Below are 111,955 nucleotides of genomic sequence, written 5' to 3'. Positions count from 1 at the left end.
CGAATGCCATTGCATCTGGCGCGAGGAGGGCATTGATCCCTATGATCTGCTGGCCAGCCCGCAGCTTGCCGACGAACAGGAATTGCTGGCGGCATAGGGTTTAAAGGGAGAGGGTAAGCCATGACTTTGCTGGATCGTCCGCTGGTTACCCCCGAACGCAAAACCTCGCGGTTTCGGCCTTTGAAGGCACTGCGCCATTTCCGCAAACTCGTTGCCGACAAGGAAGACACCGAGCAGGTGTTCCACATCATCGAGGCGATGAAGGGCAGGGCAAGCCACAAGCAAGCCTGGAATTTCATTGCCTCGCCCGAAGGCCAGCGGTTCCTGCACGAGGAAACCGATATTCCCGCGATGCTGGATGATCACGCGCGCTGGGCGGATTGCGGGCCGAACAGTGTGGCGGCGCATTATATCGCCTTCATGAAGCGGGAAGGCTTGTCAGCCGCTGGGCTGGTGGCGGAAAGCAACAAGTGGCAGCCGCCGCATGAACGCCCGCAGGATCTGACGCAGTGGTATTTCGATCGCTTGCGCGACACGCATGATCTCTTCCACGTGCTCACCGGTTATGGCCGCGATGCGCTGGGCGAGGCGAGCCTGCTTGCCTTCAGTTACGAGCAGAACCGCAATGCCGGCATCCTCTTCATCGCCTATGCGGGGGCGCGCCAGATCGGCAAGGTCAGCGGCACCCGCGCGCCGCTGTTCGATGCGATCCGCGAAGGGCGTGCGCTGGGCCGCGCCGCGGCGAAGATCGCGCATCAGGATATTGCCGCGCTGATGGCCGAAGATATCGAAGCGGCGCGCGCGCGGCTCACGATCGGCAAGCCGGCGGCCTACCGCCACTGCCTCGCCATCCTCGAAAGCGAGGGGATCCTGCGCGAACAGCTCGCGCTTGGCAGCGCTCAGGCAGCGTGACGGCGGAGGGGAGTTACCCCTCCATCCAGTCCTTGAAATAGCTTTCGTGGGCCGCGCGCAGGTCTGCGAGCGACACGCCGAGCAGGCTGTCGCCGCCCACGGTCCCGATTCGCTGGAGCCCGATCTGCGCGGTTTCCGCATCGCGCGTGCCCTTGGCCATCTGCGCGTTGAGCGCGGCGACATCGGGCACGGTGACAAGATAGCGCCCCTGATCCTCGCCGAACCACCACTGCGCCAGCGTGTATTCGGGATTGGCTGAAACTTCTGCGCCAAGCCCGCTGGCCAGCGCCATTTCCGCCAGCGCCACGGCAAGGCCGCCATCGCTGAGATCATGCACGGCGTTGACGAGGCCGTCGGCGATCAGCTCGCGGATGATCTCGCCGGCATTGCGTTCGATCACCAGATCCGTCGGCGGGGTCCGGCCGCCTTCCAGCCCCTTGATCTCGCGCAGCCAGAGTGACTGGCCAAGGTGCGAGCGGGTCGGATCAGGCCGCGCCCAATGCTCCGGGCCGACAAGATAGATCGCATCACCCGGCTGCTTGAAGCGCATCGTCATCATCTTCGAGACATCATTGATGATGCCGACCCCGCCAATCGCGGGGGTGGGTAGGATAGCGGAGCCGCCGCCGGTGGCCTTGCTCTCGTTGTACAGGCTGACATTGCCGCTTACGATCGGGAAATCGAGGGTGCGGCAGGCATCACCCATGCCTTCGAGCGCATGGACGAGCTGCGCCATGATTTCGGGACGCTGCGGGTTGGCAAAGTTGAGGCAATTGGTCACCGCCAGCGGCCGCGCACCCACGGCGCACAGGTTGCGGAACGCCTCGGCAATGGCCTGCTTGCCGCCTTCATAAGGATCGGCAAAGACATAGCGCGGGGTGCAATCGGTGGTGATCGCCAGCGCCTTGTTCGTGCCATGCACCCGCACCACACCGGCATCGCCGCCGGTCTGGAGCGTGTCGGCACCGACCTGCGAATCATATTGTTCGGCAATCCAGCGGCGCGAGGCGAGATCAGGCGAGGCCATCAGCTTGAGCAGATCAGCGCCCGGATCATCGCACACCGGCAAATGGCCCAGAGGCTTCACGCCCGCCCATGCCATGTATTCCTCACGGCTGAGATAGGGGCGATCATAAAGCGGCGCATCGGCGGCAAGCGGCCCGAGCGGAATATCGCAGACCACGTCGCCATTGAATTCGAGCATCATGTGGCCGGAGTCGGTCACTTCGCCGATCACCGCGAAATCCAGCTCCCACTTGCGGAAGATCGCTTCGGCCATGGCTTCCTTGCCGGGCTTCAGCACCATGAGCATCCGCTCCTGGCTTTCCGAGAGCATCATTTCATAAGGCGTCATGCCCTCTTCGCGGCAGGGCACCTTGTTCATGTCGAGCCGGATACCGGCCTTGCCATTGGTCGCCATTTCGACGCTGGAGGAAGTAAGCCCGGCTGCGCCCATATCCTGAATTGCGACGATCGCATCGGTCGCCATCAGTTCGAGACAGGCCTCGATCAGCAGCTTTTCGGTGAAGGGATCGCCAACCTGCACCGTCGGGCGCTTGGCTTCGGCATCCTCGCCGAAATCCGCGCTCGCCATGGTGGCGCCGTGGATGCCATCGCGCCCGGTCTTGGAGCCGACATAGACAATCGGGTTGCCGACGCCGGTCGCCGCCGAATAGAAAATCCGGTCGGCATCGGCGATGCCGACAGTCATCGCATTGACGAGGATATTGCCATCATAGGCGGGGTGGAAATTGGTCTCGCCCGCCACGGTCGGCACGCCCACGCAATTGCCATAGCCGCCGATACCCGCGACCACGCCCTGCACCAGATGTTTCATCTTGGGATGATCGCGGCGGCCAAAGCGCAGCGCATTGGCATTGGCGATAGGGCGTGCACCCATGGTGAACACATCGCGCAGGATCCCGCCGACGCCCGTCGCCGCGCCCTGATAGGGCTCGATGTAGGAAGGGTGGTTGTGGCTCTCCATCTTGAAGATCGCCGCCTGCCCATCACCAATATCGATCACGCCCGCGTTCTCGCCCGGGCCGCAGATCACCCACGGCGCTTCGGTCGGCAGCTTCTTCAGATGCAGGCGCGAGGATTTGTAAGAGCAATGCTCCGACCACATGACGGAGAAAATGCCCAGCTCGACAAGGTTCGGCTCGCGTCCCAGCGCATGCAAAACGCGCTCGTATTCCTCGGGGGAAAGGCCGTGCTGTTCGACGATTTCGGGGGTGATGGCTGACATGAAAGGCGCTCCTTGCGATGCGCCCTTAGATCACGACGGGGACCACGCCAAGCCGCGGCGCACCTTGATCCCGCGATTTGTGCTGACCCAGACCGCAAGCGCGGTCAGCAACCCGAAGGCAAGCAGCGCTTGCACGAACAGGAACGGCCCGGCTTCGGCTGGATGGGGCGCAAACCAGTTGAATGCCTGCAAGCCCAGCATCACCGCCAGCAGCACAAATGGTGGGCCTGCCGGCCCGCGCGTGCGGCGGAAGTAAAAGGCAAAAGCCCCGCCGATCACCGCCAGTTCGAGCGGGATGGCAAGCCACGGATAATTCCACAGGCCAAGGCCATATTTGGGCGGCTCGCCCCCCAGCGTCAGATCAGGGACATGCACCAGCCAATCAAGCAGCCAGTGCGACAGCACGACCAGTCCGGCCAGCAAGCCGCCAAGCGCATTGCGCTGCCACACTGTCACGATGGTCGCAAAGACCGCCGAAAACACCAGCGTCCCCGCCAGCGAATGGGTGAAAGGCATGTCATAGAGATCAAACGGCACCATCACGCTGGCAGCCGGATCGATCCGCATGTGTTCGACCCCGACCAGCGCCAGGGTGAAGAAGGCCCAGTCGACCAGCTGCGCGGCAACGAACAGTGTCCCCAGCTTGGGACTGCGCGGGCTGAAAGCAGCGGCGATAAACGCGGGAGCGAAGTGACCGATAAACACGTGCAGGCTTATGAAGCGAATTTGAGCGTCACGTAAGTCGCAATCGTGCTGGCCGTCCCGGTGGCAAAGGCGCCCCACAGGATATCCTTCAGGCTGATGTGGGTCGCCCACACCTTGAAGACCGCCTGACTGGTCAGATCGAAGGTCGCATAGCACAGCGCGCCGAGCAGCACGCCGTTGAGCAGGGTTGTCATGACCGATCCGGCCTCGACACCGGGGCGCACGGCAAACCACACCATCCCGGCGAGATAGATGAAGTAGAACGCGAGCGCCGCGCCCCAGTTCACGTCCTTGGCCATGATTTCGCCGATTGTCGGTTGGTAGAGGTTGGGCGCAGCCCAGCGCAGCCACACCGCATCCATCGCGCCAAATGCCACCGCCGCGGTGATATAGGCCACACCCCACTTGATCATGCGAGCAATCCTCTTTTGCCGTGGCTTTGCGCCAATGCTTTCGCGCGCAGCCTTGACCATGCGCATTACCAGCGTCAATGCTGCAAGCCATGGACGAGGGCAAGGCTGCCGCTGCCAGCGGTGATGACATTTCGCAATTGAGTTTCGAGCAGGCGCTGGCCGCGCTCGAGGATATCGTGAAGCAGTTGGAGCGCGGCGATGTGCCGCTTGATCAATCGATCACGCTCTATGAGCGGGGCGAGAAGCTGCGCGCGGCCTGTCAGGCCCGGCTTGATGCGGCGCAGGCCCGGATTGAACGAATCGTGACGGGCGCGGGCGGCGCGGCCACCGGCACCCAGCCTTTTGATGCCGAAGGGTGAGCGTGATGCTGGTTGAAACCGCAGGCGATCTCCTCGCCGAAAGCCTCAAGCAGGTGCAGGCGGAAATTGATTCGGTCTTCGATGCGATGCTGCCGGTGCCGCAGGATGCCAGCGCACGGCTGATCGAAGCGATGCGTTATGCCGCGATTGGTGGCGGCAAGCGGGTGCGCCCGCTGCTGGTGGTGAGCACCGCCGGGCTGTTCGGCGTCAACCGCGATTGCGCCTTGCGCGCAGGTGCCGCCATCGAGGCGATCCATGTCTATTCGCTGATCCACGATGATCTGCCGTGCATGGACAATGATGACATGCGCCATGGCAAGCCGACCTTGCACAAGGTGTTTGACGAGGCGACTGCGGTGCTCGCGGGCGATGCGCTGCATGCGCTGGCCTTCGAAATCCTTGCTGATGTCGAGACGAGTAGCGATCCCTTCACCCGCAGCGAGCTGATCCTGACGCTCGGTCAGGCATCGGGGATGAACGGCATGGCGGGCGGCCAGATGATGGACATGGTCGCCGATGAGGAAGGGATTTCCTACGATCTCCATGCCGTCACCCGGCTCCAGCAGCTCAAGACCGGCGCGCTGCTTGCTGCTGCCGTTGAAATGGGAGCGATCCTCGGCAAGGTCGCGCCGCAAGGGCGCGCGCCGCTGCGGGCCTATGCCCGCGATATCGGCCTTGCCTTCCAGATCGTCGATGATTTGCTGGATGTCGAAGGCGATGCCGACAAGGCTGGAAAGACCCTGCGCAAGGACGCCGAGCAGGGCAAGCAGACCTTCGTGACCCTGATGGGCGCGCCCAAGGCGCGCGAGCAGGCGCGGGCGCTGGTCGATCAGGCGATTGGCCATTTGTCGATCTATGGCGCGGAAGCGGATATCCTGCGCGCGCTGGCCCGCTTCATTGTCGAGCGGGATCGTTAGGCCGGGCGCGCAGCGGAGAGCACAATCATGACATCGCGCGTCGGGATCTATCCCGGAACCTTCGATCCGATTACCCTTGGCCATGCCGACATTATCCGGCGCGGCTCCAAGCTGGTGGATCGCCTGATTATCGGCGTCACCACCAACCCATCGAAGAGCCCGCTGTTCTCGACCGAGGAACGCTTTGCCATGGTCGAGCGTGAGGTTGCGCAACTGGGGCTCAGCAATGTCGAGGTGGTGGGCTTCAACGCGCTGCTCGTCAAATTCGCGCAGAAGCAGGGCGCGAGCGTGATTATCCGCGGCCTGCGCGCGGTGGCGGATTTCGAATATGAATATCAGATGGCGGGGATGAACCAGCAGCTCGATGATGATGTCGAGACCGTGTTCCTGATGGCCGATGTCTCGCTGCAACCGATCGCGTCCAAACTGGTCAAGGAGATCGCGATCTATGGCGGCGATATCTCGCGATTCGTCAGCGATGCGGTGCGTCAGGATGTCGAAGCGCGGGTGCGTGAGCACGGCCTCAAGGGTGATTACTGAACGCCGCCTTGGCTGACGGGCAGCGCGGCGATCATTCATTGAGTTGTCAGGGGCAAGCAGCTAGAGCGCGCTGCTCTATCGGGATGGAACCATGATCAAGACCGCACCTTACCTCTTCTCTGGCAAGCTTGCTGCCGCAGCCATGCTGGCTGGCTTGCTGGCGGTGGGCGCGACGCCCGCGCTCGCGCAAAAAGGCCCCAAGGCGCCGCCTGTCGCGCTGGGTGACGACATGTCCGAAGAAGAGAAGAAGGAACGCACCGAAGCGGTCACCCAGGCAGCCAAAGTCTATCCGCCGGTGAGCTTTGATCAGAGCGTTGCTCCTGAAAACATCTGGGTGCTGGATCTTTCGAACGGCCAGCGGGTCAAGATCCGCCTGATGCCGGAATGGGCCCCCGCCCATGTCGAGCGGATCAAGACGCTCACCAAGCAGGGCTTCTACAACGGCATCATCTTCCACCGCGTGATCGAAGGATTCATGGCGCAGGGCGGCGATCCGACGGGAACCGGGCAGGGCGGTTCCGATCTTCCTGATCTCAAGGCCGAATTCAATCCGATGCCCCATGTGCGCGGCACGCTTTCGATGGCGCGCGCGGCTTCGGAAGACAGCGCGAACAGCCAGTTTTTCATCGTGTTCTATCCACGCTTTGCGCTCGACAAGCGCTACACCAATTTTGGCCGCGTGATCGAGAACATGGATGGCGTGGATGCGATTGTCCGCGGCGAGCCGCCTGCTGCGCCGACCCGCATTGTGCAGGCCTCGATGCTGACGGATAATCTGCCGCCGCCGCCACCCCCCGCGCTTGGGAATGATCAGCCGATCTCGGCGGACATGCTCAGCGCGCCCATCGGCTAAGGGGCTTTCGCCGGGCGCTCCAAGCGGCTAGTGGCCCGCGCCATGAAAGTTGATCTGTTTGATTTTGAACTCCCGCCCGAGCGGATCGCGCTGCGCCCGGTGCGCCCGCGCGATGCGGCGCGCATGTTGGTGGTGCGCGGACCGGACGCGCCCTTCGAGGATCGCGGTGTGCGCGATTTGCCGGGCCTGCTGAACCCCGGCGATGTGCTGGTGTTCAACGATACCCGCGTGATCCCGGCCCAGCTCGAAGGCCGCCGCGCCGATGGCGAGGCCAAGATCGGCGCGACGCTGCACAAGCGGCTCGATCTGCGGCGCTGGCAGGCGTTCATCCGCAATGCCAAGCGGGTGAAGGAAGGCGATAGCCTTGTCTTCGGCGGCGGGGTCACCGCGCTCGCCGAGGAACGCCACGCCGATGGCTCATTTACCCTGTTTTTCGCAGGTGAGGAGCCGGTCGAAGTGCTGCTTGATCGTGCGGGTACCATGCCGCTGCCGCCCTATATCGCGCAAAAGCGCGGGGTCGACGCGCAGGATCTCGAAGATTACCAGACGATGTTTGCGGCAGAGGATGGCGCCGTTGCCGCGCCGACGGCCTCGCTGCACTTCACCCCGCGGCTTGTCGATGCGCTTGATGCAGCGGGGATTGGCCGCGCGATGCTGACGCTCCATGTCGGCGCGGGGACATTCCTGCCGGTGAAGGCAGATGATACCGATGATCACCAGATGCATGCCGAATTCGGACGCATCAGCGCGGAGACGGCGGCGCAATTGAACGCCGCTCGTGCTGCCGGGGGCCGCATCATCGCGGTCGGCACCACTTCGCTGCGGCTGCTCGAAAGCGCTGTGGCCGAGGATGGCACGATCATGCCCTTTGCGGGCGACACCAGCATCTTCATCACGCCAGGCTTCAGGTTCCGTGCGGTCGATGGCCTGATGACCAATTTCCACCTCCCCAAATCAACGCTGATGATGCTGGTGAGCGCGCTGATGGGGCGTGAGCGGATGATGGCGGCCTATGCCCACGCCATCGCGAGCGAATACCGCTTCTATTCCTACGGCGATTCCTCGCTGCTATTGCCCACGCGATGAACCCGCCTCGCTTCGCCTTCACCTTGCACGCCACCGATGGCAAGGCGCGCACCGGCACGATTGCCATGCAGCGCGGCGAAATCCGCACGCCGGCTTTCATGCCGGTTGGCACCGCGGCGACGGTCAAGGCGATGAAGCCGGAAAGCGTGCGCGCGACAGGGGCCGATATCATCCTTGGTAACACCTATCACCTGATGCTGCGCCCCGGCGCGGAGCGGGTGGCACGGCTCGGCGGGTTGCACCGCTTCATGAACTGGCCGCGCCCGATCCTCACGGATAGCGGCGGCTATCAGGTGATGAGCCTTTCCGAACTGCGCAAGCTCACCGAACACGGTGTCGAGTTCAAAAGCCACCTTGATGGCTCGCGGCACATGATCACGCCCGAACGCTCGATGGAAATCCAGCGCTTGCTCGGTTCGGACATTGTGATGGCGTTTGATGAGTGTCCGCGTGCGGATCGCCCGCGTGATGAGATCGCGTCCAGCATGGAGCTGTCGATGCGCTGGGCGCAGCGCAGCCGCGACGGCTTTGACAGCGGCGAGGAGCATGCAGCCCGCGCCGCCTTGTTCGGCATCCAGCAGGGCGCGCTCCACGAAGACCTGCGCCGGATCAGCGCCGACAAGCTCATCGACATCGGCTTTGACGGCTATGCCGTCGGCGGGCTCGCGGTGGGCGAAGGGCAGGAGGCGATGTTCGGCGTGCTCGATTACGCGCCTGGCATGTTGCCGATGGATCGCCCGCGTTACCTGATGGGCGTGGGCAAGCCTGATGATCTGGTGGGCGCGGTCGAACGCGGGATCGACATGTTCGATTGTGTGCTGCCGACCCGCTCAGGCCGCAACGGGCAGGCTTTCACCTGGAACGGGCCGCTCAACCTCAGGAACGCCAAACATGCCGAGGATACCGGCCCGCTTGATGAACGCTGCGCCTGCCCGGTCTGCGCGAATTATTCGCGCGCCTATCTGCACCATCTGCAAAAATCGGGCGAAATTCTCGGCGCGATGCTGGTGACCGAACACAACCTGTTCTTCTATCAGGCCTTGATGCAGGCGATGCGCGATGCCATTGCGGACGCGCGTTTTGCTGCCTTCGCCGCTGATTTCCGCCGCGATTACCTTGGAAGTTCCTGATTGATGCCCAAACTCCCGGAAGACTGCCAGACCATGGTCGAGGTGCGTGAAGGCGTTGATGCGACGGATCGCGAGCTGGTGGCGCTGCTGGATCGGCGCTTCGGCTATATGCGCGCGGCGGCCCGTATCAAGGAAAGCCGCGATGCGGTGCGCGACGAAGCGCGCAAGGCGAGCGTCATCGCCGCCGCCATTGCCGAGGCCGATGCGCGCGGCATCCCCGCAGATGTGATCGCGGATATGTGGGAACGCCTCGTCGAAGGCTCGATCGCCTATGAATTCACCGAATGGGATCGGATTAGGGGCTAGGCCTCGCGCTTGAGAAAGGCCGCAAGGCGCAACTCTTTTCGCTGCGGCGCTTTCTGCCGGATGCTCCGGGCAAGGCGCGCGATCTTTGCTTCCCACTTGTGCAGCGCGCGCGGCGCGGTCTCCTCGCCCACTGGGCCAAGTGAAAGCGTGCGTACCGGCGCAAAGCCACAGAAGCCGAGCACCTGACCTTTCCAACGGCGGATCACCGGATTGCCGTGGTACCATTTAAGCACGAAGGGCGGGGTATCCATCGTCACGATCAGATCGGCGGAGCGGCCCACCATCAGCTTGTCCCACCACGGATCGCCGACGTGATAGGCAAAGGTGAATTTGGGCAGGAACAGTCGGTCGATCAGGCCTTTCAGCTCTGCCGGCTCCGCACCCCACCACATCGGAAATGCCACCACCAGATGATCGCAGGCGTCGAGCAGTTCGGCGAGGCGATGCAGATCGGGCTCCCAATCGGTGCGCTGCTTGTAGCCACGGCGCAGCACCGGGCTGAAGGCGAGATCGCGCACCGCGATACGGGTGACTTCGGCCGAGGTGGGCAGGGCGCTGGCGTAGACATCAAGAAGGTGCGTGGTGAGGCGTCCCGCATCAGGGTGCCCATCAAGCAGCAGAATGTTCATCAGGCGTGATCCCCCGCGCGATTCTTGCCGGCCGAGCTTTGCAAACCGCCGCGCAAATGAAAAGGGCGGCCCTTGCGAGGCCGCCCTTTGGAACTTGGTCTGGTCAACCGATCAGCGCGAGTAGAACTCGACCACCAGATTCGGTTCCATTGTCACCGGATAGGGGACTTCGTCGAGCTTCGGGACGCGGGTGAAGGCGACCTTGTCGGTGCCATCGGGCGCGACGTAATCGGGAATGTCACGCTCGGCGAGGCTCTGGGCTTCGATCACCAGCGCCATTTCCTTCGCCTTGCTGCCGAGGCTGACGACATCGCCCACATCGACCCGGCGCGACGCGATGTTGCACTTCACGCCGTTGACGTAGATGTGACCATGGCTGACGAGCTGACGCGCGGCGAAGATCGTCGGCGCGAACTTGGCGCGGTACACGATCATGTCGAGGCGACGCTCAAGCAGGCCGATCAGGTTCTGGCTGGTGTCGCCCTTCATGCGAGAAGCTTCGGCATAGGTGCGCTTGAACTGCTTTTCGGTGACGTCGCCGTAATAGCCCTTCAGCTTCTGCTTGGCGCGCAGCTGAAGGCCGTAATCGCTCATCTTGCCCTTGCGGCGCTGGCCATGCTGGCCCGGGCCGTAGGAACGCTTGTTCACCGGAGAATTCGGACGACCCCAGATGTTTTCGCCCATCCGGCGGTCGAGCTTATACTTGGCGCTCTTGCGCTTCGACATGTGTCGTATCCTTCAAATTGCTGGGCCGCCCCCATTGGGCAGCCATTGAACCCGGCATCGCACCGGCAGGAGCTTATCCTGACGCGGCCACCGCTTCACCGGGGTGCGGGGCCAATTGCGAAGGCGCGCCCTTAGCAGGATAGGGCGCGTGGTCAAGAGGAGTCAGGCCTTCGGCCCCTTTTCGAGGCTCGAAAGAACACCGCGCAAGGTGCGCACCTCAAGGTGGTTCCAGCCCGGCTTGGTCAGCACGCCGCGCAGCGTGCGGCGTGTCGCTTCGGCGCGTGCTTCGGGGAGGAAATAGCCGCGCGGCTCAAGCAACCGTTCGAGATGTGCGATCAGCCCTTCAAGCTCGTCCTGCGGGGCAGGGGGCAGGGTGTCCTCCTGCGTCGGCTGCACCAGCACATCGTCGCCACCTGCGATCTCGCGGCCGATGCGCGACCATTCATAGGCCACGAGGATCACCGCCTGCGCGAGATTGAGCGAGCCGAATTCAGGATTGATCGGGATGGTCAGGATATTGCGGGCCAGCGCCACATCCTCGGTCTCAAGCCCGGATCGCTCCGGGCCGAACAGCACCGCGTGGCGGCCCGCTTCGGTATGGACCAGCCGTCCCGCCTCGTCCGCCCCGATCACCGGCTTGGTCACCCCGCGCTTGCGCACGGTTGTGGCATGGACATGCTGGCAATCGGCCACCGCTTCAGCGGTGGTGGCATAGACCTTGGCCTGTTCAAGCACGATATCCGCGCCCGAGGCCGCCGGGCCGGCCGAAGGATTGGGCCAGCCGTCGCGCGGGGCAACAAGGCGCATTTCGGTCAGCCCGAAATTGAGCATCGCACGCGCCGCCTTGCCGATATTCTCGCCCAATTGCGGGCGCACCAGCACAATCACAGGCTTGTTGAGATCGCTCATCGCAGTCGGCTCAATCTTTCGCCGCGTCTTGCACGGCGCTGGCGAATTCCTCGAAATCGCGCGCTTCGGAGAAATCGCGATAGACCGAGGCGAAGCGGATATAGGCCACCGAATCGATCTGCCTCAGCCCTTCCATCACCAATTCACCGATCCGTGAGGAAGGCACTTCGGCCTCACCCGAGGTTTCGACCTGACGCTGGATGCCCGAAATCAGCTGATCGAGCCGCTCCTGATCGATCGCGCGCTTGCGGCAAGCGAGCGCGACTGAATGTTCCAGCTTGGAGCGATCAAATTGCTCGCGGCGATCACCCGATTTCACCACCACGACTTCGCGCAATTGCACGCGTTCGAAGGTGGTGAAGCGCGCCCCGCAGGACGAGCATTGGCGCCGCCGCCGGATCGAAGAGCCATCTTCGGTCGGGCGGCTGTCTTTTACCTGCGTATCATCGTGAGCACAAAATGGGCAGCGCATGCGCCAGGCTTATTTCTTGATACGCTGGTAGAGCGCAAAGCCGGCCCCGGCGAGCAGGCCGAGCGGCCACGACACCACCGGCAGCAAGGCGCCCGCGACCGCGCCGACCGCCGCGCCTGTCAGCACCGGCGCGGTCGAAGGATGGTTGAGGCCTTCCTTCGCCATGCCGGTAACTTCGCTCTTCACATCTTCCACCCAATCGGGGGACTGGCGCGGATCATTCTCGCTCATCGACGCGGCTCCTTACAGGCCCGGATAGACCGGGAAGGCGGCGCACAGCTGGGCAACGCGGCCGCGCACGCTTTCCTCGATCTGCGCATCGCCTTCGGGGCCATTCTTCGAAAGGCCTTCCACCACTTCGGCAATCAGCTTGCCAATGGTGCGGAATTCGGCCGGGCCAAAGCCGCGCGTGGTGCCCGCCGGGGTGCCGAGGCGGATGCCGCTGGTGACGAAGGGCGAACGGGTGTCAAACGGGATGCCGTTCTTGTTGCAGGTCAGCCATGCCCGATCGAGGCCCTTTTCGGCGTCCTTGCCGGTGACATCCTTGGCGGTGAGATCGACCAACATCGAGTGGTTATCGGTCCCGCCCGAAACGATGCGCAGGCCGTTTTCTTCGAGGCTGGCTGCCAGCGCACGGGCATTTTCGACAATGCGGTGCGCATATTCGCGGAATTCGGGCTGCAAGGCTTCGCGGAATGCGACCGCCTTGGCCGCAACCACATGCATCAGCGGGCCGCCTTGCAGGCCGGGAAAGACCGCCATGTTGAGCGGCTTGGTGTATTTATCGTCATTCCACAGGATGATGCCCGAACGCGGACCGCGCAAGGATTTGTGGGTGGTCGAGGTGACGATGTCGCAATGCGGGAAGGGCGAAGGATGCGCGCCGCCCGCGACAAGGCCGGAAATGTGGCTCATATCGCACAGCAGGATCGCACCCACTTCATCCGCGATCGCGCGGAAGGCGGCAAAATCCCACTGGCGCGAATAGGCCGTGCCGCCGCAGATGATCAGCTTGGGCTTGTGCTCGCGCGCCTTGGCGGCGACTTCATCGAGATCGACCATTTCGGTTTCACGGTTCACGCCGTAGGACACCGGGTTGAACCACTTGCCGCTCATATTGACGGGCGAACCATGGGTGAGGTGCCCGCCCGAATTGAGATCGAGCCCCATGAAGGTGTCGCCCGGATTGAGCAGGGCGAGGAACACCGCCTGGTTCATCTGCGAGCCGCTGTTGGGCTGCACATTGGCAAAGTTGCACCCGAACAGCTGCTTCGCGCGCTCGATCGCGAGGGTTTCGACGACGTCGGCATAGTCGCAGCCGCCGTAATAGCGCTTGCCCGGATAGCCTTCGGCATATTTGTTGGTGAAGACCGAGCCGGTTGCTTCGAGCACTGCGCGGCTTGCGATGTTTTCCGAAGCAATCAGTTCGATCTTGTCGCGCTGGCGGGCGAGTTCCTTGGCGACCGCAGCCGCGATTTCCGGATCGGCCGTGGCAAGATCATCGCGCCAGAAGCCTTCCATCGAGGCGGCGGCGTGACGGGCGGTGAAATCGGCGGGGGCGGTGCTCATTGGTGGGTCTCGATGCGGTCAGAGAGGAAGGGCGGGCGGGAGAGCTTGCCAACGCGGCGCTGGTGGCGACCATGCGGATCGCCGGCATCGGCAAACTCGGTATCAAGAAATGTGGCAACGCAGGCCTTGGCCATTTCGATCCCGATCAGCCGCGCGCCAAGCGCAATGCAGTTGGCATCATTATGTTCGCGGGCCAAAGCCGCCGAAAGCGGCTCGCTCACCAGCGCGCAGCGGACATCGGGGTGGCGGTTGACGCTGATCGAGATGCCGATCCCCGAACCGCACAGCGCCACGCCGAATTCGGCGGTGCCTTCGGCAATGATCTCGGCCAGACGATAGCCATAATCGGGGTAATCGACGCTGACACCCGGTTCGGGGCCAAGGTCGGCCACGTCATGGCCTTCATTGACGAGCCATTCGGCAAGTTCGGCCTTGAGTTCAATGGCCGCGTGATCGGAGGCGATAGCGATGCGCATGGCTTTCCCATAAGCTTATGGGAACCGAATCGCCACCCCGTTGAACAGCCTTTTCGACGGGTGGCTTGGCCGGAGAAAGGGAACCGGGTGGTAGAGCGCAGGTCGTGGAACGGGTCCCCGCTCCTTTGAGCGCCGAACAGCGGCTCGCCCGCTTGTTTGATGACGGGCGCCCGCGCCATGTCGGCACAGGCTGGATCAGCGGCGTGCTCGGGATCGTGCTGGGCCTGCTCGCGCTGTTCGCGGTGCTGTGCCTGCATTTTCCGCACTACCTGACCTTGCCGGAACTGCGTAGCGCCTATCCGCTTGGCTGGGTGCGGCTTGCGATTGATCTGGGCCTGTTGGCGGCGATGGCGCTCGCCGGGCTGTCGATGCTGCTGCGCCGCCGCAAAGCGCTGGGGGTAGCGGGGCTTGCCTTGGCCGGCGCAGCGCTGGCGTTGGGGGCAGGGGGTGTCGCAATCCCGCGCGGGCAGGCAAGTGCCATCTATCTCGGGCTCGACTGGTTTGTGCTCGGCGTGCTGACCACGGCTGCGATTTTCGTGCCGCTCGAACGGGCCTTTGCCCTGCGCCGCCAGCAGGGTGCCTTCCGCCGAGGCTGGCTGACGGACACGCAATATTTCTTCGCTTCGCACGTGCTGGCGCAAGTAATGAGCGTCGCCGTGCTTGCGCCTGCTGTCGCGGTGGGAGAGGCCTTGGCTGTGCCACAAGCGCAGGCGGCGGTGCGGAGCCTTCCCGTGGTGGTGCAATTTGCCGCTGCGGTGCTGGTCGCGGATCTGGCGCAATATGGCGTGCACCGCGCCTTTCATGCCGTCCCTGCCTTGTGGCGGTTCCACAAGGTGCATCACTCGGTCGAGGTGATGGACTGGCTCGCCGGATCGCGGCTCCATCTGGTTGATGTGATCGTGACGCGGGGGCTGGTCCTGCTGCCGCTGGTCGTGCTCGGGTTCGATACCGCTGCTGTCTATGCCTACCTTGCGCTGGTGAGCTTCCACGCGGTGTTCATCCACGCAAACTTCGCGCCGCGCAGGGGCTGGCTCGAACGCTGGATCGCCATGCCCCGCTTTCACCACTGGCACCACGGAGCCGAGGCGGAGGCACGCGATGTCAATTTCGCCGTTCACCTGCCGATGATCGACCGGTGGTTCGGGACTTATCACATGCCGGACGGGCGCTGGCCCCAGAGCTACGGCCTAGCGGGCGAACGCGCACCGGAGGGCTGGGTGCGGCAATTGGTGTGGCCGCTGCGCAAGGGATAAGAGCGCACAACCTCACCAAACCGATCAGTTTGCTTGGTCTTCGGTCGCCTTTTTGATCCGCTCAAGCGCATCGGGATTAGCCATCAGAAAGGCCTCCACCTGTTGGCGCACATTGTCACCCTGTTGCTTGGTGACGGGGTCCACATCCTTGAACATGGTGGTGTTCGCAGATGCGACGGCAGGATCGCTCTGCAGTTTCTGAAGGCTCAGGAAGTAGCGCTTGCCGCTCGGGGTCTGGGCAAAGGCGCTGATATCGCGCAGCTCTTCCAGAGTATATTCGCGGGTGTAGGCAATCGCGGTCGCCTCGAAGATCGCCGGCAGATGCTTGGTGAAGGTGGGACGCAGGACTTCGGGAAGGTCCTTGAGGAACTGCTCCATAATCGCGCGGATACCAGGTTCCTCGAAGATCGGCCCTGACATGGTCCCGGCGGCCATCTGGTTGGCGACAGTGCTCGCGAGATCGAGGACCATCTGATCACGCTTATCCTCAGGATACATCGCCTCGATGATCACTTTCGCATAGGCAAGCTCATCAGCGGGCGCGACATAGGAGTCGGCCTGCGTGGCCAGTGCCGGGGATGCCAACGGAATCGCGGCAACAAAAGCGATGGCATGGCGTGCGACCCGCATGGCCTTATCTCCTACTGATCGAGGAACGAGCGCATCTTGCGCGACCGGCTCGGGTGCTTGAGTTTGCGCAGCGCCTTGGCTTCGATCTGGCGGATACGTTCGCGCGTCACCGAGAACTGCTGACCGACTTCCTCCAGCGTGTGATCGGTGTTCATCCCGATCCCGAAGCGCATCCGCAGCACGCGTTCTTCACGCGGGGTGAGCGAGGCGAGCACGCGGGTGACGGTTTCCTTGAGGTTCGCCTGAATCGCAGCGTCCACCGGGATGATCGCGTTCTTGTCCTCGATGAAATCGCCGAGGTGGCTGTCTTCCTCGTCCCCGATCGGGGTTTCGAGGGAGATCGGCTCCTTGGCGATCTTCATCACCTTGCGCACCTTCTCCAAAGGCATGGAGAGGCGCTGCGCCATTTCTTCGGGGGTCGGCTCGCGGCCTTCCTCGTGGAGGAACTGGCGCGAGGTGCGAACCAGCTTGTTGATCGTCTCGATCATGTGCACCGGAATGCGGATGGTGCGCGCCTGATCGGCAATCGACCGGGTGATTGCCTGCCGGATCCACCACGTGGCGTAGGTCGAGAACTTGTAGCCGCGGCGATATTCGAACTTGTCGACCGCCTTCATCAACCCGATATTGCCTTCCTGAATGAGATCAAGGAATTGCAGGCCGCGATTGGTGTATTTCTTGGCAATCGAGATCACCAGCCGCAGGTTCGCCTCGACCATTTCCTTCTTGGCAATGCGCGCCTCGCGCTCGCCCTTCTGGACCATGTTGACGATGCGGCGGAACTCGGTGAGGCTCATGCCAGTCTGTGCGGCGATATCAGCGATTTCCGAGCGGATGCGTTCGACAGCCGCGCCTTCGCGCTCGGCAAAGGCCGCCCACTTCTTGTCCTTCTTGGCCTTTTCGGCGATCCACGCATCATCCATTTCATTGCCGACATAGGCCGCAAGGAAATCCGCACGCTTGATCTTGTGTCGTTCGGCAAGGCGCAGCATCTGGCCGCCCAGCGTCGTCAAACGACGGTTGAAGGCATAGAGATTGTCGACCAGGAATTCGATCTTGGTCGCGTGGAACTGGACGCTCTCGACCTCGGCGGTGAGATCTTCGCGCAGCTGTTCGTATTTCTTCTCTTTGGCCGGGGCAAAATCATTGCCCGCCGCGAGAGTATCAACCCGCTCGGCCTGCAATTTCTCGAAGTCGTTGAAGAGCTTGGTGATTCGGGCGAAGCGTTCGAGCGCTTCGGGCTTCAGCGCGGCTTCCATCTGTGCAAGGCTGAGGGTGTTGTCTTCCTCGTCGTCCTCTTCGCGGCGACGCGGGGTGCCGTCCTCGTCCTCGTCATCCGAGGCTTCGGGCTCGTCCTCAACCTCGTCATCCTCGCGGATCGTCGGCCCGGCGGTCTCTTCCGAAATCTCGCCGTCATCATCCTCGGCATCATCCGCCATCTTGTCGGCGGGTGGTTCCTTGGAGAGCATGGCATCGAGATCGAGGATCTCGCGCAGCTGCATGTCGCCCGCATTGAGCGCTTCGGACCACTGGATGATTGCGTGGAAGGTGATCGGGCTTTCGCACAGGCCCATGATCATCATGTCACGGCCGGCTTCGATCCGCTTGGCAATGGCGATTTCGCCTTCGCGGCTGAGCAGTTCAACCGCGCCCATTTCGCGCAGATACATCCGCACCGGATCATCGGTGCGATCGCCGGTCGCGGTCTTGCGGTTGGCCGCGCGGGCATCCTTGACGCCGGGCTTCTTCTCGCCGTCGTCATCGTCCTCGGTCTCGTCGTCGTCGCTGCCGACAACCTCGACGTCCTCGCCATCCTCTTCGGCCTCGGCTTCGGCGTCTTCGTCGGTTTCGACGATCTGCACGCCCATTTCCGACAGCGCGGTCTGGATGTCCTCGATCTGATCGGGGCTCATCTCGCCCGAGGGCAGCGCCTCGTTCAACTCGTCATAGGTGACATAGCCGCGCTTGCGCGCCTTGCTGATGAGCTTTTTGACCGACGCCTCGTTGAGGTCGATCAGCGGGGCATCATCCTTGTCGGGGGTGTTTGCGCTCGAGGCCATGGGTCCTGCGTCGTTCCATCTTGCGGGGCTGCCGGGGCGTGCTGTTGTCCCGCACGACCAAAGAGCCCATCCGTTAATCCGTTCCCGCGCGGCGCGGGGTCTCGCTGTCGGTTGCCGCCATGGCCGCTTTGCGACGCCCGAAATGCTTCAGGCGTTCATTCACGGCGGCAAGCTGCAATCTGAGCCGTGCCTGCTCGGCGAAAGATCCTTCAGGATCATTTTCGAAACGCGCTATCGTGGCCGCAAGCGCAGCCTCAAGCGCGGGTCTTTCAACCAGCAGCGTCACAGCTTCGGCCAATTCCTCGCACGCATCGCCGGCCTCGGTGCCTTCTCTGAGGAAGGCGAATGGTGAATCCGCCGGCGGGGCAGGTTGACCTGTCTGGCTCCATATGGTGCTTGGGTCGTGCGAATCAAGCGTTTCTGCAAGTTCGAGCAGCGATTCGATCAGATCGGCGCTTTCGGGATGATGCCGGGCAAGCTGAACCAGCGCTTCGGCATGGCGTCTGATCTGCTGCGGATGAAGCGCCAGACCATGCAATGTGGCGATCAGCAGGTTCTGACGCTGTGCGCCCTGCATGAGTTTGCCAAGCGTCGTGCGTGCTTCGGAAGACAGGCCGGGCGGCGGCATATTCGCCCCGCGCCAATTGCCACGTTGTGCGCCCCCTGAAGGCTGATAGCGCGGCGCGGTTTGCGCGCGCGGCGGATAGGCAAAGGCGGAAAAGCGTTCCGACAGCTCGCGCCGGTAAAGCGATCGGATCTCCGGATCGGCAATCGTGTCGGCATGCGCCATCAACCGCGCCTTGAGCCCGGCCTTGGCCTCGGGCGTGGTCAGCGGCTGCGCATCGCGTTCAAACGCCCACAGCGTTTCGATGAGGCTGGCGGGCTGGCCGAGAATATCCTGCATCGCCTTGGCCCCGCTTTCACGGATGAGATCATCGGGATCAAGCCCGGCAGGGAGGCGCACAATCCCGAGCGAGCGCATCGGGGCCAGCAACGGCAGGGCGCGGGTGATCGCCCGCATCGCCGCGCGCTGGCCCGCCGCATCGCCATCGAAGCACAGCACCGGCACTTCGACCATGCGCCACAGCATCTCGAGCTGCATCTCGGTCAGCGCGGTGCCGAGCGGGGCGACCGCCTCGGCAATCCCCGCCTGCGCCAGCGCGACCACATCCATATAGCCTTCGACCACCACCACGCGGCCGGTCTGGCGCACCGCAGGCGCGGCGCGGTGGAGATTGTAGAGCGTGCGCCCCTTGTCGAACAAAGGCGTGTCGGGCGAGTTGAGATATTTGGCGACCCCGTCGCGCTTGTCGAGGATGCGGCCCCCGAAAGCGATCACCCGGCCACGCGCATCGTGGATCGGCAGCATCACCCGCCCGCGAAAACGATCATAGCGCTCGCCGCTATCGGTGACGATCCGCATCCCGGCTTCGGCGAGCATATCTTCGCCAAAATGCGGTAGGGCGCGCGGCAGGGCCTGCTTGTCCTCGCTGGCCCAGCCAAAGCCGAACTCGCGCAAGGTCGCAGCGCTCAACCCGCGCCGCTGAAGATAGTCGCGCGCCGCCGCGCCGCTTGCAGTGCCGAGGTTCTCCACGAAATAGCGCTGGGCGGCTTCGGTCACATCGATCAGGCTGGCGCGGGCCTCGGCTTTCTGGGCAGCGACCGGATCGGGCGCAGGAACTTCCATGCCTGCTTCAGCGGCAAGTTCCTTGATCGCATCCATGAACGCGAGGCCATTGTGATCGACCATCCAACTGATCGCATCGCCATGCGCCCCGCAGCCGAAGCAGTGATAGAACTGCTTGGCATCATTGACATAGAAGCTTGGCGTTTTCTCGCCGTGGAACGGGCAGCAGCCCTTGAACTCGCGGCCCGCACGCGTCAGCTTGACGCTCCGCATGACAAGCGACGACAGCGTGATCCGCGCACGCAGCTCGTCCTTCCATTGCGGGGTGATGGCCATGAACCCTAGGTGCGCCCGAACGGGCCGGCGTTCAAGCGCTAGCTGTGGAAGGGTCTGTGTGTGAGATCACGAAAGCGCCGCTTTCACCAGCGCGCTGGCGAGTTTGCCATCGAGCACCGCGCCATGACGCGCTTTCAATTCGGCCATCACCGCGCCCATGTCCTTCATGGTGGACGCGCCGGTTTCCGCCTTGATGGCCTCGATTGCTGCCTTGGTGGCGGCTTCGTCCATCATCTGCGGGAGGAATTCCTCGATCACGGCGAGTTCGGCGCGCTCCACCGCGGCGAGTTCTTCGCGCCCGCCGCTGACATACATCTCGATTGATTCGCGGCGCTGCTTGGCCATTTTCTGGAGCACGCTCACCACCAGCTCATCATCGGGAATCGCCTTGCCCGAGGTGCGCTCCTCGATGTCGCGGTCTTTGATCTTGGCGCTGATCTGGCGGAGCGCGGCGGTGCGGTCTTTTTCGCCCGCCTTCATCGCAGCAATGGTGGCGGCCTTGATATCATCACGGATCATGGTTGGTGTTTCCTGTGGATCACTGAATGCGGCGCGCCTCTAACGCAAATAGTAGGCCTCGCCTAGGTTGACGCGAAGGGCGCACACGCCTAGCGGACGAAACTTAGCACCCATCGTTGGAAACCCTGTCAACGGAGCGCCCCATGGCCGACCCCGCATCCACCCGCGCGCAACCATCAGGCGCGAGCGGAGTCCTTGTTCTGGCCGATGGCACGGTGATCTGGGGACGCGGCTTTGGCGCTGTCGGCAGCGCGGTGGGCGAGGTGTGTTTCAACACCGCGATGACGGGTTATCAGGAAGTGATGACCGATCCCTCCTACGCGGCGCAGATCGTCACCTTCACCTTCCCGCATATCGGCAATGTCGGCGCCAACCCCGAGGATATGGAAAGCCGCGTGGAAGGCGCGGTCGGCTGTGTGGTGCGCGAGGATGTGACGCAGCCTTCGAATTTCCGCTCGGCCGAAAGCTTCATCGACTGGATGGCGAAGGCGGGCAAGATCGGGTTGGCCGGCGTCGATACCCGCGCGCTGACCCGCCGCATCCGCCATAGCGGCGCACCCAATGCGGTGATCGCCCATGCGCCCGATGGCCAGTTCGATATTCCGGCGCTGCTGGAACGCGCCAAGGCTTGGCCGGGGCTCGAGAGGATGGACCTCGCCATCCGGGTCTCGCGCGAGGCACAGGAAGGCTGGGAAGGCGGCTACTGGACGCTCGGCAAGGGCTATGGCCGCGCGGCCTTCGATGCCAAGCCCCACGTGGTCGCGATCGACTACGGCGCGAAGGACAATATCTTCCGCAATCTGGTGAAGGCCGGTGCGCGGGTGACGGTGGTGCCGGCGAAGACCTCGCTCGATGATATTCTGGCGCTCAAGCCCGACGGCGTGTTTCTTTCGAACGGGCCGGGCGATCCGGCGGCAACGGGCGAATATGCGGTGCCGGTGATCAAGGCGCTTCTCGATGCCGACGTGCCGTTGTTTGGCATTTGCCTTGGCCATCAGATGCTCGCGCTCGCTGCGGGGGCGAAGACGATCAAGATGCATCAGGGCCACCGCGGCGCGAACCACCCGGTGCAGCGCGTGGGTGAGGGCTGGGGGGAGACCACCGGCCTCGTCGAGATCACCTCGATGAACCACGGCTTTGCGGTGGATGCAGCGACCCTGCCGGAGCATGTCGAGCAGACCCATGTGAGCCTGTTCGACGGGACGAATTGCGGCATCGCGATCAAGGGCAAGAAGGCCTTTGCGGTGCAGTACCACCCCGAGGCGAGTCCGGGGCCGCAGGATAGTTTCTACCTGTTCGAGAAGTTTGTCGGGGGGCTGGGGTGAGCCTCTCGCTTTCACTTCAGCAATTTTTGCGTGCAGTCGTATCCGAAGAAGGCGTGCTCAAGCCGATCCCGAATGGTGGATACTTTTCAAGGTTGGATTTGATCAAACTCATTAATGACAATGTCACGACCGAGCACTCACCCGGCGAAATCATGGACGCGGCTTCTTATAATGGCTTCCTTGATGCTCGTAATAAGCGAGGTCCGGTTTTCGAAGATTTCTATGTGACGAACGCAGGACGTGATTTCGTAAACGATCCATCCAAATTCGAGAATCTTGAAGATTCTACAGAAAAGGCTCGGCTGATCGACTCAACTGATTGGACTGGATTGTCGAAAGCGATCTCTTACGAGCAAAAGGTCGTAATTCGAGCCAAAGCCAATGAATTGCTCTCGTTAATCATACAGTCGGACGCGGACGAACAGACAAGACTCGACGCATGCAAACGCGTCGAAGCCGTGATTTGCCTCCTTGAAGCTCCCAATTCGCCCTGGCGAGACATCGTGACAATCCTGACGCATCCAGTGCTTCAGACTTTTTTCGCGTCAACAAGCCTCATCCAATTCATTGTTGGAATCGCAAGCTAATGCCCAAAAGAACCGACATTTCCTCGATCCTCGTCATCGGCGCCGGCCCGATCATCATCGGGCAGGCCTGCGAGTTCGATTATTCCGGCACGCAGGCGATCAAGGCGTTGAAGGAGGAGGGCTACCGCGTCATCCTCGTCAACTCCAATCCGGCGACGATCATGACCGATCCGGAGTTCGCCGACGCTACCTATATCGAGCCGATCACGCCCGATATCGTCGCCAAGATCATCGCCAAGGAGCGGCCCGATGCGCTGCTGCCGACGATGGGCGGGCAAACGGCGCTGAACTGCGCGCTCAAGCTCGATGAGATGGGGGTGCTTGCCGAATACGGCGTCGAGATGATCGGGGCCAAGGCCGACGCCATCGACAAGGCCGAAAACCGCCAGCGCTTCCGCGATGCGATGGACAAAATCGGGCTGGAAAGCGCCCGCTCGGGTGTCGCCAACACGCTCGAACAGGCGCGCGAAATCCTTGAACGCACCGGGCTGCCTTCGATCATCCGCCCCAGCTTTACCCTCGGCGGCACCGGCGGCGGGATTGCCTATAACAAGGCCGAGTTTGACCGGATCGTGGTCGAAGGCCTCGACGCCTCGCCCACCACCGAAGTCCTGATCGAGGAATCGCTCCTCGGGTGGAAGGAATTCGAGATGGAGGTGGTGCGTGATCGCAAGGATAACGCGATCATCATTTGCTCGATCGAGAATGTCGATCCGATGGGCGTGCACACCGGGGATTCGATCACTATCGCCCCGGCGCTGACGCTGACCGACAAGGAATACCAGATCATGCGCTCGGCCAGCATCGCGGTGCTGCGCGAGATCGGGGTGGAGACGGGCGGCTCCAACGTCCAGTTCGCGGTCAATCCCAAGGATGGCCGGTTGATCGTGATCGAGATGAACCCGCGCGTGTCGCGCTCCTCCGCGCTGGCGTCGAAGGCGACAGGCTTTCCCATCGCCCGCGTCGCGGCCAAGCTTGCGGTGGGTTACACGCTGGACGAGCTCACCAACGAGATCACCGGCGCGACCCCGGCCAGCTTCGAGCCGACCATTGATTACGTCGTCACCAAGATCCCGCGCTTTGCCTTCGAGAAGTTCAAGGGCGCAGCAAATGACCTCTCAACGGCCATGAAGAGCGTTGGTGAAGTCATGGCGATTGGCCGCAATTTTCAGGAAAGCGTGCAAAAGGCGCTGCGCGGGCTCGAAACCGGGCTTGATGGCTTCAACCGCGTGCCCGAGCTGGAAGGCCAGCCGCGCGATGTCATCAACGCTGCGCTCTCGCGCCGCACGCCGGACCGGCTGCTCAAGGTCGGCCAAGCCTTCCGCGAAGGGCTTTCGGTGGAGGAGATCGCCGCCGTCACCTTCTACGACCCATGGTTCCTGCGCCAGATCGAAGCGATCATCGCCGCCGAGCGTGCCGTGCAGAAAGACGGCCTGCCGATTGATGCAGCCGGGCTGCGCAAGCTGAAAGCCATGGGCTTTTCCGACCGCCGCCTTGCCACTCTCGCAGTGCGTTCGGTCGGGGTAGCCGGCGGACTTGCCGAGACCCAGGCCAAGCGTTCGGGCCTGCTCCACGATGCGCTGCAAGCCATGGCGGGCGCGACCAGCGAGGAAGAAGTGCGCAGCTTGCGGCACAAGCTGGGCGTCACGCCGGTGTTCAAGCGGATCGATAGCTGCGCGGCCGAATTCGAGGCGATCACGCCTTACATGTATTCGACCTACGAAGCCCCTAGCTTCGGTGAGCCTGAGTGCGAGTCCGCGCCGTCCTCCGCCAAGAAGATCGTCATCCTCGGCGGAGGGCCGAACCGGATCGGGCAGGGGATCGAGTTCGATTACTGCTGCGTCCATGCCTGTTTCGCGCTGGCCGAGGTCGGGTTCGAGACGATCATGGTCAATTGCAACCCCGAAACCGTCTCGACCGATTACGATACTTCGGATCGCCTTTATTTCGAGCCGCTGACAGCCGAAGATGTGCTGGAAATCCTGCGGGTTGAACAGCAGAACGGCACGCTGGTGGGGGTGATCGTGCAGTTCGGCGGGCAGACCCCGCTCAAGCTGGCGCAGGCACTGGAAGACGCAGGGATCCCGATCCTCGGCACTTCGCCCGATGCGATTGATCTTGCCGAAGATCGCGAGCGCTTTGCCAAGCTGGTCAGCAAGCTGAAGCTCAAGCAGCCCGATAACGGCATTGCCCGCAGCCGTGACGAGGCCGCCGCGGTGGCCGCCCGCATCGGCTATCCGGTGCTGCTGCGCCCGTCCTATGTCCTGGGTGGCCGTGCGATGGAGATTGTCGACAGCGAAGCGCAGCTTGATGATTACATCGCCACCGCGGTTAATGTCTCGGGCGACAGCCCGGTGCTGATCGACCAATATCTGCGCGACGCGATCGAATGCGATGTCGATGCGCTGTGCGATGGCACCGAAGTGCGCATCGCGGGCGTGATGCAGCATATCGAGGAAGCGGGCGTCCACTCGGGCGATAGTGCCTGCACCCTGCCGCCCTACAGCCTGCCTGCCGATATCATCGCGGAGATGGAGCGGCAGGCCGAGGCGCTGGCCCATGCGCTTGGCGTCAAAGGGCTGATGAACATCCAGTTCGCGGTGAAGGATGGCACGGTTTACCTGATCGAGGTCAACCCGCGCGCCAGCCGCACTGTGCCCTTCGTGGCCAAGGCCATCGGGCAGCCGGTGGCCAAGATTGCCGCGCGTGTCATGGCAGGCGAGCCGTTGAACAGCTTCGAGCCGTTCAAGCGCGATCTGCCCTATATGGCGGTGAAAGAGGCGGTGTTCCCCTTCGCGCGCTTCCCCGGTGCTGACCCCGTGCTTTCGCCGGAAATGAAATCCACCGGCGAAGTGATGGGGATTGACGCTACTTTCGAGGCCGCCTTCCTCAAGTCCCAATTGGGTGCCGGGATGGTGCTGCCCAAGTCGGGGACAGTGTTCGTATCGGTCAAGAACACCGACAAGGCCGCGATCACCCCCGCTGTGCGCCGCTTGATCGAGGCAGGCTTCAAGATCATCGCCACGGGCGGTACGCAAAGCTATCTCGCCGAACAGGGCCTTGCGGTGGAGCGGGTCAACAAGGTTGCCGAAGGCCAGCCGCATATTGTCGACCGGATCATCGATGGCGATATCGCGCTGATCTTCAACACCACGGAAGGGTGGCAATCGCTGCTCGACAGCAAATCGATCCGCCAGGCCGCGCTCGCGAACAAGGTGCCCTACTACACCACCGCCGCCGCTTCAGTCGCCGCTGCGCTCGCGATTTCGACAATCCAGCGGGAGCAACTTGCAGTCCGCGCAATGCAGGACTATTATAAAGCCTGACCGATCATTCCTCCCCCTTACATCGCAGGAGCTGGCGGCCGTATCTTGCGCGGCAGCGGTGGTTCTTTCGCCTGTGTGGGGGCTAAGTCGGTGAAAACAGACAGGACGAACGAAAGATGGCGACGATGGAAAAGGTTCCGATGCTGGCCGAGGGCTACGAGCGGCTGACCGCTGACCTCAAAGTGCTGCGCGAGGAACGCCCCAAAATCGTCGAAGCGATCGAAGAAGCGCGCGCCCATGGCGATCTTTCGGAAAACGCCGAATATCATGCCGCCAAGGAGCGGCAAGGTCAGGTTGAAGCCCAGATCGCCGAGCTCGAGGACAAGGTCAGCCGTGCGCAGATCATTGATCCGGCGACGCTTTCGGGCGACAAGATCATCTTCGGGGCGACCGTGACCATGCTTGATGAGCATGACAAGCCGGTGCGCTATCAGATCGTCGGCCAGACCGAGGCGGATGCCAACAAGGGCCGCATCAGCTACAATTCGCCGCTCGCCCGCGCGATGATCGGCAAGCAGGTCGGTGATGAGATCGAGGTGACGGTGCCTTCGGGCGAGAAGTTCTACCTCGTCGAGAAGATCGAATTCATCTGAGCGATCAGCCGAGAGGCTTTTCCATCGCATAATTGTGGATCGGGATAGCCCGTCCGGCGTGGGGAATGGTGAAGTCCCGGCGGTGGAGCAGTACGTATCCCGCGCGCGCGAACACCGGGCGGGCGAGTTCGCTCGCCTCGGTGAACAGGTGCTTGGCCCCCGCCGCGCGCGCCTGTTGTTCCGCAGCAGCGAGTAACGCGGTAGCCAGACCACGCCCGGCATGGTCGGGATGGCAATAAAGCATGTCGAGGTGCCCGTCCGGCTCGAGCACGGCATAGGCGCAGGCTGCATCATCGCCGTCGGCGGCCACGAGGATTGTGTCACCCGCCTTGGCGCGCGTGCAGAACCGCGCCGCATCGGTGTGACGTGCGGCCCAGCCTGCGACCTGATCGGGGCTATAGGCGCCCGCACCGATGACGCGGATCGCCGCCACGGTGAGCGCGGTTAGCGCCGGTGCATCATCCTCGCGGAAGCGGCGGATGCAAACGTCCATGCCGAGCGGCGCTGCCCCTAGTCTTCCGGGGTCAGCAGCTTGTGAATGTGGACGACGACGTACTTCATCTCGGCATCGTCAACCGTGCGCTGCGCCTGGGCGCGCCACGCGTCCACCGCGGCGTCATAGGAGCTGTAAACGCCGACAACGTGGATGCTTTCCGGGTCCTGGAATTCGAGCCCGCGCGGGTCTTTGACGCGGCCACCCATCACAAGGTGGAGCCGCTGGGTCGGGGTGGTTTCTGCCATGGTGCCTGTTCCTTGGGGAGGGGAAGATGGCGCGGCACATAGCGCCAGCGTCCCGCCAAGGGCAAGAGCAGGGCGGGCCTATCCCCTGACGCGCTTGGCGATATCGCGCGCTGCGCTTTTTGCCTTTGCGCGGGTGCTGCGGGCTAAGGCGCTCGAACTTTCCGCGGCTTCGCGGCCAAGCCGTTCGGCTTCCGACGCGGCCTTGTCAGCAATTTGGCCCGCGCGGGCACGGCCGGTGTTGGCACCTTCCAGCACCGCATCGAGCACTTGCAGCCCCTGCGCCACCAGCGCGTTGGCCAGCATCATGCCGATCTTGGAGCTCGCCTTGGTGGCAGCGCCGCTCGCAGCACGGCGCGTCTTGCCCGTGACCTGCGCGGCCGCCTTGCCAGCGAGCGCCCGGCCGGGCGAGGTCAGCAGCCCGATGACAAGGCACAGCACCAGCGCACCGGCCACCACCTTGCCCGGATTGGCCTTGGCATAATCGGTTGCCGCGCGCGCGGCATCGCGTGCGTCATCCAGCAAGGTGCGCTCGGCAATGCGGCGCTCGGCCGCTTCGATTCGCGCGCGCAGCGCATCGCGCTTGGCCTCAGCGAGATTGGGGGTGTGGCTGTTCATCGTTCAGGCTCCTTGATCCTCGTCGATGGTCCCGTCCTCCGCATCGGCCTCGTCGGCGGCATCAAGACCCAGCAATTCCATAAGCGGCGCGCGCGCGAACCACAGGATCAGTGCACCCACCAGCACCGCAAGCACGCCGCGATGATCGCTGGCGGTTTCCTTGGCCTGCGCCAGCACATCCTGCGCCCCGGCACTGATGCGGCGTTTGACCGAGCCGCTGATCTGCGCGCTGACGCGACCGGCGAGACCTTGATCGGCAAGGGTCGCCTTGAAATGTTCGATATCCGCCTCGAGCACGCCTTTGGCGGCATCGCGCAGCGCCTTGTCCTCGACATAGCGTTTGGGCAGCGTGGTCACTGGCCGCTCCCTTCGCCAAACATCACACCGAGCAGCTTGCCGCGCGCCTTGGCGCTGCGCGCCAGCAGCCCCGCGCCGAGCAACAGGGCACCCACCACCACGGCAATGGCTCCCCAGATGGTGATCAGCGGCTGCAAAGCCAGCACTGCGCCGATCGCCAGCGCGGTCAGTGCGATATTGAGCAGCACCAGCGCCACCACCAGCGCACCAATCGCCTTGGCGGCATTGTCGCCGGCAAGCGCAGCGCGGGTTTTCTGGAAGGCGAGCTCTGCCTCGGCATAGGTGCGGCCGCTATCGATCAGCGCGGCGATGTCCGCGCTGAGGGAAGTTTCCTCATCGCTCAGCGCTTCGTCGGGCAAAGTGTCATCCTGCGCGGCATCGGGGCCGCCCTGCGGCGTTTCTCGCATTATGGCGTCCTGCAGCACCGCGGGTCCGGGACCGCTCAGTCGCGCGATCCGCGAAACAGCCGCGCGATAAGGAAGCCGACGACCGCCGCAATCCCGACGGCCGTGCCGGGGCTCTTGCGCACAAAGGCGCGGGCATCCTCACCCAGTTCATCAAGGCTCTTGGTTTCGAGCTTGGCCGAGGCTTCGGTGAGGCTGCGCGATGCTTTGCGCGCGTAATCGCCATATTGTTCACCGAGCTTCTCATCGATCTGCGGCGCGGTATCGGCGACCACCTTGCCGAGCGAGGCGATCACGTCGCTCGCGACAGCCTTGCCTTCGACAGCGAGTTCACCGGCCTTGTGGAGCGCCTTGTCACCATAAGCGCGCGCTTCGGAGACGAGATCATCGCTCTTCATCAGCGCCTGTTCGCGGACGGCACCGGCGCGGTTTTCGGCCTCGGCGCGCAGCGCAGCCGCGCCTGCCTTGGCTTCTTCGAGCGCGGCGTTGAACCGGCTCTTGGCTTCCGTCACCGGCGCCGTGGGGGCCGCTGCCGTGGCCGCTGTCTTGCGCGAGGCGGCCTTGACCGGGCCCTTGCTCGCCGTGGTTGCACCTTTTGCTGATTGAGCCGGGGTCTTGGTCGTTTTGCGGGTCTTGGTTTCAGCCATGATGATCGTTCACCTCATCTTGTGTGTCGCGGCAAGGCCAGGGGGTAGCCCTGCATCGAAAACAGGAAGCGTGGCCGGGGCGATACCGCAGCTTGCGCCGCACGCAACGGGCGCATAGGGATCCCACGGCCGCGACGCCATCCAGAATCGTCGCCTCCAGTGTGCTATCACACTATAACACATTCTTGCCGGAGCCAAACATGACTGCGATCATCGACATCCACGGGCGCGAAATCCTCGACAGCCGGGGCAATCCGACGGTCGAAGTGGATGTGCTGCTGGAAGACGGCAGCTTCGGCCGCGCGGCGGTGCCTTCGGGCGCTTCGACCGGTGCGCACGAAGCGGTTGAACTGCGCGATGGCGATGCCGCCCGCTACAAGGGCAAGGGCGTGCTCAAGGCGGTTGACGCCGTCAACACCGAAATCCGCGATCTGCTGCTCGAAGCCTTCGATGCCGAAGACCAGCGCGACATTGATCTCACGTTGATCGATCTTGACGGTACGCCCAACAAGAGCCGCCTTGGCGCCAATGCCATTCTCGGCACCTCGCTCGCTGTCGCCAAGGCGGCGGCCAATGCGCGCGGCCTGCCGCTCTATTCCTACCTGGGCGGGGTTTCGGCCCATGTCCTGCCGGTGCCGATGATGAACATCATCAATGGCGGCGAACATGCCGACAATCCCATCGACATCCAGGAATTCATGATCATGCCGGTGGGGGCAGACAGCTTTGCTGAAGGCGTGCGCTGGGGCGCAGAGGTGTTCCATACCTTGAAGAAGGGGCTGCACCAGAAGGGCCTGGCCACAAGCGTGGGCGACGAAGGCGGCTTTGCGCCCGATCTCGCCAGCACCCGCGCCGCGCTCGATTTCATCATGGCCTCGATCAGCGAGGCGGGCTTCACGCCGGGCGAAGATATCGTGCTCGCGCTCGATTGTGCGGCGACCGAGTTCTTCAAGGATGGCAAGTACCAGATCTCGGGCGAGGGGCTCAGCCTGTCGGGCGAAGAGATGGCCGCCTATCTCGCCAAGCTGTGCGATGATTACCCGATCCGCTCGATCGAAGACGGCATGAGCGAGGATGATTTCGCCGGTTGGGCCGCGGTGACCGAATTGCTCGGCGGACGGGTGCAACTGGTCGGCGATGATCTCTTCGTCACCAACCCTGCGCGCCTGTCGGACGGGATCGCCAAGGGGCTCGCCAATTCGCTGCTGGTCAAGGTCAACCAGATCGGCACGCTCACCGAAACGCTCGCCGCGGTCGATATGGCGCACCGCGCGCGCTACACCTGCGTGATGAGCCACCGTTCGGGCGAAACCGAGGACGCGACCATCGCCGATCTCGCGGTCGCCACCAATTGCGGGCAAATCAAGACCGGCTCGCTCGCGCGGTCGGACCGGCTCGCCAAATACAACCAGCTCATCCGCATCGAGGAAGAGCTGGGCACCAGCGCGCTTTACGCCGGGAAGGGCTGCTTCGGCCGCTGAGAAGGCGCCGGGCGTTCAGGCGCCCGGCACCCCAGTCTCACCGTTCAGCCAAAGCGCCGAGCAATCTCGAGCAACGCGAGCGCGGCCTTGGCCGCCTCGCCGCCCTTGTCCTTCTGCGCCGGGTCAGCGCGCACCAGCGCCTGCGCCTCGTTTTCGACCGTGAGGATGCCATTGCCGATGGCAATGCCGTCCATCGTCAGCGCCATGATCGCGCGCGCGCTTTCGCCCGCCACGATCTCGAAGTGATAGGTCTCGCCGCGGATCACTACGCCGATCGCGACAAAGCCATCATAAAGATCGCTTTCGGCGGCGAGGGCAATCGCGCCGGGGATTTCGAGCGCGCCGGGCACGGTGAGCACCTCGACCTCATGCCCGGCCGCTTCGAGCGCGGCGCGCGCGCCCGCCACCAGCATATCATTGAGGTGCGCGTAGAACCGCGCTTCGACAATCAGGAACTTGGCCATGGGGAATTACTCCGGAATGGGTTGGTGATCGACAATCGTCAGGCCAAAGCCTTCGAGCGCGACCAGATCAGGGCGGGAATTGGACAGCAGCACCATGTCGGTGACACCAAGATCAGCGAGGATTTGCGAGCCGATGCCGATATTGCGCAGCTCTTCATCGCGGCTCCACGCGCCAGTGCCGACCCGGCCAGTCAGGATCACGATCACGCCCGCGCCATGCGCGCCGATCACATCCATCGCGCGCTGGAGCGTGCGCTTGCGCGGGCCGGGCTGGCCGAGCACATCATCGAACACCGAAATCGGATGCACCCGCGCGAGCGTCGGCTCGCCCGGCACGACATGGCCCTTTTGCAGCACATAGGCCTCGTTCCCGGCGACGCGATCACGATAGGTGATCATCCGCCATTGCCCGCCATAATCGGAGGTGAAGCTGCGTTCGTCGAGCCGCTCCACCAGATGATCATTGCGCATCCGATAGGCGATCAGATCGCGGATCGTGCCGATCTTGAGATCATGCTTGCGGGCAAAGCTGATGAGATCATCGAGGCGGGCCATCGTGCCATCCTCGTTCATGATCTCGCAGATCACGCCGGACGGGTTGAGCCCGGCGAGCCGCGAGATATCAACCGCTGCTTCGGTATGCCCGGCGCGCACCAGCGTGCCGCCATCGCGCGCCATCAGCGGGAAGACGTGGCCGGGTGTGACAATATCATCGGGGCCCTTGGCCGCATCAATCGCCACCGAGATCGTACGCGCGCGGTCTGCCGCCGAAATCCCGGTGGTGACCCCTTCCTTCGCCTCGATCGAGATGGTGAAGGCGGTCTGCATCGATTCCTTGTTGTTGCGGCTCATCGGGGTAAGGCCGAGGTGATCGACCCGCGCCTTGTCGAGCGCGAGGCAGATCAGCCCGCGTCCGTGCATCGCCATGAAATTGATCGCCTGCGGGGTCGCCATCTGCGCCGGGATGATGAGATCGCCTTCGTTCTCGCGGTCTTCATCATCGACAAGGATATACATCCGCCCGTTGCGCGCCTCGTCGATGATTTCCTCGATGGTGGCGAGCACCGGCTTGTCATCATTGGCGGCAAGGAAGGCGTCGAGCTTGGCGAGGGTCTCCGCCGTCGGGTTCCACGCGCTGTCGGTGCAATCGCGCAAGGTGTTGGCATGCAGCCCGGCCGCGCGGGCGAGACCGGCGCGGGTCATGGTGCCTGATGTGACAAGTTCACGCACGCGTGTGATTGTTGATGTGCTCATGCGTGCGCTTTATCACATCGCAGTGTGATAGCAAGCGCGCTGCTGCTTGAGCCGCGGGCTGGCCTAGCGAGACACGCCGGTGTCGGTGGCAGTCCACCAGCCGCGCAGGCGCGCCAGCCACGAGGGGCGCGGCGGCGGCGGGCTATCCCCCGTCCATACGCGTTCGGCGTCCAGCAGATTGAAACCCGATCGGATGCCTTCGACGGTTACGCGCTGGCCCGCCAAGTGCTCGCTCTGCGCTGGCAGATCGACAAACCAATGCGCACCATCCCCCAGATCGAGGCGGTGCATCCGTTGGCGCGTGTCTCACCGCAAGTCACCGGTGAGCGTGTGGCGTGTTCCCCTGGGGATAGCGTGCCTCTTCTTCCGTGAAGTCGGTGGCGGTGCGCCCCCGCATGCGACTTCACCCAAGAGCCTTGGTGATCGGGAAGTTAGTAAACCGACAGAGATCGGTCCCTGCGACCTTTAGGCTGGGAAGCCCTGGACATGCGTCGCAGGCTCCCCGACCATAAGGGTCAAGGATGCATAGGCCACAGACGGGCGGCCCATCCGTCTCTGTTCGGGGTTACTACGCCCCGGAAGCCGTGCGTGGCGACTTCGGCACGCTTTATCGGCCAAGCCGCGCAGCGAGGCAATACAATCTCGTGCAAGCCCTATGGGCTTGTTGTTCCGATCAAGTGAGGGAAGGGGATGGTGGACGCACTAGGGCTCGAACCCAGGACCCGCTGATTAAGAGTTAAAATTTGCCCCATAACAGGGCCTCACTTATCAAAACGTCTATCCCCAAAAAACCGCCTGTATTTCCTTGCAATGTGTCGCGATGTGATGCAATGTGACTAACGCGGGGTAACGATGCTTTACAGCCAATTCTGTTACCCCAGTGTTACCCCAGCGGACTTTTTGATGTCTGCAAAACGCAAAGGGCATGGCATGGCAAAGGCACTTTCGACCAAGGCAATCGAAGCCGCGAAAGCATCCGATAAGCGGCAGGAGATACCTGACGGCATTGTGTCCGGGCTTTATCTGGTGGTGCAGCCATCCGGCGCGAAATCGTGGGCGCTGCGCTATCGTCACGCGGGCAAGCCTTGCAAGCTGACCTTGGGCCGTTGGCCGATGATGGCGCTAAAGGATGCGCGGGAGGCCGCAGGCGATGCGATCGAGGCGGTGGAGCGCGGCGAGAACCCAGCCATCGAAAAGAAGGCGACCAAGGCCGCGAAACTGCAAGAGCAGTTGGAAGGCCGGAACAAGATTGCCAATCTGCTCGACCAATTCGAAAAGCGCCACCTCGCCAAGCTTAGATCGAAAAAGCAGGTGCGGGACTTTCTCGACCGCTTTGTTCTTGAGGCATGGGGCGAGCGGGAAATTCAGAGCATCAAAAAGCGGGACGTTATCGACCTGCTAGAGGAAATTGCCGACAGTGGGCGCGGCATAACTGCAAACCGCGTGCTTGCCCATTTGCGCAAGTTTCTGAACTGGTGCGTTGAGCGGGACGTTATCGAGGTGAACCCAGCGGCAGGCGTAAAACCGCCAGTGGATGAAACTGCGCGCGACCGCGTGCTATCCGATGATGAGATTCGCCTATTCTGGCAGGCTTGCGAGGCCGTGGGCTATCCGTTCGGGCCATTGGGCAAGTTGCTGCTGCTGACAGGCCAGCGGCGCGGCGAAGTGTCCGAAATCACCGACAGCGAGATCGAGGGCGACACATGGCACCTTGATGCCAGCCGGACGAAGAACAAGCGCGCTCATAGTGTGCCGCTCTCACAGGCCGCAGGCGCTATTCTGGCAAGCGTGGAGCGCATCGCAGGCAAGGCCGGTTATATCTTCACCACTACCGGAAAAACGCCTGTAAGCGGCTTTTCCAAGGCTCACGGCATTATCAGCGCCAAGATGGCCGAGATTGCCAGCCAAGAGGGCTTTGAGGTTAAGCCGTGGCGGTGGCATGATCTACGCCGGACTTGTGCAACGGGCTTGGCGAGGCTGGGCGTGCCTGTGCGCGTTACCGAAGCGGTGATAAATCACATTAGCGGGACAGGTGGCGGGATCGTCGCTGTCTATCAGCGCCATGACTACGCGGACGAAAAGCGCGAGGCGTTAGAGGCATGGGCCGTTGCCGTTGCTGACATTGTGGCTGGGCTCGATCCCGTTGCGGAAAAGAAGCGCCGCGATGATGAGGCGCGACTAATGCAGGCACAAGAGGCGCTCGAAGCGAAATTGGCGCTGGATGCCAAGCGCGCCCTAGAGGCCGAGATAGAGGCCGCTGATAACGTGGTGAAGCTGGCGGGGGCTAAGTGATGAGCGACTCCGTCCTTGATGAGGTGCTGGCGTGCGCCGAAGCTGGCGACTTAGAGCCGCTCGCATACAAGCTAGAATGGCTGCAAGCGCCCATGACTGATGCCGAGAGACTATTTCTTGCAAGGTATTTGCGGGGCGAGGTGAAGCTTGACGCAAACAGGCCCAAACAATCGCCGCGCATCAAGTGGGAGGCGCTGGCTATTCTCGACGTCATTCTTTGGGAAGAGCAGCAAGGCGGCAAGCGGAAGCACGCAATCGAGCATGCGGCGAAGGTTTGCGGATTAAGCGAAGCGACAATCAAAACTCGCCTGAAGCTGCTTAGCGATGAAGAGCAGCAATCAAGACGCGAAAGCCTTAATGCGTTTTTGAAGATGTGTGACGAACTGAACAAGCGAAGGCCGGGCCGAGGCGATTGGCAGAGAGAGGCTAAAAGAAAATCAGTCATGTCAGGTGAGTTATTTAGAGCGGCGCGGGTTGGCAAAAAAAGTCGGTAGTTTTTTGACCCCGCAATGCTTTGCGCTAGAGCATAACGCGTGATTATTAAGTGCCACCTTCACTAATGGAGCGTGGCAAATGCAACCTAATCAGACGTTACAAACCAACCCAGAGCGGCGAATTCAGGCCGCAGCCGTTCGCGATTTGCTGGGCGGTGTTTCCCATATGTGGATCGAGCGCAGGCTCAATAATCCGCAATCGAATTTCCCCCGTCCGGTAAAGATTGGCAATCGTCGTTTCTGGCGAGAGCGCGAGGTTCTGGCGTGGCTTGATGCCCAAGAGGGGGCCGCATGATGGATGCGAAAAACCCCCGCACCGGGCAGGGCGCGAGGGCTTCGAAATCCACGGCAGCGGACAAGAGCCCTTCTACCCCAAACCACCCCGAAAACCAACCCCGGCGGCTTTGGGCTGTCATCGTCAGGCGTGACGTTTGGGGCAAGATCGTGGTGGCAATCGACCCGCCAAGTATCTCGCACCAGCCGCGCACGTTTCGCAGCCATGACGAGGCGGTTAAGCACGCTCGCGATCTGGCGAAGCTGCATGATGCCCTTTTCATCGACATGGTGATGGAGGGTGACGAATGAGCGACCCCACACTTGCCTTTCACGTCAAGCAATACGTCCCGCAGGCCGAGGGCGATGAATTGGCGCATCGCATCACGCTTTTGAAGGCGCGTGACCATGCCGCAGCATTGCGCGGGCGAACTGATGGATGGCTTGCAACTGAGTGCGCCTGTCATGCCCATGACATTGCTGGGCGGTTCGTCTTTCGCCTTGGTGAGAGCGTGCCGCGCCTAGAGATGGCCGCAAACCTTTGCCGATACCTGGTGCGCGCTGCGTTGACTGCTGACAGCCTCAATTCCGAGGATGACCCCCTTTGACCGATATTGAACTTGATGCGCTGGCAGAGGCGCAGAGCCGCGAGTTTCTTGGCGATAACGTCCGGCAATCCAACGGCACCACTAGCGAGGATCAAATCGCGCTTGCCTTTGTGCGTCGGCACAAGGAGCGGCTGCGCTTCGATCACAGCGCCGGTAAATGGTATGACTACACCGGCACGCGGTGGCAGCGGAACGAAACCAAGCTGGCGTTTCACTTTGCACGCGAGTTGGCACGCGAGGCCAGCGATGGGGCAAAGGGTTTCTGCAAGGCCAGTGTGGCTAATGGTGTGGAGGCGTTTGCCCGCGCCGATCCTGCGCTTGCTGTTACGGCTGACCAGTGGGACCGCGACCCGTGGCTGTTAGGCACACCGGGCGGCACCATTGATCTACGCACCGGCGAGTTGATGCCCGCTCGCCATAGTGACCTAATCACCAAGCAGGCAGGCGCGGCACCGGATAGCGGCGAGCCTGTCCGCTGGCTGCAATTCCTCAATGAGGCGACCGCAGGCGATAAAGAGCTGATGCGGTTCTTGCAGCAAGTGGCGGGATACTGCCTCACCGGCCTGACAAATGAGCACGCGCTGTTCTTTATCTACGGGCCGGGCGGTAATGGGAAATCGGTTTTCCTTAATCTGCTCAACTATGTGTTGGGCGATTATGCCACCACATCGAGCATGGATACCTTCACCGCATCCAAGTTTGACAAGCATCCGACAGAACTTGCCATGCTGAAGGGTGCCCGGCTTGTCAGTGCCAGCGAGACAGAGCAGGGCAGGGCATGGGCTGAAAGCCGTATCAAGCAGCTTACCGGCGGCGACACCATCAGCGCCCGCTTCATGCGCCAAGACTTTTTCGAATTCGTCCCCCAATTCAAGCTTGTGATTGTCGGCAATCATGCGCCCATTCTGCACAACGTGGATGAGGCTGCACGGCGGCGCTTCAATATCATCCCCTTTACCCAGAAACCCGCAACGCCGGATCGAGAGTTAGAGGACAAGCTAAAGGCCGAGGCCGGACAGATCCTGTCATGGGCAATCGCTGGTTGCCTTGATTGGCAGACCAACGGGCTCGTCAGGCCGGAAGTGGTGACTGCCGCAACCGAAAGCTACTTCGAGGAACAAGACCTGTTTACGCAATGGGTCGAAGAACGCTGCGCGCCCGACATATCGCGGCGGGAAACTCCCACAGCGCTCTATAATGACTGGAAAGAATATGCACTTGCAGCCGGTGATGATCCCGGAACGCAACCCCTTATGAGAGCCAAGCTTGAGCGAGCAGGCTTCACGTTCGGAAAGTCCAACGGAATTCGCTTCTATCGCGGGTTCCGACTTAGGCCGAAGCGGTGAGGGCAGGGACGCTAGGGACGGATAGGGACGGGTTTTCTCTATAACCGACACATGCGCGCGCGCGTGGGCCGATAAATGCAAAGGGTCGACCCTATGCGACCCTTGTGACCCTATTTGGTTCAGGAAAATGGCCGCAAATCTGAACAACATTTTAGGGCTTTTCTTCCCCTTGCTGGCAGCAATCGACCGAGTTGCATCCGGGCTTGTGGATAAGATACCCTGATACTCTATCAAAAGGCCCACACTGCCTAACTACCTGTAACTGTGCGCTATCTATCATTCTTGGCTGCGGAATGATAAAAGTGGGGTAACGATAGGGTAACAGATAGGCCGATAGCCAAGCCAATGCCAAAGACTAGCGCCACCCATGACAAGCCATTGCCGCAATTCAGCACGCGCAAAGGCAATGCCGGTTTCGCCTTGGCTGGTGTGGATGGCCGCAGCCTTGTCGCTCGCCGATTTCGCGAAATCTATCTCAACATCGAAAGCGACTTGGGCGGCGATCTGTCCGAGGCGCAGCGTCACCTGATTGCCAGAGCCGCAACGCTCGCCTTGTGGTGCGAGGAACGTGAAACCGAATTGGCAGCGGGCGGTGAGTTTGATGCCGGAGCCTATGCCACGATTAGCAATGCCTTGCGCCGCCTGCTGTCTGATCTGGGGCTAGAGCGCCGCATGAAGGATGCCACGCCCACGCTCGCGCAATTCCTTGCTGACAGGGCTGCGCAGTGACCGTCACCATCCGCGACCTGATGACAGACCCGGCATTGTTCGGCGGGCAATTCGGCGGCGAGTCTTTCGCTAATTGGCGCACCCTACTAGCGGCAAAATACGGGCTTGAACTGTCCGAGGATGAGCGCATCACCCTAGAGGCCATTACAGGCCGCACAGATGCCCCACAGGACGCTTTCAGCGAACTATGGCTGGCAGTGGGCAGGCGTGGAGGCAAGTCACAGGTTGCGGCCCTGATCGCCACCTATGAGGCCGCGTTCAAGGATCACCGCGCCAAGCTTGCGACAGGTGAGTGGGCCACCATCCTGCTAGTGGCTGCTGACAGGGCGCAGGCTCGCACCTTGCTGCGATATGTCCGGGGCTTGTTCGAGCATCCGCTGCTGTCCCCGCTGGTGACGCGCACCACCGAAAGCAGCATCGAACTAGGCGAAACCCGCACCATCATCGAAGTCGGCACTGCATCCTATCGGGCATTGCGTGGCTACACCTTGGCCGCGTTTGTGGCTGATGAGGTGGCGTTCTGGTTCAGCGATGGCGCATCGCCTGACCGCGAGATTATCCAAGCCATCCGGCCAGCATTGGCAACGCTTGGCGGGCCATTGATTGCCCTGTCATCCCCTTACGCAAAGCGGGGCGTGCTATGGGATACCTACAAGCGCCACTTTGGGGGCGATAGCGCCCGCATCCTTGTGGCGCAGGCTCCCAGCCGCACCATGAACCCCACACTACCGCAGGCCGTCATTGATGAGGCGATGGCGGATGATCCCGAAGCTGCGCGGGCTGAATATCTGGCCGAGTTTCGCAGCGATATTTCCAGCTTCCTTGATGTCGAGCTGATCGAGCGCGCAACCCGTTCGCGTCCGCTTGAACTGCCCCCGCTTGAGGGCGAGCAATACTTTGGCTTTGTCGATCCCAATGGCGGCGGGAAGGATGAATTCACAATGGGGATTGCCCATGTCGAGGGTGATCTAACCGTGGTGGACATGGTGCGCGGGCGTAACGGCTCCCCGGCTGGCATTGCCGAGGAATTCGCGGCCATCTTCAAGCAGTATCGCATCGGGGCGGTGTATGGCGACCGCTATGCGGGGCGCTGGCCTGCTGATGAATTCCGCAAGCATGGCATTGAGTATCTGGCGAGCGAGTTAGACCGCAGCGCGCTTTATCTCGAACTGATGGCGCGGCTCAATTCCGGTGCGGTGATCCTGCCCCCTGATGACAAGCTGAAGCGCCAATTGGGCAACCTTGAACGCCGCACGCATCGCAGCGGGCGCGACACAATCGACCATCCCCCCGGCTCAAATGACGACCGCGCAAATGCCGTTGCGGGCGCGGTGGCATTTTCTCGAACCCGCAAGGCAACCGCAGTGACCAAGGCGGTCATTTTCTAAAAATGGAAGGTTAAATCATGGCTATTCGGAAATCAGTCGCAGCGTTGGATATCTTGAAGCGTGCCGAGGCGGCGAACCCGCAAGGCTGGGCAACGGAACTGGTGAACGGCGGGCGCAAGGCCACCGCGTTGCTGGAATCGCTCGAAACTGTGGCGGCAAAGCGCAATCCGACAGAAACGCCGGAGGCTCACGCGCTACGCGTGCACAAGGCGGCGCAAAAGGTTTTGCAGCAAGTCGAGGAACTGACCGCCAAGGCTAACGAGACGCGCACAGCGGCAGGCCGATCTATCTCTGAGCAGATACAGGCTCGCACGAAGCTGACCGATGGGCGGCGCGGTGCAGAGATCCGCACGCTGTTTCGTCAATTGCCCGCGCAGGATCGTCAAAGGCTGATGGAGGTTGCGATGCAAAATCGTGATGATGAGACGCTGGCGGCGTTGTTCGATGCACCCACTTATCTGTCCGGCATGGATGCGGATTATCAGTCCCGGATGAAGCTTCACTATGAGACGCTGATTTGTCCCGAACTGCATGAGCAGCTTGAAGCGGTGCTGGACGCTGACAATTCGATGAGCGTGATCCGCCGGGTGGTGCGAGAGGCCGCATCCGAGGCGCTGAACCCGTCTTACGTTTCGCGCATCGTTAAAGAGCAGGCCGAGGCCGAGCAGGCGCAGGCAGGGTTCGAGGGCGCAATTGCCAGCAATCTTTGAATAGCGCGGCGGGTTTAATCCTTTTCCCCGCCAGTGCGGGGCCGCGTGCATCTAGCCAGTGTGCGCGGCCCTAACCGCAGGAGAACGAAAATTTCAAAAGTCCTCAAAATAGTCGGAACCATTGCGGCGGGCGTTGCCATCTTGGCGACCGCTGGGGCTGCGCTTGGGCCTGCGCTGGGCCTGAAAGCCGCGACAATCGGCACGCTGAGCAAGGTTGCGACCATTGCCAGCACGCCATCCCACCCCACCCATATCGGTTACAGGATCACCCGCCATGACAATGCAGAACGGATGCAAGGACGCGACCACGGCCTATCTGTGGGCGGATACAGCCTATTGGTCGATGGCGACGGGCGATCTGGCATTTCACGACACGAAGGCTTTCCACTCGACGGATTGGCCGTGGGCGGCGAGCCTGACGACTTGGGGCGAAGTGTCCCCGATGCAGTTAGTGGGCGACATAAGCTATTCCGACACGAAGGACTTGGATAGCCTGCTGGCGAGCAGCGTGGATGCCTTGCGCGGTTTCGTGCGCGATGGCGGCGGCGGGCGCATCCTTGTCGCCAGTTTCGAGGGCAAGCCGCGTCTGCACATGATTGCCTGCCATGAGGTTTTCCCCGGATACGGCGCGTTTGAGCCGGTCGAGGTCGAGCATTTCACCTCATCTGCAAACGAGACTGAGGCCTATAGAGAGGCCGCAGGGGATATGACGCCGGAAGCGATGCGCCGCGTGATTGATGCGCAGTGTTCTACGCCATTTGTCGGACAGGGGCCGCTTGCCAAGCTGGGGCCGCGCATCTGGGTTGGCGGCAACATTGTGCGCGTCGAGGTTGGCGCGGATGGCGTAAAGACGGCAGTTGAACGGCCTGTCTAATGCTTGCGACGTTTCCTGAACGCGAGACAAGCCAAGCCTATGTCAGACTGTTTCGCGCAGTGCTGGCCGAGGCTGTGAAGCATGATGATGCGGCGGAATGGATACAGACCCGCGACGGGCAGTTAGTTTGCGATCTGGCGCTGGTGGAGCGCGAGGCGGTGGAGCGGGCTATTCTGCGCGGCGATGTGCCGAGGCGGAAAGCGAAAAAACAGGACGCTTGAAGCGTTACCCCGCTTGTTACCCCGGCGAAGTTTCGCAGCTTGGGAAGGGGTGAAATCGTCGCTAAGTGTTTGAAAAGGTGGTGGACGCACTAGGGCTCGAACCTAGGACCCGCTGATTAAGAGTCAGCTGCTCTACCAACTGAGCTATGCGTCCATACCGAGAGTTTCGGCATCGCGGACCGGGCTGCCAGCGGCGCGCCTTGATTCGCGTGAGGCGCTGCTATGAGCTGCGTCAGCGGGATTGGCAAGCGCTTTTCGCGGCCTGTCTCAGACAGAAAGTCCTGATTTGGGCGCTTCGCGATTCCAGCGGTTCACCATCATCAACAAGCCGATGCAGATCATGTTGGTCATCATCGATGATCCGCCATGACTCATCCATGGCAGCGGGATCCCTTTGGCCGGGGCCATGCCCATTACCATCAGCAGATTGATCGCGATGTAGAAGAAAATCGTCGCGGTGGCGCCCGCGGCGAGCAAGGCGCAGAAGCGGTCTTGCGATTCGCGGGAGACTTTCATCCCCCAGCGCAGGATCAGCGCATACATCACGAGCACGAACACCCCGCCCATCAGGCCCCATTCCTCGGCCATGGTGGCGAACACGAAATCCGTGTGCGGTTCGGGCAGGTATTCAAGATGGCTCTGCGTGCCGTTGTTGAAGCCCTTGCCGAACAAGCCGCCCGATCCGATCGCGATCTTCGATTGGGCAATGTGATAGCCTGCCCCGAGCGGATCATTTTCGGGGTCGAGAAAGGTCGTCACCCGCGCGCGCTGGTAATCGCGCAGCGCAAAGAAATAGATCAGCGGGGCCGCCGCGACCGCGCCGCCCCCGGCGAGCAGGAACCACCACAGCGGGAGCCCGGCCAGAAACATCACCACCACGCCGCCAAAGGCAATCGCCACCGAGGTGCCGAGATCGGGCTGCATCAGCACCAGACTGATCGGGAGAACGATCAGCATTCCCGAGGGGACGAGCGAGCGCCAGGTGCCGATCATCCCGTTCGGCAAGGTCGCGTAGAAGCGCGCCATCGCCAGCACCACCGCAGGTTTCATGATCTCCGAAGGCTGGATGCGGATCGGGCCGAATTCGAGCCAGCGCTGGCTGCCGCCACCGACCGCGCCGACAATCTCGACCCCCATCAGCATCAGCAGCACCAGCAGATAGGACGGATAGGTCAGCACGCGCACGGCTTCGCGCGGCATGGCGGCGATGATCGCCGCCATCACCATGAACACCCCGAAGCGGATGAAGTGCGAGGTGGCGAAAGGCTCCATCGAACCGCCGCCCGCGGAATAGAGCACCAAGCCGCCGAATGCGGTCAGCAGCATCACCGGGATCAAGACCTCCCAGGGCTGGCGGGCAATCGGTTCGGGAATGATGCTGCGGGTGGCGGGCTTCATGGCGTGGTCCCGCCTGGAGGCGGCCCAGGTGCTGGCGCGGGTGCAGGTGAAGGCGCCGCTGCGGCCGGGGCGGCACTCCCACTGGGGCTCGCCGCATCCGGGGGTGAGGCTGCCGAAGGATTGGCCTCGGGCCGCGGGGTCACCACCTCATTGGCGATGCTTTGCGAACGCGTCGCCGCGATCCGGGCCTCGGCCTCGACTTGCTCGAAGATGTCGCGATCCTGCCGCGGCGGCCGCGGCAGATCAGCGCCGCGCTCGCGGGCATAGGCCTCATAGCGCGCCGCAAGCCGCTGCTGGGCGGTGCCGCCCCATTGCTTTTCCAGCGCGAGCAGCGCGTCCATCCCTTTCGCCGGATCGAACAGAAAGGTCGTGACGTCGCGGGCGATCGGATAGGCCGCGCCCGATCCGCCGCCGTGCTCGATCACCACCGCACCGGCATAGATCGGATTGTCGAAGGGCGCGAAGAAGATGAACAGCCCGTGATCGCGATATTTCCAAGGGCCGGACTTGCCGTCCGACTTGCTGAGCGAGACAACCTGCGCGGTCCCGGTCTTCCCCGCGATCAGCACATCGGGGATCGGCAGGCGCGCACGGCCCGCCGTGCCGGGCCCGTTGACGACATCGCTCATCGCGCGGCGGACATAATCGACCTGCTCGCCCGAGAAATCGATCGTGTCAAAGCCCTTGGGCTTGGTGTCGAGCGTGAGGCGCGGCATCACATGGCGCCCGGTCGCAAGACGGGCAGACATCACCGCAAGCTGCAAGGGGTTGGCCAGCATGTAGCCTTGCCCGATGGTCGCGTTGACAGTGTCGAAGGTCGCCCATTCGCGCCCGAACTTGTTCATCTTCCACGCGGGATCGGGCACCGTGCCGTAAAACTGGCTGATCACGGGGAGGGGGAATTCCTGCCCCATCCCGCAGCGCCGCGCCATTGTCGCAATCGGGTCCATCCCGACCCGCTGGGCCATGGCATAGAAATAGACATCGCAACTCTGGTAGATCGCCTTGGCCATGTTGGTGGCGCCATGGCCGCGCCGGTTCCAGCACCCGAAGCGGCGATTGCCGACCTGCAAGCCGCCGCCGCAGAATACGGTCTCGTCAGGGTCGACGCCCTTTTCGAGCAGCGCCATCGACACCATCGGCTTCACGGTCGAGCCGGGCGGGTAAAGGCCCTTGAGCACCTTGTTGCGCAGCGGCACGCGTTCATCATCGCGCAGCATGGCATATTCGACGCTGCCGATGCCGTCGGAAAAGCTGTTGGGATCAAAGCTCGGCATCGAAGCCATGCACAACAGATCGCCGGTGCGGCAATCCATCACCACCACCGAGCCGCTTTCGAGCCCGATGCGCCGCGCGGCATAGTCCTGCAACGGGCCATCAATCGTCAGCCGCACCGGATTGCCCTGCACATCATCGCGGCTTTCGAGATCGCGCACGATCCGGCCCGAGGCCGTCACTTCGACGCGGCGGGCACCGGGAATGCCGCGCAGGTCTTTCTCGAACTGCTTTTCGACCCCGTCCTTGCCGATCTTGTAGCCCGGCGTGATCAGGATCGGGTTCGGGTCTTTCTCATATTCCTCGGCTGAAGCCGGGCCGACATAGCCGATGAGGTGGCCGACACTCGGCCCCGTCGGGTAGAAGCGCGAGAAGCCGCGCTGGGGCACCACCCCTGGAAGATCGGGCAGGCGTACGCTGAGCGCGGCATATTGTTCATAGGTCAGCCCGCTTGCGACCTCGATAGGGCGAAACCGCCGCGCCTCGGCGACATCGGCCTTGATATCGGCAATCCGGGTGACCGACAGGCCCAGCAGATTGCCGATCAGATCGATTGTCTTGTCGGGATCGCGCAGCCGCTCGGGGATCACGTCGACTCGAAAATCCGCACGGTTCGAGGCGAGCGGAGCCCCGTTGCGATCCAGAATCCAGCCGCGACGCGGCGGGATCAGCGACAGATTGACCCGGTTGCTTTCGGATTTGAGCTGGTATTTCTCGTTCTCGGCAATCGCGAGATAAGCCATGCGCCCGGCAAGCAGCACCCCGATGCCGCCTTGCACAGCCCCGATCACCACGGCCCGGCGATCAAACCGGTCACGCAGGATGCTGGCGTTGATCAGCGGGCCTGTGCGCTTGCCTTCACCTCCGAGCGGCCACCAGCCCATTATGCCAGCCTCCGCGTCCGGGTGAGGCGGAACCGATCAAGCCCGGCGATCACGCGCGCCAGCAGCGGGTAGATCAGGACCGCGGTGAGAAATTGCGGCAGCGCCGCGATCAGCAAGGGCTGCGACAGCACCGCACCCGATGTCACCATCGCCGCGATCAGGTAGAGCGTGACAGCAAAGCTGGCGGTGAACCAGTCCTGCCAGAAACCGCGCCACGGGAAGCGCGCTTCGAGCAGCTCCAGCCCGATCATCGCGAGCGACCACATCAGCACCGCGCTGCCGAAGGGCTGGCCGCTGATCAGATCATCAAAGGCACCCAGTGGCGCGCCGATCCACACCGGCAGGAGCCCGGGGCGCATGATCCGCCAGCCGAGCAACATCAGGAAACCCAGGGGCGGGGCCAGCGGCATCAGATCGGCAATCAGCAGCGCGGGCAGGAAGGATCCCGCCATGATGGTGAGATAGGGCACGCTCGTCGCCCGCAGCGGGGAGGGGGCGCGGTTGATCCGGCTGCCGTAGCGATCCGAACGGGAGCGCGGGTTCAACTGTTCCATTACCGTGCCGCCGCCTCGTCCGTCTGCGTGGCACCGCTCGTGCGGGCATTTTCTTCCGCCAGCGTGCGTTCGGGCTGGGTTTGCGCTGCTTTGACAGCGACCGGTTCGAACACCGGCTCGATCATCACGAAATTGGTGGCAGACGGTTCGGCCACCAGCCGGGCCAGCGCGCCATCGGGCTGCAATTCGGTCACCACCGCGACCGCAATGCCGGGGCGGTAATAGCCGCCGGCCCCGCTCGTCACCATCAGATCGCCTACCTTCAGCGGGTTGAGCCCAAGGTTGATCAGCTTGATCCGCAGGAACCCGTCCCCGCGCCCTTCGGCAAAGGCAACAACATCATCTTTCGCGCGGCGGACCGGCAGCACGCTCTCGCTATCGGTCAGCAGCATGACGCGGGTTGCGCGGCCCGCGACTTCGAGCACCCGGCCGATCACGCCCTTTTCCGAGATAACCGGCATGCCGGGCGCAAGGCCCTTGTCGGCGCCGATCGCGAGATAGGCATAGCGCCGCGCGCTCGCCGCGCTCGAACCGACGAGGCGGGCCACGGCAACCGGCTTGGCCTCGGTGCGCGACAGATCAAGCAGCGCCTTGAGACGGGCGTTCTCGGCGGCGACGGCTTCGGCCTCGGCAAGACGGACGCGGGCAATTTCGAGCTCTTCACGCAAGGCCGCGTTCTGGCTGCCCGCATGCCAGAAGCCGCTGATCGACGCCCAGATGCCCTGCGAACCACTGCGTACCGAGGCGGTGGTCTCGCCCGCCGGTGCTGTCACAGTCCCGGCCACACCGCGCAGCGGTGCAAAAGCGCCGGGCTCATAGAACGAGACAGCCAGCAGGATCAATCCGAGCAGCGCGCCAAGGGCCGCAAGCAGATAGCCGGTAAAGACCGAATATTGTGCTTTCCTTGAATAACCCGTTCGGCGCGATGCGGGGGGCGCCATGCTGCCTTAGTCCTCTTTGCCAATCATGAAGCGCGCACGGGGCGCGCAGGTCGCACAGCTCAGGCGTTCATCAAAACGCCGCGATAGATCGGATCTTCCATGGCACGGCCCGTGCCGATCGCCACGCACAGCAGCGGATCTTCCGCGATCGAGACCGGCAGGCCGGTTTCTTCCCGCAGATGCTCGTCGAGCCGCTGGATCAGCGCGCCGCCGCCGGTGAGCACGATGCCCTGGTCGACGATATCGGCAGCGAGTTCGGGCGCGGTGTTTTCGAGCGCGATGCGCACGCCTTCAACGATGGCGCCAATCGGTTCAGACAGCGCCTCGGCGACATGGGCCTGGTTGATGGTGATTTCCTTGGGCACGCCATTGACGAGATCGCGGCCCTTCAAGGTGATCGTCTCGCCTACGCCGTCTTCAGGGACGAGCGCAATGCCGTAATCCTTCTTGATCCGCTCTGCCGTGGCATCGCCGATCAGCAGGTTGTGGTGGCGTCGCACGTAGGAGACGATGGCTTCGTCCATCTTGTCACCGCCGGTGCGCACCGACGTGGTGTAGGCAAGGCCGCGCAGCGAAAGCACCGCGACTTCGGTGGTGCCACCGCCAATATCGACCACCATCGAGCCGACCGGCTCGGTCACCGGCATGTCTGCCCCGATAGCCGCCGCCATCGGTTCGAGGATGAGGTGCACTTCGGATGCGCCCGCATTGGAAGCCGCATCGCGGATCGCGCGCTTTTCCACCGAGGTCGAACCCGAAGGCACGCAGATCACGATTTCGGGGTATTTGAACAGGTTGCGCTTGCCATGCACCTTGCGGATGAAATGCTTGATCATTTCCTCGGCGATTTCGATGTCGGCAATCACGCCGTCACGCAGCGGGCGGATCGCTTCGATGCTATCAGGGGTCTTGCCCATCATCATCTTGGCATCATCGCCCACGGCCTTGACCCGCTTGATCCCGTTGATCGTCTCGATGGCGACCACCGACGGCTCGTTGAGCACAATGCCCTGATCCTGCACGTAAACGAGCGTGTTGGCCGTTCCGAGATCGATGGCCATGTTTTGCGAACCGAATTTGAACAGGTTGGACAGGAAGCTCATGATGTGGTCTTTTTCCAGTGATGACGGAAAGGCTCGCTCGCGCCGCCCGAAAGGGTGGCCACGCTGCACTGCTGATCCCGTTTATGACATGCGCCCGAAGCGCCTAGCGAATCCGCAGACAAAACGCCAAAAAATTTGTGCAATCGCTTGGTGATTATCGCACCGCTTCCCTCGAAATTGCCTCCGCCTGTCGCTAGCGTGACATGAAATGCCCGAAATCCGCCGTCTTCCCTCGCATCTCGTCAACCGCATTGCTGCGGGCGAAGTGGTTGAGCGCCCGGCTGCCGCGCTCAAGGAACTGGTCGAGAACGCGATAGACGCCGGCGCCGGGCGAATCGCCGTCGCGCTCACCGATGGCGGCTTGGGCCGTATCGAGGTGAGCGACGATGGCTGCGGCATGGCGCCGGATGCGATGGCGCTGGCGCTTGAACGCCATGCCACGTCCAAGCTGCCCGAAGCGCTGATCGGCGCGGATGAAGCGATTGAGCTGGTCACCACACTCGGTTTTCGCGGTGAGGCGCTGCCTTCGATTGCGAGTGTCGCGCGCCTGACGCTCGAAAGCCGCGAACACGGCGCGGGGGAGGGCTGGCGGCGGGTCGTCGATCATGGCGAACTGGTTGAGGATACGCCCGCTGCGCTGCCGCCCGGCACGCGGGTGCGGGTCGAAGCGCTGTTCGCGAAGGTACCCGCGCGCCGCAAGTTCCTGCGTTCCCCCCGCAGCGAGCAGGCCGCCTGCCTTGATGTGGTACGGCGGCTTGCGATGGCGCGGCCCGACATTGCCTTTGTGCTGGAAGCAAGCGGAGAGAACGGCAAGCGCAAGCTGCTGGACCTGCAAGCGGGTGAGGATCTCGCCACCCGGGTGGCGCGGATCATCGCGCATGAGCTGCGCGACAATGCGGTGGCCACCGCGGCAGAGCGCGAGACCACGCATGGCGTTATGCGCTTGTCCGGGGTGGCGGGCCTGCCGACCTATAATCGCGGGCTCGCCGATCACCAGTATCTCTTCGTCAACGGCCGCCCGGTGAAAGACCGCTTGCTCGTTGGCGCAGTCCGCGGGGCCTATGCCGATATGCTTGCGCGGGATCGCCACGCGGTGCTGGCGCTGTTCCTCGATATCCCGCCGCAGGATGTCGATGTGAATGTCCATCCGGCGAAAACCGAAGTGCGATTCCGCGACAGCGCGGGCGTGCGCGGGTTCATTGTGTCCGGGCTGCGCGAGGCGCTGGCGACGGGGGATCGGCGCAGCGCACAGACGCCGGATCGCGGCGCGATGGCGCGGTGGATGAGCGAGCCGGGCTTCACGTCGTCCCTCCCCTTGGGGGAGAAGACGGGACTTGGAGGTATGCCCTATACCGCATGGTCTGGCACACCTCTCCCCAGCCCCTCTCCGAGCGGGGAGGGGCTCTTGTTGCAGGAAATGGCACAGACCTTTGCCATGCCCCAAGGCCGCGCCGAGGAAGCGGCACCGCTCCCGCAGGAGGCGCAGCAATTCCCGCTCGGCATCGCGCGCGGACAGGTGGCCAGCACCTATATCGTTGCCGAGGCGGCGGACGGCCTGGTGCTGGTGGATCAGCATGCGGCGCATGAACGCCTCGTGCTTGAACGGCTCCGCGCAGGCGGCGCGGAAGAGGGCGTGCGCCGCGCGCAGGCTTTGCTCGTTCCCGATGTCGTCGAAATGGACGAGGTCGATTGCGACCGGCTTGAGGATGCGGCGGAAGGCCTCGCGCGCTATGGCCTGATGATCGAACGCTTCGGGCCTGCCGCGATGCTGGTGCGCGCGGTGCCCGCCGCGATCGCGCAGGCCGATACGGGCAAGCTGCTGCGCGACCTGGCCGATGATATTGCCAAGCATGGCAGGCAGGATGAGAGCGGTGCGCTGCTGCTGGCCGAACGGCTTGATCTGGTGCTGGCGACGATGGCCTGCCACGGATCGGTCAGGGCAGGGCGGGCGCTTTCGGTCGCGGAAATGAACGCGCTGCTGCGCGAAATGGAAGCGACTCCGCGCTCAGGCCAGTGCAATCACGGAAGGCCCACTTGGGTGAAGCTTTCCATGGCCGATGTCGAAAAGCTGTTCGGGCGGCATTGAACACTCTTGTCATCCCAGCGAGAGCTGGGGCCCAGGGCGGCGAAGGCTGTGTTCGCAGCCTGAGATCCCAGCTTTCGCTGGGATGACGGGAGGAGAGGTAGGGGCGCTACCCCTCACACATTGAATTTGAAGAGCAGCACGTCGCCGTCCTGCACGACGTACTCTTTGCCTTCTTGTCGCAGCTTGCCCGCCTCGCGCGCGCCCGCTTCGCCGCCGAGCGCGATGTAATCGGCATAGGCAATCGTCTCGGCGCGGATAAAGCCGCGTTCGAAGTCGGAGTGGATCTCGCCCGCTGCCTGCGGGGCCTTGGCCCCATCAGGGAAAGTCCACGCGCGCGCTTCCTTGGGGCCGGCGGTGAAGAAGGTCTTGAGGCCGAGCAGCTTGTATCCGGCACGGATCACGCGGGCGAGGCCGCTTTCGGAAAGGCCCAGCGCTTCGAGGAATTCGCCCCGATCTTCCACCGGCATGCCCACCAGTTCGGCCTCGATCGCGGCGGACACGACCACCGCCTCGGCCCCTTCGGCGGCCGCTTTGGCGAAGACCTTGGCGGACAGATCATTGCCCTCGGCCGCGTCTTCCTCGGCGACATTGCACACGTAGAGCACGGGCTTCGCGGTGAGCAATTGCGCTTGCTTGAAGACGCGCGCTTCTTCCTCGTCATTGGGCACGGTGAGGCGCGCGGGCTTGCCTTCGCGCAGCAGTTCGAGCGCTTGGCCCAGCACGTTGGCCATCACCTTGGCTTCCTTGTCGCCGCCGGTCGCACGCTTGGCGGCGGCCGGCACGCGCTTTTCGAGGCTTTCGAGATCTGCCAGCATCAGTTCGGTCTCGACCACTTCGGCATCGGCGAGCGGATCGACCTTGTTGGCGACATGCTGGATATCGTCATCCTCGAAACAGCGCAGCACGTGGACGATGGCGTCCACCTCGCGGATATTGCCGAGAAACTGGTTGCCGAGCCCTTCGCCCTTGCTCGCGCCTTTCACCAGCCCGGCAATGTCGACAAAGCCCAACTGGGTTGCGATCACCTTGGCGCTCTTGGCGATGGCGGCGATCTTGTCGAGCCGCTCGTCGGGCACGGCGACCTGACCGACATTGGGCTCGATCGTGCAGAACGGATAATTAGCGGCTTGCGCGGCCTGTGTCTCTGTCAGTGCGTTGAACAGGGTCGACTTGCCGACATTGGGCAGGCCGACAATCCCGAGGCGAAAACCCATGATCTCTCTTTCTCGCTGGAAGCTGGTGGCGGCCCCCTTAGCCGCGCTTCGCGGAGCTGGCTAGCGCCTCAACGCTGATGCACACCGCGGATCAGCGGGCCGACGCCCGAATTGCCCAGCCAGGCAACCTGCACCTGCGCGGTCACCGCGTTGATCGGCTCTTGCGGCTTGTTGCCGGGCGCAACCGGCAGGCGCAGCGGGCGGGTGCCGGGCGGCATGGCGATGAGATCGGCGATCGCCCGCGCGACATCCATCGGATCATTGCTGCGGCCCGAGCCATCCTCCATCCCCATGCGCGCCACCTGCTGGGGATAGCCTGCGGTGTGGATCGCTTCGGCGCGGGCCTTGAGTGCGCCAGAATAGGTGTTGCGATTGACCCATACCTTGGTGGGATAGCCACCGGGCTCGATGATGCTGACATCGATCTGATGCGGCACCAGTTCATAGGCGAGCTGCTCGCTCATCGCTTCGAGCGCGAACTTGGTGGCGGAATAATGCCCCGAATAGGGCGTGATGACCCGGCCAAGCTGGCTCGAGATCTGGATGATCTGCCCCCCGCCCTTGCGGCGCATTCCCGGCAGCACCGCCCGCGCCATCAGATGGGGGCCAAAGACATTGGTTTCGAACATCAGGCGCGTCGCCGCGAGATCCTGCACCTCGACCGGCGAGGTGATCCCGATACCGGCATTGTTCACCAGCACATCAATTGGCGCGCCATTGATCCGTTCGGCCCCGGCCACGCCTGCGGCGATCTGTTCGGGCATCGTCACGTCGATGGCGATGACATGGAGATCGAGCTTCTCGGTCCGGGCGAGCGCGCGCAGCTCATCCGCTTCGGCGCGGGGCATGCCGCGCATGGTAGCGAACACGCGGGCCCCCTGCCGCGCGAGCAATTCGGCAGCGAGCCGCCCGAAGCCAGAGGAACAGCCAGTGATCAGCACGCTCGTACCGGCGAGATTGGCGGGCTTGGCGGTGTAGGGCGCCTGCGCCTGCGCAGTGCTGGCGGCGCTGAGCGCGCCAGTCGCAGCGATGCCAGCCAGCAGGCTGCGGCGGTTGAGACGGGTCATGGCAAAGATCCTTGGCTGAAATGGGTCAGCCAAGCCTATTGGCATTTCGCCAATCTGCAAGCATCTGCGGATTGCGCAGCCGGATCACCTTGTCCGCATGGGGCGCGATATGGGCTTCGGTGCGCAGGCGGGGGCCGGAATTCCAGTTCAGCACGTACCAGAAGAACGCCGCATCGAAGCGTTCGGGGCAGCCTTCGGGCATATCGGGGCGCGATTGGCCGCGCAGGATGACGATCCGCCTGATCAGCCGCCACAGGCACAGGCGGATCGGGAAATCGAGATAGATCACCGTGTCCGCCCGTTCGAGCCGGGGGCCAAGCGTGCTGCCGTAATTGCCCTCGATCAGCCAGCGCTCCCCCGCCACAGCCTCGGCCAAGCGGGCATGGAGCTCGGCCTTTTCGGTTTCGACCCAGCCCGCCCGCCAGCCGAGCTGATCCATGTGGATGAGCGGCAAACCAAGGCGCGGTGCGATCTCGCGCGCCAGCGTGCTTTTGCCCGAACCGCACGGCCCGATGATGAGCACGCGCTGCATGGCGCGATCAGCCCTGCATCCGCAGGGCGACATCATTCATGAAGCGCACGTCGTCGCCTTTGGCCAGCCATTCGGCCTCGGCACCGATCGCGCCCAGCATCGCGGCGAGATCATCCTGCTCCACCTTGGCGAAATTGCCGAGCACATGGCCCGTTACCCGATCCTTGTGCCCTGGATGGCCGATCCCGATGCGCACCCGGCGGAAATCGGCGCCGCAATGCTGATCGATCGAGCGCAGTCCGTTGTGGCCCGCGGTGCCGCCACCCTGCTTCACCTTGACCTTGAAGGGCGCAAGATCGAGCTCATCATGAAACACCGTGAGCGCATCAAGGCCAAGCTTGTAGAAGCGCATTGCTTCGCCCACGCTGCGGCCGCTTTCATTCATGAAGGTGGCGGGTTTGAGCAGCAGGACCTTGTGCCCGCCGATCCGCCCTTCCTGCGTCCAGCCCTGAAACCGCGTCTGCACCGGGCCGAAGCCGTGCATATCCGCGATCACATCAAGCGCCATGAAGCCGACATTATGGCGGTGGAGCGCATAGCGCGGTCCGGGATTTCCGAGGCCGACCCAAAGTTGCATGTCCAATTCCTACCGAGGCTGGTGCCAAAACAAAACGCCGGACTTGCCCTGAGCAAGCCCGGCGCCTGTATGCGTTGCGTCGCGGGGCTTATTCGCCCGCAGCGTCCTCTGCCGCTTCGCCTTCGCTCTTCTTGAGCGCCGACGGGGCCACCAGGGTTGCGATCGTGAAATCGCGGTCGGTGATCGCGCTGGTCACGCCCTTGGGCAGGGTGACTTCGCTGATGTGGATCGAATCGCCAACATCCTTGCCGGTCAAGTCGATCTGGATTTCGCCGGGGATGCTTTCCGCCGGGCAGACCAGTTCGAGTTCGTGACGCACGATGTTGAGTACGCCGCCCTTCTTGAGGCCGGGCGAGGCGTCTTCGTTCACGAACACCACCGGCACCTGCACTTCAATCTTGCTGTCGCCGGTGAGGCGCAGGAAATCGGCGTGCAGCGGGCGATCGGTCACCGGATGAAAGGCAACGTCCTTGGCGAGGGTCTTGATGGTCTTGCCGCCCACGGCGAGCTCGACGATCGAGTTGAAGAAGTGGCCCGTCATCAATTGCTTGACGAGTTCCTTTTCCTCGACGTGGATCTGGACAGGGGCTTCCTTGCCGCCATAAATGACCGCAGGGGTCCGACCATCGCGGCGAAGTGCTCGGGAGGCTCCCTTGCCAGCCCGTTCGCGCGCTTCGGCCGGCAGGTTGAGAACGTCGCTCATGATACGTGCCTTTCGAATGCGTGTTGATAGAGTGTTCCCGGCGCCGCGCCTCCAGGGATGACCATGACGCCGAAGCGCGGCCCCTTAGAGAGCGCAGGCTGCTTTGGCAAGCAATTGGTAGGGCAGGGTGCCGGTCAGGTCAGGCGGATCAGGCGCCAGCCGCGCGCTTCGAGCAGGGCGACAAGACCTTCGGGGCCGACAAGATGGGCTGCGCCAATGGCGATCAGCGGACGGCCTGGGCCTGCCAGTTCGTTCTCGATCAGGGGAAGCCAACGCTGGTTACGGTTGATCAGCAAGGCATCGCGCAGGCGCGGATCAGCCATGATCCCGCGTTGGGATGCCGCTTCAAGCGCGGCAACATCGCCGCGCAGCCAGGCGCTTTGCAGCGCCTCGGCCTCGCGCTGGCCCTGCTTGCTGGCGTCGAGCACCGCCAGAAGCATGGCGCGCTGTTCGGCTTCGGATAGGCGATCAAAAATGCCGAGCTGTCCGCGGACGCCTTCAAGCTCGCGCACGGGCCGATTGGCAAAGGTGCGCAGTAGCGCGCGATCCACACCATTGGTCGGGTCGCCCAGCGCGTTGACCCGGGCAAGGATGAGGCTCGCGGCCCAGCTTTCGGTCTGGCGTTGCTGGCTCGGGCCAAGCCCCGCCTTGTCAGCCAGCACCGCCAGCTCGCTTTGCCGCGCAGCCGGCACCCGTGCGGCCAGCAGCGGAAGATCAGGCGAGGTGGCAAGTTGCCGGAAGGTGCGCGCCATGGCCTCTGCATCATCCAGCGCCGCGACCTCGACCACCAGACGATCAGCTTTGCCCATGGCATCGCTGATCGCAGGTGTGCGCCACGCAGTGCCTTCGGGCAGGGCATGGATGGTGCCGAGCATCCAGCCCCGCGCCGAGCCATCTTCGCGCGCGATCTCGTAGAACAAGGGGCTGGCAGCAGGCCGGCTGCCGCGCGCCTGTTCGCTTTCGTCCGCCCGTTCGGAGCAGGCGCCGAGCGCCAGCGCCACTGCGAAAACAAGGGCGAGGATGGCAAGGCGAAGCCATGGCTCCGCCTTGCCGGTGATCGCGGGTGATGATGCGCGGATCATCGCGTCCTCGCCTTATTTGACACGGGTGGAGGCAATGCCCTTGGCCGCGAGGTAATCCTGCACGCTCTTTTCGCCTGCAAGATGGCCTGCGCCCACGGCAATGAAGACCGTGCCCGGCTTGTCCATGCGGGTGGCAATCCACTCCGCCCAATTGGCGTTGCGCGAATGGAGCAGGGCATCCATCACCGCCGGATCATCCATGCCTTCGTTCATGATGGCGGCAAGCCGTTCGGCATCACCCTTGACCCAGGCGGCAACCATGCGATCGAGCATATCCTTGGCCTCACCAATGCCGGTGGCCGCTTCCATCAGGAACGCGATCTGCGAATCCTGCGGCAGGTTGTCGAAGATACCGAGCTGGAATTCGGCGGTTTCCAACGCGCCGCGCTCCTTGTTGCCCGCCTTTGAGATCAGCACCTTCTCGACACCCGAATTGAGATCATAGCCATTCATCATCAGCGGCAGCATGGTGAGGTTGAGGCCAGCAAACCACGGCTTGAACCCGTCCAGTTGATCGGCGACCTGCGGGGGCAGACCGAGGCTGGCAAAGGCGCCTTCGTAAGTGGCAAGCTGCTCCTTGTTCAGCAGCGAGCGCAGCTTGGTGCCCTGCGGCAACTGGCCCTTGGCCATGGTCACCTGCGCCAATTGCGCTTCGGCCTCGGGGCCCATCGGCAATTCCGTGACAATGACATCGGACTTGGCGAGCGCATCGGTGATGGTGACATCAAGCCATTGCACTTCCTTGGGCAGGATATGGACGGTGCCGAACAGGTAGATCGTGGTGTCGTCGTCGGCGACCTTCCACATCGCCGGGCCGGAAGCTGCGGCGGTTGTGGAGGCGGCCGTCTCGGTCGTCGGTGCCGCGACGTCTTCTGCCAGCAGCGGTGCTGCGGCGAACAGGGTGATGGTGGCACCGGAAAGCTTGAGCAGGTTGGCAAGTTTCATGAGACGTATCCTTTTTCTGTGGCAAATTCAGAATATGAATGAGCGGGTTAGCTAAGTGTTGAAAGAAAAGGCATAAATTTATGCTCGGATCCGGGCAATCAGGTAGGATGCGAACATCCCGAAAAACCCGAGCAGCCAGATGCCGAACGCGTGCGGCGGGGGCAGCATTCCGCCGGCATAAAGCACTGCCCAGATCGGGAAGCCGGCCAGCACGGCAAGGCAGCCGCCGGTGAACCCGATGAAATTATTTTCACGTTTGAACTCGTCGATTTGGCCAAAGCCGCGCAGTGGCAGGGCAATGAAGCCGATGACGAGCAGGGCAGAGACAAGCACGGCAATCGCGGGATTGAGTTTGAGCTTGTCCCAATCGCCCGAAAACAGGCTGCCGTCGCCTTGATCAAACGCGCCGGTCAGCCCACCGATGGTGCCGCCAATCACGACGCTTACGCCAAGAAAGATCATCTGGCGGCGCTGGCGGGTGCGGGTGCGCGCTTCGCCGGGGCCCAGAACGGATTTCTTTGCAAGGATCATGCGGTTTCTCCGTCGTCGAAAATGTCCTCGATCGGCATGTCGAACAGCCGAGCGATCTTGAAGGCAAGGGGAAGCGAGGGATCGTGTTTGCCGGTCTCGATGGCGTTGACAGCCTGCCGCGACACGTCGAGCCGTCCGGCGAGTTCCGCCTGGCTCCAGTCACGCTCGGCACGCAGCACTTTGAGACGGTTTTTCATGCTCCGTCCTCAGACCAAGCGCGATCACGGAGCCACTGGAAGCCATATCCGGCGTGATAGATGATCGCGAGCATGATCGCAGCGAGCTGCCCATCAAAAAATAGTGCTGCGGCGCCCGTGGGGCCCGGTGAGATGCCTGCGGACAGCATGCCCCGTCCTGCCGGTGACCCGACATCGGTCAAGTAAAGAAACCAACCGGCAAGGATGTAAAGGCTCAAGGCACATGCCACCCAGCGATGTCCGACGGCACACAGGCTCCGGTAGTAATCATCCGTGCGCCCAGTGACGGCAGAAGCTAGCAATCCGCCCACGGTGCCGCCGAAGACCCAACCATAGGGGAGGCCTTGTGCACCGAAGAGATAAAGTGGCAGCAGCACAACCGAACAGGCCGCGCTGAACCACACATATTTATAAGCGTAGCTGCGGTCGGTCTCAGTCATGGCGTAAGGACGGTAGGGCATTTCTTACAGCCCCATGGCATTGGCGATACGGGCGGCGGCGGTGCCAAAGGCATAGCCCGCTGCGCCCATCGTCAGGATGCCGAGCACCAGCCTTATCCGGGCGTTTCTGGTAAAGACGTCCATCACAGGTCTCCATCAGGTCTGCCTGACCAAATGTCAGGTATGTGTGACTATATGTCGTGATTCGCTGACTATGTCAAGAGAACCTGACTTTAAGTCTGCTCTGCCTGACTTCTGCGCGGCGCAACCCGCGGCAATCCCCGCTTGTGCTGCGTTGCGGCATTGACGCTTATCAGGCCTTCAGCCATGGCGATCCGCCATGAACGCTGCCCCATCCTTTGTCCCTGCGCCGCGCGATCCAGCGCGTTCGTTTCAGGACATGATCCTCACGCTGCATGATTTCTGGGCCGCGCAAGGCTGCGTGATCCTGCAACCCTATGATATGCGGATGGGCGCGGGCACGTTTCACACCGCGACGACCCTGCGCGCGCTTGGGCCAGAGCCGTGGAATGCCGCTTTCGTTCAGCCGTGTCGCCGCCCGACTGACGGGCGCTATGGCGAGAACCCCAACCGGCTCCAGCACTACTACCAGTATCAGGTGATCCTGAAGCCCTCGCCGCCGGACATTCAGGCGCTTTATCTTGGCAGCCTCAAGGCGATCGGGATCGATCCGCTGGCGCATGATATCCGCTTTGTCGAGGATGACTGGGAATCGCCGACGCTCGGCGCGTGGGGGCTGGGCTGGGAGGTCTGGTGCGACGGGATGGAAGTCACCCAGTTCACCTATTTCCAGCAGATGGGCGGGTTTGATTGCAAGCCGGTCGCGGGCGAGTTGACCTACGGGCTCGAACGGCTCGCGATGTACATCCAGGGCGTCGACAACGTCTATGATCTCGCCTTTAACACGGCGGGAGTCAGCTATGGCGATGTGTTCTTGGAGAACGAGCGCCAGATGTCGAAATGGAACTTCGAGGTCGCTGATACGGCAGGGCTGTTCGATCTCTTCGCCAAGGCCGAGGCCGAGTGCCGCAATGCGCTTGACGCGGGCGTGCCGATCGCCGCCTATGAGCAAGCGATCGAGGCGAGCCATGTCTTCAACCTGCTGCAAGCGCGCGGCGTGATTTCGGTGCAGGAGCGCGCCAGCTACATGGGCCGGGTGCGCGATCTGGCGCGTTCTTCATGTGAGGCCTATGCCGCAAAGATGACGCCGGAATGGCAGGCGAAGTATCCGGGGTGGAGTCTCGTCTGATGTCCTCGCCCCACACCCCCGTTCGCCCTGAGCTTGTCGAAGGGCCGCACTTCTTGAAAGAAAGGGCAGGGCTTCGACAGGCTCAGCCCGAACGGAATTTCTGATGGCTGACTTCCTGCTCGAACTGCGCTGCGAGGAAATCCCCGCCCGGATGCAGATGACTGCTCGCGAAGAGCTACAAATTCTGTTCCGTCGGCAACTTGACGAAGTAGGAGTTGATCCGGGTTTTGGGATTACCGTTTGGTCGACTCCGCGCCGTCTTACGCTGATCACGCGGGGACTTCCCAGTGAGACCAAGTCAGTCTTTGAAGAAGCTAAGGGGCCGCCGGTTGGCGCTCCAGACGCTGCGATTGATGGGTTTTGCAATAAGAACGGTGTGACCCGCGAGCAATTGCAGATTCGCGATGTTAAAGGGCGCGCGACCTACTTTGTTGAGCGGAATATTGCGGGCCGTCCGATAGTGCGAGTGCTTCAAGAAGCGATCTCGACCATCATTTATGACTTTAACTGGCCCAAGTCGATGCGCTGGGGCGAGGCTTCGCGTTCAACTGAGAGCCTTCGTTGGGTTCGTCCGCTCTCCGGGATCGTCGCCTTACTGGATGGCGAAGTGGTCGATGTCGAAGTCGGCGGCATCATTTCGGGCCGCGAGACTATGGGCCACCGTTTCCATGCCTCCGGCGCGATCACGATTGAGGGCGTGGACGACTACGCCGCCAAGCTACGCACCGCGCATGTCATTGTCGATCATGAGGAACGCGCGGCCCTGATCCGCGACGGCGCCGCCAAGGTCGCCGCCGAGGCGGGGCTGACGTTGGTCGCCGATGAAGGACTGGTGATCGAGAACGCCGGGCTCACCGAATGGCCGGTGCCGCTGCTTGGCCGCTTCGATGAAGTCTTCCTCGACGTGCCGCCCGAGGTGATCCAGCTTACCGCGCGGGTGAACCAGAAATATTTCGTGTGCGAGGACGCGCAGGGCAAGCTCGCCAATGCCTTTATTTGCACCGCCAATATCGGGGCGACGGATCCGGCGGTGGTGGTCGACGGCAACCGCAAGGTTTTGGCCGCTCGGCTTTCCGATGCGCGCTTCTTCTGGGAGCAGGATCAGAAGACGCCGCTCGCCGTCCATGCCGAAAAGCTGGCGCGCATCACTTTCCACGAGAAGCTGGGCACGGTCGCCGACAAGGTCGAGCGCGTGGCCAAACTAGCGCGGTGGTTGTGCGAAGAGGGGATAATCAAACCCAATTCCGTTCGTGTCGAGCGTAGTCGAGACACTCAAGAAGGCCTCTCGACTTCGCTCGAGGCGAACGGGGACGGCGTGAAGAGCTTGGCCGACCTCGCCGAACAGGCCGCGCGCCTGTGCAAGGCCGATCTCGTTACAGAAATGGTCGGAGAATTCCCCGAATTGCAGGGCCTGATGGGCGGCTACTACGCGGCGAAGGAAGGCCTGCCGCAGGAAGTGTCGGACGCGATCCGCGATCACTACAAGCCGGTCGGGCAGGGGGACGATGTGCCCACCGCGCCGGTGACGGTGGCGGTGGCGCTGGCGGACAAGCTGGATACGATCGCTGGATTCTTCTTCGAGCAGATGCCTCCAACCGGCTCGAAAGATCCTTTTGCGCTTCGTCGATCTGCTCTCGGCGTAGTCGCACTTGTTGAAAGCAACTCAATCAGGCTGCCCCTCCGGCGAGCGATCACTTTAGCGATTGCCTACCTCGGGCGTCTCATGGGTGCCCAAGCCGCGGCACCATATAATGCGCTCGTCAATGCACTAGACGCGCTGAACCTTGTTCCCTCGGCGCAGCTGCTTCACGACGCGAAGTCAGCGGCACTGAAGGACTTGTTGAGTGACGAAGCCAAAGAGCGACTTATTGTCGAGCGGGTACGTCCTGCGGTTGTGGAAGTCCTCGGCTTCTTCGCCGACCGCCTCAAAGTCCAGCAGCGTGAGGCCGGTGTTCGCCACGATCTGATCGATGCGGTGTTTGCGCTCGGCGGGGAGGACGATCTCGTCCGCCTGCTTGCCCGCGTCCATGCCCTGCAAGCCTTTGTCACCACTGAGGACGGCACCAATCTCCTCGCGGGCTACAAGCGCGCGGCGAATATCCTGAAGAAGGAAGGCTACCAATCTCCCCTCCCCACGGGGGAGGGGCCGGGGGTGGGGGGTGCCACGCCCGAGGTGTCGAGCACCCATCCCCAACCCCTTCCCTCAAGGGAAGGGGCTCAAGAGCTTTCCTACACCCCCGAACCGGCCGAGAAGGCACTGATAGAGGCGCTCGATGCCGCCGCCCCGCGCGCCGCGCAGGAGGTGGAGGCCGAACAGTTCGCCGATGCCATGGCCGCGCTCGCCACCTTGCGCGCGCCCATCGACCGGTTCTTTGAAGAGGTGACCGTCAACGCCGAGGAGGCGGAAAAACGCAGCAGCCGCCTTGCACTGCTGGCGCGCTTCCGCGATGCCGTCCACCGCGTCGCCGATTTCAGCCGGATCGAGGGATGATCCTGTCCGCCGCTCCAACACTTTTGCGGGAAGTGCCATGACATTGAAAACGGTCTATGTTTTTGGCGGCAATGCCGACCATTCCGATCCGCGCCAGAAGGACAAGACTGTCGCCGGGGGCAAGGGCGCAAACCTTGCGGAAATGGCGAGCATCGGCCTGCCCGTGCCGCCGGGCTTTACCATCACGACCGAAGAATGCGTGGCTTATCTGCGCGATGGTGCGGATTTCTCCGATCACTTGCGAAGTGCGGTAGCGGCTGCGCTGGGCCATGTCGAAGCCACGGTGGGCAAGACCTTCGGTGATGCTTCCGATCCGCTGCTCGTTTCGGTGCGATCAGGCGCGCGGGTCTCGATGCCGGGGATGATGGATACCGTGCTCAACCTCGGGCTCAATGATGCGACGGTCGAAGGGCTGGCCGCCTCTTCGGGCGATGCGCGCTTTGCCTGGGATTCCTATCGCCGCTTCATCCAGATGTATGGCGATGTCGTGCTCGGGATTGATCACGGGCTGTTTGAAGAAGCGCTCGAAATCGCCAAGGAAGACAAGGGCTTTTATGCCGACACCGAAATGTCGGCGGAAGATTGGCAGGCGCTCGTTGCCGAATACAAGGGCATTGTCGAAGAAGAACTCGGCCGCCCGTTCCCGCAGGATGTCCACGAACAGTTGTGGGGCGCGATCCGCGCGGTGTTCGACAGCTGGGATTCGGACCGGGCCAAGGTCTATCGCCGCCTTAACGACATTCCCGGCGACTGGGGCACCGCTGTCAACGTGCAGGCGATGGTTTTCGGCAATATGGGCGACACCAGCGCCACCGGGGTTGCCTTTACCCGCGATCCGGCGACGGGCGAGCGCGCCTATTACGGCGAATACCTGATCAACGCGCAGGGCGAGGATGTGGTCGCGGGGATCCGCACGCCGCAATACCTGACCAAGGCGGCGCGCGAGGCTGCGGGGGCCAAGCCGCTTTCGATGGAAGAGGCCATGCCCGCTGCCTATGGCGAGCTGGCGCGGGTGTTCGATCTGCTCGAGCGGCACTACCGCGACATGCAGGACATCGAATTCACCGTCGAGCGCGGCAAGCTGTGGATGCTCCAGACCCGCTCGGGCAAGCGTACCGCCAAGGCCGCGCTCAAGATGGCGGTCGACATGGTGCACGAAGGCCTCATCGATCAGCGCGAGGCGGTGCGGCGGGTCGATCCGATGGCGCTGGATCAATTGCTTCACCCGACACTCGATCCCGAAGCCGAACGCCATGTGCTTACCACTGGCCTGCCCGCCTCGCCCGGTGCGGCGGCGGGCCGGATCGTGCTCGATGCCGATACCGCGGAAAGCTGGGCGGGGCGCGGCGAGAAAGTCATTCTTGTCCGCGTGGAAACCTCGCCCGAGGATATCCACGGCATGCACGCGGCGCAGGGCATTCTGACAGCGCGCGGCGGGATGACGAGCCACGCCGCCGTCGTGGCGCGCGGCATGGGCCGGCCTTGCGTTTCGGGTGCGAGCGGGGTCTCGATCGATCGCACCGCGCGCACGCTGCGGATCGGTACGACCGAGCTCAAGGAAGGCGATGCCATCACGCTCGACGGGGCGAGTGGTCAGGTGATGCTGGGCATCGTGCCGACGGTCGAGCCGGAGCTGGCGGGTGATTTCGCGATCCTGATGGAATGGGCCGATGGCCTGCGGCGCATGGGTGTGCGCACCAATGCCGAAACGCCCGATGATTGCCGCATGGCGCGGCAGTTCGGCGCGGAAGGCATCGGACTGTGCCGCACCGAGCACATGTTCTTCGAAGCCAGCCGGATCAGCGCGGTGCGTCAGATGATCCTTGCCGATAACGAGGCCGGGCGGCGCAAGGCGCTGGCGCTGCTGCTGCCCGAACAGCGGGCGGATTTCACCGCGATCTTCGAGGTGATGGCTGGTCTGCCGTGCACCATCCGTCTGCTTGATCCGCCGCTGCATGAATTCCTGCCCCACGGCGATGCCGAATTTGCCGAACTTGCGGATGCGACGGGCCTCGGGGTCGATCATCTCAAGCGGCGCGCGGGCGAATTGCATGAATTCAACCCGATGCTGGGCCATCGCGGTTGCCGCTTGGGGATCACCTATCCCGAAATCTACGAGATGCAGGTGCGCGCGATCTTCGAGGCCGCCTGTGCGGTAAAGGTGGCGAGCGGAGAGGCGCCGCTGCCCGAAATCATGATCCCGCTCGTCGCCACCAAGCGCGAGCTGGCGATTCTCAAGGCGCTGGTCGATCGGGTCGCCGAAGAGGTGTTCGCTGAATTGGGCACGCGGATCGCTTACCTCGTTGGCACGATGATCGAATTGCCGCGCGCTGCGCTGATGGCGGGCGAGATTGCCGAGGAGGGCGCGTTTTTCTCCTTCGGCACCAATGATCTCACACAGACGACCCTTGGCGTTTCGCGCGATGATTCGGCGCGGTTCCTTGCGCCCTATGTCGACAAGGGCATTTTCCCGCGCGATCCCTTTGTCAGCATTGATATCGAAGGGGTTGGCCAGTTGGTCGAGCTCGCGGCGGAGCGGGGCAGGGCGACCCGGCCCGAAATCAAGCTCGGCATTTGCGGCGAACATGGCGGCGACCCGGCGAGCATCGCGTTCTGCGAGAAGGTTGGGCTCGATTATGTCAGCGCCTCGCCCTACCGCGTGCCGATTGCGCGGCTTGCGGCGGCTCAGGCTGCGCTGAAGGCCTAGGTTCCGGCGAGCGAGCGGCGCCCGGTGAGGGTGATGATTTCGAAGGTTTCGGGGGTCTTGCCGCTCTCGTCGGCACGCGAAGCGAAGGCGGCTTCGGCGCGCTGCCGGGCCGCCCGGCCGAGCGGAGCCGCGGCATCGGCGAGCGCGCTGCCAAGGCCCTGATCGCGCAGATCGCCCACCAGCGTCGCGAGCGAGGAGTAGCGCACGGCGAGGGCATGGGTATCCACCACCGGATCCTTCCACCCGGCGCGCTGGAGCAATTGCGGCGCGGCGCGCGGATCGACCAGCGGATGCATCCGCGCCGCCGGTCTTTCGGGCTCGGCGGCGAGCATGGCGGCACGAAGGCTCGCAAGGCTGGCGCCGCCGATGAAGCTTGCGATCGCCAGCCCGCCGGGCGCCAGCGCGTTGCGGATGTGGATGAGCGCGCCCGGCAGGTCATTCACGGCATCAAGGATGCCGATCACGGCGATGAAATCGAAGCCGGATGATGGCCATGGCGCTTCCGGATCAATCGCGGCAGCATCGGCCAAAACCGCGCCTTGCGCTTGCAAGGCTGTGTGCAACGCGCCGGTGATATCTCCCAGCACCATGGCGCGAGCGGGTTGGTGCTGCACAAAGGCGAGCCGTTCGATCACGTCCTCGGTGATATCATCAAGGATGTAGCGCGCCGCCGCCGGCCAGGCGGTTTGCTGGCGAGCGCAGGCGCGCTGCCAGCGACGCAAACGGCGCTGCGGGGCAAAGATCGTCGGAATGCGGGGCTCGGTCATCCCCGCGCTCCTGCCGCGCTTGCCAGCGGGGTGCAAGCCGTGAGACACTGGCAGCATGCACTTCGGGTCGCACCTTGCCGAAGGGCTGAAGCCGCTGGTGGACTTTGTCTACCCGCCGCGTTGCCCGCTTTGCGGCGCCGCTTTGGCGCGGCAGGGCGGCTTGTGCGCCGATTGCTGGGGCACGCTCGCCTTTCCCGAAGAGCCTGCCGAGAATGCCGGTGTCATGCCGGTGATGGCGGCAACGCTGTATAATGACACCTCGCGCCAGTTGGTGCTCAATCTCAAGCATGGGCGCAAGATCGCGCTGGCTGGGTTGATGGGGCGGCTGATGGCCGCGCGGCTGCCCGATCCCTTGCCAGATTTGCCTGTGCCGCTGTTGATCCCCGTGCCGCTGCATCGTTGGCGACTATGGCACCGCGGGTTCAACCAGGCCGCGTTGCTGGCGCGCGAACTGGCGCAGGCGGGCAAGGGCGATTTGCTGGTGGATGGTCTTGTGCGCCAAACCCGCACGCCAAGCCTTGGCGGGTTGGGGCGCGCGGCGCGGGCCGCCGCGCTTGCTGGCGCGATTACAGTGTCACCAAGACATGCTGCCAGAATCGCCGGGCGCGCGGTGGTGGTGGTTGATGATGTGCTGACCAGCGGGGCGACCACGCAGGCCTGTGTCCGCGCCTTGGACGCAGCGGGCGCGGCCAGCGTCGCCATTGTGTGCTTTGCCCTCGTGGCGGACTCGTCCGGCCGAACAGAATGAAAGCGAAGCCCCAAAACACAACGCCCGGGGCCATGAAGACCCCGGGCGCCACGTGACGAAGCGGTGAGGATCCGCTCTTTCGAGCTCAGGCTGCCACCCCCTAAATGGGCAACCAGGATCCGATCCCTCATCGTTCGGTCGTTCGTTCGCACTGGCACCCCGCTGCCAGCCTGCGTTACGACCGCCCCCTGAACTCTTCTGAATGTCGCCAGCGAGGCCGGCGACGAAAAATTCCGGTGGTGAACCTCGAAAGGCTCGGGTTGTTTCTTTCACTCCTGTTACGCTTGCGGAAGATGAATTTTCATTCAGGATGGTTTTTTCACCCCTTCTGTTGTCAGTCTGCAACATTCGCAGCATTTGCAGACTTTACCCTTAGCCGGACCAAGCCATGAACGAGACGCCCCTTTCCCCCGAAGAGCGCGAACAGGGAACGCGCTTTGCCCCCGTGTTCGATCCCGTCACCGGTCTGTTGACCGCCGTGGTGGTGGACGCGGCAAGCGGTGCGGTGCTGGTGGTGGCGCATATGAACCGCGATGCGCTGGCCGCGACTCTGGCCAGCGGAAACGTTACCTTCTGGTCGCGCTCGCGCGGGCGCTTGTGGATGAAGGGGGAAACCTCGGGCAACGTGCTCAAGGTTGCTGAGGTTCTGGTCGATTGCGATCAGGATGCGCTGGTGATTCGCGCCGTGCCTGCCGGGCCGACCTGCCACACCGGGGCAACGAGCTGCTTTTACCGGCGAGTCGAGCAAGGGGGCGAGGGGCAGCCTGTTCTCGTAAAGGTCAAGACTTGACGCTCACGTAAAGGGAAGGTATCAGCGGCGGCATGGCTACCGCACCTGTGAACCCGCCCGCGATCGATCCTGCGAATGAACACCGCCGCACCGGCGCGCATCTTGATCGGCCTGACAAGCACGCCCGCGAACAGTTCACCATTTCCGATCTCACCTCGGAATTCGGCTGCACCGCCCGTGCTTTGCGCTTCTACGAAGATGAAGGCCTGATCAGTCCGGCGCGGGTCGGACTGACCCGCGTCTATTCGAAGCGCGATCGTGCGCGGCTTGCCTGGATCATGCGCGCCAAGAATGTCGGGTTCAGCCTCACCGAAATCCGCGAGATGATCGATCTCTACGATCTCGATGATGGCCGCGTCGAGCAGCGGCGTGTCACGATTGAGAAATGCCGCGCGCACATTGCCAAGCTCAAGGCGCAGCGCGCCGATATTGATTCCTCGATCAAGGAATTGACGGATTTTGTCGCCGAGATCGAGCAGCTCGAATTGGGCCAGACCCGATAGCAACCTCCAACCCACTGCCTGAAATCACTGAAGGGATCTGAGTGATGCCGACCTACACCGCCCCCACCCGCGACACGCGCTTCATCGTCAACGAGCTGCTTGATCTGGCAAGCTACGGCAATCTGCCGGGCTTCGAGAACGCCACGCCGGACATGATCGACACGGTGATCAACGAGGCGGGCAAGTTCTGTGCCGAAGTGCTCGCGCCGATCAATCAGGCGGGTGATGAGCATGGCTGCACCCGTCATGATGATGGTTCGGTGACGACTCCGCCGGGTTTCAAGGAAGCCTATCAGGCCTATGTCGAAAGCGGGTGGGGCACGCTCGCCCAGCCCGAAGAGTTCGGCGGGCAGGGCCTGCCGCATGTGCTCGGCTTTGTGCTGGAGGAATATACCGGCACCGCCAATCAGGCCTTTGCGATGTATCCCGGCCTCACCGCCGGGGCGATCTCGGCGATCCTCGCCAAGGGTTCAGACGAGCAGAAGGCGATGTATGTCCCCAAGATGATCTCGGGCGAATGGTCGGGCACCATGAACCTGACCGAACCGCATTGCGGCACGGATCTTGGCATGATCCGCACCAAGGCCGTGCCGAATGGTGATGGCTCCTACGCGATCACCGGCACCAAGATCTTCATCTCCGCTGGCGAGCATGATCTCACCAGCAACATCATCCACCTTGTGCTGGCCAAGACCCCGGGCGCGCCCGACAGCACCAAGGGCATTTCGCTGTTCATCGTGCCCAAGTTCATTCTCGACGAGAATGGCAATCCGGCCGAGCGCAACGGTGTGTCCTGCGGCTCGATCGAAAAGAAGATGGGCATCCACGGCAACGCGACCTGCCTGCTCAACTACGACGGGGCCAAGGGCTGGATGGTCGGCGAGGAGAACAAGGGTCTTGCCGCGATGTTCATCATGATGAACGCGGCACGCCTTGGCGTCGGTATCCAGGGCTATGCCCAGGCCGAAGTCGCTTATCAGAACGCGGTGACCTATGCGCTTGATCGCCGTCAGGGCCGCGCGCTGGCGGGCCCGGCCGAGCCGGAGGCGAAAGCCGATCCGATCTTCGTGCACCCCGATGTGCGCCGCATGCTGATGGACGCCAAGGTCTTCACCGAAGCCATGCGGGCGCTGTGCCTGTGGGGCGCGCTGCAAGTCGATCTGACGCACAAGGCACAAACCCCGGAAGAGCGCGAGACCGCGGATCTGCTGATCGGGCTGATGACCCCGGTGATCAAGGGCTACGGCACCGACAAGGGCTATGACATCGCCACCAACATGCAGCAGGTCTATGGCGGCCACGGCTATGTCCGCGAATGGGGCATGGAGCAGTTCGTGCGCGATAGCCGCATCGCGATGATCTACGAAGGCACCAATGGCGTGCAGGCGATGGACCTGTGCGGGCGCAAGCTGGCTGCCGGTGGTGGCAAGGCGATCCAGTTGTTCTTCGCGATGATCGATGAGGAAATCGCCGCGGCCAAGCAGGTCGATGCGCTGAAGGCGATTGCCGAGCGGCTCGAAAAGGCGCTGGGCGAGCAGAAGGCGGCGACCATGTGGTTCATGCAGAACGCCATGGCCAATCCCAACCACCTCGGCGCGGGCGCGCATCACTACATGCACATCATGGGCATTGTGACGCTCGGCTTCTTCTGGCTGAAGATGGCCAAGGTTGCGCTCAGCAAGCTGGCGGGCGAGCCCGAGGACAAGGCGTTCTACGAAGCCAAGCTGGTGTCAGCAAATTACTATTCCGAACGCTTCCTGCCGGATGCGGGCGCGCTGCGCCGCAAGCTCGAAGCAGGCAGCGAATACATGATGAAGCTGCCGGCGGAGGCCTTCGCGACCGCCGCCTGATCGACGTTCCGATTTGAACACAAAAATGGGTCGCCCCGCTTCTGGCAGGGCGGCTCTTTCCGTTTGTGACACATCGAGCGGGTGCGATTGACAGGCGCGCTCGGGCCTGCGATCAGTATTTATCCATTGGATAATTATGAGGTCGAAACGATGTCCCTGTTTGAACTGATCCGCACCCAGCTTGCCACCAGCGTGCCTTTTGCCAGTCATGTCGGGGTGGAAATCACCGAAGTGTCCGATGGCCGCGCCACCGCCAGGCTTGCCCAGGCGCCCACCACCATCAATCACATCGGCACGCAGCACGCAGGTGCGCTCTTTACTTTGGGTGAAGCCGCATCGGGCGCGGTCATGGCCGGGAGCTTCGCGCAGCGCCTCGCCAGCGTCAGACCCGTCGCGGGCGCGGCCGAGATTCGTTACCTCCGCATCGCCAAAGGCACTATCACGGCCCAAGGCACGCTGTCCCGCGAGGCGGCTGAGTTGACCGCGCTCCTCGATGCCGAAGGCAAGGTCGCCTTTGACGTTGACGTATCGCTGCGCGATGAAGCGGGCGAGGAGGTTGCGGTCATGAAAGTCGCCTGGCACCTGAAAAAGCTGACGTGAGTAGTCGCGCGTCCTATCGCCACGGCGATGTGCGCAGCGAAACCATCGCGCTCGTCCTCGATCTGATCGAGGAGGTGGGTGAGCAGGGCATCACCATGCGCGCGCTCGCGCAGCACATTGGTGTTGCCCACCGCACGCTGCACCATCATTTCACCGACCGCGAAGGCTTGCTCCGCGAAGTCGGCGCACAGGGCTTCGCCTTGCTTGCTGCCGCGCTCGAAGCCCCCGATGAACCTGTCGCCTTTGTCGAGACATACCTGCGTTTCGGCCTCGCCCGCCCGCAGCTCTATGCGCTCATGATGCGGCAGCGTGCCGAAGCCGGGGAGGCGAGTGCCAACCTTGCCATGGAGCGCAACCGGGTGATCGCGCGCGCCCTAGCGGTGCTTGCGCCCGGCGAGAGGGATACCGATACAGCGCGCCGACGGGTGATGCGCACATGGATGATGTTGCACGGCGGGCTCTTGCTCAATGCCGCCGGCACGCTTGTTGCCCGCGAGCCTGAGCAATTTGTGGGTGAAATGCTCAGGATCGTGGGACTGGCCGAAGCCTAGCGCGCTGCCTCTTCAGCCAGCACGTAGAGGTAATCGACATAGGCCATGGTTGCCTCGTCGAGGCCATAGACCTTGGGATCGCTGCTTTCGATCAGGAACCACTCGTTCGGCGCATGGGCACCGCCTCCGCGCCCGAGCCCGAATTGCGAGGCGGGCAGGTTGAGCGGCGCGCCGTTGAACACGACGCCCGGCCAGCTCCCCGCGTTGCGCGGACGGATGGTGTAGGCAATGCCCTTCTCCTCGAACATCCGCTTCTGCGCGCGGATCAGCACCGAATCCTCGGCGGTTTCATTGGGGCCATAGCCGCCCGAAACCGTCACCTGCACATCATCGAAGCCGCGCTTGGCGAGGTGCGCCTTGAGCTTGGAAACAGCTTCGGCTTTGGTCATCTTGGGAACCAGTCGGAATTCGAGCTTGGCCTCGGCGCGGCCCGGCAGCACTGTCTTGCCGCCTTCACCGGTGTAGCCCGCAACGAGGCCCTGGATGTTGACAGTGGGCTGCGAGTAGAAGCGTTCAAGGCTCGTCTGGTAGTCCTCGTCACCGATCCATTTGCCAACGCCAAGCAGTGCCTTTTCCTGCTTCTCGCGCTCGGGGTTTGCGGCCTGTGCAATAAGTTCCTTTTGCCGCGCGGTCAGCGGCTGCACATTCTCGAACCAGCCATCGATTGCTGGCGTGTGGCCATCATCCGCCACCAAGGTGTCGAGCGCCTTCACCAGCCGCCACGCCGGGCTTTCGATCCGCGCATGGTTGGACGAGTGGACATCGGTCTTGGGATATTTGTCCGAGGTCTCGCCGCCCACCACCAGCTGGAATTCCACCGCGCCTTTGGCACCCAGCGTGATCTCGGCGCTGCCATCGCGGTTCTGGTTCGCGGCGGGGATGAAGACGCCCATGGTCTTCGCCAACGCCGCTTGAACTTCGGGCACGGCGATGACCTGGTCAAAGTGTGTCGAGGCGACTTCTTCCTCGCCCTCGGCCACCAGCACGATGTTGACGGGAAGCTTGCGCCCGCTGGCGTGGATCGCCTTGATCGCGGCGAGAAAGGCCATTTGCGGACCCTTCTGGTTGACGACACCGCGCCCGACCATGCTGACCCCTTCGCCGGGCCGTTCGACCAACCGCCCTTCGAGCGGCGGCGCATTCCATTCCGCCGGATCAAACTGCTTCACATCATACATGAAGTAGATGCCAAGCGTGGTCGGCGCCCCTTGATCGAGTGTCGCGAACACGGCGGGCACGCCATCGGTCGGAATGATCTTGGCCTGCTGGAAGCCTGCATCAAGCGCCAGTTGGCGCATATATTCTGCGCCTTCGGGGGTGCCACGCTTTTCCGCGGCGATGGTGGGCAGGGCGATCCAGTCACGCAGCGCCTTGATGGTGGCCTCATGCTGCTGATCGACCTTGGCCGCGATCACATCGCGCTGCGGCGTCTCAGCCGCCAACGGCGCGGCCATCAGGGCAATTGCCGCGACCATGCTCAAGCCTGCCAAATCTCGTTTCATGCTGTGTCTCCCTGTTTTCCTGCCGGGAGACGTATCAGGCAGACGCGGTTTGGCAATGTCCCGCGCGCGTTTACTCCACCGGCAGGAAATCCGGCACCGAAAGGTAGCGCTCGCCCGTATCGTAATTGAAGCCGAGCACCCGGCTGCCCGCCGGCAGTTCCGGCAATTTGCGCGCGATCGCCGCGAGCGTTGCGCCCGAGGAAATGCCAACGAGCATCCCTTCCTCGCAAGCGGCGCGGCGGGCCATCTCCTTGGCCTCGTCCGCATCGACCGCAATCGCGCCGTCAATCGCGGCGGTGTGGAGATTGCCGGGGATGAACCCTGCGCCAATCCCCTGGATCGGGTGTGGGCCGGGCTGGCCACCATTGATGACCGGCGACAGAGCGGGCTCGACACCATAGGCCTTCAGGCCCGGCCAATGCTTTTTCAGCGCTTCGGCGCAGCCTGTCAGGTGGCCGCCGGTGCCGACCCCGGTGATCATCACATCAATCGGGCTATCGGCAAAATCGGCGAGGATTTCCTGCGCGGTGGTGCGGGCGTGCACGGCGGGGTTGGCGGCATTGTCGAACTGGCTCGGCATCCATGCGCCGGGGGTGGTGTTCACCAGCTCTTCTGCGCGTTCGATCGCACCGCGCATGCCTTTCTCGCGCGCGGTCAGATCAAAGCTTGCACCGTAGGCCAGCATCAGTCGCCGCCGTTCCACCGACATGGATTCGGGCATGACCAGCACCAGCTTGTAGCCCTTGACCGCGGCAACCATCGCAAGGCCGATCCCGGTGTTGCCGCTGGTTGGCTCGACAATCGTGCCGCCGGGCTTGAGCAAGCCGCGCGCCTCGGCATCCTCGACCATGGCAAGCGCGATGCGATCCTTGATCGAACCGCCGGGATTGGCGCGCTCGGACTTCACCCAGACCTCGTGGTCGGGGAACATCCGGGCAAGGCGAATGTGCGGGGTGTTGCCAATCGTGGCTAAGATGCTGTCGGCTTTCATGTCAGGCCTCCTGAGAGTGGGTCTTGCGGGAAGGGTGTAGCAGTTCCGGCGGCGGATCGAAGGTCCTGGTGGTGCGCAGCACCGGAAACAGGCGGCTCCACACTGCGACGGTGATGATCGCGCCGACTCCGCCCGCCACCACGGCGGCGACCGGCCCGATCAGGAAGGCGAGACTGCCGGAGAAGAAATCGCCGCCTTCGTTGGATGCGCTGATGGTAAGCTGGCTCACCGAGGATACCCGCCCGCGCTTGTCATCCGGGGTGTGGAGCTGGATCAGCGATTGGCGGATATAGACGCTGAACATGTCCGCCGCCCCGACGATGAACAACATGGCCAGGCTGAGTGGCAGCGATGTGGATACCCCGAAGATGATGGTGGCCACGCCAAATACCGCGACCGACCACAGCATCTTGGGGCCGACATGGCTATCAATCGGACGCCACGAAAACCATGCGGCTGTCACCAGCGCGCCGACTCCGGGCGCGGCGGCCAACAGGGCGAGGCCCAGCTCGCCGCTTTGCAGGATGTCGCGGGCATAGACCGGAAAAAGCGCGGTGGCTCCGGCCAGAAACACGGCGAACAGATCCAGCGTGATCGTGCCGAGCACCATCTTGTTGCGCACCACATAAGCGAGCCCGTCGAGGATCTGGCCAATCGGGCGCACATCCTTGCGCAAGGCGGGTTGTTCGACCGTGCCGATCATCCCGAAGGCGATGAGCGTGATAGCCAGCAGCGCTGTGGCGACTGCATAGGGCAGGGCGGGGGCCACGCCATACAGCACGCCGCCGATGGCAGGCCCGGCAATCGTGCCTGCCTGCCACGCGATCGAGGAAAGCGCGATGGCCGTGGGCAAGATCGCCTTGGGCACCAGATTGGGCGCCAGCGCCGAGAGCGCTGGCCCTGAAAAACAGCGCGCAATCCCCAGCAGGGCGGCGACAGCAAACAACACACCCGGCGTGATCGAACCGCTGAACGTGGTGAGCGCGAGCACGCTGGCGCAGAGCAATTGCACTGCCACCATCGCTTGCCCAAGCCGGCGGCGATCAAACCGGTCGGCTGCCAATCCGGAAAAGGGGGTCAGCACGAAGACCGGCAGGAATTGGAACAGCCCGATAAGCGCCAGTTGTCCCGAGGCTTGCGCCACGCTCATTCCGGCATCGCGCGCGATGTTGTAGGTCTGCCAGCCAATGATCAGCAGCATGGCATACTGCGCCAGCGTCATCGCCAGGCGACCGATGAAGTAGCAGCGGAAATTGTGCACCCGCAGCGGATGCTGCCGGGGCTCTGAGGATGGTTCGTGCACAGTCACACCGCTGCCATGGCAGGCAGGCGCGGCGATGCCAAGCGAGCTAAACTATCGGGGGCTGGCAGCCCGGCTTCAGCGGTGACGGCGCAGCCGCGGATTGGGCTGCAAGCGATCGAGAATCTCGTCCATTGCATCAAAGCGGATGATGCGTTCGAACTGGAAGCCGGCGCGGGTATCAGCGGTCCAGATCACGTAGGCCTCGATCCGGCCGACCACGGGCAGGCGGATCATCACGCGATCACCCCGCTGCAAGGCGGGCGCATCGTCGATCATGAACCCATGCGCCGAGAGATTCCGAATATGCAGTTCGAGATCACCCTGTGTGAGATGCTCGACAACAGCCCGATAATTCACCGGATGGCGCGTTGCGCGCCGCAAGTCGGTTACGCTGAGATTGGCTCCCGCAGACACGGCCCGCGCTCCTCCTTATGAAATCGCGAGATGTGTAAGTGCCAGCAAAAGGCTGACATTTGGTAAAGCCGGGTACGGAAAAAAGCACTCAACCCGTGATAAGTGCGTGTTTTTTCTTGCCGAGGCTGAGTCGCAGGGTCTCACCCGTAGCAGGCTGGATCAGGTGCATGGGATCATGGATGATCGCCCCGTCCAGCTTGACCGCGCCTTCTGCCAGCTTGCGCTTGGCCTCGCCGTTGGAAGCGGTAAAGCCAAGCTCGGTCAGAGCAGCGGCAATCCGCACGCCATCCGGCCCGGCGACGAGGCTTGGCAAATCCTCACCCGCGCCGTTCCCGGCAAAGGTCTCGCGCGCGGTCGCCTCGGCCTTGCTGGCGGCATCGCGGCCGCGCACCAGCGCGGTGACTTCATTGGCCAGCACGATCTTGGCGGCGTTGATTTCGGCGCCCTCCAGGCTTTCAAGCCGGGCGATTTCTTCGAGCGGCAGATCGGTAAACAGGCGCAGGAACTTGCCGACATCGCGATCATCGGTGTTGCGCCAATATTGCCAGAAATCCCACGAGGGCAGGGCATCTTCATTAAGCCACACTGCGCCCGCCGCGGTCTTGCCCATCTTGGCACCATCTGCCGTCGTGAGCAGCGGGGTGGTGACGCCAAACACCTCGACCCCGTCCATCCGGCGGGTCAATTCGATGCCGTTGACGATGTTGCCCCACTGATCGCTGCCGCCCATCTGCAAGCGGCAGCCATAGCGCTGCGACAGCTCCCGGAAATCATAGGCTTGCAGGATCATGTAGTTGAATTCGAGGAAACTGAGCGATTGTTCGCGATCAAGCCGCTGCTTGACCGAATCAAAGCTCAGCATCCGGTTGACCGAGAAATGCTGGCCGACTTCGCGCAGGAAGGGGATGTATTCGAGCGCGTCGAGCCATTCGGCATTGTCGACCATGATCGCATCGCTCGGCCCGTCACCAAAGGTGAGAAAGCGATCGAAAATGCGGCGGATCGAGGCGACGTTCTCGGCGATCTTATCGGTTGTGAGCAGGCTGCGGGCTTCGTCGCGCAAGCTCGGATCGCCGATCTTCCCGGTGCCACCGCCCATCACCACGATCGGCTTGTGCCCGGCCTGTTGCAGGCGGCGCAGCAGCATGATCTGCACCATCGAACCAACATGCAGCGACGGTGCGGTCGGATCAAAGCCGATATAGCCGGGCACGATCTGCTTGGTCGCCAGCGCATCAAGCGCGGCGGCATCGGTCATCTGGTGGATATAGCCGCGTTCGTCCAGCAGGCGCAGCAAGGCAGATTCGTAAGTGCTCATAGGGGCGGGCCTGTAACAGTGTGGGCAGGCGAGGTGAAGTGTCTTGCCCTCGGGCGGGGCAAGCGGCATCACACTGCCATGCAACCCCTGATGCTTCATGTCGCCTGCGATCTCGGCCCTATCCGCGCTGTCACTGCGCAAATCCGTGCAACCGAAAGCGGTTGTGAGGCAGAGTTCAGACTCGATGGCAAGATTGATCGCATTGTCGTGCCCGAGGCCGCGCCGCCGCTGCGCACCGATAATCTGTGGCAGACAACCTGCTTCGAAATTTTCTGGCAGCCGATCGGCGGCACCTATTACCGCGAATTCAATCTCTCGCCCTCAACCCGGTGGGCGGCCTATGATTTCGATGCCTTCCGCGAAGGAATGCGCGATGCATCGGTCGAGCGCGTCGATATCACCTGCGTCCACGATCGTGATGAGCTGGTGCTGAAGGCGCAGATCGCCGCCGAGCTGCCCGCGCCTGCGCAGGTCGCGCTCAATGCGATTGTCGATCACGGCGATGGCACCCTGCAATTCTGGGCGCTTGCCTTCCCGCCGGGCAAGCCCGAGTTCCACTCCGAAGCCTGCCGTCAATGGATCGTTGAGCGTTAATCCGTCGCCGGCATGATCCGGCCGCGGAACGGCGCATTGAGCTGCACGATCTTGAGATTGAGGATGAAGGCGAAGCTGACCCAGGCGAAATAGGGAACCAGCAGCCATCCGGCAAAGCTCGATCCGGTCAGGCGCGGCACGCCCAGCAGCAAGGCTGCCACCGAAAGCCACAGCAGCGCATTTTCCGCCAGCGCCCAATCCGGCCGCTGCAAGTGGAAGAACAGCGGTGACCACAGGAAGTGCAGCACGAAATTCATCGCGAACAGCGCGCTGATGATCGCCAAGGCCTCGGGCGAAGGCGCGGCTGTGATGGCGATGTAGAAACTCCAGCCCGCAAGACCGAGGATCACCGTCCATGCCGGGCCAAACAGCCAATCAGGCGGCTGCCAGCGCGGTTTGCGCAGGGCGCGATACCAGCTGCCGATTGTGGTGAGCGCACCGCCCGCACCACTCAGCGTAAGCGTCCATGCGATCGCAATCAGCGCGGGGGTCCATTCCATCATCACCATATGGGGACGATCGGCGCGATTGCCATTGCCTTTGCGTGATTGCTCATCCAACCCTGCGAACATGAAGTTCGGAATTGATTGCCTCCTCACCGATCCTGCCTTGCTTCGCCAGCTGGACAGCCGCCGCGTCGCGCTGATCGCACACCCGGCGAGCGTGACAGCGCAGCTCGATCACAGCCTTGATGCGCTGATCGGGGCGGGGGTGAACATCACCAGTGCCTTTGGCCCGCAGCACGGCTTGAAGGGCGACAAGCAGGACAACATGATCGAGACCGCGGACGAGATCGATCCCCGTTACGGCATCCCGATCTTCTCGCTTTACGGCGAGGTGCGGCGGCCGACCGCACAGATGATGGCGAGCGCAGATGTGTTCCTGTTCGATCTTCAGGATCTCGGCTGCCGGATCTACACCTTCGTCACCACACTGCTCTACTTGCTCGAAGAGGCAGCGAAGCACAGCAAGGAAGTGTGGGTGCTGGATCGGCCCAATCCCGCCGGGCGTCCGGTCGAAGGCACCTTGCTGGTGCCAGGGCAGGAAAGCTTTGTCGGCGCGGCGGCCATGCCGATGCGCCATGGGCTGACAATGGGCGAAATGGGCCACTGGTTCATTCGGCATTTCGGCCTTGATGTCGCCTACAAGGTGGTGGCGATGGAGGGCTGGCGCCCTGATGATTCGGATGGGTATGGCTGGCCAGCATCGCGCATCTGGATCAATCCATCGCCGAACGCCGCCAATCTCAACATGGCGCGCAGCTATGCGGGCACCGTGATGATCGAAGGCACCACGCTGTCAGAGGGGCGTGGCACCACCCGTCCGCTCGAAGTGCTGTTCGGCGCGCCCGATGTGGCGGCGGGCGGCGTGCTCAAGGTGATGCGCCAGCTTGCACCGGAATGGCTGGCGGGCTGTGCCTTGCGCGAATGCTGGTTCGAACCGACTTTCCACAAGCACGCAGGAACCTTGTGTAACGCCCTGATGATCCACGCTGAAGGTGGCTTTTATGGGCACGACGCTTTCCGCCCGTGGCGGTTGCAGGCGCTCGCGTTCAAGGCGATCCGTGTGCTTTATCCCGATTATCCGATCTGGCGCGATTTCCCTTACGAATACGAGCGTGATCGGCTGGCGATTGACGTCATCAATGGCGGGTCTGCGCTGCGCCGATGGGTTGATGACAGCGCGGCGACGCCGCACGATCTTGACGTCATGGCGTCACAGGATGAAGCGGCTTGGATCGCCGATGTCCGCGACGTGCTGCTTTACGGCTGAGCCCCAAGGCCAGACAGATCATAAGATGCGGCGCCAAAGCCGCCGGTGAGGGGAGAGAGATATCATGGCAACCACCGCGGGCAGCATGCCCGGCACCCGTTCGGTCAGGGTGACGCTATGGATTCTGCTGATCGTCTACATCTTCAATTTTATCGACCGGCAGATCGTCAATATCCTCGCCGAGCCGATTGCCCGCGATCTCAAGCTTTCCGACACCCAGATTGGCTTGATGACCGGGCTGGCCTTCGCGTTGTTCTACACCGTGCTCGGCATACCGATCGCACGCTTTGCTGATCGCGCCACGACGAGCCGCCCGAAACTGATCGCGGTGGCGCTTGGCCTGTGGTCGGCGATGACCGCGCTGTGCGGGCTGGCGCAGAATTTCGTGCAACTCCTGCTGGCGCGCATCGGTGTGGGCGTGGGCGAGGCGGGCTGCACGCCGCCAGCCCATTCGCTGATCAGCGATATGGTTCCGCCGGCAAAGCGATCGTCAGCGCTGGCGTTTTATTCGCTGGGAATTCCTATCGGCACGCTGATGGGCATGATCATTGGCGGCACGCTGGCTGATCTGATGAGCTGGCGCGAGGCTTTCGTGATTGTCGGCCTGCCGGGCGTGGCGCTGGCGCTGGTGGTGTGGTTCGTTCTCAAAGACCCGCGTCAGGCGGATGCGGCAGCAATCCTGCGCGGGCAAAGCCAGCCCGCCGCGCTCCCGCTGGGGCAGGCCGTTGCCGAAGTGATGCGTTCGCGCGCCTTTGTGCTGCTGCTCTGCGCGGGCTCTGCCGCGGCGTTCCTGTCTTACGGCAAGACCACATGGACGACGATCTTTTTCCAGCGCACCCATGATCTGACCCCGGGACAGGTGGGCCTGTGGTTCGGGCTGATCGGCGGGCTCGGCGGGATGCTTGGCACGTGGCTCGGCGGTTATCTGGCGGATCGCTTTGGCGCGAAGAACCGGCGCCATGTGTTGAGCGCACCTGCCATCGGAATGGCGCTGGCGGTGCCGCTGGCGCTGGCGGCCTATCACGCGCCAAGCTGGCCGCTCGCACTGGTGCTGCTATTCGTGCCGACCGTGATGAATTCCTTCTATTACGGGCCGACCTATTCCGCCGCGCAAGGGCTTGTCCCGCTGCGCGCCCGCGCGATTGCGGCAGCCACGCTGCTGTTCTTCCAGAACCTGATCGGGCTGGGGCTGGGGCCGCTGTTCTTCGGGATGCTGTCGGACTGGTTGCAACCGGCCTATGGCGCCGAAAGCGTGCGCTATGTGCTCTACGGTGCGGCGCTGCTCGGACTGGTGCCGGCGTTCTTCTTCTGGCGCTGCGGGCTGCGGCTCAATGAGGAGCTCGATCAGAAAGGCTGATCGGGTTCTTTCACGGGTTGCACCAGCGTCACCAGCACGAAGCTGATCAGCATCAGCAGATACCAGCTGCCATATTTGGCGAGGCTGACCATCTGCCACTCTTTCTCCTGCCCCGGATAGTTCCAGGCATTGGCGAAGGTGGCGATATTCTCGGCAAACCAGATGAACAGTGCAACGAGCCCGAAGCCGACCAGCAGCGGCATCCAGCGGTGCGCGCGCCAGTTCCTGAAGTGCACGCGGGTCCGCCAGAAGATCACTGCCGTGGCGGCAAACAGGCCCCAGCGGATGTCGATGGTGTAGTGGTGAGTGAAGAAGTTGATGTAGATCGCCGCCGCCAGCAGCCATGTCATCCAAGCGGGAGGGTAGCCGGAGAAGCGGAAATCGAAGATCCGCCAAACCCGCGCAATGTAGCTCCCCACGGCGGCATACATGAAGCCCGAGAACAGCGGCACAGCCCCGATGTGGAGCACGCTCGCTTCAGGGTAGGTCCATGATCCGGCCTGCGTCTTGAACAGTTCCATCACCGTGCCGACAACGTGGAAGATGAGGATGACGCGCGCCTCGCGCCATGTCTCGAGCCGGAAGGCGAGCATCCCGGCCTGAATGGCGATGGCAGCGAACGTCAGGAAATCATAGCGGTGGAGCGGCGCGCTGTCGGGGTAGAATAGGTGCGTGCCCAGCAGCAGCACGAGCAGCAGGCCACCGAACAGGCAAGCCCAGCCTTGCTTGAAACCGAACAGCAGGAATTCATAGACCCACAGCCGCCACCCCGCGCCGGGATCGAAGGCTTCGAGCCGGAGGCGGACGGCTTCGAAGCGGGTGTGGCGAATGTCAGGCTGAGGCAATCAAGCCCCGTGCTTCCGGCTCAGCTCCCGCATCGCGGCATCGAGCCCTTCGAGCGTCAGCGGATACATCCGGTCATTGACCAGCTGCTTGATCATCTTGGTCGACTGCGAATAGTTCCACTGCTTTTCCGGCACAGGGTTGAGCCACACGGTGGCGGGGTAGGTGTTGGTCACCCGCTGGAGCCACACCGCGCCCGCCTCTTCGTTCATGTGCTCGACCGAGCCGCCCGGATGGGTGATTTCGTAGGGGCTCATCGCGGCATCGCCCACGAACACGATCTTGTAATCGTGCCCGTATTTGTGGAGCACGTCCCAGGTCTTGGTGCGTTCCTGCCAGCGGCGCTTGTTGTCCTTCCACACGCCTTCGTAAAGGCAGTTATGGAAGTAAAAAAATTCAAGGTTCTTGAACTCTGCCGTGGCGGCGCTGAACAATTCCTCGACCAGCTTGATGAAGGGATCCATCGACCCGCCAACATCGAGGAACAGCAGCAGTTTCACCGCATTGCGGCGTTCGGCGCGCATATGAATATCGAGCCAGCCCTGCTTGGCGGTGCCGGCAATGGTGGCATCAAGATCAAGCTGATCCTGCGCGCCTTCGCGGGCGAAGCGCCGCAAGCGGCGCAGCGCCATCTTGATGTTGCGGGTGCCCAGTTCCTTGGTGTTGTCGAGGTTCTTGAACTCGCGCTTTTCCCACACCTTGATCGCGCGGCCGTGCTTGCTCTCCCCGCCGATCCGCACGCCTTCGGGATTGTAGCCCGAATTGCCGAAGGGCGAGGTGCCGCCGGTGCCGATCCACTTGTTGCCGCCCTGATGGCGCTTTTCCTGTTCTTCGAGCCGCTTCTTGAGCGTCTCCATGATCTCGTCCCAATCGCCGAGGGATTTGATCTTCTCCATCTCCTCGGGCGTGAGGAACTTTTCGGCGACGGCCTTCAGCCAATCTTCCGGGATATCGACGGGGTTCTGGCCGTAATCGGTCATGATCCCCTTGAACACCTTGTGGAACACCTGATCGAAGCGGTCGAGCAGGCCTTCATCCTTCACGAAGGTGGCGCGGGAGAGGTAATAAAACGCCTCGGGCGTCTGTTCGATCACGTCCTTGTCGAGCGCCTCCAGCAAGGTGAGGTGCTCCTTGAAGCTGGCCCCGATGCCAGCGGCGCGCAATTCGTCGACGAAATTGAAAAACATGGCCTGAGAGATAGCGCGCGCCGCAGCGCCTGACCAGAGCACAAACGCTGGCATTTCTGCGAGCAAAGCGATGCGGGCTTAACCGCGCGCTAACCATCGCGCTCTAAGTCCGGCGGGGACATAGGGGACTGCTGGAATGAAACCGATCTCGCTTGATACCGCCAATGCCTTCGCACTTGCGAAGATTCCGGAAAGCTGCGGGGCGGTGACAGTGGGCTGCACCGACGTTGCAGGCGTGGTGAAAGCGGTGATCCAGTCGTCCGAAACCCTGCGCGCCGAACATGATGCGCTGCGCGATACCGTGGCGGCGCTCGAAGCCGATCAATCCAAGGTGGCCGAAGCGAGCGATGAAGCGCGCCTGCTGTCAGAGCGCGCCATCGAACGCCTCAGCGAAGGCACCTCGCTGATCCAGTCCTCGCTGGCGCAGATCAACACCTTGCTCGAACTGGTCGACGCATTGGGCCAGCATGTGACGAGCTTTTCCGCGGCGATGGAACAAGTGCGGCGCAGCGCGCAGCATATTGATGATATTGCCGAGACGACGAATATTCTCGCGCTCAACGCCACGATCGAGGCGATGCGGGCAGGCGATGCGGGCCGCACCTTTGCGGTGGTGGCGAGCGAGGTGAAGAGCCTTGCCAGCGACACCCGCAAGGCGACCGAGGAAATCACCCAGACAATCCAGACGCTGGATGGCGAAGCCGGTGAAGTGATCGCCCGTATCGAAGCGGGAGCAAAGGCGAGCGATGCGGCCAAGGCTTCGGTCGCGCGGATTGAAACCACCATCACCAGTGTCGGCGCGCTGGTGGAAGAAGTCGACAAGCAGAATGATGTGATCGCCCGCGCCACGGCGACGATCAGCGATCATGTCGGCAAGGTGCAGGGTGTGCTCGTCAGCTTCGATGGTGCGGCGCGGCGCAACGAGGCGCAGCTCGATGGCGCCAAGGACCGCATGGAAGAGCTCGAAATGACCGCGAGCGAGATGTTCGATGGCATCGTCCAAGCCGGCTTGTCGCCCGAAGACAGCGCCATGGTGGTGCGCGCGCAGCAGCTTGCCGCCGAGCTTACTGTCCATACCGAAGCCGCGCTGGCGAGCGGCGCGCTCAGCATGGCTGATCTGTTCGATACAGATTATGAGCCGATCAGCGGATCAAACCCGCCGCGCTTCCGCACCCGGCTTTCGGATTGGGCGCACCGCGAATGGCGGCCCTTCCTCGATAGCGCCAAAGCGGGTGACAGCCGCGTGCTCGCCGCGGCCTGCACCGACATGAACGGCTTTCTGCCGACCCACCTGACCGAACGCTCGCGCATGCCGACCGGTGATCTCGCGCATGACACCAAATATTGCCGCAATGGCCGGATCATCCTCGCGCCGATTGATCGCAAGGCCAAGGCGAGCCAGGCCCCCTACATGATGGCGGTCTATCGCCAGGAAGGCGACGGGCAGAACTATCTGGTGGTGCGCAATGTCAATGTGCCGCTGGTGATCAATGGCCGCCGCTGGGGCGATTTCGAACTGGCCTACAGCTTCGATTGATCGCGATGCGCGCAGCAGCCCTTATGAAGGGTTGCGGCGCGCCATGAAGGCCAAGCGTTCGAACAGCATGATGTCCTGCTCGTTCTTGAGCAGCGCCCCGTGCAGCGGCGGGATCGCACTGTTGGGGTTGGCATCCTGCAACACCTCGAGCGGCATATCCTCGTTCAGCAGCAGCTTCAGCCAGTCGAGCAATTCGCTGGTCGAGGGCTTCTTCTTCAGCCCCGGCACTTCGCGCAGGTCGTAGAAGATATCCATCGCCTTCTTCACCAGCACCTTCTGGATGCCGGGGAAGTGGACGTCGATGATGTCCTGCATCGTCTCGCGGTCGGGGAACTTGATGTAGTGGAAGAAGCAGCGGCGCAGGAAAGCGTCGGGCAACTCCTTTTCGTTGTTCGAGGTGATGACGACGATCGGGCGTTCCTTGGCCTCGATCCGCTCCTGCGTTTCGTAGACGTCGAAGCTCATCCGATCGAGTTCCTGAAGCAGGTCGTTCGGGAACTCGATATCTGCCTTGTCGATCTCGTCGATCAGCAGCACCGGAAGCTGGGGCGAGGTGAAGGCTTCCCACAGCTTGCCCTTCTTGATGTAATTGCGGATGTCGTGGACGCGCTCTTCGCCCAACTGCCCATCGCGCAGGCGGGCCACGGCATCATATTCGTAGAGGCCCTGCTGGGCCTTGGTCGAGGATTTGATGTTCCATTCGATCAGCGGGGCATTGAGCGCCTTGGAAATCTCGTGCGCCAGCACGGTCTTGCCGGTGCCCGGTTCGCCCTTCACGAGCAGCGGACGGCGCAAGGTCACTGCCGCGTTGACCGCCACCTTGAGATCATCGGTGGCGATGTAATTGCTGGTGCCTTCAAAACGCTGCGGCTGATCGGTCATAAGTTTTCCTGTGAGACTGATTGGCGGTGGCGCCAGCGATAAGGGCGCCTGCGCCGGGGCGCAAGGCCTTCGCGCTGCATCATTTTGCCAGCGCGGATCACGCGTCGATCAGATCGCGATCAATCTCGCCCGCGCGGTTCTGGATGAAGTTGAAGCGGTGTTCGGGGTTACGGCCCATCAACTCGTCGACCAGCCGGGCGACACCGGCGCGCTGTTCGAATTCCTGCGGCAACGTGATGCGGATCAGGCTGCGGCTTTCGGGTGCCATGGTGGTTTCGCGCAATTGCTGCGGGTTCATTTCGCCAAGACCCTTGAAGCGCGACACTTCGACTTTTTTGCCCTTGAACACCGTGGCTTCCAGTTCGGCGCGGTGGGCATCATCGCGGGCATAGCGGCTCTCCTTGCCCGCAGTGAGACGGTAGAGCGGAGGCTGGGCAAGGAACAGGTGCCCGCGCCGCACGATTTCGGGCATTTCCTGGAAGAAGAAAGTCATCAGCAGCGTGGCGATATGTGCGCCGTCAACATCCGCATCGGTCATGATGATGATACGATCATAGCGCAGTTGATCGGCATCGCAGTCCTTGCGGGTGCCACAACCGAGCGCGAGTGCGAGATCGGCGATTTCGGAATTGGCGCGGATCTTGTCGGCGGTCGCGCTGGCGACGTTGAGGATCTTGCCGCGGATCGGCAGGATCGCCTGTGATTTGCGGTCACGTGCTTGCTTGGCGCTGCCCCCCGCGGAATCGCCTTCGACAATGAAGAGTTCGGTTTCGCGGCCACCTTCGCCCGAACAATCGGTGAGCTTGCCGGGCAGGCGCAGCTTCTTGGCGTTGGTCGCGGTTTTGCGCTTGATCTCGCGTTCCTGCTTGCGCTTCAGCCGCTCATCCATGCGCTCCATCACTTCGCCGAGCAGCGCCTTGCCGCGCTCCATATTGTCGGTGAGGAAGTGATCGAAATGATCGCGCATCGCGGCTTCGACAAGGCGCGCGGCTTCGGGCGAGGTCAGACGGTCCTTGGTCTGCGACTGGAACTGCGGATCGCGGATGAAGACCGACAGCATCACTTCCGCGCCGGTCATCACATCATCGGCCGTGATGTCCTTGGCCTTTTTCGCGCCGACCAGCTCGCCAAAGGCTCTGAGGCTGCGCGTCAGGGCCATGCGCAGGCCCTGCTCGTGCGTCCCGCCATCGGGGGTGGGCACGGTGTTGCAATACCAGCTTGTCGAGCCGTCGGAGTATAGCGGCCAGGCAATCGCCCATTCGGCGCGGCCGCGCGACTGGCCTTCTTCGTCGAGCGCGAAGTCCTGCCGCCCGGTGAAGGGCTGGGCGGTGACACATTCGCGCGCGCCGACCTGTTCGGCGAGGTGATCGGCCAGCCCGCCGGGGAATTTGAACACCGCTTCTTCGGGCACATCGGCGCTCGCCAAGGCGGGCGCGCATTTCCAGCGTATTTCTACCCCGGCAAACAGATAGGCCTTGGACCGCGCGAGTTTGAACAGGCGTGCGGGCTTGAACTGTTTGTCGCCGAAAATCTCGGGATCCGGAACGAAGCTCACCGTGGTTCCCCGCCGGTTCGGCGCTGCGCCGAGATGTTGCAACGGCCCCTGCGTGATCCCCGCCGAGAATTCCTGCGCGTAAAGCTGCCGCTCGCGCGCGACTTCGACGCGGGTTTGCACCGACAGCGCGTTGACCACGCTCACCCCGACGCCGTGCAAGCCGCCGCTGGTGGCGTAGGTCTTGCCCGAGAACTTGCCGCCCGAGTGCAGGGTGGAGAGGATCACTTCGAGCGTCGATTTGCCCGGGAACTTGGGATGTTCGTCAACCGGAATGCCGCGGCCATTATCGGAAATGATCAGCCGGTTGCCTTCTTCGAGCCGCATCTCGATGCGCGTGGCATGGCCCGCCACCGCTTCGTCCATCGCATTGTCGAGCACTTCAGCGGCGAGGTGGTGCAGCGCGCGGTCATCCGTCCCGCCGATATACATGCCGGGACGACGCCGCACCGGCTCCAGCCCTTCGAGCACTTCGATGGCTGAAGCGTTGTAATCGCCGCTTGATGCGGGCGTTCCGGCAAACAGATCGTCAGACATGCGCCTGATATAGGCGGTGGGGGATCGCTCTCACAAGTCGCCCTGGCGTCGATTGTGCCAGCGCCCGCGCGCTTATCCCCCAAAGCCTTGCGGGGCAGGATCGACTTCAACCACTTCGCGCCCGCGCACTTCGCGCACTTCGAGCGCCCGCTCGATCACGCCGCTGCGGCCGAAGCGGAAGGCGCCATCGACGCCAAGGAACCCGCCGGCATCATAAAGCTGGCTTTGCGGGAAATCGCTGCCGACCTTCCAGCTGCGCGCGACCCGCAAGGTCAGCAGCACGGCATCATAGCCGAGCGTCGCCACACGAGCAGGCTTGGCTCCGAAGCGCGCCTCGTAGCTTTCGGCAAAGCGGCGGAAGCGCTGGTCCGACACGGCGGAGAACATCGCCCCGTTGAGCGCGGGTGCGCCAGCCAGCGCAGCGTCACCCGACCACAGATCCGTGCCGAGGATCCGCGCCCGCGCGCCGCGCTGCAATTCGCCTGCGGCCTGCAACGACAGCCGCGCGCCATCAGCAATCAGCACGGTGTCATAGCCGCCCGCCGTGCGCAGCCGCGAAGCGGCGCCGACAATCGAGGTGTTGCCGCGGGTGTAGCTTTGCCGGGCGACCAGCGCGCCGCCGAGATCGCGTAGGGCATTTTCCAGCGCCGAGATCGAACGCTGGCCATAATCGCCTTCGGGTGCGAGCACGGCAAAGCGGTTTGATCCGCGGGTACGGGCAAATTGCACGGTGCGGCGGATCGATTGTTCGGGGATCTGGCCCATCACGAACACACTGCCGCCCGCAACGCTGGTATCATTGGAAAAGCTGATCGCCGGGATCTTGCTGCCCCGCGTCGCTTCGACCACGGCGGGCACGCTATCGGCAAGCAAGGGGCCAAGGATCAGCTTGTTGCCATCGGCTACCGCCTGCCGCGCCGCGACGCTCGCGCCCTTGGCGGTATCATAGGTGGTGATGCGCAGGTTGCTCGCATTGGTATCGAGCAGCGCCATCGTGGTGGCATTGGCAATGGTCTGGCCGATCGCGCCGGTCTCGCCGCTCATCGGCAGCAACAGCGCGATCCGGTGGCGGCCCTGATCGGCGGGCAGCGCCGTGGCGCTGGGTTCAGGCGTCGGCGCAGGCGGCGGCAGGGCAGGGGCCTTGGGAATGACCTGACACCCGGCCATCAGCATGGCGAGCCCTGCCAGCGTGACGTGACGACGGCTCATCATGCGAGCCTTCTGGTTGGGCGTTGCAGCCCGTGATTGCGACCAACCCATGCGCTTCATCCTTGCTCCCGTCAGGGCCTTGCGCCAAGGCTTGCATCGTGATGACACCAGCGCCCGCCGCAGACCAATCCCAGCCCCTCGAAAAAGGGCTCTATATTGTTGCGACCCCGATTGGCAATCTTGGCGACATCACACTGCGGGCAATTGACGTTCTGCGGCGGTCAGATGTGATTGCGTGCGAGGATACGCGGGTTACGGGCAAGCTGCTGAAGCATCTGGGCATTGCTGCCCGCCTGCAACGCCATGATGATCACGCTTCGGATGCGGCACGCGCGCGGCTGATCGCGCTGGCGCAGACACAGGCTGTTGCGCTGGTGAGCGATGCAGGCACACCGCTGATCTCCGATCCCGGCTACCGCTTGGTAAGCGAGGCGCGCGAGGCAGGCATTGCCATTACCACCATTCCCGGTGCCTGTGCGGCAATTGCCGGTTTGACGCTGGCGGGCCTGCCGAATGATCGGTTCCTGTTTGCCGGGTTCCTGCCGGTCAAGGACAAGGCGCGGGCTGATACCCTCACCGGGCTTGCCGGGGTGGAAGCCACGCTGATCTTCTACGAAACCGCGCCGCGGCTCGAACGCAGCTTGCGCGCGTTGGCCGAAATCTGGCCGACCCGCACGATGGCCGTGGCGCGCGAACTCACCAAGCTGCACGAGGAATGCCGCCGCGGGAGCGCGGCCGAGTTGGCCGCCCATTATGCCGCGCATCCGCCCAAGGGCGAGATCGTGCTGCTGGTCGGCCCGCCCGTCGCCGCCGAGGCGTGCGAGGATCTTGACAGCGATGCGCTGCTGCGCGCAGCGCTCGCCGAGATGAGCCCGGCCAAGGCAGCGGGTAAGGTGGCCAAGGCCACCGGGCTGGATCGCGCGGCACTTTATGCCCGCGCAGTGGAGCTCAAAGCCGGATGAGTCCGAAGCGCGAACGGGCCGAACAGCGCGGCCGCGAGGGCGAGGCCGAAGCTGCCATGTGGCTGGTCAACCAGGGCTGGCGCATCCTCGCCGAGCGCGTCAAAACCCCGCGCGGCGAGATTGATTTGATTGCCCGCAAAGGCGCGCTGGTGGCCTTTGTCGAAGTCAAATGGCGCGCCCATGCCGCCGCGCTTGCTGATGCGATAGACGAACGCAGGCTCACCCGTGTAGCGGCTGCCGCCGAGATCATTGCCTATGATTACGCCGCGCCGGATGATGATTTGCGCATTGACGTGATCCTGCTTGCACCGGGCTGCCCGCCCACCCACATCGAAAACGCCTACCAGCCTTGAGGAAGCCCCCATGACTCTTCGTGTCGCCGTCCAGATGGACCCCTTGGACAGCATCAAGATCGCCGGCGATTCCTCCTTCGCGCTGATGCTGGCGGCGCAGGCGCGCGGCTACACGGTCTATGAATACCACGTCGAGAGCCTGACGCTTGATGCCGATGATCGCCTGTTTGCCCATGCCTATCCGGTAACTGTCCAGCGGGTCGAAGGCGCGCATTTCACCCGGGGTGAACAAGTGCGGCTCGATCTCGGGGCAGATGTCGATGTCGTGCTGATGCGGCAGGACCCGCCGTTCCACATGGGCTACATCACCGCCACGCATATGCTCGAACGCATCCAGCACCAGACCTTGGTGGTGAATGATCCCGCCCAAGTCCGCAATGCGCCGGAAAAGGTGATGGTGCTCAATTACCGCCGCTTCATGCCGCCGACGCTGGTGACGCGCAGCGTCGACGAGGTGCGCCGCTTCATGGCGGAACATGGCGCGATTGTGGTGAAGCCGATCCACGGCAATGGCGGCAAGGCGATCTTCCGCGTGCCCGAAAATGGCGAGAACCTCACCGCGCTGTTCGAGGTGTTCAACCAGACCTGGCCGGAGCCGCATATGGTGCAGCCCTTCCTTCCCGAAGTGGCGACGGGCGACAAGCGGATCGTGCTGATCGATGGCGTGGTGGCAGGCGCGATCAACCGGATTCCGGGCGAGGGCGAATTCCGTTCCAACCTTGCGATGGGCGGGAGCGCACAGGCGACGCAGCTCACAGCGCGCGAAAAGGAAATCTGCGATGCGCTCGGCCCGGATCTGAAGCGGCTCGGCCTTACCTTCGTGGGGATCGATGTCATTGGCGGCCAATGGTTGACCGAAATCAACGTCACCTCTCCCACCGGGATTGTCGCGATTGATCGCTTCAACGGCACCGACACGCCGGGAATGATCTGGGACGCGATCGAGGCCCGCGTCGCGGCAATGCAGGCTTAGGGGCAGGCCTAACGCTTGGCCGCGCGCGGGTGGGCGGCGCGATAATTTGCCAGCAGGCTGGCGGCATCGACCTTGGTGTATATCTGGGTCGAACCAAGTGAGGCATGGCCCAGCAATTCCTGAAGACTGCGAAGGTCGGCGCCCGCGCTTAACAGGTGTGTTGCAAAGGAGTGGCGCAGCGCATGGGGTGTGGCCGTATCGGGCAGGCCGAGCGCGCGCCGCGCCTGCGCCATCGCGCGTTGAACCATGCCGGGGGAGAGCGGCCCGCCCTTGGCGCCGCGAAACAGCGGGGCTTCGGGCACCAGCGGCCACGGGCAAGCGGCGCCATATTCGGCCACCGCCGCGCGCACGATCGGCAGCACCGGCACCACCCTTTGCTTGCCACCCTTGCCGGTCACTTGCAGCACCTCGCCGAGCGTCGCATCGCGCCCGGTGAGCGATAGCGCCTCGGCAATGCGCAAGCCCGAGCCATACATCAGCAGCAGCACTGCGCGATCGCGCGCACCGACCCAGTCCTCACCCGCGAGGCCATCGACAAGATCAGCCAGATTGCTCGCCTCATCCGGCGTGACCGGGCGGGGCAGGCCTTTCTTGAGCCGTGGGCCACGCAGGCGCGGCGCGGCAGGTTCGGGATCGCCGGCCTGCGCTTTTGCAAAGGTAATGAAGGCTTTGAGGGCGGAAAGCTCGCGCGCGGCACTGGCGTTGCCGAGGCCTTCGGCGCGGCGCTGAGCAAGATGCGCGCGCAAGGCATGGGCCTCGACCCGCGCCACGCTTGCCCAATCGGCAAGGCCCTGTGCGGCGATCAATCGCTGCGCCGCATCGACATAGGCCCGCACGGTGTGGGGAGAGCGCCGCCGCGCATCGGCCAGGTGATCGCGCCATGCGGTGATAAGCTCCGCCCCGCTCATGCGGCAACCAGCGTATCAGCAACAATCTCGGCCAACAGCGCCTCAAGCAGCGGGCGTCCGACCGCCGTCACGCCAAGCGTCGCCTCTTTGCGCCAGATCAGGCCGAGCGTGCTGAGCCGCGCCACGGCGCTCTCGTCCACCAGATCGGCAAGGCCAAAGCGCGCGCCAAGTGTGGCGAGATCGACCCCTTCGGTAAGGCGCAGGCCCATCAACAGCGCTTCGGCCGCCTGTTCGGGCAAGGGCAGGGCGCGCTGCTCGGCGATGCCATGGCCGTGTTCAGCAACCGCGCGCAGGAAATTCTCCGGCTTCTTGTGCCGCACTGTCGCCACTCCGCCGCGCCGCCCATGCGCGCCGGGGCCGATCCCGGCATAATCCTGATAGCGCCAATAAGTGAGGTTATGGCGGCTTGCCTCGCCGGGGCGGGCATGATTGCTTGTCTCGTAAGCGGGCAGGCCTGCCGCCGCTGTCATGTCTTGCGTGATCGCAAAAAGGTCAGCCGCTGCATCATCGTCGAGCGGGGTAAATACCCCGCGCCGCACATCGCTGGCAAAGCGTGTGCCGGGCTCGATCGTGAGCTGGTAGAGCGAGATGTGCCCGGTGCCGTAGGCGAGCGCCGCGCCCAGTTGCGCCTGCCAGAGCGCGGGCGTGTGATCGGGCAGCGCATAAATCATGTCGAAATTGACGCGTTTGAAGCACTTTTGCGCCGTTTCGAGCGCTTTTCGCGCGCTTTCGCCGTCATGCAACCGGCCAAGCCAGCGCAAGGTGGCATCGTCGAAGGATTGGACACCCAATGACACGCGGTTGATCCCGGCATCCGCCAAGGCCGCAAAATTCTCCGCCTCGACCGAGGATGGATTGGCTTCGAGGGTGATCTCGATACCCTCGGCAAAGCCCCACAGCCGCTCGGCCTCAGCCAGCAAGGCTGCAACCAGCGCAGGCGGCATCAGCGAAGGAGTGCCGCCGCCGAAAAAGATCGAGGTAAGCGCCTCGCCGCCGGCCAGCGCCGCCTCATGCTGCATATCGGCAAGCAAGGCGCTCTGCCACGCGGCGACATCAACACCGGCGCGGACATGCGAGTTGAAATCGCAATAGGGGCATTTCTTGGCGCAGAACGGCCAGTGAATATAGAGCGCGCGGGCCATGGTGGCACCTTAGCGGCCAAACTGCTCCGCGACCAGCTTGGCAAAGGCATCGGCGCGGTGGCTGATGGCGTGCTTTTCTTCCGGCGCGATCTCGGCAAAGGTCTTGCTGCCGCCCGCAGGCACGAACACCGGATCATAGCCAAAGCCCATCGTGCCGCGCGGCGGCCAGACAAGCGCGCCCTCGCAGCGGCCTTCGTAGATGGCGTATTCGCCATCGGGCCAGGCAATCGCCAGCACACAGTGAAAGGCAGCCGCACGATCAACATCCGACCCACGCTCGGCGAGCATGCCTTCAACCTTGCCCATCGCCATGTACCAGTCGCGGCCCGGCGCGCCTTCAAACCATTGCCGTTCGGCCCAGTCGGCGGTGTAGACGCCGGGGCGGCCATCAAGCGCCGCCACGCTGAGGCCGCTATCATCCGCCAGTGCCGCCAGCCCCGAAGCCTCCGCCGCCGCACGTGCTTTCAGCAAGGCATTCTGCGCAAAGGTAGTGCCCGTCTCGGCCGGCTCCGGCAGGCCGAGCGAGCCTGCCGCAATGCAGGTCATGCCATAAGGCTTAAGCAGCGCGCCGATTTCCTTGAGCTTGCCCGCATTATGCGTTGCAATCACCAGCGAGCCGGAGCCGAGACGGCGTGTCATTTCACCGCATCCAACTGCGCAGCAAAGATCCGGTCACAGCCAATCCGGGCGAGGCGCAGGAGGCGCAGCAGGCCTTCCTCGTCATAGGTTGCGCCTTCGGCGGTCGCTTGCACTTCGGCGATCTGCCCGCCTGAAAGCAGCACGAAATTGCCATCCGCTTCGGCGTTCGAATCCTCGTCGTAATCGAGATCAAGCACCGGCGTGCCCTTGTAGATGCCGCAGGAAATGCCCGCGACCTGCGCGGTGATCGGATCATGCTTGATATCGCCCGCCGCGATCAGGCCGTTTACAGCCAGACGCAGCGCAATCCACGCGCCCGAAATCGCCGCGGTGCGGGTGCCGCCATCGGCTTGCAGCACATCACAATCGAGCGTGATCTGCCGCTCACCCAGCTTTTGCAGATCGACAACCGCGCGCAAGCTGCGCCCGATCAACCGCTGGATTTCCTGCGTGCGGCCCGATTGCTTGCCTTTGGCGGCTTCACGGCTGCCGCGGGTGTGGGTGGCGCGCGGGAGCATCGAATATTCCCCGGTCACCCAGCCTTCGCCCTTGCCACGCAGCCACGGCGGCACGTTGCGTTCAACGCTGGCGGTGCACAGCACCCGGGTATCGCCAAAGCTGATGAGGCACGAGCCTTCGGCATGCTTGGTAAAGCCGGTCTCGATAGCGATGGCGCGCATTTCATCGGGCGCGCGTCCTGAAGGGCGCATGGGGGTCTCCGTTAATGTGTCGCGGCCAATAGGCGCGGGCCACTTGCCGCGGCAAGCGCAAACACTAAGAATAGCGCCATGGCCTCTGTCCCCATCACCGAATTGACCGATCGCGCGCGTGAAATCTTCCGCCGCGTTGTGGAAGGTTACATCGACAGCGGACAGCCGGTCGGATCGAAAACGCTGGCGGCGGATGGCACGCTCAATCTCTCGCCCGCCTCGATCCGCTCGGTGCTGGCTGATCTCGAATCGCTCGGCCTGCTGGCGGCGCCGCACACCAGCGCCGGGCGTTTGCCGACCGATGCGGGCCTGCGGATCTTTGTCGATGGCATGATGCGTGTCGCCGAGCCGACCGTGCAGGAACGCGCCGCGATCGAAGCGCGGCTTGCCGAAGCCGGCCCGGTCGAAGCGGCACTGGCGCAGGCGAGTGCGATCCTGTCCGATCTTTCAGGCGCGGCGGGCATGGTGATGATTGCCCCGCGCGAACAGCGTCTGGCGCAGTTCAGCCTTGTCGATCTCGGGCAGGGCCGGGCGCTCGCGGTGCTCGTCGGCGAGGATGGCGGGGTGGAAAATCGCATCGTCACGATTGGCGGCGCGTTGAGCCCCGGCGCGCTTGATCGGGCCTCGAATTACATCACGGCGCGGCTCGCGGGGCGAACCCTGGCCGAGGCCGCACAGATGATGCGCACCGAAATCGCGGCAGGCCGTTCGCAGCTGGATGATGCCAGCCGCGATCTGGTGGAACGGGGGTTGGCGGTGTGGAGCGCCGATGCCGCCGCGCGTCCGGTGCTGATCGTGCGCGGCGCGGCCAATCTGCTCGACGAAGCCGCGCTCGGCGATATTGAACGCGTGCGGATGCTGCTTGAGGATCTCGAGAACAAGCAATCAGTGGCCGAGCTGCTTGATTCGGCGCGCGAGGCCGAGGCCACCCGGATTTTCATCGGTTCGGAAAACCGCCTGTTCGCGCTGTCAGGTTCTTCGGTGATTGCCTCTCCCTATCGCGATCGCGAGGGGCGCGTGGTCGGTGTGCTGGGTGTTATCGGGCCAACGCGGTTGAATTACGCGCGCGTCGTCCCCATGGTGGATCTGACAGCCCGTTCGCTGGGCAAGCTGATTGCATGAAACCGTAATTTCAGGTCGGAAACCAGACACCATGATCGATAATGACAAGCCGCTGGATGAAGCGGCACAGGAAGATGTGAACACCACCGAAGAAGGCGCAGAGGACAGCGTCGAAGAGGCGTTGGATGCGCTGCGCCGCGATCTCGAGGCCGCCAAGCAGGATGTGCTTTATGCGCAGGCCGAAACCCAGAACGTGCGCCGCCGTCTGGAGCGCGAGAAGGACGAAGCGCGCGCCTATGCCGCAACCGGCTTTGCCCGCGATATCCTGAGCGTGGCCGACAATCTCCAGCGCGCGATTGCCGCAATTCCCGATTCCTTGCGCGAAGACGAGGCGATGAAAGGGCTGGTGTTCGGCATTGAGGCGACCCAGCGCGAACTCGAAAAGGTTTTCGCCAGCCACGGGATCACGCGCATTGCCGCGACCGGCCTGCCGCTTGATCCCAATCAGCATCAGGCGATGATCGAAGTCCCCTCGGATGATGCCGAGCCCGGCACCATCGTGCAGGAATTGCAGGCGGGCTGGATGATCAAGGATCGCTTGCTGCGCGCGGCGATGGTGGCGGTGGCGAAGAAGCCGGACTGATCAAGGCAAAAGGCGCGCGCGGTCTCAATCTGAACATTTGTTCATTTTGAAGCGGTGAAAGCTGTCTCACCCACGATGGACGGTGGAACGGACTGAGGGTCTTTCCTGTTGATTCTTTATGGTTTCAACAAGGAGGACCTTATGACCAACCGTCTGAAAATCGCCGTGATCGGTGCCGCATCGACCGTGATGCTTGGCGCATGTGCAGGCAATTATGCGGGCGAGGGCGCGCTGGGCGGCGCCGCCGTGGGCGCGGCCGCGACGGCTGCAACCGGCGGCAATCTCGCGCGCGGCGCGGCGGTCGGGGCTGCTGTTGGCGGGGTCGGCGGCGCTTTGATCCGCAAGAACGGCCAGTGCTACCGCGTTGATCGGCGTGGGCGCGAACGCCGTGCGCGTTGTTAAAGACAATCAGGCGGACAGGGTCGCCCCCGGAAAGCGCACCAGTGTTTCATAGGCGGCCCTGCCTGCCGCGCCTTCAACCGCGAAGCCCGACCTCAGCATGAAGGCGTGCTGCACGATCATCGCCTGCTGTTCGATCCCGTAGGCCGTAAGCGGTTTGCCCGGCACCAAGGTGTAGCGATAGCGGCAGAACGGGTGGCGGGCGAGGGGCAGATACCAGCGCCCGCGCGTCTGGGCCTGCCAGACATGCACCATCTCGTGAATGAAATGGCCTTGCAGATGGAGCGGTGCGGCAGCGAAATCATCGCAATAGGCTTCAGCCTGCGGGTGAAAGTGCAGATGACCCATCGGCGCCATCGTAATCCAGCGCGGCTGAAACGGCAGGAATGTGCGGCGCCGGATCGTGACCTGCGCATAGGCAATCGCATTACCAAACATGCCGCGTGCCAGCGCCACCTCACCATGGGTCAAGGCGCGGCTGCCACCCACCGGACAGGCCGGGGCAATGCCCGCAGCCTGATCGGTTGAACCTCGCGAATTCAGCGTTCAGCCCCCGGCGCCATGATGTCGGCCTCAAAGCTGTGGGTGGTGCCGCCCGACATGGTGAGCGTGACCTTCACCTTGCCACCCGGCGCCCAGTCCGCGGGCGGCTCCATCGCCATCAGGTGCAGGCTGCCCGGCTTGAATGACACTTGCGTGCCCTTTTTCAGCGCGACAGGCAGCGCTTCCATCATCTGCACTTTGTAATCATATTCGCCATAGTCGTGCATCATCGTCATGCCCGCACCTTCGACATCGGCCTTGCGAATGGTGAGGCCCTTGTCGCCTTCATAGGCGATATCGAAATAGACGACGGCCGGATTGGTCTTGACGGCATTGAGCACGAGCCGCGCATTGGTGACAGTCAGCCCGGCAACTGTCCCTGGCGTAGCCGCCTCGGTGCCGGCACCTTGTTCCGGCGCGCCGGAACAGCCGCTCACGACCATCAGCGCTGCGGCAAGGCCTGCTGCACCCAAGCCGCCCATACGCGCAGCAAGGCTTCGTCCCATTCTCTCCACCATTGCGATCTTTCTCCTTCAAAGCGCCGCAGCGCATGGTGCAACAACTAGGCGCGGCAATCTCTTGTGCCAAGCAAAACCGCTCCTATATCCGCGTCACAAACGAGCCGCCGAGGCGCTTTGCCGGATCATCGGGAAGCGTCGCGGGGCGGTGTCAAACCTATGAATGGATGGGATATTATGGGCAAAGTTATCGGTATCGACCTCGGCACCACCAATTCCTGCGTCGCGGTGATGGACGGGGGCAAACCCAAGGTTATCGAAAATTCCGAAGGCGCGCGCACCACGCCCTCGATCGTCGCTTTCACCAAGGATGGGGAACGGCTGATCGGGCAACCGGCCAAGCGTCAGGCCGTCACCAACCCCGACAACACCCTCTTCGCGATCAAGCGTCTGATCGGTCGCCGCTTCGACGATCCGCTGACCAAGAAGGACATGGAACTCGTCCCCTACACGATCACCAAGGGCAAGAATGGCGATGCCTGGGTGAATGCGGGGGGCGAAGATTACAGCCCGTCGCAGATTTCCGCCTTCATCCTGCAAAAGATGAAGGAAACCGCCGAGAGCTATCTCGGCGAAACCGTCACGCAGGCCGTGATCACCGTGCCTGCCTATTTCAACGACGCCCAGCGTCAGGCGACCAAGGATGCAGGGCAAATTGCCGGCCTTGAAGTGCTGCGCATCATCAACGAGCCGACCGCGGCTGCGCTCGCCTATGGGATGGACAAGGATGATGGCAAGACCATCGCCGTCTATGACCTTGGCGGCGGCACCTTCGATATCTCGATCCTCGAAATCGGGGACGGTGTGTTCGAAGTGAAGTCGACCAACGGCGACACCTTCCTTGGCGGGGAAGATTTCGACAACGCGATTGTCGAGCATCTGGCTGCCACCTTCAAGAAGAAGGAAGGCATGGATCTCAAGACCGACAAGCTCGCGCTCCAGCGGCTCAAGGAAGCAGCGGAAAAGGCCAAGATCGAGCTGTCGTCGTCGGCGACCACCGAAATCAACCTGCCTTTTATCACCGCCCGCATGGAAGGCGGCGCCACCACCCCGCTCCACCTCGTGGAAACGATCACCCGCGCCGATCTCGAAAAGATGGTCGGCGATCTGATCCAGCGCACGCTCGAGCCCTGCAAGAAGGCGCTGGTCGATGCCGGGATTTCCAAGGATCAGGTTGATGAGGTGATCCTCGTCGGCGGGATGACCCGCATGCCCAAGGTGCGCGAAGTCGTCGAACAGTTCTTTGGCGCCAAGCCGCACACCGGCGTAAACCCCGATGAAGTCGTCGCCATGGGCGCGGCCATTCAGGCCGGCGTGCTGCAGGGCGATGTCAAGGACGTGCTCCTGCTCGACGTGACCCCGCTCAGCCTCGGCATCGAAACGCTCGGCGGCGTGTTCACCCGCATGATCGATCGCAACACCACCATCCCGACCCGCAAGACCCAGACCTATTCGACCGCCGAAGACAACCAGAACGCGGTGACGATCAAGGTCTTCCAGGGCGAGCGCGAGATGGCGGCGGATAACAAGCTGCTTGGCAATTTCGACCTGATCGGCATTCCGCCCGCTCCGCGCGGCGTGCCGCAGATCGAAGTGACCTTCGATATCGACGCCAACGGGATCGTCTCGGTCAGCGCCAAGGACAAGGGCACCGGCAAGGAGCAGACGATCAAGATCCAGGCTTCGGGCGGCCTCAGCGATGCTGACATTGATCAGATGGTCAAGGACGCGGAAAAGTTCGCCGAGGAAGATAAGAAGCGCCGCGCCATGGCCGAAGCGCGCAACCAGGCCGATAGCCTCGTGCATTCGACCGAGAAGCAGCTTGCCGAACATGGCGACAAGATCGATGCGGCCACCAAGTCCGAAGTCGAGGCTGCGGTTGCCGCCGCCAAGACCGCGCTCGAAGGTGATGATGCCGACGCGATCAATGCCAAGGCGCAAGAGCTGACGCAGGCCGCGATGAAGATGGGCCAGCAGATCTACGAACGCGAACAGGCGCAGGGCGCTGATGCGGCGGCTGCGGGTGCGGGCGAAGACGCCGCGCCGCAGGAAGACGTGGTCGACGCCGAATTCTCCGAAGTCGACGAAGACAAGAAGGGCTGAGGCCCACCCTCGTGATGACCTGCCCAGTCATTCCGGCATAGGTCGGGGCCCAGCGTGTGAGGCGGCGCCTTGCATGTCCGGGTCCCGGCCGCAGCGGGGGTGACGGGCAGGGTTCGGAAGACAGCCCAGACCATGTCCAGCGCCCAACTCGATTACTACGCCACGCTTGAAGTCTCCCGCGATGCCGATGGGAACGCGCTGAAGAGCGCTTACCGCAAGCTCGCCATGAAATATCACCCGGATCGCAATCCGGGCGATGCCGAATGCGAGGCCAAGTTCAAGGCGATCAACGAGGCCTATGATTGCCTCAAGGACCCGCAGAAGCGCGCGGCCTATGATCGCTTTGGCCATGCCGCCTTTACCCAGGGCATGAATGGTGGCGGCGGCGGCGGACCGTTTGGCGGCGGGTTCGGAGGCGGGCGCGGCGACTTTGCCGATATCGGCGATATCTTCGAGACAATCTTCGGCAGCGCCTTTGGCGGGGGTGGGGGCGCGCAGCGTGCCCAGAACCGGCGCGGCGCCGATCTGCGCTATGATATGCAGATCACGCTCGAAGAAGCCTTCGATGGCAAAACTACCGAGATCGAGATCGAAGTCTCCCAGGCTTGCGAAACCTGCGATGGCAGCGGCGCCACACCCGGTACGAGCGAGCGCACCTGCAACCTGTGCAACGGCATGGGTTCGGTGCGCGCCAAGCAAGGCCTGTTCGTGATCGAGCGGCCATGCCCGGCATGCGGCGGGCGCGGCGTGGTGATCGAGGATCCCTGTCGCGATTGCCGCGGCGAGGGGCGGGTGGATCGCCTGCAAAAGCTAAAGGTCGATATCCCCGCCGGGGTCGATACCGGCACCCGCATCCGCCTGGCCGGGAAAGGCGAGGCGGGGCAGCGCGGCGCGCCGGCGGGCGATCTCTATATTTTCATGCATGTGAAACCGCACCCCGTCTTCGAGCGCGAAGGCACCACATTGGCGACGCGGGTTCCGGTCAGCTTCACCACCGCCGCACTTGGCGGCAGTGTCGACATTCCCGATCTTGCGGGCGGCACCAACACCATCGAAATTCCCGCCGGGATCCAGTCGGGCAAGCAGCTGCGCAAGCGCGGGGCCGGGATGCCGGTGCTGCAAGGGCGCGGACGCGGCGATCTGGTGGTGGAGATCGTCGTTGAAACCCCGACCAAGCTCAGCCGCCGCCAGCGCGAATTGCTTGAGGAATTCGCGGCCACCGAAACGGGTGAGGAATGCCCGGAAAGCCGCGGCTTCTTTGACAAGCTCAAGGATGTCTTCGGCGGGTAATCAGTCTGCGCCCATCCGTTCGCGGACTTCGGCGCGCAATCCTGCGATCAACCCGGCATCAAGCCGCCCGGCCTGATCTTCCTCGTCCAGAATGGCGAGGAAGGCTGCACGCTTGTGCCGCGCTGTGGCAGCGTGAGGCAGTCCGCCGGGCACGCTGGAGGCGATCAGATCGACCATGCGTTCCGCGCCGTGCAAACGGCCCCACAGGTAATCATTCTCGCGATAGGCGCGGCTGAAAAAGGCCCCGAAGTTGTAGAACTCGATCCCCCGCAAAGTGGCCGCGGTGCCGCCTTCGCGGATCGAGCGCGCATCTTCCGGCGAGATGCGATCAACCTTCACCGGGTTGAATTCGTCGAGCCCTTCGCGCTGCAGCAGCGGCAGGGTGGCGACATCATAAAAAGGAAAACCGAGATAGGTGAGCAGCATCCGCCGCTTCAATTCCTTGGGCATGGCCTCCAACGCGGTGACGAGCAATGCCTCGGCATGGAGATCGGTTTCGGGCAAGAGACGTTCCTGCGCCAGAAAATCGAGCACCGCACCGGGCCGTTCCAGCACGCCGCGCGCCAATTCGCGGAAATCATCGCGCAGCATCGCGCTGTCATCCGCGCGGTAATAAAGCGCAAGGATCGCATAGATCGCCTCGCGGGCGGCATCGCGCGCCTCATCGGGGATCGCCGGATCGGTCTGCCATTCGCGTGACAACTTCTGGGTCAGCAATTGCAACCGCCGGACACGGAAGCCGATATCATGCGCGCGGAAAAAGGCGATTGCCTCCGCGCTCGCCGCACCTCCGCTCTGCGTCAACCCTTCGAGCCCGCGCGACGCCAACTCATCGCGCAGCACATCGGCAATCAGCGAGGCATCGCCCAGCCCAAGCTCGGGCGCTGCGGCATGAGTCAGCCGAGCAAGCCGTGTGATGATCCCGCTGAACTTGGTTGCGGTGTAAGCGGCAAAGGCAAAGCCAGATTGCGCCGCCGCCGCAGTCTGGGCCTTGGCGCGCCATCCGGCGAGCCGCTTGGACGTGGGCCGGTCGAGGAAGAAGGTGTAGCCGAACAGGCGTTCCACCGCTGCGTCGATTTCGCTTTCCATGCCCTGCACGATGGCGCGCAAGCGCCGCGCATCGCGCGATTGCTGTTCGATCCGTTCCAGATCATCGCGGATCGGCTGTTCGCGCGGGATGGTGGAGAGCGCGCCGAAAATCGCGCCGAAGAAGCCGATCCTCGCACTTTCGCCCAAGGCCGGTGCGCGGCTGCGATCGGGGCGCGGGTCGATATAGACAAAGCGCCGGTCAACCTCGCGGTTGGCAGATCTTCCGTGGAGCGCATCAAGCGCGGCTCCGAACGGCGCGTTGACGAGCACCGCCCCATCGATCAGCGCTGCGCTGTCAATCGTGCCATCACGGACATGCTCGGGCATGATGCGGCGGAGGAATGCCATGCGCGATCCCCATTCTTGCCCTTGGGCAAGGGCAAGCTGATCGATCTCCTCGATCATCAGCGGCGGGAACGCACCCGGAAAACTTGCCGTGGCGCGTGCGGCGAGCACCAGTTCAAGCCTGTCCGCCAAGTGCGGCTGCGCGGTATCGGCCACCTTGGCGCGAAAGCGGATCGGCAGGCGATGTTCGGTCTCGGCCACGATGGCCGGCGAATGAAGCCGCAGCATTTCGGCATGGCCACGAAAATCCGTCGCGGTCACCGCCAGATCTACCGCATGGCCGGGCGGGAGCAGCGGCACCCCATCGCCCTGCTGCGCCATATGAGTCAGCGCCTCGTACAGCATCGCGGAAAAGCGCGCGCCGGAAAAGGGCGGTGCAAACCAGCGTAGCCGCACGAAATGGGAGACTTTCTCGCGCACTTCGCGGCGGGTTTCGGGGGCCACCGTCGCGCTCACCGTGTTGCCGGGGCGCTTCAGGAACCACTCGGCGATCGGCTGCGCCCAGAACTTGGCATGGCGCCAATAAGGCTCAGCCTCGGGATCGGTCAGCTCGCTGACATCGGCATTGGTGAGCCACAGGTCGGTGAGTGGTTCGAGACTGTCCCCCGCATGCAGCGCCTGGGCAAGGAACACCGCGTTGATCCCGCCCGCGCTCGCCCCCGTCAGGATATCGGGGAGCACCCGCATGCGCAGATCATGGCTGTGTTCGATATCCGCGAGCAGCGCATGATAGGCACCTGCCACACCCGAAGGCGGCGCAGCGCCGGGCGTATGGAACACGCGGCTGGCGCGGGCCAGGTGCCAGATCTCCTTGGTGATGCCGTGCATGTAGACCGCAAGGCTCACCCCACCATAGCATACCAGAGCAAGACGCAGTTCTTTCTGCCGCATCTCGCAAGCTTGACGACAAAGCGGGCAAAGCGCAATTGCGTTCTTACTCTGTTCTGATAAACACTGGCCATGGCGAAGACGAAAAAACGCTTTGTATGCACATCATGCGGTTCGGTTTCGCCGCGCTGGCAGGGGCAATGTGCTGATTGCGGTGAATGGAACACGCTGGTCGAAGATGTCCCGGCGACGGTGTTCTCGCAGAAGCATGATCTCTCGCGCGGGGGGCGAGCGGTGGCGTTCGAACCGCTCAATCAGCCGGTTGCCCTGCCGGTGCGCAAGTCAACGGGGCTTGCCGAATTTGATCGCGCGCTGGGCGGCGGGCTGGTGCCCGGCTCGGCCGTGCTGATGGGCGGCGATCCGGGGATCGGCAAATCCACCCTGCTGCTCCAGACCGCGGCGACGATTGCGCGCGGCGGCAATGATGTTGTCTATGTCAGCGGCGAGGAAGCGGCCGGGCAGGTGCGGCTGCGCGCCGCGCGCATGGGCGTGGCCGATGCGCCGATCCGGCTCGCCTCGGAAACCTCGGTCCGCGATATCCTGACAACGCTGGGGCAGGGGCCTGCACCGGCCTTGCTGGTGATCGATTCGATCCAGACGATGCATTCCGACACCATCGAAGGTGCGCCGGGCACGGTCAGCCAGGTGCGGGGCTGTGCGCTTGAGCTGATCCGCTATGCCAAGGAAAGCGGCTGCGCGCTGGTGCTGGTCGGCCATGTCACCAAGGATGGCACGATCGCGGGCCCGCGCGTGCTTGAACACATGGTCGATGTGGTTATGAGCTTCGAAGGCGAGCGAAGCCACCAGTATCGTATCCTGCGCGCGCTCAAGAACCGTTTTGGCGCAGTCGACGAAATCGGGGTGTTTGCGATGGCCGCCGAAGGGCTGGAGGAAGTCGCCAATCCCTCGCTGCTGTTCCTCTCGGGTCGCGAAGCGCCGCTTGCGGGCAGCGCGGTGTTCCCGGCGCTTGAAGGCACAAGACCGGTGTTGGTCGAAATTCAGGCGCTGATCGTGCGGCTGCAATCGGGCGCGACCCCGCGCCGCGCAGTGGTGGGATGGGATAGCGGACGACTGGCCATGCTGCTCGCGGTGCTGGAATCGCGCTGCGGGCTCAATTTCTCTTCGGCCGAAGTCTATCTCAATATTGCCGGTGGCTACCGTCTGACCGATCCTGCGGCCGATCTCGCCGTGGCAGCCGCGCTGGTTTCGGCCTTGGCGGACAGGCCCTTGCCTGACAAATCGGCATGGTTTGGCGAGATCAGCCTCGCCGGGGAAATCCGCCCGGTTGCCCATGCCGGGCTGCGCCTGCGCGAAGCGGGCAAGCTGGGGTTTGCGCGCGGCTATGGCCCTGCCGGCACCCAGCAAGGGACGGGCGAGATTTCCTATCGTGCCCTGCCAGCGCTTGCGAACCTCGTTGACCAGGTGATGGCCAGCGCATAATCCAAGGCGCTATGGCCGGTCTGGATCTCATTCTGCTGTTCGTGATTGCGGTTGCCGGGATCGGCGGCTTCATGCGTGGCTTGGCGCAGGAGGTGTTCTCGCTTGCCGCGTGGTTCCTCGCGGCCTTTGCGATCCACTATCTCCATACCCCGCTGACGAGCATGTTGCAGACCTATCTCAATGCTGAGATGACGAGCGCGTTGCTCGGCTTTTCCTTGCTGCTGCTGGTTCCTTATGCCGCGATGAAAGTGATCGTGACCAATGTCAGCGAAGCGCCTGAAGGCGGCGTCATCGGGCCGGTGGACCGCGTGCTGGGGTTCGGCTTTGGCACGGTCAAAGGTGTGCTGATCGGGGTCTTCGCCTTTGCGATGCTGATGATCGGCTATCATGACACCTGGGGCTATCGCGGCCGCCCGGTATGGATAGTCACGGCGCGCAGCTATCCGGCGGTTGATACCTTTTCGCGTGAACTGGTGCCGCTGATTTCCGCCAAGCGCGAAGAGCTGCGCTCGGCCGAAGAGGCCCGCGATGCTGCCGCTGGCAAGGCGGCCAAAGGTCGATGACCCGAGACATCATGTGACGCTTTATACGCCGCCGATCCTCGCCCTGGCGACTGCGCTGGCCGATTTCCCGCTGACCGACAGGCTGGACCACCGCACCACGACCCGTTCACGCACCTGCGGCAGTGTCATCACGCTGGGCCTGACGCAGGACGCGGCAGGGCTGATCGAGGCGGTGGGGATGCAGGTTTCAGCCTGCGCCATCGGGCAGGCCTCGGCGGCGATCATGGCGCAAGGTCTGATCGGGCGCAGCGATGATGATGTTCGGGCGGTTCATCAAGACTTGAAGGATTGGCTGGCGGGCGAGGGGGACTTGCCGGAATGGCCGCAGATCAGTCTGCTCGCGCCCGCCTTGCCACACAAGGGGCGACACGGCGCGCTGCTCTTGCCGTGGACGGCGGCGGTTGAGGCGCTTTGCAGCGCCGAAGCAAGGCGCTAGGGGCTTTGGCACAAGAGATGCCCGTTCGCAGTGCGGGCCAAGGGGTTTGAGGGATATGGCAGAAGCCGAAGCGCTCGCCGCGCGACAGCCGAGCGAGCAGGAAATCCGGTTGGTGATCGGCGCATCAAGCGCGGGCACCATCTTCGAATGGTATGATTTCTTCATTTACGGCACGCTGGCCTACATCCTCAAGGATGCGTTCTACGACGTTGATAATGATACGCTGGGGCTGCTGCTGGTCTGGTCGACCTTTGCCGTGGGCTTTGCCTTCCGCCCGATCGGCGCCATCCTGTTCGGGTTTCTCGGCGACAAGCTGGGCCGCAAATACACCTTCCTCGTCACTGTAACCCTGATGGGGATCGCAACGGCCGGGGTCGGCTTTATCCCGACGGTCGCCAGCATCGGGATTGCCGCCCCGATCATCGTGATCATCCTGCGGGTGCTGCAAGGGCTCGCGCTCGGCGGCGAATATGGCGGCGCGGCGATCTATGTCGCCGAACACGCGCCGCCGGAAAAGCGGGGTTTTTACACCAGCTTCATCCAGGCGAGCGTAGCAGGCGGGTTCGTGCTCTCGATCATCGTGGTGCTGGCCTGCCGCTTCCTGATCCCGGCGGATGAATTTGCCGCCTGGGGCTGGCGCGTGCCGTTCCTGCTGTCGCTGATCCTGCTCGCGATCTCGCTGTGGATGCGGCTCAAGCTGTCGGAAAGCCCGGTGTTCCGCGCGATGAAGGAAGCGGGCGAGACGGCGGGCAACCCCTTTGTCGAAAGCTTCACCTATCCCGGCAATCCCAAGCGCATCTTTGTCGCGCTGTTTGGCATCACCGGCATCCTGACGACGATCTGGTACACCGCGTTCTTTTCGGGGATGAGCTTCCTGCGCGGACCGATGCATCTCGATGATCAGGTGGTCGAACTGATCCTGTTGGTGTCCGGCCTGATCGCGATGAGTTTCTATCTGATCATCGGCAAATGGTCGGACCGGGTCGGGCGCAAGCTGCCTATCATCATTGGCGCGCTTGCCACGCTGGTGTTGCTGTTCCCGGCGTTCTGGGGGCTGGGCGCGCTCGCCAATCCCGCGCTAGAGCGCGCCGCGCAGGCCACGCCGATCACGGTCAGCGGACCGCAATGCGTGACCGATCCTTTCGCCGAGCTGTTCAAGCGTGAACAATCCGATTGCGGCAAGATCCTTGAAACGCTGACAGCCTCGGGCGTGCCCTACACGTTGACGCCGGGTGACGCCCTGACACTTTCCGCCGGTGGCACGCCGATTGCGATTGCTCCGGCTTGGCTCGAAAGCGGCGCCGCGCGGCGCGAAGGCATCCATGCTGCGCTGGGGCAATTCGGGTTTGATTTCAGCAAGCAGAAGCCCGGTCTCGCCAATCTGGTCGGGATCGTGGCGATCCTGCTGCTGCTCGGGATGCTCTCGGCATTGACCTATGGTTCGGTGGCCGCGCTGCTGTCGGAGATGTTCCCGCCCAAGATCCGCTATTCCTCGATGTCGATCCCCTATCATATCGGGGCGGGTTATCTCGGCGGCTTCCTGCCGCTGATCGCAGGCGTGATCGTGGCGAGCACGGGGAATATCTACGCGGGCCTGTGGTATACATGGGCGGTGGTCGCCTTCGGCCTTGCGGTCGCCTGGTGGGGCATTCCGTGGGGGCCACCGAAAGATTTCGCGGATGATTGATGCGCTGGCCCCGCCGCCCCCCTCATTGAGGCTGGTGGTGGACAAGGACGCACTGGCTGCCAACTGGCGGGCGCTTGATGCGCTGTCCGGCAATGCCCGGGCTGGCGCGGCAATCAAAGCGGATTGCTATGGCCTTGGTCTCGCCAACTGCCTGCCCGCGCTGCGCGATGCCGGTTGCACGCAATTCTTCGTCGCCCATTGGAGCGAGGTGGCAGCCGCGCTCGCCCATGTCCCGCCGCAGCAGATTGCCGTGCTGCATGGGCCTTTGAACGCGGCCGATGCGTCCTATGCCGCAGCGAGCGGCGTGATCCCGGTGATCAATTCGCTTGATCAGGCGCGGCTCTGGCATGCGGCAGGTGGCGGGCTGTGCCACCTGATGGTCGATACCGGGATCAACCGCATCGGGATCGGCCGCGACGAGGCCGGCGATCCCGCGATTGCCGGGTTGCATATTGATCTGCTGATGAGCCATCTTGCCAGCGCGGATGAAGATAGCGCGATGAATGCGCGCCAACTGGCAGCCCTGCACGCAGCGGCGACGCAGATCCCGCACCAGCGCAAGAGCCTTGCCAACAGCGCGGGGATTGCTCTCGGCGCGGACTATGCCTTTGATGTCACGCGCCCCGGGCTTGCGCTTTATGGCGGGGTGCCGCGCGCAGAGCTTGCGGGCACGATCCGCCAGGTCGCGCGAATCGAGGCTGCCGTGATCCAGCGGCGGCGGCTCGCGGCGGGGGAGAGCGTCGGCTACAACGCCACCTTCACCGCCACCGCACCGCTGGAGGTTGCAGCCGTCTCGCTCGGCTATGCCGATGGCTTCCTGCGCTGCCGCGGGCCGGGCAATGCCCTGATGTTCGGCGATGCGCGGCTGCCGATCCTCGGCAAGGTCTCGATGGATATGGTGGTGGTCGATTGCACCGCCGCGCCCGATCTGGTGACGGGCGACTGGGTCGAAGTGCCCTTCGCCTTGCCTGACGCTGCGCAGCAAAGCGTTCTTTCGCAATATGAATTGCTGACGACGATCGGGAGCCGCCTGCGCCAATCCTGACAATTCCCGCGCTGATATTGCGCTGCACATATTGCAGATGCTAAGCCTTGGCGCTCGAGGGATCAGGAACACATCATGTCACGCAAAGCACGTGAGGCTGCTGCTCAGGACGGCGCTTCGGTCATCATCAAGAAATACGCCAACCGCAGGCTCTATAACACCGCTTCTTCGAGCTACATTACGCTTGAAGACTTGGCCGGGATGGTGCGCGAGAATGTCGAATTCCAGGTGCTTGATGCCAAGACCGGGGATGACATCACCCATTCGATCCTGACCCAGATCATCATGGATGAAGAAGCCAATGGCGGGCAGCAGATGCTCCCGGTCAGCTTCTTGCGCCAGCTCATCGGCATGTATGGCAATTCGATGCAGGCGATGATGCCGTCCTATCTCGAAGCCAGCATGGCCAATTTCCGCGAGAACCAGTCAAAGATCCGAGAAGCCTTTGAAAAGGGCATCAGCGCGACGCCCTTTGCCGCGATCCACGAAACCAATATGGCGATGATGCGCGCGGCGGCCGAGGTGTTCCTGCCCGGCGCGGTCAGCAGCAAGCCTGCCGAGAAAAAGCCCGCGAGCCCGCCAGCGGCGTCGAGCGATGAGATTGCGGCCCTGCGCGAACAGATGGCCGCGATGCAAAAGAAGCTGGACGAACTCGGTAAATAACGAGAAAGCGCGCGCGCACCCGGCGGCACTGCTGCCGCCATGACAGTTCAGGAAGCCATACCCGTGTCCCAGATCCGCCACGCGCTCACCGTCAAGCGCGAAGACGACTTTGCCAAATGGTATCAAGAGGTGATTGCCGCCGCTGATCTCGCCGAGGAATCCGGCGTGCGCGGCTGCATGGTGATCAAGCCGTGGGGCTACGGCATCTGGGAGCGCATCCAGCGCCTCATGGATGATCGCATCAAGGCTGCGGGCGTGCAGAATTGCTATTTCCCGCTGTTCATCCCGCTCGCCAATTTCACCCGCGAGGCCGAGCATGTCGAAGGCTTTGCCAAGGAGATGGCGGTTGTCACCCATCACCGGCTGATTGCCGATGGCAAGGGCGGGCTGATCCCCGATCCCGAAGCCAAGCTGGAAGAGCCGCTGGTGGTTCGGCCGACCTCGGAAACGATCATCGGCGATGCCATGGCGCGCTGGGTGCAAAGCTGGCGCGACCTGCCGCTGCTCACCAACCAGTGGGCCAATGTGGTGCGCTGGGAAATGCGCACGCGGATGTTCCTGCGCACCAGCGAATTCCTTTGGCAGGAAGGCCATACCGCCCACGAGACCCGCGAAGATGCGCTGGCCGAAACCCACCGCGCGCTCGAAATGTATCGCGCCTGCGCCGAGGATGATCTCGCGCTGCCGGTGATCGCGGGCGAGAAGCCCGAGAACGAGCGCTTCCCCGGCGCGGTGGAAACCTGGTCGATCGAAGCGATGATGCAGGATGGCAAGGCGCTGCAAGCAGGCACCTCGCATTATCTTGGCACCAATTTCGCCCATGCTTCGGGTATCCAGTATCAGGATCGCGAAGGCAGCCAGCAATATTGCCACACCACCAGCTGGGGCACATCGACCCGGCTGATTGGCGGCGTCATCATGACCCACGGCGATGATGATGGACTGCGGGTGCCACCCGCCATCGCACCGCATCAGATCGTGATCATTCCGATGCTGCGCGAAGCGCCAGAGGATGCGGAGCTAATCGCCTATTGCGAGCAAGTCCGCGCCGCGCTCGCGAGGCAAACGGCGCTGGGTGAGCGCGTTCGCGTGCTGCTCGACACCAAGCCGGGCAAGGCCGCGGCCAAGCGCTGGGACTGGGTGCGCAAGGGCGCGCCGCTGATCATCGAAGTCGGCCCGCGCGACATGGCCGAGGGCAAGCTTGCCGTGCTGCGCCGCGACCAGCTGTGGAACGAGGCGAGCGGCAAGCCCGCTTTCACCTATCCTGCGCACAGCGCCTTTATCGCTGAAGCTGGCGTCCTGCTCGAAACCATCCAGCGCGCGCTGTTCGAAGAAGCCCGTGCGCGGCGCGATGCCAATATCACCCGCGGGGTGACGGCATGGCAGGTGGTGGTCGATCACTTCGAGAACGGCGGCAAGTATCCGGGCTGGGTCGAGGCCGAATGGGCCAAGCCGACGGGCGCAGCGCTCGAAGCGGTGGTCGAGAAGCTCAAGGCGGCCAAGCTCACCATCCGCAATGTGCCGATTGATGCCGCGCCGGCGAGCGGCACCTGCATATTCACCGGCGAACCGGCCAGCGAACGCATCCTGATCGCGCGCGCCTATTGATCTGGCGCGCGGCGCGCGTCACTAGAGGGCATGATCAAACATGCCCTGATGCTCGCCGCGCTGCTTTCCGCTCCGCTCGCTGCGCAAAGCCACCCTGCGGACAGCGTCTCAGAGGAGCGCCTGAAGCGCGATGTCGAAAAGCTTGTGAGCTTCGGCACGCGCCACACCCTTTCGGTGCAGGATGATCCCAAGCGCGGGATCGGCGCGGCGGTGAACTGGGGCCTCGATGAATTCCGCCGCATTGGTGCAAACTGCGGCAATTGCCTTGAAGTGCTGCCTGTGGGCGAAACCGTCACCGGGCCGCGCATTCCGACCCCCACGCTCGTGCGCAATGCCGTCGCGATCCAGCGAGGAACCCTGCGCCCGAACGAAGTCGTGATCGTGCAGGGCCATATCGACAGTCGCGTGTCCGATGTGATGGATGCCACCTCGGATGCGCCGGGTGCGAATGATGATGGTTCGGGCACCGCGCTGGTGCTCGAAGCGGCGCGGGTGCTCAGCGGAACGAAATACCCCACGACCATCATCTACGCGCTGCTTTCGGGGGAGGAGCAGGGGCTTCACGGCGGGCAGATCCTTGCCAACTGGGCCGAGGCGCAGGGCTTCACCGTGAAGGCCGTGCTCAACAACGACATCGTCGGCAATTCCTGCGGGAGTGACGGCTATTGCGAGCCCAAGGTTGTGCGTGTCTTTTCCGAAGGCCCGCGCGCGGATCTGACCGATCGCCTGCGCGCGGCGCAGACGCGGTTCGGGGGCGAGAATGACTCGCCCGGCCGCAATCTGTCGCGCTGGGTGGCCGAACTTGCCGCCAGGCAAAAGGACGGCCTGCAAGTGCGGCAGATCTGGCGCACCGATCGCATGGGACGCGGCGGAGATCAGGTGCCGTTCCTCCAGAAGGGCTATCCCGCGATCCGCTTTTCGGTCGGGGTCGAGGACTACGACCACCAGCATCAGGATCTGCGCACCGAAAACGGCGTGTTCTATGGTGACACCATCGATGAAATGGATTTCGCCTACCTCGCCAAGGTGACGCAGCTGAATGTGCGCGCGCTCGATATGCTGGCGCATGCGCCGATGCCCCCCAAGGTAAGCGTTGATGCCGCGGTGCGGACCGATACCGAACTGACGTGGAAGGCCGTGCCGGGCGCGGGGATCTATACCATCTTCGCCCGGCGGACCGATCAGCCCTATTGGGGCGAGATGCTTGGCGTAAAGTATATCGACGGTCCGCAAGCGGCCAGCGACAAGGCGGCGGCGGAAGGCCGCCAATTTTCCTTTATCGTCAAGCAACGCGGGGATGACTGGATCTATGGCATCCAGACCTGCGCCAGTGCGCGGGACGAAAATGCCTGTTCGCCCATCGCCAGCGCCGTTCCTGCCGGGGCGTTCGAGCCGGTGGGGAAGTGAAGTCGGTTCGCCTCGGACTTGGCCGACCCGCATCGACAGGGGGTGTCTCGACTTCGCTCGACACGAACGGGCTGGGGTAATAGGGCTGGATCATGCCCAAGCTTCCCAAACGCCCCCAAGGTATGCCGACGCCGCAACAGGTGATCGAATTCATCCAGTCTTCCGATGTGCCTGCGGGCAAGCGCGAGATTGCCAAAGCATTCGGGCTGAAAGGCCAGGAGAAGATCAAGCTCAAGGCGCAGCTCAAGGATATGGCCGAAGAAGGCCTGATCGATGGCAAGAAAACTGCCTATCACCGGATGGGTGGCGTGCCCAAGGTGACCGTCCTGCGGATCGTCGATGTTGATGATGGCGACCTTATCGCCATCCCCGATAGTTGGGCCGAGGATGCGCCCGGCACCCCGCCGCGCCTCACCATCCGGGAAACGCGCGGCAAGGGGCCGAAGCCTGCTGGCCCTGCGCTGCGGCGCGGAGACAGGGTGCTCGCCCGCACCGAGGAGACGGAAAGCGGTTGGCGGGCCTATCCGATGAAGAAGCTTCCCGCGCGCACCGAAGGGCTGATGGGGATTGTCGAGCGCGACGGCACCGGCAAGGCATGGCTTGCCCCGATCGATAAACGCGTGCGCCAATCGGCGCGCATTGCCGAGGTGGGCGAGGCCGAAGAAGGCCAGCTTGTGATTGCCGAACGGCTGGGCCGCTCGGAACGGGCCGGGGTGCGTGTGGTCGAAGTGATCGGCGATCCGCTGGCGCCGCGTTCGTTCAGCCTGATCGCGATTGCCAAGCACGGCATTCCGCATGTCTTCCCCGATGCAGCCATCGCGGAAGCGAAGCTGGCGGCGCGCCTGCCATTGTCTGCCGACAAGCGCGAGGATCTGCGCCATCTTCCGATTGTCGCGATTGATCCCGCCGATGCGCGCGATCACGATGATGCGATCTGGGCCGAGCCTGATGGCGAGGGGGGCTTTCGCGCGGTCGTCGCGATTGCTGACGTGAGCTTCTACGTGCGGCCCGGCAGTGCGCTTGATCGCGAGGCGCGCAACCGCGGCAATTCGGTCTATTTCCCCGACCGGGTGGTGCCGATGCTGCCCGAGGTGCTTTCGGCCGATGTCTGCTCCCTGAAAGAGGGGGAAGACCGCGCCGCGATGGCCTGCCATCTGCGGATCGATGCCGAGGGCAAGGTTACCAAGTTCCGCTTCACCCGCGCGCTGGTGCGGATCGCGCATAACATCGCTTACGAGGATGCGCAGGCGATCGTGGATGGAGAAACCCGTTCGCCTCGAGCGAAGTCGAGAGGCCATGACGAAGGTGTCTCGACTGCGCTCGACACGAACGGCGAGGTGGAAAAGATCCTCACCAACTTGTGGGATGCCTGGCGGGCTCTGGCGGCGGCGCGCGCCGCGCGCGATCCGCTTGAGCTTGAATTGCCCGAACGGCGCGTGGTGCTCGATGAACAAGGGCGGATCGCCAGCATCGCCGTGCGCGAGCGGCTTGATGCCCACCGCGTGGTCGAGGATTTCATGATCGCGGCCAATGTCGCGGCGGCCAAAGCGCTCGAAGCGAAAACCGCGCCGGTGGTCTACCGCGTCCACGAACCGCCGCAGCGCGAGAAGCTGATTGCACTGCGCGATTACCTTGCAACGATGGGCAAGAAGCTGAGCCTCGGGCAAGTCATCACGCCCAGCTTGTTCAACCGCATGCTCAAGGATGTGACCGACGAGGCCGAGAAAGCCCAGGTGATGGAAGCGGTGCTGCGCAGCCAGATGCAGGCCTATTACGGGCCGAGCAACGCCGGGCATTTCGGCCTCGCGCTGGGTTCCTACGCGCATTTCACCTCGCCGATCCGCCGCTATGCCGACTTGCTGGTGCACCGCGCGCTGGTGGATGCCTACAAGCTCGAACAGCCCGCGCCTGAGGCAAACTTGCCCGCCGCCAGTGGTCTTTCGGAACGCGACCGGGCGAGCCTGCAACAGGTGTCCGATGCAATCAGCCAGACCGAACGCCGCGCCATGGAGGCCGAGCGTGACACGATTGATCGCTATGTCGCAGCGTGGCTATCCGCGCGGATCGGCGAGGTGTTCGACACACGCATCACCGGGGTGCAGAGCTTCGGCTTTTTCGCCACGATCGTGGGCCTTGGCGGGGATGGGCTGGTGCCGGTCTCAACCCTCGGTGCAGAGCGATTCCGCCATGATGAGGCCGCCCAAGCGTTGATCGGGACTGATAGCGGTACAACCTATGCGGCGGGCGATAGGCTCAAGCTCAAGCTTGCCGAGGCCAACCCGCTGACAGGTGCGCTCAAATTCGTGCCGGTTGACAGCAACGGGCAGGCG

The 111,955-nt window shown here is 63.3% G+C and carries 114 protein-coding genes and 1 tRNA gene (2 of these 115 running past the window's edge); 57 read left to right on the top strand and 58 right to left on the bottom strand.

Translation table 11 applies throughout. The features are described 5' to 3' along the window. Both SOQ14_RS12260 and SOQ14_RS12255 read left to right on the top strand, forming a co-directional pair. A protein-coding gene (locus SOQ14_RS12260; protein WP_322898407.1) for a Coq4 family protein crosses the window boundary here: on the top strand, positions 1–97 show its 3' portion. 716 nt of this gene lie to the left of the window's left edge; 97 of the gene's 813 nt are visible here — the last part of the coding sequence; its start codon lies off the left edge, out of view; it ends in the stop codon at positions 95–97. Positions 98–120: 23 nt separating this feature from the next. Continuing rightward, positions 121–912 (top strand): Coq4 family protein, encoded by a 792-nt coding sequence (locus SOQ14_RS12255; protein WP_322898406.1) that lies wholly within the window; start codon positions 121–123, stop codon positions 910–912. 13 nt (positions 913–925) lie between these two features. Here the strand turns inward: SOQ14_RS12255 and purL are convergent, their stop codons facing one another. Genes purL through SOQ14_RS12240 form a run of 3 tightly spaced genes read right to left on the bottom strand, consistent with a single transcriptional unit; the run spans position 926 to position 4,278 of the window. Further along, on the bottom strand, positions 926–3,160 hold the full coding sequence (gene purL, locus SOQ14_RS12250) for a phosphoribosylformylglycinamidine synthase subunit PurL (protein WP_322898405.1): 2,235 nt from the start codon (positions 3,158–3,160) through the stop codon (positions 926–928). A 30-nt stretch (positions 3,161–3,190) separates the two neighbouring features. Beyond that, positions 3,191–3,865, bottom strand: coding sequence for a hypothetical protein (locus tag SOQ14_RS12245; RefSeq protein ID WP_322898404.1), 675 nt, complete (start codon positions 3,863–3,865; stop codon positions 3,191–3,193). An 8-nt stretch (positions 3,866–3,873) separates the two neighbouring features. Then, positions 3,874–4,278: a DUF2177 family protein gene (locus SOQ14_RS12240; RefSeq protein WP_322898403.1), complete on the bottom strand. Its 405-nt coding sequence runs from the start codon at positions 4,276–4,278 to the stop codon at positions 3,874–3,876. A gap of 89 nt (positions 4,279–4,367) precedes the next feature. Between SOQ14_RS12240 and SOQ14_RS12235 the strand changes: the two genes are divergently transcribed. From SOQ14_RS12235 to SOQ14_RS12205, 7 genes are all read left to right on the top strand, one after another. Beyond that, positions 4,368–4,637, top strand: coding sequence for an exodeoxyribonuclease VII small subunit (locus tag SOQ14_RS12235; protein WP_322898402.1), 270 nt, complete (start codon positions 4,368–4,370; stop codon positions 4,635–4,637). 5 nt (positions 4,638–4,642) lie between these two features. After that, complete coding sequence (locus tag SOQ14_RS12230) at positions 4,643–5,554, top strand: polyprenyl synthetase family protein (RefSeq protein WP_322898401.1); 912 nt, start codon at positions 4,643–4,645, stop codon at positions 5,552–5,554. Between the two features lie 27 nt (positions 5,555–5,581). Further along, a complete protein-coding gene (gene coaD, locus SOQ14_RS12225; protein ID WP_322898400.1) occupies positions 5,582–6,094 on the top strand; it encodes a pantetheine-phosphate adenylyltransferase in 513 nt (170 codons plus the stop codon). A 91-nt stretch (positions 6,095–6,185) separates the two neighbouring features. Further along, positions 6,186–6,947: a peptidylprolyl isomerase gene (locus SOQ14_RS12220; RefSeq protein ID WP_322898399.1), complete on the top strand. Its 762-nt coding sequence runs from the start codon at positions 6,186–6,188 to the stop codon at positions 6,945–6,947. A gap of 42 nt (positions 6,948–6,989) precedes the next feature. Next, a complete protein-coding gene (queA, locus tag SOQ14_RS12215) occupies positions 6,990–8,033 on the top strand; it encodes a tRNA preQ1(34) S-adenosylmethionine ribosyltransferase-isomerase QueA (RefSeq protein ID WP_322898398.1) in 1,044 nt (347 codons plus the stop codon). Continuing rightward, positions 8,030–9,163, top strand: a complete 1,134-nt coding sequence (gene tgt, locus SOQ14_RS12210; RefSeq protein ID WP_322898397.1) for a tRNA guanosine(34) transglycosylase Tgt — start codon at positions 8,030–8,032, stop codon at positions 9,161–9,163. The genes queA and tgt overlap by 4 nt, the downstream gene beginning before the upstream one ends. Before the next feature lie 3 nt (positions 9,164–9,166). Next, positions 9,167–9,469 (top strand): chorismate mutase, encoded by a 303-nt coding sequence (locus SOQ14_RS12205; protein ID WP_322898396.1) that lies wholly within the window; start codon positions 9,167–9,169, stop codon positions 9,467–9,469. On the opposite strand, the gene SOQ14_RS12200 is transcribed toward SOQ14_RS12205, so the two are convergent. The 7 genes from SOQ14_RS12200 to SOQ14_RS12170 all read right to left on the bottom strand — a co-directional run bounded on the left by SOQ14_RS12200 (position 9,466) and on the right by SOQ14_RS12170 (position 14,250). Further along, the gene (locus SOQ14_RS12200; protein ID WP_322898395.1) at positions 9,466–10,098 is read right to left on the bottom strand and encodes an NAD(P)H-dependent oxidoreductase; all 633 of its coding nucleotides are present in this window, start codon (positions 10,096–10,098) and stop codon (positions 9,466–9,468) included. The two genes, SOQ14_RS12205 and SOQ14_RS12200, sit on opposite strands and share 4 nt — an antisense overlap. A gap of 111 nt (positions 10,099–10,209) precedes the next feature. Then, complete coding sequence (gene rpsD, locus SOQ14_RS12195; protein ID WP_322898394.1) at positions 10,210–10,824, bottom strand: 30S ribosomal protein S4; 615 nt, start codon at positions 10,822–10,824, stop codon at positions 10,210–10,212. 162 nt (positions 10,825–10,986) lie between these two features. Beyond that, the gene (locus SOQ14_RS12190; protein WP_322898393.1) at positions 10,987–11,733 is read right to left on the bottom strand and encodes an RNA methyltransferase; all 747 of its coding nucleotides are present in this window, start codon (positions 11,731–11,733) and stop codon (positions 10,987–10,989) included. A gap of 10 nt (positions 11,734–11,743) precedes the next feature. Next, positions 11,744–12,205, bottom strand: coding sequence for a transcriptional regulator NrdR (gene nrdR, locus SOQ14_RS12185; RefSeq protein ID WP_322898392.1), 462 nt, complete (start codon positions 12,203–12,205; stop codon positions 11,744–11,746). Positions 12,206–12,214: 9 nt separating this feature from the next. Then, positions 12,215–12,436: a hypothetical protein gene (locus SOQ14_RS12180; protein ID WP_322898391.1), complete on the bottom strand. Its 222-nt coding sequence runs from the start codon at positions 12,434–12,436 to the stop codon at positions 12,215–12,217. Positions 12,437–12,448: 12 nt separating this feature from the next. Then, the gene (gene glyA / locus SOQ14_RS12175) at positions 12,449–13,774 is read right to left on the bottom strand and encodes a serine hydroxymethyltransferase (protein ID WP_322898390.1); all 1,326 of its coding nucleotides are present in this window, start codon (positions 13,772–13,774) and stop codon (positions 12,449–12,451) included. Then, on the bottom strand, positions 13,771–14,250 hold the full coding sequence (locus tag SOQ14_RS12170; protein ID WP_322898389.1) for an RpiB/LacA/LacB family sugar-phosphate isomerase: 480 nt from the start codon (positions 14,248–14,250) through the stop codon (positions 13,771–13,773). The genes glyA and SOQ14_RS12170 overlap by 4 nt, the downstream gene beginning before the upstream one ends. Positions 14,251–14,354: 104 nt before the next feature. Here SOQ14_RS12170 and SOQ14_RS12165 point away from each other — a divergent pair, with 104 nt between their 5' ends. Continuing rightward, positions 14,355–15,503, top strand: coding sequence for a sterol desaturase family protein (locus SOQ14_RS12165; RefSeq protein WP_322898388.1), 1,149 nt, complete (start codon positions 14,355–14,357; stop codon positions 15,501–15,503). A 24-nt stretch (positions 15,504–15,527) separates the two neighbouring features. On the opposite strand, the gene SOQ14_RS12160 is transcribed toward SOQ14_RS12165, so the two are convergent. From SOQ14_RS12160 to SOQ14_RS12145, 4 genes are all read right to left on the bottom strand, one after another. Then, the gene (locus SOQ14_RS12160) at positions 15,528–16,133 is read right to left on the bottom strand and encodes a DUF2059 domain-containing protein (protein WP_322898387.1); all 606 of its coding nucleotides are present in this window, start codon (positions 16,131–16,133) and stop codon (positions 15,528–15,530) included. A gap of 11 nt (positions 16,134–16,144) precedes the next feature. After that, positions 16,145–18,193 carry an RNA polymerase sigma factor RpoD gene (gene rpoD / locus SOQ14_RS12155; protein WP_322898386.1) on the bottom strand — a complete coding sequence of 683 codons (2,049 nt, stop codon included), beginning with the start codon at positions 18,191–18,193 and terminating at the stop codon, positions 16,145–16,147. A 73-nt stretch (positions 18,194–18,266) separates the two neighbouring features. Continuing rightward, positions 18,267–20,156 carry a DNA primase gene (dnaG, locus tag SOQ14_RS12150; protein ID WP_322898385.1) on the bottom strand — a complete coding sequence of 630 codons (1,890 nt, stop codon included), beginning with the start codon at positions 20,154–20,156 and terminating at the stop codon, positions 18,267–18,269. Between the two features lie 66 nt (positions 20,157–20,222). Next, positions 20,223–20,675, bottom strand: coding sequence for a GatB/YqeY domain-containing protein (locus SOQ14_RS12145; protein ID WP_322898384.1), 453 nt, complete (start codon positions 20,673–20,675; stop codon positions 20,223–20,225). Positions 20,676–20,818: 143 nt separating this feature from the next. Between SOQ14_RS12145 and carA the strand changes: the two genes are divergently transcribed. From carA to greA, 4 genes are all read left to right on the top strand, one after another. Then, positions 20,819–22,000, top strand: a complete 1,182-nt coding sequence (gene carA, locus SOQ14_RS12140) for a glutamine-hydrolyzing carbamoyl-phosphate synthase small subunit (RefSeq protein WP_322898383.1) — start codon at positions 20,819–20,821, stop codon at positions 21,998–22,000. Next, positions 21,997–22,587: a hypothetical protein gene (locus tag SOQ14_RS12135; protein WP_322898382.1), complete on the top strand. Its 591-nt coding sequence runs from the start codon at positions 21,997–21,999 to the stop codon at positions 22,585–22,587. Before carA ends, SOQ14_RS12135 begins: the two co-directional genes overlap by 4 nt. Beyond that, positions 22,587–25,913 carry a carbamoyl-phosphate synthase large subunit gene (gene carB / locus SOQ14_RS12130; RefSeq protein ID WP_322898381.1) on the top strand — a complete coding sequence of 1,109 codons (3,327 nt, stop codon included), beginning with the start codon at positions 22,587–22,589 and terminating at the stop codon, positions 25,911–25,913. The genes SOQ14_RS12135 and carB overlap by 1 nt, the downstream gene beginning before the upstream one ends. Positions 25,914–26,029: 116 nt before the next feature. Next, positions 26,030–26,506 (top strand): transcription elongation factor GreA, encoded by a 477-nt coding sequence (greA, locus tag SOQ14_RS12125; RefSeq protein ID WP_322898380.1) that lies wholly within the window; start codon positions 26,030–26,032, stop codon positions 26,504–26,506. Positions 26,507–26,510: 4 nt separating this feature from the next. Here greA and SOQ14_RS12120 read toward each other — a convergent pair whose 3' ends face one another. The 6 genes from SOQ14_RS12120 to SOQ14_RS12095 form a co-directional block, all read right to left on the bottom strand. Next, entirely contained in the window at positions 26,511–26,999 is a 489-nt protein-coding gene (locus SOQ14_RS12120) for a GNAT family N-acetyltransferase (protein WP_322898379.1), read from the bottom strand. Between the two features lie 17 nt (positions 27,000–27,016). Further along, complete coding sequence (locus tag SOQ14_RS12115; protein ID WP_068863246.1) at positions 27,017–27,247, bottom strand: DUF4170 domain-containing protein; 231 nt, start codon at positions 27,245–27,247, stop codon at positions 27,017–27,019. Positions 27,248–27,325: 78 nt separating this feature from the next. After that, the gene (locus tag SOQ14_RS12110; RefSeq protein ID WP_322898378.1) at positions 27,326–27,862 is read right to left on the bottom strand and encodes a hypothetical protein; all 537 of its coding nucleotides are present in this window, start codon (positions 27,860–27,862) and stop codon (positions 27,326–27,328) included. Between the two features lie 3 nt (positions 27,863–27,865). Beyond that, positions 27,866–28,219, bottom strand: coding sequence for a hypothetical protein (locus tag SOQ14_RS12105; RefSeq protein WP_322898377.1), 354 nt, complete (start codon positions 28,217–28,219; stop codon positions 27,866–27,868). Beyond that, complete coding sequence (locus SOQ14_RS12100; RefSeq protein ID WP_322898376.1) at positions 28,216–28,626, bottom strand: phage holin family protein; 411 nt, start codon at positions 28,624–28,626, stop codon at positions 28,216–28,218. Before SOQ14_RS12100 ends, SOQ14_RS12105 begins: the two co-directional genes overlap by 4 nt. Positions 28,627–28,661: 35 nt before the next feature. After that, positions 28,662–29,270, bottom strand: a complete 609-nt coding sequence (locus tag SOQ14_RS12095; RefSeq protein WP_322898375.1) for a hypothetical protein — start codon at positions 29,268–29,270, stop codon at positions 28,662–28,664. Between the two features lie 200 nt (positions 29,271–29,470). On the opposite strand from SOQ14_RS12095, the gene eno reads away from it, so the two are divergent. Next, a complete protein-coding gene (gene eno / locus SOQ14_RS12090) occupies positions 29,471–30,751 on the top strand; it encodes a phosphopyruvate hydratase (RefSeq protein WP_322898374.1) in 1,281 nt (426 codons plus the stop codon). A gap of 44 nt (positions 30,752–30,795) precedes the next feature. On the opposite strand, the gene ribH is transcribed toward eno, so the two are convergent. The 3 genes from ribH to SOQ14_RS12075 form a co-directional block, all read right to left on the bottom strand. Next, entirely contained in the window at positions 30,796–31,215 is a 420-nt protein-coding gene (gene ribH, locus SOQ14_RS12085; RefSeq protein ID WP_322898373.1) for a 6,7-dimethyl-8-ribityllumazine synthase, read from the bottom strand. A gap of 6 nt (positions 31,216–31,221) precedes the next feature. Beyond that, the gene (gene ribB, locus SOQ14_RS12080) at positions 31,222–32,469 is read right to left on the bottom strand and encodes a 3,4-dihydroxy-2-butanone-4-phosphate synthase (protein ID WP_322898372.1); all 1,248 of its coding nucleotides are present in this window, start codon (positions 32,467–32,469) and stop codon (positions 31,222–31,224) included. Between the two features lie 63 nt (positions 32,470–32,532). Further along, a complete protein-coding gene (locus SOQ14_RS12075; protein WP_322898371.1) occupies positions 32,533–32,760 on the bottom strand; it encodes a DUF5818 domain-containing protein in 228 nt (75 codons plus the stop codon). Between the two features lie 561 nt (positions 32,761–33,321). Here SOQ14_RS12075 and SOQ14_RS12070 point away from each other — a divergent pair. The 11 genes from SOQ14_RS12070 to SOQ14_RS12020 all read left to right on the top strand — a co-directional run bounded on the left by SOQ14_RS12070 (position 33,322) and on the right by SOQ14_RS12020 (position 41,404). Further along, positions 33,322–34,761 carry a tyrosine-type recombinase/integrase gene (locus SOQ14_RS12070; RefSeq protein WP_322898370.1) on the top strand — a complete coding sequence of 480 codons (1,440 nt, stop codon included), beginning with the start codon at positions 33,322–33,324 and terminating at the stop codon, positions 34,759–34,761. Continuing rightward, positions 34,761–35,255 carry a hypothetical protein gene (locus tag SOQ14_RS12065; RefSeq protein WP_322898369.1) on the top strand — a complete coding sequence of 165 codons (495 nt, stop codon included), beginning with the start codon at positions 34,761–34,763 and terminating at the stop codon, positions 35,253–35,255. Before SOQ14_RS12070 ends, SOQ14_RS12065 begins: the two co-directional genes overlap by 1 nt. A 79-nt stretch (positions 35,256–35,334) precedes the next feature. Then, entirely contained in the window at positions 35,335–35,550 is a 216-nt protein-coding gene (locus SOQ14_RS12060; protein ID WP_322898368.1) for a helix-turn-helix transcriptional regulator, read from the top strand. Next, positions 35,547–35,840 (top strand): hypothetical protein, encoded by a 294-nt coding sequence (locus SOQ14_RS12055; RefSeq protein ID WP_322898367.1) that lies wholly within the window; start codon positions 35,547–35,549, stop codon positions 35,838–35,840. Before SOQ14_RS12060 ends, SOQ14_RS12055 begins: the two co-directional genes overlap by 4 nt. After that, complete coding sequence (locus SOQ14_RS12050) at positions 35,837–36,136, top strand: hypothetical protein (RefSeq protein WP_322898366.1); 300 nt, start codon at positions 35,837–35,839, stop codon at positions 36,134–36,136. Before SOQ14_RS12055 ends, SOQ14_RS12050 begins: the two co-directional genes overlap by 4 nt. Further along, positions 36,133–37,482, top strand: coding sequence for a phage/plasmid primase, P4 family (locus SOQ14_RS12045; RefSeq protein ID WP_322898365.1), 1,350 nt, complete (start codon positions 36,133–36,135; stop codon positions 37,480–37,482). Before SOQ14_RS12050 ends, SOQ14_RS12045 begins: the two co-directional genes overlap by 4 nt. A gap of 345 nt (positions 37,483–37,827) precedes the next feature. Then, the gene (locus tag SOQ14_RS12040) at positions 37,828–38,211 is read left to right on the top strand and encodes a hypothetical protein (protein WP_322898364.1); all 384 of its coding nucleotides are present in this window, start codon (positions 37,828–37,830) and stop codon (positions 38,209–38,211) included. Further along, the gene (locus SOQ14_RS12035) at positions 38,208–39,599 is read left to right on the top strand and encodes a terminase large subunit domain-containing protein (RefSeq protein ID WP_322898363.1); all 1,392 of its coding nucleotides are present in this window, start codon (positions 38,208–38,210) and stop codon (positions 39,597–39,599) included. The genes SOQ14_RS12040 and SOQ14_RS12035 overlap by 4 nt, the downstream gene beginning before the upstream one ends. Positions 39,600–39,616: 17 nt before the next feature. Next, positions 39,617–40,309, top strand: coding sequence for a hypothetical protein (locus SOQ14_RS12030; RefSeq protein WP_322898362.1), 693 nt, complete (start codon positions 39,617–39,619; stop codon positions 40,307–40,309). Positions 40,310–40,583: 274 nt separating this feature from the next. Then, positions 40,584–41,183, top strand: coding sequence for a hypothetical protein (locus SOQ14_RS12025; protein WP_322898361.1), 600 nt, complete (start codon positions 40,584–40,586; stop codon positions 41,181–41,183). Continuing rightward, the gene (locus SOQ14_RS12020) at positions 41,183–41,404 is read left to right on the top strand and encodes a hypothetical protein (RefSeq protein ID WP_322898360.1); all 222 of its coding nucleotides are present in this window, start codon (positions 41,183–41,185) and stop codon (positions 41,402–41,404) included. The genes SOQ14_RS12025 and SOQ14_RS12020 overlap by 1 nt, the downstream gene beginning before the upstream one ends. Before the next feature lie 78 nt (positions 41,405–41,482). Here SOQ14_RS12020 and SOQ14_RS12015 read toward each other — a convergent pair. The 6 genes from SOQ14_RS12015 to SOQ14_RS11990 all read right to left on the bottom strand — a co-directional run bounded on the left by SOQ14_RS12015 (position 41,483) and on the right by SOQ14_RS11990 (position 47,559). After that, positions 41,483–41,558: transfer RNA gene (locus tag SOQ14_RS12015), tRNA-Lys, on the bottom strand. 113 nt (positions 41,559–41,671) lie between these two features. After that, positions 41,672–42,802 carry a rod shape-determining protein RodA gene (rodA, locus tag SOQ14_RS12010; protein ID WP_322898359.1) on the bottom strand — a complete coding sequence of 377 codons (1,131 nt, stop codon included), beginning with the start codon at positions 42,800–42,802 and terminating at the stop codon, positions 41,672–41,674. Further along, on the bottom strand, positions 42,799–44,961 hold the full coding sequence (mrdA, locus tag SOQ14_RS12005) for a penicillin-binding protein 2 (RefSeq protein ID WP_322898358.1): 2,163 nt from the start codon (positions 44,959–44,961) through the stop codon (positions 42,799–42,801). The genes rodA and mrdA overlap by 4 nt, the downstream gene beginning before the upstream one ends. Continuing rightward, positions 44,961–45,515 carry a rod shape-determining protein MreD gene (locus SOQ14_RS12000; RefSeq protein WP_322898357.1) on the bottom strand — a complete coding sequence of 185 codons (555 nt, stop codon included), beginning with the start codon at positions 45,513–45,515 and terminating at the stop codon, positions 44,961–44,963. Before SOQ14_RS12000 ends, mrdA begins: the two co-directional genes overlap by 1 nt. After that, entirely contained in the window at positions 45,515–46,456 is a 942-nt protein-coding gene (gene mreC / locus SOQ14_RS11995) for a rod shape-determining protein MreC (protein WP_322898356.1), read from the bottom strand. The genes SOQ14_RS12000 and mreC overlap by 1 nt, the downstream gene beginning before the upstream one ends. Positions 46,457–46,515: 59 nt before the next feature. Continuing rightward, on the bottom strand, positions 46,516–47,559 hold the full coding sequence (locus SOQ14_RS11990; RefSeq protein WP_322898355.1) for a rod shape-determining protein: 1,044 nt from the start codon (positions 47,557–47,559) through the stop codon (positions 46,516–46,518). A gap of 208 nt (positions 47,560–47,767) precedes the next feature. On the opposite strand from SOQ14_RS11990, the gene mutL reads away from it, so the two are divergent. Beyond that, positions 47,768–49,645, top strand: coding sequence for a DNA mismatch repair endonuclease MutL (gene mutL / locus SOQ14_RS11985; RefSeq protein ID WP_322898354.1), 1,878 nt, complete (start codon positions 47,768–47,770; stop codon positions 49,643–49,645). Positions 49,646–49,758: 113 nt separating this feature from the next. On the opposite strand, the gene ychF is transcribed toward mutL, so the two are convergent. From ychF to SOQ14_RS11935, 10 genes are all read right to left on the bottom strand, one after another. Continuing rightward, positions 49,759–50,859: a redox-regulated ATPase YchF gene (gene ychF, locus SOQ14_RS11980; protein ID WP_322898353.1), complete on the bottom strand. Its 1,101-nt coding sequence runs from the start codon at positions 50,857–50,859 to the stop codon at positions 49,759–49,761. Between the two features lie 68 nt (positions 50,860–50,927). Further along, a complete protein-coding gene (locus tag SOQ14_RS11975) occupies positions 50,928–51,926 on the bottom strand; it encodes an SDR family oxidoreductase (RefSeq protein ID WP_322898352.1) in 999 nt (332 codons plus the stop codon). A gap of 25 nt (positions 51,927–51,951) precedes the next feature. Beyond that, positions 51,952–52,458, bottom strand: coding sequence for an AAA family ATPase (locus SOQ14_RS11970; protein ID WP_322898351.1), 507 nt, complete (start codon positions 52,456–52,458; stop codon positions 51,952–51,954). 7 nt (positions 52,459–52,465) lie between these two features. Then, complete coding sequence (gene pth, locus SOQ14_RS11965; protein ID WP_322898350.1) at positions 52,466–53,035, bottom strand: aminoacyl-tRNA hydrolase; 570 nt, start codon at positions 53,033–53,035, stop codon at positions 52,466–52,468. An 88-nt stretch (positions 53,036–53,123) separates the two neighbouring features. Continuing rightward, entirely contained in the window at positions 53,124–53,738 is a 615-nt protein-coding gene (locus SOQ14_RS11960; protein WP_322898349.1) for a 50S ribosomal protein L25/general stress protein Ctc, read from the bottom strand. A 134-nt stretch (positions 53,739–53,872) separates the two neighbouring features. Then, positions 53,873–54,820, bottom strand: a complete 948-nt coding sequence (locus SOQ14_RS11955; RefSeq protein ID WP_322898348.1) for a TraB/GumN family protein — start codon at positions 54,818–54,820, stop codon at positions 53,873–53,875. 12 nt (positions 54,821–54,832) lie between these two features. After that, positions 54,833–55,765 carry a TraB/GumN family protein gene (locus tag SOQ14_RS11950; protein ID WP_322898347.1) on the bottom strand — a complete coding sequence of 311 codons (933 nt, stop codon included), beginning with the start codon at positions 55,763–55,765 and terminating at the stop codon, positions 54,833–54,835. A gap of 78 nt (positions 55,766–55,843) precedes the next feature. Then, entirely contained in the window at positions 55,844–56,296 is a 453-nt protein-coding gene (locus SOQ14_RS11945) for a hypothetical protein (RefSeq protein ID WP_322898346.1), read from the bottom strand. Then, positions 56,293–56,493, bottom strand: coding sequence for a helix-turn-helix transcriptional regulator (locus tag SOQ14_RS11940; RefSeq protein ID WP_322898345.1), 201 nt, complete (start codon positions 56,491–56,493; stop codon positions 56,293–56,295). Before SOQ14_RS11940 ends, SOQ14_RS11945 begins: the two co-directional genes overlap by 4 nt. Beyond that, positions 56,490–56,933: a hypothetical protein gene (locus SOQ14_RS11935; RefSeq protein ID WP_322898344.1), complete on the bottom strand. Its 444-nt coding sequence runs from the start codon at positions 56,931–56,933 to the stop codon at positions 56,490–56,492. Before SOQ14_RS11935 ends, SOQ14_RS11940 begins: the two co-directional genes overlap by 4 nt. Before the next feature lie 340 nt (positions 56,934–57,273). Here SOQ14_RS11935 and SOQ14_RS11930 point away from each other — a divergent pair, with 340 nt between their 5' ends. From SOQ14_RS11930 to ppdK, 3 genes are all read left to right on the top strand, one after another. After that, on the top strand, positions 57,274–58,203 hold the full coding sequence (locus tag SOQ14_RS11930; RefSeq protein ID WP_322898343.1) for a glycine--tRNA ligase subunit alpha: 930 nt from the start codon (positions 57,274–57,276) through the stop codon (positions 58,201–58,203). A gap of 103 nt (positions 58,204–58,306) precedes the next feature. Next, a complete protein-coding gene (glyS, locus tag SOQ14_RS11925; RefSeq protein WP_322898342.1) occupies positions 58,307–60,694 on the top strand; it encodes a glycine--tRNA ligase subunit beta in 2,388 nt (795 codons plus the stop codon). Positions 60,695–60,731: 37 nt separating this feature from the next. After that, positions 60,732–63,401, top strand: a complete 2,670-nt coding sequence (gene ppdK, locus SOQ14_RS11920; RefSeq protein WP_322898341.1) for a pyruvate, phosphate dikinase — start codon at positions 60,732–60,734, stop codon at positions 63,399–63,401. Here ppdK and SOQ14_RS11915 read toward each other — a convergent pair. Next, positions 63,398–64,168, bottom strand: coding sequence for a methyltransferase domain-containing protein (locus SOQ14_RS11915; RefSeq protein ID WP_322898340.1), 771 nt, complete (start codon positions 64,166–64,168; stop codon positions 63,398–63,400). The genes ppdK and SOQ14_RS11915 overlap by 4 nt on opposite strands. A 55-nt stretch (positions 64,169–64,223) precedes the next feature. Between SOQ14_RS11915 and SOQ14_RS11910 the strand changes: the two genes are divergently transcribed. The 6 genes from SOQ14_RS11910 to SOQ14_RS11885 all read left to right on the top strand — a co-directional run bounded on the left by SOQ14_RS11910 (position 64,224) and on the right by SOQ14_RS11885 (position 69,210). Further along, positions 64,224–64,916: a ComF family protein gene (locus SOQ14_RS11910; RefSeq protein WP_322898339.1), complete on the top strand. Its 693-nt coding sequence runs from the start codon at positions 64,224–64,226 to the stop codon at positions 64,914–64,916. Positions 64,917–65,304: 388 nt separating this feature from the next. After that, positions 65,305–65,706, top strand: a complete 402-nt coding sequence (gene hisI / locus SOQ14_RS11905; protein WP_322898338.1) for a phosphoribosyl-AMP cyclohydrolase — start codon at positions 65,305–65,307, stop codon at positions 65,704–65,706. 32 nt (positions 65,707–65,738) lie between these two features. Then, positions 65,739–66,209 (top strand): MerR family transcriptional regulator, encoded by a 471-nt coding sequence (locus tag SOQ14_RS11900; protein WP_322898337.1) that lies wholly within the window; start codon positions 65,739–65,741, stop codon positions 66,207–66,209. A gap of 44 nt (positions 66,210–66,253) precedes the next feature. After that, positions 66,254–68,059 (top strand): acyl-CoA dehydrogenase C-terminal domain-containing protein, encoded by a 1,806-nt coding sequence (locus SOQ14_RS11895; protein WP_322898336.1) that lies wholly within the window; start codon positions 66,254–66,256, stop codon positions 68,057–68,059. Positions 68,060–68,209: 150 nt separating this feature from the next. Next, positions 68,210–68,659, top strand: a complete 450-nt coding sequence (locus tag SOQ14_RS11890; RefSeq protein ID WP_322898335.1) for a YiiD C-terminal domain-containing protein — start codon at positions 68,210–68,212, stop codon at positions 68,657–68,659. Next, the gene (locus SOQ14_RS11885; protein ID WP_322898334.1) at positions 68,656–69,210 is read left to right on the top strand and encodes a TetR/AcrR family transcriptional regulator; all 555 of its coding nucleotides are present in this window, start codon (positions 68,656–68,658) and stop codon (positions 69,208–69,210) included. The genes SOQ14_RS11890 and SOQ14_RS11885 overlap by 4 nt, the downstream gene beginning before the upstream one ends. Here SOQ14_RS11885 and SOQ14_RS11880 read toward each other — a convergent pair. From SOQ14_RS11880 to tyrS, 5 genes are all read right to left on the bottom strand, one after another. Then, positions 69,207–70,712, bottom strand: coding sequence for a M20/M25/M40 family metallo-hydrolase (locus SOQ14_RS11880; protein ID WP_322898333.1), 1,506 nt, complete (start codon positions 70,710–70,712; stop codon positions 69,207–69,209). The genes SOQ14_RS11885 and SOQ14_RS11880 overlap by 4 nt on opposite strands. Positions 70,713–70,782: 70 nt before the next feature. Next, positions 70,783–71,703 (bottom strand): cysteine synthase A, encoded by a 921-nt coding sequence (gene cysK, locus SOQ14_RS11875; RefSeq protein ID WP_322898332.1) that lies wholly within the window; start codon positions 71,701–71,703, stop codon positions 70,783–70,785. Between the two features lies 1 nt (position 71,704). Next, positions 71,705–73,006: an MFS transporter gene (locus SOQ14_RS11870; protein WP_416232763.1), complete on the bottom strand. Its 1,302-nt coding sequence runs from the start codon at positions 73,004–73,006 to the stop codon at positions 71,705–71,707. A 75-nt stretch (positions 73,007–73,081) separates the two neighbouring features. Further along, positions 73,082–73,420 (bottom strand): PilZ domain-containing protein, encoded by a 339-nt coding sequence (locus SOQ14_RS11865; RefSeq protein WP_322898330.1) that lies wholly within the window; start codon positions 73,418–73,420, stop codon positions 73,082–73,084. An 88-nt stretch (positions 73,421–73,508) separates the two neighbouring features. After that, positions 73,509–74,738: a tyrosine--tRNA ligase gene (gene tyrS, locus SOQ14_RS11860; RefSeq protein ID WP_322898329.1), complete on the bottom strand. Its 1,230-nt coding sequence runs from the start codon at positions 74,736–74,738 to the stop codon at positions 73,509–73,511. A 78-nt stretch (positions 74,739–74,816) separates the two neighbouring features. Here tyrS and SOQ14_RS11855 point away from each other — a divergent pair, with 78 nt between their 5' ends. After that, positions 74,817–75,332 carry a DOMON-like domain-containing protein gene (locus tag SOQ14_RS11855; protein ID WP_322898328.1) on the top strand — a complete coding sequence of 172 codons (516 nt, stop codon included), beginning with the start codon at positions 74,817–74,819 and terminating at the stop codon, positions 75,330–75,332. On the opposite strand, the gene SOQ14_RS11850 is transcribed toward SOQ14_RS11855, so the two are convergent. Continuing rightward, on the bottom strand, positions 75,329–75,832 hold the full coding sequence (locus SOQ14_RS11850; protein WP_322898327.1) for a TspO/MBR family protein: 504 nt from the start codon (positions 75,830–75,832) through the stop codon (positions 75,329–75,331). The genes SOQ14_RS11855 and SOQ14_RS11850 overlap by 4 nt on opposite strands. Positions 75,833–75,902: 70 nt before the next feature. Between SOQ14_RS11850 and SOQ14_RS11845 the strand changes: the two genes are divergently transcribed. Continuing rightward, positions 75,903–77,105 (top strand): exo-beta-N-acetylmuramidase NamZ family protein, encoded by a 1,203-nt coding sequence (locus tag SOQ14_RS11845; RefSeq protein ID WP_322898326.1) that lies wholly within the window; start codon positions 75,903–75,905, stop codon positions 77,103–77,105. A gap of 64 nt (positions 77,106–77,169) precedes the next feature. After that, positions 77,170–78,462, top strand: coding sequence for a spinster family MFS transporter (locus tag SOQ14_RS11840; protein ID WP_322898325.1), 1,293 nt, complete (start codon positions 77,170–77,172; stop codon positions 78,460–78,462). On the opposite strand, the gene SOQ14_RS11835 is transcribed toward SOQ14_RS11840, so the two are convergent. Together SOQ14_RS11835 and SOQ14_RS11830 are read right to left on the bottom strand one after the other, a co-directional pair. Continuing rightward, positions 78,450–79,307, bottom strand: a complete 858-nt coding sequence (locus tag SOQ14_RS11835; RefSeq protein WP_416232759.1) for a DUF817 domain-containing protein — start codon at positions 79,305–79,307, stop codon at positions 78,450–78,452. The two genes, SOQ14_RS11840 and SOQ14_RS11835, sit on opposite strands and share 13 nt — an antisense overlap. Beyond that, the gene (locus SOQ14_RS11830) at positions 79,308–80,492 is read right to left on the bottom strand and encodes a vWA domain-containing protein (RefSeq protein ID WP_322898324.1); all 1,185 of its coding nucleotides are present in this window, start codon (positions 80,490–80,492) and stop codon (positions 79,308–79,310) included. A 136-nt stretch (positions 80,493–80,628) separates the two neighbouring features. Between SOQ14_RS11830 and SOQ14_RS11825 the strand changes: the two genes are divergently transcribed. Continuing rightward, on the top strand, positions 80,629–82,029 hold the full coding sequence (locus SOQ14_RS11825) for a methyl-accepting chemotaxis protein (RefSeq protein WP_322898323.1): 1,401 nt from the start codon (positions 80,629–80,631) through the stop codon (positions 82,027–82,029). A gap of 21 nt (positions 82,030–82,050) precedes the next feature. On the opposite strand, the gene SOQ14_RS11820 is transcribed toward SOQ14_RS11825, so the two are convergent. The 3 genes from SOQ14_RS11820 to SOQ14_RS11810 all read right to left on the bottom strand — a co-directional run bounded on the left by SOQ14_RS11820 (position 82,051) and on the right by SOQ14_RS11810 (position 86,209). Then, complete coding sequence (locus SOQ14_RS11820) at positions 82,051–82,911, bottom strand: AAA family ATPase (protein ID WP_322898322.1); 861 nt, start codon at positions 82,909–82,911, stop codon at positions 82,051–82,053. A gap of 97 nt (positions 82,912–83,008) precedes the next feature. Next, positions 83,009–85,000 carry a DNA topoisomerase IV subunit B gene (gene parE / locus SOQ14_RS11815; protein WP_322898321.1) on the bottom strand — a complete coding sequence of 664 codons (1,992 nt, stop codon included), beginning with the start codon at positions 84,998–85,000 and terminating at the stop codon, positions 83,009–83,011. A gap of 72 nt (positions 85,001–85,072) precedes the next feature. Beyond that, positions 85,073–86,209: a penicillin-binding protein activator gene (locus SOQ14_RS11810; RefSeq protein WP_322898320.1), complete on the bottom strand. Its 1,137-nt coding sequence runs from the start codon at positions 86,207–86,209 to the stop codon at positions 85,073–85,075. Positions 86,210–86,310: 101 nt separating this feature from the next. Here SOQ14_RS11810 and rsmI point away from each other — a divergent pair, with 101 nt between their 5' ends. Genes rsmI through gshB form a run of 3 tightly spaced genes read left to right on the top strand, consistent with a single transcriptional unit; the run spans position 86,311 to position 88,497 of the window. Continuing rightward, on the top strand, positions 86,311–87,171 hold the full coding sequence (rsmI, locus tag SOQ14_RS11805) for a 16S rRNA (cytidine(1402)-2'-O)-methyltransferase (protein WP_322898319.1): 861 nt from the start codon (positions 86,311–86,313) through the stop codon (positions 87,169–87,171). Next, positions 87,168–87,524, top strand: a complete 357-nt coding sequence (locus SOQ14_RS11800) for a YraN family protein (RefSeq protein WP_322898318.1) — start codon at positions 87,168–87,170, stop codon at positions 87,522–87,524. The genes rsmI and SOQ14_RS11800 overlap by 4 nt, the downstream gene beginning before the upstream one ends. Positions 87,525–87,534: 10 nt before the next feature. After that, positions 87,535–88,497 (top strand): glutathione synthase, encoded by a 963-nt coding sequence (gshB, locus tag SOQ14_RS11795; RefSeq protein ID WP_322898317.1) that lies wholly within the window; start codon positions 87,535–87,537, stop codon positions 88,495–88,497. A gap of 8 nt (positions 88,498–88,505) precedes the next feature. On the opposite strand, the gene SOQ14_RS11790 is transcribed toward gshB, so the two are convergent. From SOQ14_RS11790 to rph, 4 genes are read right to left on the bottom strand one after another with little or no spacing between them, the layout of a single operon-like run. Continuing rightward, positions 88,506–89,405 carry a tyrosine recombinase XerC gene (locus tag SOQ14_RS11790; protein ID WP_322898316.1) on the bottom strand — a complete coding sequence of 300 codons (900 nt, stop codon included), beginning with the start codon at positions 89,403–89,405 and terminating at the stop codon, positions 88,506–88,508. Beyond that, on the bottom strand, positions 89,402–90,547 hold the full coding sequence (hemW, locus tag SOQ14_RS11785; protein ID WP_322898315.1) for a radical SAM family heme chaperone HemW: 1,146 nt from the start codon (positions 90,545–90,547) through the stop codon (positions 89,402–89,404). Before hemW ends, SOQ14_RS11790 begins: the two co-directional genes overlap by 4 nt. A 9-nt stretch (positions 90,548–90,556) precedes the next feature. Next, on the bottom strand, positions 90,557–91,186 hold the full coding sequence (gene rdgB / locus SOQ14_RS11780; protein WP_322898314.1) for an RdgB/HAM1 family non-canonical purine NTP pyrophosphatase: 630 nt from the start codon (positions 91,184–91,186) through the stop codon (positions 90,557–90,559). Beyond that, positions 91,183–91,896, bottom strand: coding sequence for a ribonuclease PH (rph, locus tag SOQ14_RS11775; RefSeq protein ID WP_322898313.1), 714 nt, complete (start codon positions 91,894–91,896; stop codon positions 91,183–91,185). The genes rdgB and rph overlap by 4 nt, the downstream gene beginning before the upstream one ends. Positions 91,897–91,974: 78 nt before the next feature. Here rph and hrcA point away from each other — a divergent pair, with 78 nt between their 5' ends. The 3 genes from hrcA (at position 91,975) to SOQ14_RS11760 (ending at position 94,003) form a co-directional block, all read left to right on the top strand. Beyond that, a complete protein-coding gene (gene hrcA / locus SOQ14_RS11770; protein ID WP_322898312.1) occupies positions 91,975–93,018 on the top strand; it encodes a heat-inducible transcriptional repressor HrcA in 1,044 nt (347 codons plus the stop codon). A gap of 31 nt (positions 93,019–93,049) precedes the next feature. Further along, positions 93,050–93,601: a nucleotide exchange factor GrpE gene (locus SOQ14_RS11765; RefSeq protein ID WP_322898311.1), complete on the top strand. Its 552-nt coding sequence runs from the start codon at positions 93,050–93,052 to the stop codon at positions 93,599–93,601. 141 nt (positions 93,602–93,742) lie between these two features. Then, on the top strand, positions 93,743–94,003 hold the full coding sequence (locus SOQ14_RS11760; protein WP_322898310.1) for a hypothetical protein: 261 nt from the start codon (positions 93,743–93,745) through the stop codon (positions 94,001–94,003). Positions 94,004–94,009: 6 nt separating this feature from the next. Here the strand turns inward: SOQ14_RS11760 and SOQ14_RS11755 are convergent, their stop codons facing one another. Further along, on the bottom strand, positions 94,010–94,438 hold the full coding sequence (locus tag SOQ14_RS11755) for a vgr related protein (protein ID WP_322898567.1): 429 nt from the start codon (positions 94,436–94,438) through the stop codon (positions 94,010–94,012). 101 nt (positions 94,439–94,539) lie between these two features. Then, positions 94,540–95,061, bottom strand: a complete 522-nt coding sequence (locus tag SOQ14_RS11750) for a copper chaperone PCu(A)C (RefSeq protein WP_322898309.1) — start codon at positions 95,059–95,061, stop codon at positions 94,540–94,542. A 177-nt stretch (positions 95,062–95,238) separates the two neighbouring features. On the opposite strand from SOQ14_RS11750, the gene dnaK reads away from it, so the two are divergent. Both dnaK and dnaJ read left to right on the top strand, forming a co-directional pair. Continuing rightward, positions 95,239–97,164: a molecular chaperone DnaK gene (gene dnaK, locus SOQ14_RS11745; protein ID WP_322898308.1), complete on the top strand. Its 1,926-nt coding sequence runs from the start codon at positions 95,239–95,241 to the stop codon at positions 97,162–97,164. 132 nt (positions 97,165–97,296) lie between these two features. After that, entirely contained in the window at positions 97,297–98,454 is a 1,158-nt protein-coding gene (gene dnaJ, locus SOQ14_RS11740; protein WP_322898307.1) for a molecular chaperone DnaJ, read from the top strand. Here the strand turns inward: dnaJ and SOQ14_RS11735 are convergent, their stop codons facing one another. Further along, the gene (locus SOQ14_RS11735; RefSeq protein ID WP_322898306.1) at positions 98,455–100,779 is read right to left on the bottom strand and encodes a patatin-like protein; all 2,325 of its coding nucleotides are present in this window, start codon (positions 100,777–100,779) and stop codon (positions 98,455–98,457) included. 69 nt (positions 100,780–100,848) lie between these two features. Here SOQ14_RS11735 and radA point away from each other — a divergent pair, with 69 nt between their 5' ends. The 9 genes from radA to rnr all read left to right on the top strand — a co-directional run. Beyond that, positions 100,849–102,216, top strand: coding sequence for a DNA repair protein RadA (gene radA / locus SOQ14_RS11730; RefSeq protein ID WP_322898305.1), 1,368 nt, complete (start codon positions 100,849–100,851; stop codon positions 102,214–102,216). Between the two features lie 11 nt (positions 102,217–102,227). Further along, positions 102,228–102,779 (top strand): CvpA family protein, encoded by a 552-nt coding sequence (locus SOQ14_RS11725; RefSeq protein ID WP_322898304.1) that lies wholly within the window; start codon positions 102,228–102,230, stop codon positions 102,777–102,779. 13 nt (positions 102,780–102,792) lie between these two features. Further along, positions 102,793–103,215, top strand: coding sequence for an iron-sulfur cluster assembly scaffold protein (locus SOQ14_RS11720; RefSeq protein WP_322898303.1), 423 nt, complete (start codon positions 102,793–102,795; stop codon positions 103,213–103,215). Positions 103,216–103,270: 55 nt separating this feature from the next. Beyond that, positions 103,271–104,902 carry an MFS transporter gene (locus SOQ14_RS11715; RefSeq protein WP_322898302.1) on the top strand — a complete coding sequence of 544 codons (1,632 nt, stop codon included), beginning with the start codon at positions 103,271–103,273 and terminating at the stop codon, positions 104,900–104,902. Continuing rightward, entirely contained in the window at positions 104,895–105,947 is a 1,053-nt protein-coding gene (locus SOQ14_RS11710; protein WP_322898301.1) for an alanine racemase, read from the top strand. The genes SOQ14_RS11715 and SOQ14_RS11710 overlap by 8 nt, the downstream gene beginning before the upstream one ends. 75 nt (positions 105,948–106,022) lie before the next feature. Next, complete coding sequence (gene phaR / locus SOQ14_RS11705; RefSeq protein ID WP_322898300.1) at positions 106,023–106,610, top strand: polyhydroxyalkanoate synthesis repressor PhaR; 588 nt, start codon at positions 106,023–106,025, stop codon at positions 106,608–106,610. 63 nt (positions 106,611–106,673) lie between these two features. Then, positions 106,674–108,218 (top strand): aminoacyl--tRNA ligase-related protein, encoded by a 1,545-nt coding sequence (locus tag SOQ14_RS11700; RefSeq protein WP_322898299.1) that lies wholly within the window; start codon positions 106,674–106,676, stop codon positions 108,216–108,218. A 30-nt stretch (positions 108,219–108,248) separates the two neighbouring features. Continuing rightward, positions 108,249–109,625: a M20/M25/M40 family metallo-hydrolase gene (locus tag SOQ14_RS11695; protein ID WP_322898298.1), complete on the top strand. Its 1,377-nt coding sequence runs from the start codon at positions 108,249–108,251 to the stop codon at positions 109,623–109,625. Between the two features lie 122 nt (positions 109,626–109,747). Continuing rightward, on the top strand, positions 109,748–111,955 hold the 5' portion of the coding sequence (gene rnr / locus SOQ14_RS11690) for a ribonuclease R (RefSeq protein ID WP_322898297.1). It continues 120 nt past the right edge of the window; 2,208 of the gene's 2,328 nt are visible here — the first part of the coding sequence; it begins with the start codon at positions 109,748–109,750; its stop codon lies off the right edge, out of view.

Source organism: Erythrobacter epiphyticus, assembly GCF_034653295.1.
In the GTDB taxonomy this organism is placed as follows: domain Bacteria; phylum Pseudomonadota; class Alphaproteobacteria; order Sphingomonadales; family Sphingomonadaceae; genus Erythrobacter.
Note: the sequence above shows the minus strand (reverse complement) of the source record. Positions and strands in the feature narration are given on the sequence as shown.

Coding starts and splice junctions, on each gene's coding strand:
- SOQ14_RS12255 (WP_322898406.1), top strand. CDS start 121: ATGACTTTGCTGGATCGTCCGCTGGTTACCCCCGAACGCAAAACCTCG.
- purL (WP_322898405.1), bottom strand. CDS start 3,160: ATGTCAGCCATCACCCCCGAAATCGTCGAACAGCACGGCCTTTCCCCC.
- SOQ14_RS12240 (WP_322898403.1), bottom strand. CDS start 4,278: ATGATCAAGTGGGGTGTGGCCTATATCACCGCGGCGGTGGCATTTGGC.
- SOQ14_RS12235 (WP_322898402.1), top strand. CDS start 4,368: ATGGACGAGGGCAAGGCTGCCGCTGCCAGCGGTGATGACATTTCGCAA.
- SOQ14_RS12230 (WP_322898401.1), top strand. CDS start 4,643: ATGCTGGTTGAAACCGCAGGCGATCTCCTCGCCGAAAGCCTCAAGCAG.
- coaD (WP_322898400.1), top strand. CDS start 5,582: ATGACATCGCGCGTCGGGATCTATCCCGGAACCTTCGATCCGATTACC.
- SOQ14_RS12220 (WP_322898399.1), top strand. CDS start 6,186: ATGATCAAGACCGCACCTTACCTCTTCTCTGGCAAGCTTGCTGCCGCA.
- queA (WP_322898398.1), top strand. CDS start 6,990: ATGAAAGTTGATCTGTTTGATTTTGAACTCCCGCCCGAGCGGATCGCG.
- tgt (WP_322898397.1), top strand. CDS start 8,030: ATGAACCCGCCTCGCTTCGCCTTCACCTTGCACGCCACCGATGGCAAG.
- SOQ14_RS12205 (WP_322898396.1), top strand. CDS start 9,167: ATGCCCAAACTCCCGGAAGACTGCCAGACCATGGTCGAGGTGCGTGAA.
- SOQ14_RS12200 (WP_322898395.1), bottom strand. CDS start 10,098: ATGAACATTCTGCTGCTTGATGGGCACCCTGATGCGGGACGCCTCACC.
- rpsD (WP_322898394.1), bottom strand. CDS start 10,824: ATGTCGAAGCGCAAGAGCGCCAAGTATAAGCTCGACCGCCGGATGGGC.
- SOQ14_RS12190 (WP_322898393.1), bottom strand. CDS start 11,733: ATGAGCGATCTCAACAAGCCTGTGATTGTGCTGGTGCGCCCGCAATTG.
- nrdR (WP_322898392.1), bottom strand. CDS start 12,205: ATGCGCTGCCCATTTTGTGCTCACGATGATACGCAGGTAAAAGACAGC.
- SOQ14_RS12180 (WP_322898391.1), bottom strand. CDS start 12,436: ATGAGCGAGAATGATCCGCGCCAGTCCCCCGATTGGGTGGAAGATGTG.
- glyA (WP_322898390.1), bottom strand. CDS start 13,774: ATGAGCACCGCCCCCGCCGATTTCACCGCCCGTCACGCCGCCGCCTCG.
- SOQ14_RS12170 (WP_322898389.1), bottom strand. CDS start 14,250: ATGCGCATCGCTATCGCCTCCGATCACGCGGCCATTGAACTCAAGGCC.
- SOQ14_RS12160 (WP_322898387.1), bottom strand. CDS start 16,133: ATGCGGGTCGCACGCCATGCCATCGCTTTTGTTGCCGCGATTCCGTTG.
- rpoD (WP_322898386.1), bottom strand. CDS start 18,193: ATGGCCTCGAGCGCAAACACCCCCGACAAGGATGATGCCCCGCTGATC.
- dnaG (WP_322898385.1), bottom strand. CDS start 20,156: ATGGCCATCACCCCGCAATGGAAGGACGAGCTGCGTGCGCGGATCACG.
- SOQ14_RS12145 (WP_322898384.1), bottom strand. CDS start 20,675: ATGATCCGTGATGATATCAAGGCCGCCACCATTGCTGCGATGAAGGCG.
- carA (WP_322898383.1), top strand. CDS start 20,819: ATGGCCGACCCCGCATCCACCCGCGCGCAACCATCAGGCGCGAGCGGA.
- carB (WP_322898381.1), top strand. CDS start 22,587: ATGCCCAAAAGAACCGACATTTCCTCGATCCTCGTCATCGGCGCCGGC.
- greA (WP_322898380.1), top strand. CDS start 26,030: ATGGCGACGATGGAAAAGGTTCCGATGCTGGCCGAGGGCTACGAGCGG.
- SOQ14_RS12120 (WP_322898379.1), bottom strand. CDS start 26,999: ATGGACGTTTGCATCCGCCGCTTCCGCGAGGATGATGCACCGGCGCTA.
- SOQ14_RS12115 (WP_068863246.1), bottom strand. CDS start 27,247: ATGGCAGAAACCACCCCGACCCAGCGGCTCCACCTTGTGATGGGTGGC.
- SOQ14_RS12110 (WP_322898378.1), bottom strand. CDS start 27,862: ATGAACAGCCACACCCCCAATCTCGCTGAGGCCAAGCGCGATGCGCTG.
- SOQ14_RS12100 (WP_322898376.1), bottom strand. CDS start 28,626: ATGCGAGAAACGCCGCAGGGCGGCCCCGATGCCGCGCAGGATGACACT.
- SOQ14_RS12095 (WP_322898375.1), bottom strand. CDS start 29,270: ATGGCTGAAACCAAGACCCGCAAAACGACCAAGACCCCGGCTCAATCA.
- eno (WP_322898374.1), top strand. CDS start 29,471: ATGACTGCGATCATCGACATCCACGGGCGCGAAATCCTCGACAGCCGG.
- ribH (WP_322898373.1), bottom strand. CDS start 31,215: ATGGCCAAGTTCCTGATTGTCGAAGCGCGGTTCTACGCGCACCTCAAT.
- ribB (WP_322898372.1), bottom strand. CDS start 32,469: ATGAGCACATCAACAATCACACGCGTGCGTGAACTTGTCACATCAGGC.
- SOQ14_RS12075 (WP_322898371.1), bottom strand. CDS start 32,760: ATGCACCGCCTCGATCTGGGGGATGGTGCGCATTGGTTTGTCGATCTG.
- SOQ14_RS12070 (WP_322898370.1), top strand. CDS start 33,322: ATGCTTTACAGCCAATTCTGTTACCCCAGTGTTACCCCAGCGGACTTT.
- SOQ14_RS12065 (WP_322898369.1), top strand. CDS start 34,761: ATGAGCGACTCCGTCCTTGATGAGGTGCTGGCGTGCGCCGAAGCTGGC.
- SOQ14_RS12060 (WP_322898368.1), top strand. CDS start 35,335: ATGCAACCTAATCAGACGTTACAAACCAACCCAGAGCGGCGAATTCAG.
- SOQ14_RS12055 (WP_322898367.1), top strand. CDS start 35,547: ATGATGGATGCGAAAAACCCCCGCACCGGGCAGGGCGCGAGGGCTTCG.
- SOQ14_RS12050 (WP_322898366.1), top strand. CDS start 35,837: ATGAGCGACCCCACACTTGCCTTTCACGTCAAGCAATACGTCCCGCAG.
- SOQ14_RS12040 (WP_322898364.1), top strand. CDS start 37,828: ATGCCAAAGACTAGCGCCACCCATGACAAGCCATTGCCGCAATTCAGC.
- SOQ14_RS12030 (WP_322898362.1), top strand. CDS start 39,617: ATGGCTATTCGGAAATCAGTCGCAGCGTTGGATATCTTGAAGCGTGCC.
- SOQ14_RS12025 (WP_322898361.1), top strand. CDS start 40,584: ATGACAATGCAGAACGGATGCAAGGACGCGACCACGGCCTATCTGTGG.
- SOQ14_RS12020 (WP_322898360.1), top strand. CDS start 41,183: ATGCTTGCGACGTTTCCTGAACGCGAGACAAGCCAAGCCTATGTCAGA.
- rodA (WP_322898359.1), bottom strand. CDS start 42,802: ATGAAGCCCGCCACCCGCAGCATCATTCCCGAACCGATTGCCCGCCAG.
- mrdA (WP_322898358.1), bottom strand. CDS start 44,961: ATGGGCTGGTGGCCGCTCGGAGGTGAAGGCAAGCGCACAGGCCCGCTG.
- SOQ14_RS12000 (WP_322898357.1), bottom strand. CDS start 45,515: ATGGAACAGTTGAACCCGCGCTCCCGTTCGGATCGCTACGGCAGCCGG.
- mreC (WP_322898356.1), bottom strand. CDS start 46,456: ATGGCGCCCCCCGCATCGCGCCGAACGGGTTATTCAAGGAAAGCACAA.
- SOQ14_RS11990 (WP_322898355.1), bottom strand. CDS start 47,559: ATGAGCTTCCTGTCCAACCTGTTCAAATTCGGTTCGCAAAACATGGCC.
- mutL (WP_322898354.1), top strand. CDS start 47,768: ATGCCCGAAATCCGCCGTCTTCCCTCGCATCTCGTCAACCGCATTGCT.
- ychF (WP_322898353.1), bottom strand. CDS start 50,859: ATGGGTTTTCGCCTCGGGATTGTCGGCCTGCCCAATGTCGGCAAGTCG.
- SOQ14_RS11975 (WP_322898352.1), bottom strand. CDS start 51,926: ATGACCCGTCTCAACCGCCGCAGCCTGCTGGCTGGCATCGCTGCGACT.
- SOQ14_RS11970 (WP_322898351.1), bottom strand. CDS start 52,458: ATGCAGCGCGTGCTCATCATCGGGCCGTGCGGTTCGGGCAAAAGCACG.
- pth (WP_322898350.1), bottom strand. CDS start 53,035: ATGCAACTTTGGGTCGGCCTCGGAAATCCCGGACCGCGCTATGCGCTC.
- SOQ14_RS11960 (WP_322898349.1), bottom strand. CDS start 53,738: ATGAGCGACGTTCTCAACCTGCCGGCCGAAGCGCGCGAACGGGCTGGC.
- SOQ14_RS11955 (WP_322898348.1), bottom strand. CDS start 54,820: ATGATCCGCGCATCATCACCCGCGATCACCGGCAAGGCGGAGCCATGG.
- SOQ14_RS11950 (WP_322898347.1), bottom strand. CDS start 55,765: ATGAAACTTGCCAACCTGCTCAAGCTTTCCGGTGCCACCATCACCCTG.
- SOQ14_RS11945 (WP_322898346.1), bottom strand. CDS start 56,296: ATGATCCTTGCAAAGAAATCCGTTCTGGGCCCCGGCGAAGCGCGCACC.
- SOQ14_RS11940 (WP_322898345.1), bottom strand. CDS start 56,493: ATGAAAAACCGTCTCAAAGTGCTGCGTGCCGAGCGTGACTGGAGCCAG.
- SOQ14_RS11935 (WP_322898344.1), bottom strand. CDS start 56,933: ATGACTGAGACCGACCGCAGCTACGCTTATAAATATGTGTGGTTCAGC.
- SOQ14_RS11930 (WP_322898343.1), top strand. CDS start 57,274: ATGAACGCTGCCCCATCCTTTGTCCCTGCGCCGCGCGATCCAGCGCGT.
- glyS (WP_322898342.1), top strand. CDS start 58,307: ATGGCTGACTTCCTGCTCGAACTGCGCTGCGAGGAAATCCCCGCCCGG.
- ppdK (WP_322898341.1), top strand. CDS start 60,732: ATGACATTGAAAACGGTCTATGTTTTTGGCGGCAATGCCGACCATTCC.
- SOQ14_RS11915 (WP_322898340.1), bottom strand. CDS start 64,168: ATGACCGAGCCCCGCATTCCGACGATCTTTGCCCCGCAGCGCCGTTTG.
- SOQ14_RS11910 (WP_322898339.1), top strand. CDS start 64,224: ATGCACTTCGGGTCGCACCTTGCCGAAGGGCTGAAGCCGCTGGTGGAC.
- hisI (WP_322898338.1), top strand. CDS start 65,305: ATGAACGAGACGCCCCTTTCCCCCGAAGAGCGCGAACAGGGAACGCGC.
- SOQ14_RS11900 (WP_322898337.1), top strand. CDS start 65,739: ATGGCTACCGCACCTGTGAACCCGCCCGCGATCGATCCTGCGAATGAA.
- SOQ14_RS11895 (WP_322898336.1), top strand. CDS start 66,254: ATGCCGACCTACACCGCCCCCACCCGCGACACGCGCTTCATCGTCAAC.
- SOQ14_RS11890 (WP_322898335.1), top strand. CDS start 68,210: ATGTCCCTGTTTGAACTGATCCGCACCCAGCTTGCCACCAGCGTGCCT.
- SOQ14_RS11880 (WP_322898333.1), bottom strand. CDS start 70,712: ATGAAACGAGATTTGGCAGGCTTGAGCATGGTCGCGGCAATTGCCCTG.
- cysK (WP_322898332.1), bottom strand. CDS start 71,703: ATGAAAGCCGACAGCATCTTAGCCACGATTGGCAACACCCCGCACATT.
- tyrS (WP_322898329.1), bottom strand. CDS start 74,738: ATGAGCACTTACGAATCTGCCTTGCTGCGCCTGCTGGACGAACGCGGC.
- SOQ14_RS11855 (WP_322898328.1), top strand. CDS start 74,817: ATGCAACCCCTGATGCTTCATGTCGCCTGCGATCTCGGCCCTATCCGC.
- SOQ14_RS11850 (WP_322898327.1), bottom strand. CDS start 75,832: ATGGAATGGACCCCCGCGCTGATTGCGATCGCATGGACGCTTACGCTG.
- SOQ14_RS11845 (WP_322898326.1), top strand. CDS start 75,903: ATGAAGTTCGGAATTGATTGCCTCCTCACCGATCCTGCCTTGCTTCGC.
- SOQ14_RS11840 (WP_322898325.1), top strand. CDS start 77,170: ATGGCAACCACCGCGGGCAGCATGCCCGGCACCCGTTCGGTCAGGGTG.
- SOQ14_RS11830 (WP_322898324.1), bottom strand. CDS start 80,492: ATGTTTTTCAATTTCGTCGACGAATTGCGCGCCGCTGGCATCGGGGCC.
- SOQ14_RS11825 (WP_322898323.1), top strand. CDS start 80,629: ATGAAACCGATCTCGCTTGATACCGCCAATGCCTTCGCACTTGCGAAG.
- SOQ14_RS11820 (WP_322898322.1), bottom strand. CDS start 82,911: ATGACCGATCAGCCGCAGCGTTTTGAAGGCACCAGCAATTACATCGCC.
- parE (WP_322898321.1), bottom strand. CDS start 85,000: ATGTCTGACGATCTGTTTGCCGGAACGCCCGCATCAAGCGGCGATTAC.
- SOQ14_RS11810 (WP_322898320.1), bottom strand. CDS start 86,209: ATGAGCCGTCGTCACGTCACGCTGGCAGGGCTCGCCATGCTGATGGCC.
- rsmI (WP_322898319.1), top strand. CDS start 86,311: ATGACACCAGCGCCCGCCGCAGACCAATCCCAGCCCCTCGAAAAAGGG.
- SOQ14_RS11800 (WP_322898318.1), top strand. CDS start 87,168: ATGAGTCCGAAGCGCGAACGGGCCGAACAGCGCGGCCGCGAGGGCGAG.
- gshB (WP_322898317.1), top strand. CDS start 87,535: ATGACTCTTCGTGTCGCCGTCCAGATGGACCCCTTGGACAGCATCAAG.
- SOQ14_RS11790 (WP_322898316.1), bottom strand. CDS start 89,405: ATGAGCGGGGCGGAGCTTATCACCGCATGGCGCGATCACCTGGCCGAT.
- hemW (WP_322898315.1), bottom strand. CDS start 90,547: ATGGCCCGCGCGCTCTATATTCACTGGCCGTTCTGCGCCAAGAAATGC.
- rdgB (WP_322898314.1), bottom strand. CDS start 91,186: ATGACACGCCGTCTCGGCTCCGGCTCGCTGGTGATTGCAACGCATAAT.
- rph (WP_322898313.1), bottom strand. CDS start 91,896: ATGCGCCCTTCAGGACGCGCGCCCGATGAAATGCGCGCCATCGCTATC.
- hrcA (WP_322898312.1), top strand. CDS start 91,975: ATGGCCTCTGTCCCCATCACCGAATTGACCGATCGCGCGCGTGAAATC.
- SOQ14_RS11765 (WP_322898311.1), top strand. CDS start 93,050: ATGATCGATAATGACAAGCCGCTGGATGAAGCGGCACAGGAAGATGTG.
- SOQ14_RS11760 (WP_322898310.1), top strand. CDS start 93,743: ATGACCAACCGTCTGAAAATCGCCGTGATCGGTGCCGCATCGACCGTG.
- SOQ14_RS11755 (WP_322898567.1), bottom strand. CDS start 94,438: ATGTTTGGTAATGCGATTGCCTATGCGCAGGTCACGATCCGGCGCCGC.
- SOQ14_RS11750 (WP_322898309.1), bottom strand. CDS start 95,061: ATGGTGGAGAGAATGGGACGAAGCCTTGCTGCGCGTATGGGCGGCTTG.
- dnaK (WP_322898308.1), top strand. CDS start 95,239: ATGGGCAAAGTTATCGGTATCGACCTCGGCACCACCAATTCCTGCGTC.
- dnaJ (WP_322898307.1), top strand. CDS start 97,297: ATGTCCAGCGCCCAACTCGATTACTACGCCACGCTTGAAGTCTCCCGC.
- SOQ14_RS11735 (WP_322898306.1), bottom strand. CDS start 100,779: ATGCGGCAGAAAGAACTGCGTCTTGCTCTGGTATGCTATGGTGGGGTG.
- radA (WP_322898305.1), top strand. CDS start 100,849: ATGGCGAAGACGAAAAAACGCTTTGTATGCACATCATGCGGTTCGGTT.
- SOQ14_RS11725 (WP_322898304.1), top strand. CDS start 102,228: ATGGCCGGTCTGGATCTCATTCTGCTGTTCGTGATTGCGGTTGCCGGG.
- SOQ14_RS11715 (WP_322898302.1), top strand. CDS start 103,271: ATGGCAGAAGCCGAAGCGCTCGCCGCGCGACAGCCGAGCGAGCAGGAA.
- SOQ14_RS11710 (WP_322898301.1), top strand. CDS start 104,895: ATGATTGATGCGCTGGCCCCGCCGCCCCCCTCATTGAGGCTGGTGGTG.
- phaR (WP_322898300.1), top strand. CDS start 106,023: ATGTCACGCAAAGCACGTGAGGCTGCTGCTCAGGACGGCGCTTCGGTC.
- SOQ14_RS11695 (WP_322898298.1), top strand. CDS start 108,249: ATGATCAAACATGCCCTGATGCTCGCCGCGCTGCTTTCCGCTCCGCTC.